Source organism: Qipengyuania sp. S6317L1, from assembly GCF_023015615.1.
Taxonomy (GTDB): domain Bacteria; phylum Pseudomonadota; class Alphaproteobacteria; order Sphingomonadales; family Sphingomonadaceae; genus Erythrobacter.
In genome coordinates this window covers 54320-165373 of sequence record NZ_JALKAJ010000001.1, presented here as the reverse complement: position 1 = coordinate 165373, position 111054 = coordinate 54320, and the positions used below count along the sequence as shown (strand labels likewise).

Genomic DNA, 111054 nt, shown 5'->3' with positions numbered 1-111054 from the left:
CCCGAAGAGGTCAGCGCTGATTCGCTCAGGGCAAGCCCTGCGATGCGCTTCGGAAGGCGCTCCACTAGGGATGCAGGCCGCCCGGGTCAAGCGGGCATTTGCATCAATCTTTGCAAGTCGTCTTGCGCTGCGCTTTTTGCAGGCGGGCAAAGTGTTGGGCGATGCTCAAACCACAGACCGGGTCGCGCCAATCGGCCGCAATCTGCGATGCCGGGCCAAGCACAAAGGGGCGAGCGCGAAACTCCTTGTGGGGAATGGTGAGATGCGGAGCGCGGAACACCCCGCCGCTCCAAAGCACGATATCAAGATCGAGCACCCGGTCCCCCCACCGCTGGCCGCAGCGCCTGCCAAATTCACGCTCCATCACTTTGAGACCCGCCAAAAGGCTCGGTGGGTCATAGTCGCTTGTCAGGATGCAGGCTGCATTGGCAAAGCGCCTTTGTGCAGGGCCGATGGGATCGGTGGTAATGATGCGCGATCGCGCGGTGACCGTGCCAAGAGCGGCAAGCTCTTCCAATGCAGCGCCCACGACATCGCGCGGGCGGCCCAAACGGTGATGCCGCTGGTTAGAGCCCAGAGCGACCAGATAGGAACTGCTCACCGTCCCGCCTCAAACATCTTCCGCAATCCGGCCATAAAGCTGCGGGCGGCGGTCGCGGAAGAAACCCATGCCAGCGCGGTGCCTTGCCGCGCGCGCAAGATCGAGCGTGGCGATCAGAACGCCTTCGTCGCCTGCGCCAAATTCCTCCACCAGATCGCCCCATTCGTCGGTTATGAAGGAGTGGCCGTAAAAGCTTTGCGCTGCCTCTGGCGGGCCTTCCGAGCCGATGCGATTGGCCGCGACCACGGGCATACAGTTGGAAACCGCGTGCCCCGCCATCGCGCGGCGCCACATACGGCTGGTGTCGAGGTCGGCGTCATAAGGCTCTGAGCCGATAGCCGTGGGGTAAAGCAGCACTTCTGCGCCTTTCAGCGCCATCACCCGCGCACATTCGGGATACCACTGGTCCCAGCAAATGCCGACGCCCACGCGCATTATTGCGCCATCATCGGCTGCGACGTCCCATACCTTGAAGCCGTCGTTACCGGGGCGGAAATAGAATTTTTCCTCGTAACCCGGCCCATCGGGAATGTGGCTCTTGCGGTAAGTGCCCATGATTTCGCCATCAGGGCCGATCATCGCGAGCGTGTTGTAATAGTGGTGGCCGTCGCGCTCGAAAAAGCTGGTCGGGATGGTGACCTGAAGCTTGGCGGCGAGCGCCTGCATCGCGATCACGCTGGGGTGGTCTGCCGTCGGGCGGGCAAGCGCAAACAGCGCCTCTTCCTCGGTGCGGCAAAAATAGGGGCCTGAAAAAAGCTCAGGCGGCAAGATAAGCTTTGCGCCCTTACCCGCCGCATCTTCGACCAGTGCGGCAACGGCCGCTATATTGTCGGCCTCGTCCTCGCGGGCGAGAGGCAATTGGAGGGCGGCGAGAGTAAGTTTGCTCATGCGCCGCCCTCTAATCCTAGTCAGCCTTTTTGAAAAGGAGCGTCATCCGGTCGCTTTCACCGATGGCTTCGTATTTGGCGCGGTCCTGGTCGCCGTAACGAAGCACGGGCGGAAGCGTCCAAACGCCGCCTTCCCAATTTGCGGGGTCTTTGTCGTTGGCGTTGATTTCGCTCTCGGCGGCCAGTTCAAAGCCATTGGCTTCAAATATCGCGACAACGTCTTCCATACGCATATAGCCGCGTTGGCGCGCGCCATAATCGTCATAGCTTGCGCCTTCAGGAGCGCGGTGCTGAACCACGCCGACCATGCCATCGTCTTTGAGCATCATGCGCGCTGCCTTCAGAACCGTGTCGGCATTGTTGCCAATGTTAAGGCCGTGCATCGAACGGAAGATCACCACCCGGTCAACCGTGCCGGCGGCTTCTTCGGGCATTTCGTCGATCTCGAACGCCATGACATCATCGGCGCTCATGCCTGTCATTTCGGCGGTGCTTTCCTTGAACTGCTCGGTCCAGCCTTTGGCACGCGCTTCCTGTGCGCGATTGCGATAGGTTCCGGCATCGCTATCGGTCTGAAACGCGATATAGGTGCCTGCGGGCGCCAGATAGGGCGCAAGGACGCGGGTGTACCAACCGCCGCCGGGGCTGAATTCGGCGACCGTCATCGTCGGCTCGACACCGAAAAAGGCAAGCGTTTCGGCCGGATTGCGATACTGGTCGCGCGCGCGGTCATCGTCACGCCGTTCATGGGCAAGCACATCTTCGAGTGCAGGTGCCGCAGCCTCGGCATGATCGTCAGCGGCAACAGGCACTGCCATCACGCCAAGCGAGGCAGACGCAGCCAGCAGGCTGAGCGGTGTAAGGATCGTGAATTTCATGGATCTAGGTCCTCTCTGAATAATCTCTCTCATGGCATTGTTTAGGGCCTTGGCCCGACATAACAAGGTCGCGCCTTGTGAGCCCTTTGAAAACGGCCCGCGCTTCTTATGTATCCCGACAAAGAAAGATCGGAGACAATATGGAACAGGCGATTATTGCTGGCGGGTGCTTTTGGTGCACCGAAGCCGTGTTCAAGGACGTGATCGGAGTGACCGAGGTCGAAAGCGGCTATATCGGCGGCACGGTGGCGAACCCGACTTACAAGCAAGTGTGCACCGGACAAACCGGCCATGCGGAAGGGATCCGTGTGACGTTTGATCCTCACACGATCAGCCTGGCCGAAATTTACGACGTTTTCCTCGGCACGCATGATCCAACCCAATTGAACCGTCAGGGCAATGACGTTGGCACGCAGTATCGCAGCGCGATCTTCCCCCTGAACGCTGAACAAGGCGAAGAGGCGAAGGCTGCAATCGAGCGCTGGAATGCGGAGAATGGTGCCAAAAGTGGGGCCCGCGCGGTGACGACGATCGAAGGGCTCGAAGGCGATACGCAGACGGCTGAATGGTATGTCGCAGAGGATTACCACCAGGAGTATTGGGACGGCGAAGGACAGCGCAATCCGTACTGCCTTGCGGTCATTCCGCCCAAGATTATGAAACTCAGGAAGAGCTTTCAGAAATATGTGAAGGCTTAAGCCTTCACCCACCGCCCGACGAAAAACCCGTCGAGCCCGCCCTCTTCGCGCAACATTCCGGGATGGGTGCGCAGCCAGCCTTCGCCGGTGGGGGTGAGGTTTGCGGGCAATTCCTCGGCGGTGATGGGGGATTGAGTGAGGTCAAAAGTCTCGTCAATCCACATGGCCTGTGCCTCGCCCTCTTCAGGCTCTAGCGAGCATACGGCGTAAATGAACGCGCCCCCGGGTTTGAGCCATCCCACGGCCCGCTCAATAAGGGCACGTTGCATCTCAACCATTTCCGCGATCTGACGCGGACCGATGCGGTGGAGCACGTCGGGGTGGCGGCGGCAGGTCCCTGTGGCGGTGCACGGTGCGTCCAGGAGGATCGCGTCGAACTGGTGCTTCGGCTCCCAACTGAGCGCATCTGCGCGCAAGGTCGAGGCTTTCAGACCGGTGCGCTTTAGGTTTTCCTTGAGCACGCCCAAACGCCGTTTGGATAAGTCGAGGGCGGTGACGTTCCAGCCGTTGGCGGCCAATGCCATGGTCTTGCCACCGGGCGCTGCACACAGATCAAGAGCGTGGCGATTGTCGCCCGCACCAAGCAGATGCGTCGGCAATTGCGCCGCCAGATCCTGCACCCACCACGCGCCCTCGTCATAGCCTTCAAGCTTTTCAATCGGCGTTCCGCGCGGCACGCGGATGTGGGACTGAGCCAAGCTCACCCCGCCGAGCTTTGCCTGCCATTGCGCCGTTTCGCCAGTATCGCGAATGTGCAGATCAACCTCGGGCGGCTGGACCAGCCCCTCGGCCATTCCGGCGTAGAGATCGGCAAAACGCTCTGGCAAAGTCGGCATATCGGGCAGCGTCACCTCGCGCTTCATCAGCGTCGAGAAAACTCCGTGCGCAAGTCGCCTTGGTCCGCCTGCAAGCAGCGGTAGCCCTGTCGCGATCACCGCATGGGGCGGTGTTTCGAGCCGCAAAGCCTGAGCGAGCATCAAGCGCAGCACCATGCGAGGTTTGGCATCGTCGGGAAGCGGGTTCTTTGTCGCCGAATCGATCAGCGCATCAAGATCGTTGAGCCAGCGCAGCGCCTCCCCCGCTATCGCGCGGGCCAGTGCCTGATCGGGCGCTTTCCTTACATCGCGAAGGGCAGCAGGCGAGGCTTGTTCCAGCGTCTCCCCACGGCGAAGGACTGCGTCGAGCATTTTGAGCGCGGCCTTGCGCGCGTGAATTCCGGAAGGTTGAGCCATTGACGGCTCGCTTAGCCTCCCTTGAAACCAAGCGCCAGCTTGCGCATTTGATAGACACCATGACCCAGAAAAAATCTAAAGCTGCAAAAGACTTCAAGAAGCCCAAGCACTGGACCAATGATCCAGCGCCCAAGCCAAAGGCGGTCGATCCCAACAAGGACGAACCGCGCGAGCTTTCCCCCACACGCTATGGCGATTGGGAGAAAGACGGGATCGCCTGGGATTTTTAAAGTTTGGCGAAGGTAATTTTCAGCCCGTCTTTCGGCTGAGGAATTGGCCACGCCTGCCACGCGGGCGCATAGCCTTCGGGCGCTTCGATCCGGTAGCGTTGGAGCAATTGGGCAAGCAGGATCTTCACCTGCATATAGGCAAAGTGAAGCCCCAGACACATATGCGCGCCGCCACCAAAGGGCACCCATGCGTATTTGTGCCGCGCCTTTACCTTGTCAGGCGTGAAACGCATCGGGTCAAAGGTGTAGGGATTGTCCCAATATTCCTCTGAATGGTGGGTCCAGTAGATGTTGATGCCAACATGCTGGCCTGCGGGAATGCGATAGCCGCCAAACTCGAACTCTTTCAGAGCGCGGCGCGGCATTGAGGGGACCGGCGGCATCATGCGCATGGTTTCCTTGAATGCCATTTCGGTAAGCTCAAGCTTGCCCAGGTCCTCATAGGACAACGGGCGCGGGTTCCCGTTACCATCGGGGCCGCCCGTGACCGCCCAGATTTCTTCGCGCAGCTTCTCCTGCCACTCAGGATTGACCGCCAGATAATACATGAACGATGTCGCAGAGGAGGTGATGGTGTCGTGCGCTGCCATCATCAGGAAGCTCATGTGATCGACAACCTCGTCGACGGGCAAGAGTTCGCCGTCTTCGCGCGTTGCGGTGGCAAACTGGCTGAACATATCCTGCCCGCCGCCCTCGGCGCGACGGCGGATCGTCTCACGCGTGAGATAATCGACCATGAATTTGCGGCCATCGACACCCTTTTTCATCTTGGTGAAGGGCAACGGCTTGCGGATCGGCGCGACGCTTGCCTGAACCATATCGACAAATGCGGTGTTGATTGCGTCCGCCTCTGGCCCCCACGGGATGCCGAGGAAGCTGTCAGCAGCAAGATCGAGCGTAAGTTGCTTGATCGCGGGGTTGAAGGTCTTTGGCCCTTCCCAGCCAGCAACTTCGCGCGCGATGCCTGAATTGAGCGCGCCGCAATAATGGCGCATCGGCGCAGGCTTGAACGCGATGGAAAGCGCGCGGCGGTCGATGCGGTGGTGATCGAAATCGAGCAACATGAGGCCGCGAGGAAACAGCTGATCCAGAACCGGGCCCCAGCCCTGCTCGCTTGAGAAAATCTTGTCCTTGTTGAACAGGACGAGCTCATTGGCCTCTGCCCCGATCATCGCGACGTTCCAGCCGCCAAACGCCCTCACCTTGTAAACGCGGCCATAGGTTTCGACCATGCGCCGGGTAAAGGCATGCGGGTCGGCCAATTGCGTGAACGTATGCCCGACGAGCGGATATCCACCCTCGCCCGGAATATGCGCCAACGCCGATTCGTCAGGAACGCCCTCGCCCCAATGCTTGGGCGGCGATTGTTCGGAGGTCGCGGGTTTGGGATCGGCAAGGGTAGCCATGTCTCTTCATCTCTCTGCAAATTCGAAATTTACGTCTCTCAAATGCAACTTACCAAAATGTTAGTAAGTGTCCATGCCTTGATAGGCATGTCACAGTGGGAGAGGCGAGAAAGGAAGTAAGCTTATCGCGCGCGAGAAAACCCGCTACCCGATTGTGATTATACCCAACCGGACAGTTCGCGCCCGATCATGGATTTGAGCATTTCCACGCCCGAACCCGAGACATTGAGGCAATCCATAACGGCAAATTCTTCGCCGCCCGCTTCTAGAAATTCATCGCGGCCTTCAAGCGCGAGCTCTTCCAAGGTTTCGACACAATCGGCAGAAAAGCCGGGGGCTGCAACGACGAGGCGCTTGGTGCCCTTTTCGCCTTCTGCAACCAGCGTGTCATCGGTGGCAGGTTCGAGCCATTGCGCCGGGCCAAAGCGCGATTGGAAGGTGGTGACAAATTTCACGCCTGACCATTCGGGCCGCACTTCCAGCTTTTCACGCAGAAGGCGCGAGGTTTTCTGGCAGTGGCAGTGATAGGGATCGCCCTTTTCCAGCGTGCGCTGTGGCATTCCGTGAAAGCTCAACAGCATGGTTTCTGGCTTGAACGAGAGGCTGCCAAGCTGGCGCGTCAGATCGTCAGCAAGAGCGGTCAGATACAGCTCTTCATCGTGATAAGGCGGCAGAAAACGCAGCGCAGGTTGCCAGCGCATTTCCTTCAGAACGCGCGCCACTTCATCGAACACGGTCGCGGTCGTGGCGGCGGAATATTGCGGGTAAAGCGGCGCAACCAAAATCCGGTCGCAGCCTTTTTCGGTGAGCGCCTTGAGCTTGTCCTCAATCGACGGATTGCCATAGCGCATGGCAAAATCGACGATGACGTTTTCGCCAAACTGGCCTTCGATTGCCTCGGCCTGACGCGATGTAATATCAGCCAGGGGCGAGCCGCGATCGGTCCACACCTTGGAGTAAGCTTCCGCACTCTTGGCGGGCCGCGTGTTCAAAATGATGCCGCGCAGAATCGGCTGCCACGCGATGGCCGGAATTTCGATCACGCGCTTGTCTGACAAAAACTGCTTCAGATAGCGTTTTACAGACGAGGGGTCAGGCGCATCGGGCGTTCCCAGATTGACGAGCAATACGCCCACGCTCCCGCTTGATACGGGGGGATGGTCATTGGGAAGAAGTTGGTTTTGCCAGGTCATTTCGCTCGGGATAACGCTTCAAAAGTGATTATGGGTCCAAACGCCAATCAGATATATCGGCGACAATCTCGGGACGAGAGCATCGCGAACCCACACGCTAGAGCCCCCCGGAAAGTAGGGGCAATCGCCTGAGCCGCAAGCCTGTAGCAGAGAACAGCGCATTGGCAATCGCAGGGCTGACCACCCCTACTCCCAATTCGCCAGGGTCAAACCCTGCGGCGGCAGTGCCGTCTGTTCGGGGGAGAAAATCGACCACGATTTCCGGGCAATCGCCAAGCTTGGGAAGGTTCAGATCGGCATATTCGAAGCTTGCCGGAAGGCCGCCGCGCACCGCAAGCGGACTGCCCAATGCGATACCAAGTCCGAACAAGAGCCCCCCTTCGATTTGTTGCCGCGCAATGTCGAGATTGATGATCCGACCGATATCGACCGCAGCGGTAAGGCGCGAGACGCGAAGCCCCCCTTCGCCCTGCCGCGCGGTCGCGACACAGGCGATGCGCCCGCCGGTTTCCTTGTCGCCAATGCGAAGGCAGGCAAGCCCCTGCCCGCTCTGATCGAGCCCGCCGTCCCATTCCGCAAGGCTGGCCGCGCGCTGAAGGCAGGCGGCGAGGCGCACATCGGAGCCCAGCATCGACATCCGGTAGGACAGCGGCTCGCGTCCCGATTGGGCGGCCACTTCGTCGACGAAGCTTTCAATCGCAAAAGTGCCCGCGACATAGGCATTGCCGCGCACGCGCCCTGAGGGATAGCCGGTTTCGACCGGGACATGGCGCACGGTCACACTGGGGAGGGCGTAGGGCGGGACCATCCCCTCCATCGCGAGTTCGTCTTTCATTCCCGTGGTTTCGCGTATCGCGGCCCATGGGGTGAGATTGCCGAACAGGCGGCGGCCAAATTCATGGGTGGAAGGCGGGGTTGCAGCCCGGATTTTCAGCGCATCAATCGCACCTCCCCCTTCGGCCTCGCCCTCGCCTGCAAGCTGCGCTCCCACGAGAGTATAGACGGGCGCATAGGGCCGTGAGCGGATCATCTCCTCACGCCGCGACCATGTGAGGTGGACCGGGCGGCCAAGCTCTTTTGCGATATGCGCCACTTCGATGGCGTGGTCGTTTTCGAGCCGCGCATCGAAGCTGCCGCCAGCAGCCATCGGGTAAAGCGCGACATCCTCGATCCCCAGCCCCACCGCTTTCGCAGCCGCCGCGCGGGTTTGTTCAGGCGCCTGTGTCGCGATCCATAGCTCCAGCCGCCCATCGGAAAGCCTCGCCGCTGCGCTCGCCGTTTCGACAGGGGCCGCGTGGAAGGGATCAACCTCATAGCGACGCGCCATATCGACGCGTGCCATCGCCTCTTCGCCAAAGCCCGTCTCGTGGGTCTTGAAGCTGTCGCCAGCGGTCAGGAGCGTGTCGAGCCGCGCGCCGATATCCTCGCTGGAAACGGGATATTGCGTCTTGAATTGCGGCTCCATGGCTCTGAGCGCGCGCTCCGCACTCCACCATGTGGTTGCCGCCACCGCAAGCCAACGCTTGGTTTTGACAGCGCCCACGATCCCGCCAATGCCCTGAGCGCGCTCGACATTGAAACCGGTCAGTTCGCTGCCGTTGTTGGGACCATGGCGGATCGCGGCAAAGACCATGCCGGGAAGCCGCACATCGCCTGCAAAACGGTAGGAGCCGTCGACCTTGGAAGGCAGGTCAATGCGCGGAAAAGAAGCAGCAGGGCCGGCATCGGCCTCGCTTGAGCCTGCCTGCGGTGTCTCATCGGCAAGCTCGGGGCGAAGCGGCGGCGGGTCGGGCGGCGATTGCCCGGCAGCGCCAGCAGCAAGCTCTCCGAAACTTGCCCGTCTATCGCCAAGCCGCACGAGCCCTGCATAAACCTCGCACTCTTCCCATGAAGCGTTCCACCTGTCGGCGGCTTCCATCGCGAGCATTGCACGCGCAGCAGCTGCGGCTTCGCGGGCGGGCTGTTCATAGGCGGCAAGCGATGTGCCGTCGGCGGTGGCAGTAAAGGCGTTGGAGGTCGCAAAGCGTTCCGCCAGCATATCATCCACGCCGCCGGACAACCCGGCAGTCGCCGGGTCCCAGAGGCTGATCCACCGTTTGGCCAAGGGCGTGTTGGGATAGGCGGGCGCAGCAGCGGCGGGTTCAACCGCGATCTGGCGCCAGTCTGCACCCAGTTCCTCTGCGACGATTTGCGGGATCAGCGTCGTTATCCCCTGCCCCATCTCCAACTGGGGCACCGCGACCGAGACCACGCCATCCTCGGCAATCTTGAGCCACGCACCCAGCACATGTTCACCGCGTGCCGGGGTTAGAGGGTTGGGATATTCGCGCGGCAAAAACCACCAGGCCACGACCAGACCGCCGCCAATGGCCGCCCCCGTCATCACCCCTCGCCGTGTTATTTGCATCGCCGCCCTATCGTTTGTGCCCCGTCGCCAGAACGGGAGATTAGACCTTGCCGGATTTCATCCAGCGATCAAGCGCCTCGGCGATAGCTATAAACGGCTGCGAATTCGCATCATCCGTTGCAGCGGGCGGTTTACCGGCATCGCCAGCGAGCCGCGTCTCCATCGTCAGCGGAACTTTGCCCAGGAACGGGATTTCCAGAGCCTTGGCGAATTTCTCCACCCCGCCCTCTCCAAAGGGGTTGGAGACAGCCCCGCATTCAGGACAGGCATATCCCGACATATTCTCGACCAAACCGATCACCGGCACATCGCCGTCTTCGAACAATTGTCCGGCCCGCGCTGCATCCAGAAGCGCCAGATCCTGCGGGGTGGAGACAAGGATAGCGCCATCGGGCTTGTTGTCCGCCATCATCGAGATTTGCACATCGCCTGTTCCCGGTGGCAGGTCGATCAAGAGCACTTCGGTGTCCTCCCAATGCGCATCGACAATCTGTGTGAGCGCCTTGCCCGCCATTGGTCCGCGCCACGCGAGCGCTTTGCCTTGCGCCACCAGATTGCCCATCGAAAGCATTTTGACCCCGTAAGGGCTTTCAATCGGCACGAGTTTCTCGTCCCTTGCCTCTGCCTTCGTTTTTTCTGTGGCGAGAAGGCGCGCCTGACTGGGCCCGTATATATCGCCGTCGATCACACCGACTTTGCGACCCATTTTGGCCAAGGCCACCGCAAGATTGGTGGTGAGCGTCGATTTGCCCACTCCGCCTTTGCCAGAACCAACCGCGATGATCATGCGCCGCCTGCGATCCGCGATCAGGGCGACGCGAACCTCGTCAACTTCGCCAAGCGGGGCAAGAGAGGTTTCGATCAGCGACTCAAGCTCTTCGCGCGCTTTTGCCCCCAGATCGCCGGCCTCTGCAACGATAATGGCACGCGCATCCTTGAGGCGTGCAGAACGGATGCGGCCCTGTATCTCGACAGGCAAAGCGTCGCGCAACAATGCCTCGGCAGCGGCGATGTTCGGGGCAGATTTATCATCAGTGCTCATAGCAATGGGCCTCTAGCACCATTTTGTATGGGCGAACCCCTGTTTTTCCTAGAAAGGCGTTCCTATAAAAGGTCCATGCAGATTTTTGACGGCTTTAGAAAACAATGGGGCCTTGCCATGGCAGGCAAGAAAAATCCCTGGGGTAATTCCACTGGCGGCAAGGGCGGTGGTTCGGGCGAAGGATCAGGCGGTGCGCCTTCTGGCGACAAGTCCGATGGGCCCGGGAAAGATGGCCCCGGAAGAGATGGGCCGCGCAATCCGTGGCTTCCCGGTGGTGGTGGCGGTTCGGACGATGGCAAACGTCGTTCGGCCAGCATTGAGGATATCTTCAAAAACAGAGGCCCCGAAGGCCCGCGCCGCGCAGGCGGCGGCGGCGGTGGCCCCTCGTTTCGTTTTCCAGAGCGTCCCGGCGGCGGCTCGTGGCTGCCGATCCTTGTCGCAGGCGGCGTAGTCCTGTGGTTCCTTGGCACAGGGATGCACCTGATCCAGCCGGGCGAAAACGCGGTCGTAAAGAGGCTCGGCAGTTACAGCCGGACGATGACGCCGGGCCTGCAATTCAGTGCGCCCTACCCGATCGAAACCGTCGATAAAGAGAACGTCGAAGGGATCCGCGAAGTGCGCATTCCCAATGGCTCTTCCGAAAAGCTGATTCTCACAGGCGACCAGAACCTTGTTGATCTGAGCTACGTCGTGCGCTGGCGGATCAGCAATCTGGAAAACTTCAAGTTCGAGCTCGCCGAACCGGTCGAGACCGTCAATGAAGTTGCCGAAGCCGCGATGCGCGCAACCATCGCTGAAAAAACATTGAACGACACCTTCACCGGTCAAGGCCGTGCAGAAATCGAACTATCGGTGCGCGAACGCATGCAGGAGACGCTGGACGAGTATCGTTCCGGTATTCAGGTGGTGGGTATCAACGTTGCAAAAGCGGACCCGCCGAGCACGGTGAACGATGCCTTCCGCGATGTCTCTGTGGCTGAACAGGATGCCGACCGGGCGCGCAACCAGGCGCAAGGTTACGCTCAGCAAACGCTTGCCCAGGCCGAAGGTGAGGCCGAGGCATTCGACAAGGTTTATGAGCAATATCGCCTTGCTCCGGGCGTTACGCGCCAGCGTCTCTATTACGAAACGATGGAGCGGGTGCTTTCGACCACGGACAAGACCATCATCGAGACAGAGGGCGTGACGCCTTACCTGCCGCTTCCCGAAATTCGCCGCCGCGCCAACAATGCTGACAATGCCAATAACGGCATCACTGTTGAAGCCACGCCGCGTCAGACGCAAAACTCTGGAGGCCAATAATGGAAAATCTCTGGAACAATTACAAAATGCCGATCATCGCGATTGGCGTTCTAGTCATTGGCTTCTTCATGAGCGCCTATGTCGTCAATGAAGAAGAACAGGTTGTGGTAATCCGCACTGGTGAGCCAGTTCGCTTCGCCAACCGTCCGGGAAGCGATTATGACGCAGGGCTTTATTTCCGTGTGCCATTGATCGAGCAGATCCAGCGCATCGACAAGCGCGTGCTCGACCTTGAAATGACGCAGGAAGAGGTGCTCTCCAACGATCAGCAACGCTTGCTGGTGGATGCCTATGCGCGGTTCCGCATCGTCAATCCCAAATTGATGATCGAACGTGCAGGCAGCGAGCAGGGTGTTCGCGCCGCGCTTGAGCCGATTTTAAACTCGGCGCTGCGCCAGGAACTGGGTCGTCGTACCTTTGCCTCTATGCTGACCGCTGAACGCGGCAATGCGCTCGCCAATGTTCGCGCGAACCTTGACCGTGAGGCGCAGCAGTATGGAGCCGAGGTGATCGACGTTCAGATCAAGCGCACCGATCTTCCTTCAGGCCGTCCGCTCGAATCCGCGTTCGAGCGCATGAAATCGGACCGTGAGCGCGAGGCGCGCACCATACGTGCAGCGGGCTCGCGCGATGCACGGGTCATCCGCGCAGAGGCAGACGCAGAAGCGGCGCGCATCTATGCGCAGAGCTTCGGGCAGGACCCGAACTTCTACGATTTCTACCGGGCCATGCAGAGTTATGACGAAACATTCCGCGACGCGCGTCAGGGCGAAGCAGGACGGGGCGAAAGCTCGATCATTCTCTCACCTGATAACGAGTATCTGCGCCAGTTCCGCGGGCGGCGCTAGATGCGTTTCGGGACGGGGCATTTAGCGGGGGTGCGGGGCTGTGCTCCGACGAACCGCTGATGAGCGACTACGAATGTCTTATGCGTTCAATCGCCGTTAAGTGCCCCTCGGGCCTATTGGGATGCGTAGATTGGTAACTGTGTGATCGCGGCCTTTTGAAGGCCGGTCACCCGAGGAAGGATACAAAGGAAGTGAGCAACGTGCGGTATGTATATGGACTGACGAGCGCGCTTTTGGTGGGCGGTGCAGCCGTCTCGCTGATGACCGGCATTCCAGCCGGCGCGCAGGTCGCGCAAAACGACACAGACGTTATGGACCGGGTGGTGCCCCAGGCGGGTGCGCCTGCCAGCTTTGCCAACCTTACCCAGCAATTGCAGCCCGCCGTGGTGAACATCGCGACGCGCCAATCGGTTGAGGTCAATCGCAATCCGTTTGCAGGCACGCCTTTTGCCGAATTGTTCAACCGCCGGGGCGGTAATCAACCGCAACGCCGCGAAGCGCAATCGCTCGGTTCCGGCTTCATCATCAGCGCCGACGGCTTTGTCGTGACCAACAATCACGTGGTCGCCCCCGATAACCGTGCGCGTCTGGAAGAGATCACCGTCACTTTCCCCGACGGAACCGAATACGAAGCCGATCTGGTGGGCGCAGATGCTGCCTCTGACCTCGCGGTTCTCAAGATCAAATCGGACCGGACTTTCCCCTTCGTGACCTTTGGTAACAGCGCCGAAGCGCGTGTGGGCGAATGGGTGGTTGCGATCGGCAACCCGTTTGGCCTTGGTGGGACCGTTACCTCGGGCATTATTTCGGCCGTTTATCGTAACACCGGCCAAGGCGGCGCCTATGACCGCTTTATCCAGACCGATGCCTCGATCAACCGCGGCAATTCAGGCGGCCCGCTGTTCGACATGCGCGGTAATGTGATCGGCATCAACAATGCGATCTTCTCGCCCTCCGGCGGCAGCGTCGGCATCGGCTTTGCCATCCCCAGCGAGATTGCCGCCCCCATCGTCGAGCAGCTTAAAGCAGGGCAAGAGATCGAGCGGGGTTACCTTGGTGTCAATCTCCAGCCGATGAATGACGACCTCGCCGATTCTCTCGGCGTTGCACGCAATCGCGGTGAAATCGTCCAGATCGTGACCGACGACAGCCCCGCAGAGCGCGCTGGCATGGAGCCGGGTGACATCATCGTGGAAGTGGACGGGAATGAGGTTTCCTCTGACCAGACGGTTTCGTTCCTTGTCGCCAATATTGATCCGGGCGAGACAGTTCCGGTCACTGTGATCCGCGAAGGTCGCCGGGTGACGTTGAACACGACGCTTGCCCGCCGCCCGAGCGAGGACGAACTCGCTCAACAGGCGCAGACGTTCGACCCTGACTCGGACGAACCGATGGATCCGGACCAAACCGATGACACCATCGCCGAAAAGCTCGGTCTGCAAGTGCTTGAGATGACCCCGCGCATCGCGCGCAGCCTGGGCGTGCCAGAGGATACAAACGGCCTTGTGGTCGGTGCGGTTGATCCAAACTCGGATTCGGGTCGCAAGGGTCTTCGCCGCGGCGATGTGATCCTCTCGGCAAACTATCAATCGGTCACCACGGTTGATGCGCTGCGCGAACAAATTGCCACCGCTGAAGGCGAAGGGCGCGACGCTGTCCTCCTGCGTGTGCAACGTCGTGGTCAGCCCCCACGCTTCCTGCCGATCCGCCTGCGCAACTGATAACGCATAGCTGCTGATGCGCAGCTGATCACGGACGCAATCCGACAAAACAAAACCCCCGGCGGCCAATCGGCTACCGGGGGTTTTTCTTATGCAGCTGCGCTAAAGGTTTTCACCCATCCCCGAGGAAATTGGGATCACTCACCGATTGCGGTGGCGGGGAATTTGGGCGCCGAGGCGGCTCCTGACTTATAGACGGGTTCTGGCGCGGGCGCTGTCTTTCGGGGCCGTTTGGCCGACGGCCCAGCGCCTCGTCCAGGAAGTCATCGGTGACAGCGGGTGGCGGTTCCGCCACAGGGTCCAGACCCTGCTCGCCATCGATGTCAAACGCCGGACTTTCGGGATCGCGCCGGCCCGGCTCGATCAGATTGCCCTGCTCGTCGATGAAGTAATAATCATCCGGATCGCCGAACATCGCCTCCTCGTCAGGCTCGAGCGCCCATTCGGGAAGGTTCAGTTCGGTGTCGAATTGCTCTTCCGGACGATCCTTCACCGCGTACCGCATATAGGCGGCAAACGCGCGGGCTGGCGCTCTGCCCCCTTGGAGCCCCGCCACCCGTTTTGCATCATCGCGGCCCATCCAGACGCCGGTTGTTATGCCGCTCGAAAAGCCCACGAACCACCCGTCCTTGTTAGAGCTGGTGGTGCCTGTCTTACCTGCAACAGGGCGCCCGATCTGCGCTGCGCGGCCCGTGCCCGTTTGCACCGCAGCTTGCAGGAGATCGGTGATGCCGGCCGCGACATAATCGGGCACGACCTTGTTTTCGCGCGGTTGCTCGTGCTCGTAAATCGTCTCGCCATCGGCGGTCACGACCTTGGTAATGCCGTAAGGCATCACCTTCATGCCGCGCGCCGAAATTCCGGCAAAGGCCTGCGTCATTTCGATCAGGCGCACCTCGGATGAGCCAAGCACCATCGAAGGGAAGGTCGAGATAGGCGAGCTGATCCCAAAGCGCCGAGCCATCGAGGCGACCGTGCCAAAGCCCACTTCATTACCCAATTGCGCCGCCACCGTGTTGATCGAATAGGCAAAGGCGGTGCGCAGGTTCGTCTCGCCCACATTGCGGCCATTGGAATTGCGCGGGCTCCACCCGTCGATTGTCACCGGGGTATCGACCACGCGATCATCGGGGGTGTAGCCTTTCTCAAGCGCGGCGAGATAGACGAACAGCTTCCACGATGAGCCGGGCTGGCGCATGGCGTTGGTTGCGCGGTTGAAATTGCTTTCGACGTAATCGGTGCCGCCCACCAGCGCGAGGATCGCGCCATCGCGGTCAAGGCTCACCAAAGCGCCTTGCGCACCCTCTGGCGAATTCGCTGCTACCGCTGCGGTCGCGGCGCGCTGCATCCCCACATCAAGCGTGGTCCACACCTCCAACGGCGCGTTGGTTTCCGGCAGGATAAGGTCCAGTTGCGGCAGCACATAATCGGTGAAGTACCGCACCGAATTTTGCCCTGCCTGCTGTTTGAGTTCGACCGTATCGACATCGACCGAGGCCTGATCGGCGGTGATATAGCCTTGCTCGCGCATCAGGCGCAGCACGACGGCGGCGCGGTCAACGGCGGCTTGCACATCGGCGGTGGGGGAATAACGGCTTGGCGCTTTGACCAGGCCGGCGATGATCGAGGCTTCCGCGACGCTGAGTTCGCGGCCCGGGTGGCTGAAGAATTTGCGGCTTGCGCTGTCGATGCCGTAAGCGCCGCCGCCAAAATAAACCTTGTTCAGATAAAGCTCGAGGATTTGTTCCTTGGAAAAATTCCATTCGAGCGCCATCGCCAGCACCGCCTCGCGCGCTTTACGGTCAAAGGTGCGGTTGGAGGACAGGAAGAGGTTGCGCGCCAATTGCTGCGTAATGGTCGAGGTGCCCCCAAGGCGCGATCGTGCGCCAGTAACCCCTTCGACAATCGCGCCGGTCAGACGGATCGGATCCACGCCAAAGTGCGAGTGGAAGCGTTTGTCCTCCACCGCGATCATGGCGTTGCGCATGTTTTGCGGGATTTCCTCATGGCTGAGCCATTCGCCAAAGCTCGGGCCGATCTCGACGATCTCGCTGCCGTCGCGCGACAGCACGCGGATGGTCTGTCCGGTCTGGCTCGATTTCAACTGGTAAAAGCTGGGAAGAGAGCGCGCCGCAATCCCGACGGCAAAAGCAAGGAACACTGCGCCCAAAAGCGCCGCCAGTGCGCCAAAGCCGACCAACCTCTTGGTCCATTTCCAAACCGGTGATGGACCGTCCATAGGCTGTTTGGCCTTCTTTTTACTGGTGGTTTTCTTTGATGAGCCGGCGCGCTCGCTCGCCGCGCGGCGGGCCCCGCGCTTGTTCTTGTTCGAGAGGCCGTCACCCCGCTTTGACATTCAACTCGATCAAACCTTTTGCGCAAGGGCGTCCGCCCAATTTCCGACACAATATGTCAAGGCAAACTGTAACGGGGGGTGAACGCCAAGGACAGACTGAGCCATTCATTTGCGCCGGATTATGCGCCAATTTGTGCGCGCTCAGTCGTTTTCCGGCGCAAATTCGAGCGCGGCCGAATTGATACAGTAGCGAAGCCCACCTTCTTCGGGCGGTCCGTCGGGGAAGACATGGCCCAAATGGCTGTTGCAATTGCCGCAGCGCACTTCGGTGCGGATCATGCCAAATGAGACATCGCGGTGTTCGTCGATCACCTCTTCGTCGGCAGGCTTGGTAAAGGCGGGCCAGCCGCAGCCGGAATTGTATTTGGCCGCCGAGATAAACAGCCGCGTGCCGCACGCAGCGCACATATATTCGCCGTTCTCGTAGAACTTGTCATATTTGCCGGTGAAAGCGCGCTCGGTTCCCGCTTCGCGCAGGATATGGAATTGCTCTGCATTCAGGCGCTCGCGCCATTCGTCTTCGGTGATGGTCTTTGGATCGTCGGTCATGGGGGCCTCTTGTCTGGTGAGGATCATATCGGGACGAGATGCCCAGGGTGCAAGGGACCTTTACCCATCCACCAACGCATAGTGGGCAGGCGGCTTTATCACATCCATGCGTTCGGAAAGCAGCGGGCGGAAGCTGGGGCGGCTTTTAAACACCGAATACCAGCCGCGCGTCTGCTCATGCCCTTTCCAGTCGATCCCGCCCAGATAATCGGCAACGCTGATCTGCGCTGCGGCTGCGAGGTCGGCAAGGCTCATGGTGGACCCTGCCAGCCACGGGCGATTGTCGATCAGCCAGTCCATATAGTCGAGGTGGCCGTGCGCGTTCTTCATCGCCTCGCGCAGGGCGCGGCTGTCGGGGGGCTGTTTGTAGATGAGGCGCTTTTTCATCCGTTCCAGCAGCAAGGGCGCGGTGACATCATTGTAAAAATTCTCATCGAACAAAGCGACAAGCCGCCGTATCTCCGCGCGGTTTGCCGCCGTCCCGTTGATCATGGGCGAGGCATCAACCGTCTCTTCAAAATATTCGGCGATGGCGCGGCTATCGGCAAGGGTGATGCCTTTTTCCTCATCAACCACAACCGGGGTCGCGCCCGCCGCATTCAAATTGTGGAACATATCGGACGGAGCCCAAGGATCCTCGCGCACAAGATCATAGCCAACGCCCTTCTCCGCCATAAGCAGACGGATCTTGCGCGAAAACGGACACAGCGGAAATTGATAGAGTTGCCACATTGCGAGAAGCGTTATGCCGCAAGTTCGCAAGCGAATCCACTAGGGCGCATGCGCATTCGCCCCGCTATCACCCGCCCTGCGATGCGGCGTCTGGTTTGAAGGCGTCAAGCAACACCAGGCAGGCGGGCATCATTGCGCCCACATCGGCATAATCATTGGCCCTGTGGCGCGCGGTTTCAGATTGGACAAGGGCCACCACATCGCCGCGTTCGAGGCTGTATCGGTCGATCAGGCGCACCATGGCAGTCAGGAAAAACTCGCGTGCATCGGTGCTTTTGAGCTCAGGGAGGGTTTGCCCGCGCGCATCGCCCGCTTCCTGCCAGCCTTGCGCAATCGCAAAGGCGACACCACAGCGCGGGGCCGTGGCTTCTTCGATAGCGAGATCGTCGAAAGTGGCAGGCTTTTCCGGCGCAGCAGCCTGAAGTGCGAGGGGCAGCGCGAGCGATGAAAGGAGGGTGATGTTCATGGACAAACGCCATAGCGACCCGTGCGTGAACCTGCGACGACAATGTGCAGGAATTTCGCCTTGCCCCATTGCCTCCCCCGCCTTACGCCAAGCCCGGTCAAACCCTTCAAGAGGAGAGAATGGAATGCTCAATCACGTGATGATCGGGTCTAACGACATCGAGAAATCGAAGAAATTCTACAGTGCAACGCTTGGCGTGCTGGGTGCAGGCGAGCCGATGGAGCACGTCAATGACACCGGCCAAACGCGCCTGTTCTATATGCACAATGGATCGACCTTCTCGGTTTCGGAGCCGATCAACGGAAAGCCGGCTGAACCGTCCAATGGTTTTACCCTCGGCTTCGTGTGCGATTCACCGGAGCAAATTCAGGCTTTCCACGATGCGGGCGTGGCCAATGGCGGCACAACTTGCGAAGACCCTCCCGGTCTTCGCGAAGGCAGCATGGGCCCGATGTATCTGTGCTATTTCCTTGATCCCGACGGCCACAAAATCTGCGGCATCCACCGGCCTTCTTGATTGAGGGCAGTCGCCGCCCGCCTCCCCGCCCGGCCACCATATCCTGATGATATTATTGGTGGGTGGCGGAGAGGTGGTTGGCGGCTGCGTCTCGCGCTAGCGGGACTGCGACAAACGAAGCTCAAACAAGGCAAATTCGGCGCGCCAGTTGGCTCCTAGCGGGCTAATGGCGCGCTCATTTGCGAAATTCCATTCCCGCGTGATCTTTGCGCCCTTGGCAGCAGCAAGCGTGCGGAAATCTTCCACCGTTACGTGGTGGATATTCTCGGTTTCATACCAGCTTATAGGGATAGCATTGGTAACCGGCATCCGCCCGCCAAACATAAGTGCGGCGCGCGTGCGCCAGTGGGCGAAATTGGGGAAGCTGACAAAGGCCACATCGGCCACCCGCAAAAGCTCTTCGAGCACCTGGTCGGGCCGGTTGGTGGTTTGAAGCGTGCGGGCAAGAACCGCGAAATTGAAACTGCGATCGGGATAGTTGGCAAGGTCGGTGTTGGCATCGCCCTGGATCACCGAAAGCCCTTTTGAAACCGCCCGTTCGACCTTCGCCGGATCAAGCTCGACCCCGCGCACATCTGCGCCATAATCGCTCGCCAAAGCCGCCATCAGCGCGCCGTCGCCGCACCCTATGTCGAGCACGCGCGATGGTCCGTTTGCCTTGTCGATCTGCCCCCCGATTCTTCGGGCAATCGCATCAAGGTCAAAGCGCAAGGTGGATTGCGGCGCGCTCATTCGACAAACCCCCGCACCACGCGGTCCAACTGGTCGTGGGGCAACAGGAAACTGTCATGCCCGGCGTTTGCGGAAAGTTCGACGAAGCTCACCTTGGCGCTCGTCGCATTGAGTGCGTGCACCACATGGCGGCTTTCGGAAGTGGGGTAGAGCCAGTCGCTGTCAAAGCTCACGAGGCAAAAACGCGCGGTCGAACGTGCAAAGGCATTGGCGAGTTTCCCGCCGTGTTCTTCGGCGAGATCGAAATAGTCCATCGCCCGCGTGATATAGAGATAGGAATTGGCATCAAAGCGCTGCGTAAAGCCGCTGCCCTGATAGCGAAGGTAGCTTTCGATCTGGAAATCGGCCTCGAAACCAAAGCTCTTGGCCCCCTTCGTTCCGTCTGGGCGATCCTGCAAGCGTCGCCCGAACTTCTCGGTCAACCCTTCTTCGGAAAGATAGGTAATATGCGCCGCCATTCGCGCCACGGCGAGGCCGTTGTCAGGCTTTGCATCTCCACCGTAATAATCGCCATCGCACCAATTGGGATCGGCCATGATCGCCTGGCGGCCAAGTTCGTGAAAGGCGATGTTCTGCGCGGAATGTCTCGCGGTGGAGGCGAGCACCAACACGCGGCTTGCCCGCTCGGGCCAATTGGCGGCAAGGCTCAAGGTCTGCATCCCGCCCATCGAACCGCCGACGACCGCGTGAAGCGTCTCGATCTCCAGCCCGTCAAGCAGCGCCACGAGCCCCCTCACCATGTCGCGAATGGTGATGACGGGGAAACGCATGGCATAAGGTTTGCCATCGGGCGCAATCGATGCCGGGCCGGTCGAGCCAAGGCATGACCCGATGACATTGGCGCAAATCACGTGAAACCGGTCAGTGTCGATGGGTTTGCCCGGCCCCACCATGCGCTCCCACCAGCCGGGTTTGCCCGTGATGGGGTGCGTGCTTGCGACATATTGATCGCCGGTCAGCGCATGACAGATCAGAATCGCATTGGACCTGTCTTCATTGAGCTCGCCATAGGTCTCATAAGCGATCCGGGCGCCATCGAGCACCTGCCCGCTATCAAGCGGCAAACTTTGCGAAATCGCATAGGTTTTTGAGGCGGATATCATGCTCGTCGGACCTGGTTGCTGGAGGAGTGACTTGGGGAAGCGGCTCTTACATGTCAATTGGGGTGTTATTCATCGCGCCAAGCGTTTATCGCCCGCAGCGCTATGAATTCGCGCCCTTCTCCAAAACCCTATATCATGGGCATCCACGCCTATGTGCCGGGCAAGTCCAGCGGCTCTGATGGCCGCCCGCTGACCAAGCTGTCGGCAAATGAGAACCCGCTCGGTTCCTCTCTTGCTGCGCTTGAACAGCTTGAGGCCCCGCGCGGCTTTGCCAGCGGTGCTGCGCCCTATCCTGATCCCGATTCCAAAGATTTGCGAGATGCGCTTGGCGCGCTGCACGGGCTGGATCCTGCGCGCATCGTGTGCGGGACAGGGTCAGACGAGCTTCTCAATCTCGCGGTTCAGGCTTTCGCAGGCGCAGGCGATGAGGTGCTGTTCTCATGCCATTCCTTCGCGGTTTACGATATTGCAGCAAGGCGTTGCGGCGCCGAGCCGGTCGAGGTCGATTCCAGAAATCTGGCCGCCGATGTCGACGCGATGCTTGCCGCCGTCACCAACGCCACACGGGTCGTCTTTCTTGCCAACCCCAATAATCCGACCGGCACATGGCTTTCGCCGCAAGAGGTTCGCCGGTTGCACGCTGGCCTGCCGGATGACGTGCTGTTCGTTCTCGATGAAGCATATGGCGAATATCTCGCGCCCGAATACCAAAGGGTCGGCTTTGAGCTTGCAGCCGCTCATGAAAATGTGCTCGTCACGCGCACCTTTTCCAAAATTTATGGCCTTGCCGCCGAGCGTATCGGATGGGCCACCGGCGCACCGCATCTGATTGATGCGCTGAACCGCATTCGCGGACCCTTCAACGTGACCACCAGCGGTCAGAGGGCTGCGCTCGCAGCGGTGGGCGATCAGGATTTCGTGACTTCCAGCCGGGAGCACAACACCGCCGAGCGCGGAAAATTCGTCGAGGTGATCGAGAGCCTTGGCAATCATGGCCTTCGGGCAACGCCGAGCGAGGCAAACTTCGTCCTCGTGCATTTTGACGGTGATGTGAGTGCGAAAGCGGCGCTCGATGCTCTTGCCCGGGCTGGCTTTGCGGTGCGGCATTTGCCCTCGCAGGGGCTACCCGATGCGCTGCGCATCACTATCGGTAAATCAGAAGATATGGAGCGCGTTGCCGCCTGCCTTCGCACACTCTGCGGGGAAGCGTCGTGACGATTGAAACTGTCGCCATCATCGGGCTTGGCCTTCTTGGCGGTTCGGTCGGGCTTGCCACGATGGAGCATGCCCCCGGTATCGCTACAAGGGGTTATGACCGCGATCCGCAGGTGCGCGAAAAAGCCGCAGCTCGCGGGATCGTTGGCGAGGTGTGCGACACCATTGATGCCGCGGTGAACGATGCCGATCTGGTGATCCTGTGCGTGCCCGTGGGCGCGATGGAAGCCGCCGCGAGCGAGCTTGCACCGCACCTTAAACAAGGCGCAATCGTCTCTGACGTTGGTTCATCCAAGGAAAGCGTCGGCAAGGCCCTTTCGCGCACGCTTCCCGGACACACGGTGATCCCCGCGCACCCTGTTGCAGGGACGGAGCAGAGCGGACCGGAGGCAGGGTTCGCTTCGCTTTTCACCAATCGCTGGTGCATCCTCACCCCGCCAGAAGACGCGGATGAGGAGGCGGTCAAAACCTTGTCCGAATACTGGACGAAGCTAGGTGCGAAGATCGAGATCATGGATGCAAAGCACCACGATGTCGTGCTCGCCGTGACCAGCCACATCCCGCACCTTATCGCCTATACGATTGTCGGCACGGCGAGCGATCTGGAAGAGGTCACCCGCTCGGAAGTCATCAAATACTCTGCCGGTGGCTTTCGCGATTTCACCCGCATTGCCGCATCCGATCCGGTCATGTGGCGCGATGTGTTCCTGAATAACAAGGAAGCCGTCCTCGAAGTGCTGGGCCGCTTCAGCGAGGACCTGTCATCTCTCCAACGCGCGATCCGTTCGGGCGATGGCGACAAATTGCACGACCTGTTCAGCCGCACCCGCAGAATCCGGCGCGAGGTGATTGAGCAAGGTCAGGATGATGAACGCCCCGACTTCGGGCGAAAGGACCATAACTAGGCTCTTGCTGGCGTCCCGTTGGTTGCAACGTCCTCGCCGGTGTTCAGCGCATTGATCGACCGGTGCACGCGGGCCTCGACCTCTTGGCGCGAAAGCCCTGTGGGGATTGTCTCGCCAACACGGTAAGTGATCGTGCCCGGCTGTTTGATGATGCGGTGATAATACGGTCCGCTGTTCACCGCGACCGGGACCACAGGCAGGCCGAGCAGCTTGTAAATGCCCGCAAAGCCCGATTGCAGCGGTGGTTCCTTGCCGTGGGGTACGCGCGTCCCTTCGGGGAAGATGACCAGCGGGCGCCCTTCTTTGATGCGCAATTTGGCGGTTGCGATCATCTGCCTGAGCGACTTTGCCCCGCCCTCGCGCGCAACCGGCACAAGGCCATACACCCTGGCCGAAAACCCCCATCCGGGGATCCAGAAAAGTTCGCGCTTGGCAAAAACGGTCGGAAAACTGAAAAGGCGCGGCATATCAATCGCTTCGAAGAAGCTCTCGTGCTTCACCGCAATCAACACCGGTTCGTCCGGAATTTCGCCCTCTTGAGCGATTTTGATACCGAGCAGGTTCTGAACGCACCAGTGATGCCAGTCCCCCCAGCGCGCAACGACCCTGACCAAAGCCGCGCGCCCGATTGGCACAGCCAGCACCGATGCGATCACCAAAAGCGCGCTAACCCCGTAAAAGATCGGGTAAAACAAAAGGTTGCGAAGTAGAGCCAAGAGGGGCCTTAATAACCGAATACACCTGCAAAATCGCTGGCAATAAGCTTATGGTATTCAAGAAAGAGACTTGCAAGGTCGGGGGTTGAGGGCACGGCATCGCGCACGATGCGCACATCGTCCGGCAATTGCCGCGCAAGCTCGCGACCGGCGCGGCGCATATGCCAATCGGTGGTGACCAGCCGAACCGAACCAATGTCGTTTGCCATCACCCAGTCGGCAGCTTCCGCCGCATTGCCGCGGGTATCGACCGCCTGAAAGCCCAGCGATACGCAGCACGCCATGCGCTCCTCGCTCACCCCGAATTCGGCGGCAAATTCGCCCGGCCTGACTTCGCGATCGACCCCTGTGACCAGCATTTGCCGGGCCAGCCCCGCGTCAAGCACGCTGAGCCCCTGCGCAATGCGCCCCGGCCCTCCGGTGGCCACAACCACCGCGTCGGTCTTCTCACCGCCCGCAGGCTGGGGCAGCGCGGCGGCAAACCACAAAAAGCCCAACGCCCAGACGAGCAAGATGGTGGCAACAAGGTAGCGAAAGGTTTTCATACAATCAGTTTCGAGGCTCAGCCTAAAGCATAGACTTTAGTGCATGACCAATCGTTATACGCCCGGTGATGACTGCGAGCAGAACGCCTGCGACGGGAATCGCTGCGATAATAAGCCAGTCGCTCAGGTCAAGCCCGCCGCCGCCGACCATGCCGCTGTCGAGCGAGGCGAATTGCCGGCCCAAAAGCCACACAGCAGCAAGCCCGATAACCAGCCCGATGAACGCACCAAAGGCAGCCTCGCGGATAACCGGACGTTCAAACACGCGGGTGACCTGCGCGTCTGTGCCGCCAAGAAGGTGAATGATCTCGACCGTCTCGCGGTGATTGGCAAAGGCGCTGCGCGAGGCGAGCCAGACGGCAGCAGCCGTGGCCATGGAAACAAGGATGATGAGGGCAAGCGCCAGATATTGCAGCGCCGAGAGCGCATCGTAAACAGGGCGCAGCCATTGCGATTGCGCATCAACCCGCGCGCCACCGCCCAGCGGTTCCAACGCGCCATCCAGCACCGATTGCAGCGCGGCCAGCTCCTCAGCCGAGGCGCGGCGTGACAACTCGACATCGATCAATGCCGGGATCGGCACATTGTCCGAAGCCGCCCCCTCGCCAAGCCAGGGTTTGAGCAACTCCTCAAGCTCGTCTTGCGGCACCTGGCGCACCGATGTGACGAGCGGGTGCGCGCTGAGAGCGGACGAAGCAGCCTCGGCTTGAATATCGCGCTCGTTCGGGTCGGCCTCGATAATCTGCACCGTCACCGCATCGGCAAGGTCTGCTCGCGCATTTTCAGCCAGATTGCGCAGCGAAAGCCCGCCGGCTGCCGCGATCACGACCAGCGCGATGAGAATAGCGATTACCCAAGGGATAGGCCCCGAAAGCTTGGTCGGCGGCGACAAATTCGCCTCCGCGCTGCGCGTCGGTTCCGATCCGGCAGCAGGGGTGCCGGCGCCTTCTTCTTCAAGAAGCGGATGCGTGCTCACTTGGACGCTCCCGCTTTTTGCGTTTTGGGCTTTGGCTTGGGCGCGGGCGGATATCGCAGCGCGCCCGTGGGATCGGACAAGCGCCCCTTGTTAAGGCGCATAATGAGGGATTCGGGCACTTTCTTGAGCAAATGCACATCGTGGGTCGCCACAATCACGGTGGTGCCCACCCGGTTATTGAGCGCCTCGAACAAACGCAGCAGTTTAAGCGCCATCTCAGGGTCAACGTTGCCGGTCGGCTCATCAGCGATCAGAACCTGTGGCCGCGCGATCACCGCGCGCGCAATCGCCACGCGCTGTTGCTCGCCGCCCGACATGGTCTGCGGCAAGGCCTGCATCCGGTGCGAAAGCCCCACCCATTCCATCATGTCGGTGACCGAACGCTGAACCTTGGTCTCGTCCGTTCCCGCCAATCGCAAAGGCAGGGCCACATTGTCGAAAGCGGACAAATGCTGGACCAGGCGGAAGTTCTGGAACACCACGCCCAGTCGCCTGCGAAAATCGGGCAGGCTCGATCGCGGGCTTGTAATCACGTCCTTGCCGAACATGCGAATACTGCCGCGCGATGGGCGCTGCGCAAGGTAAAGCAGTTTCAAAAGGCTGGTCTTGCCTGCACCGCTTGCGCCTGTGAGGAAGTAGAAGCTGCCCGGAAACAGGGTGAAAGAGACATCGGACAACACCTCTGGATCGGTGCCATAGCGAAGCCCTACGTTGTCGAATTTCACGATCTCGGCGGGCCTTGCGTCCATGACTGGCGATTTATCAGCGGTAAGGAGCCGGGGAAAGCCCACTTTCGTGCTCAACCCACGGCATTTCGCCCTGTTTGGCGCACAATTCTCGCTTCAGTGTGGAAAAAGGGTCCGAAATGGCCCCAAGAACCGCCCTTACCCCTTGTGCACCTGCCGTGGGTGATTCATGCAAATTGATGCAATGATCATCTCCTGCCCCGCCTGCGGAACGCGCTATGTTGTGCCCGAGACGGCCATCGGGCCGGAAGGGCGCACTGTGCGCTGCGCCAAATGCAAACATTCGTGGTTTCAGGATCCAAAGCCCGCCGATGTGAGCGATGCGGTTGAGCCTGCGCCCGCAGCCACTCCGCCCGCAGCCACTCCGCCCGCGGGCACTTCACAGACAGCGACCGGACCTACGACGGCCCCACCCGTCACCACTACGCAGGAACCCGCTCCCGCGCCCGCCCCCTCGGCTGGGCAAGGCGAGGAGGCACCGCGACCATCGGTCGATCACTGGCGCTCAAGCGATCAGGGCGGCGACATCACAGGCGTTGGGGCCAGCTCCAAGGCGAGCGAGCCTCCACCCGCTTCTCCCGCGCCGAAAGCAGAAGAAACGGCGCAAGCAGACAAAAGCGCCGACACCGGAAGCGACCCGCTGGCCGGGGCCGGGGACGACGACCCCTATTTCGATGATGTCGACGCCGCTTTTGGTGATGCTGATTATGACGGGGCGGATCGTGACGGGGCGGATTATGAGGAAGACGCCTCAAGCTTTGAATACCGCCCGCCCTTCACCCGGCGACGCAACAGCCTCAAAATGTGGACCATCGCCGGAGGGGTCTTCGCCGTGCTCGCCTTGGGCACGGTTGTGGCCGTCAATCAATTCGGTCTGCCCGACTGGGTCCCGGTTGAACGCCCGACCTGGGGCATGGAACAACCCGGCATCGAGCTCGATTTCCCCGCCAGCGAACAGCGCAAGGAAGTGCTCGAAAGCGGCGAGGAAATCTTTCAGGTGCGCGGGACCATCAACAATGTGGGTCAGGAAAGCGTGGACGTGCCCAGCCTTCTGGTCGTGTTCCGCGATGCGCGCGAAAAGAACGTCTATTCCTGGGTGATTGTGCCGTCCAAGCGCGAGCTTGCGCCGGGGGAAAGCCTCAATGTGACCGAGGCGATCACCGATATCCCACCTGCCGCACAGGCCGCCGAGATCGGCTGGTCACCGAATTAACGCTTCGGTCCTGATTGGGGCCCATTGAGGCCCCCGCTGACGCCTACTCAAAATCTGCCCACTGGGTCCCGTTGCTATCGCGGCTGCGTTGAACCTGCGAACTGCGCACTCCGCTAACTTTGAGCAGGCTCGCGCCCCGGTTTTCAAAGGTGACCCGCGCCGGGCGAATGATGGTGGCGCTCGCTTGCACTTGAACGGATACCCCGCGCTGCGTCCGATTGGGCACGTGGGCGGTCTGCGGCGCGGCGCTTTGGGCAAGGATGAAGAGGGCAGCAGCGAGGCTCATGCACTATGGTTTCCGCGGGCTTAACCCTTTTCGCAAGTCCGTCATAAACCCTATCCCAAAGCGGGACGAGCAAAGTTGACAGGTTAAGCGCGCACCTCATTTTCAAGGAAAGATGGAGCAATGCATCAAAGCTCTTGCGCGAGGGGCACGAGGTTGCTAGTGGCGCGCTCCTACCGAGGGCAGCGAAGCCAAGCTTTGCCGCCCTGCTTACCCAAGAGTGCGGTCGTGGCGGAACTGGTAGACGCGCAACGTTGAGGTCGTTGTGGGCTAACGCCCGTGGAAGTTCGAGTCTTCTCGACCGCACCATTTTTCCATCTACGGATAGAAACACCCATGTTCGGGACACCATACCGGACAAAGCCGGGCTCCTGTGACACTTGTTGGACCGACCGCTTCTGGCAATCCGCTTAGGTCACACCATCTGGCATGCCGGCGATGATTGGCGCTGCCAATTGGCCCACAATTGCGCGCTGTTCCTCGCTCGGCTTCACCGGATCATTGCACCATCGTCTATGACGATCATGATCTCGCCTCTGCGGTTTTCCAGCCTGACCCTGAAATCTTCGTTCAGCCTGTCCACGGAAAAAGGATATTCCCGTTTCGGCGGCCAAAAACCTTTCGCTTCAAGAACTTCGGCAAAAGCTCTGTCGTCTTTGGCATCAATAATTTCTTTGGAAAGAAGATCAGTCGAACCGCGAAAAACGCCCGAACTACCGGGTTTTTGTGTGAGATGCAGGAACACAGCCCATAGCCTTGCTTCCAAAAAAAGCAGTTCTGCACCTTCATCGACAACGCAGAAAGCACGCCGTTCCGGAGAGATGGGGTCTTCGTCAGCGATTTCCTCAGTCTGAAGGTCACCGAAAGCGGTTATCGCCTGTTCAAGTGGCTGCCCAAGATGAAGGGGCACCGTCCTGCCGGGAAATCTGAGTTCGAAATTCACCTGACTTTGCCTCTCCAAACGGCCGAGCGGAACACTGCGGTAGCGCTGTTATCTGATTTAATTCAAAGGGTATTCCAGACATTCGGCGAAAAGCCTAAGCCTTCCTTTGCAACTCAGGGCATCCGCCTCAGCTGTCCACGGAACACGCTATGCAAAAACCCGAAACTGTATTCATGAAACAAGCGTGGGAGCCGTATGTCACCGCAGATCGTGATGGCAGGCTTATCTATCATTTGCCGGTTGAGAGCGGGTTTGCCTCCAGATCATTCGAGCTAAAGATTACCGACGAACACCTCTCGATCCTGAAATCGGACGATGAACGCTTCACCTTTTTGTTCGCACTCCTTCACTGGCTTTTCCAAAGAGACCCAATGACGGACCACCAGAAAGCCGAAAATCATCTGGAAACAATCTTGTTGTCGCCCAATAATGAAGTCGAGGAGCTTCTCAACCGTGTCGATGCCCAAAGCAACGGTGCGGTGTCTCACTTCGCTCAGCAGAAGATGGGTCGCCATGGTGAGCGCCTCGGGAATGGCACCTGGTTCGTGAATGGTCCATCGACAGCCTAGCGGTCGATGGACCGTCTTGCGCAGACCTTATTGGCCCGGAAGTTGTGCATCGGAGAGGACCTTACCAAAGGTGATCCCGACCTCGCTCTGGTTACCCTCACGCGCACCATTGAGGAAAAGTGTGTTGCCGTCAGGATTCATGCCCATCAGCGAGGCGAAATTGCCATTCACCACTTCATTCTGAAACTGAATGCCCTGCGCTTCGCCTTGCGCACGGTAATGCGCGACCAGATCGGCCAATGGTGCATCACTCGATATCATCATCATCACGCCATCGCGGCCATCACCCTGGATTGTGGTGGTCGAGTTGACGGTTGCCCCCGGAAAAAGGGTGTAGCCCTTTTGTGTGAGTGAGTTGCCCTCTTCGTCACACGAGATGATGGCGAGTTCTTCATTTCTCGTTCCCGTGAACTCAATGGTGGCCTCGCATCCTCCATCCGCAGTTGCCGCTGCCTGCTCGGCGTCGGGCGCACTAACTTCATTCTCTGTGCTGCAAGCGACAAGTGCGAGCGCGAGAGCGATAGGGATTGCGCGTTTCATTGATGAGCCTTTCGTAATGATCGTCATTCCAAAGAAAATGTCATCATCGCGGTCACAGACAACTCTCGTGAAATCAAGTATTTGTTTCGGCGGCCTCGGTCATTGCGCTGACGACGATTCAATGACTCGCTGCCAGGAAGGACGCGGGGCAGTTCACCATCCCTGGTCCGGGTCCGGGCCGATAACTTCATCGAGTTCGAGAAAGGGGAAAAACTGCTTCACCTGTTCAACAAAGGCGGCATTGGTCCGTCGCTTGGCTATCGCATCTTCGCGGGAGATGGCGTCTTCAAATGACGTTATACCACGCCGAACGGAAATGCCGGTAAGAACCTCGGCCTCCTCATCGCTGATCGTGGTGCTGCTATGCCACCCCATGATCTGCACCGGCTTGAAATCGACAAGCTGCTTTATGTCCAGCATGTCGAAGAGGTAACCCGGCGGGTCATCGTCATGCTCGATCACGTGGTAGATCCATTCCTTGAACTCGCGAAAGTGGATCGCGCGGCAGGCAAGGCAGGCAAGCGCAAAGCCAATGTCCTGGCTGTCCTTGTGGGTCAAACCGAAGCGCAAGGGGGTTTCCTCTTCACCTTTGACATCATCAATTGATCTCGCACATGCATCTTTAATCCATCGCCCGGCCGATTGCCCTCCTGCGCAAAGGTGCGCCCTCCCGAAACGCTGTCATCCCTGCGCAGCCAGAGGCGAGGACCGCATTGGCATAGCCCGGCTTGCGGTAGAACCGGCTCTCACTCCTGGGTGCTGAGAGCGTCTCGTGCGGCCAGCATCCGGTCGCTTGGATTGTGCTTTTTCAAGAACGCTTCGAGTTGATCGAGCCAGTCTTTCCGGTTTTCCTTATCGGTAAAGCCGTGACCTTCTTCTTCATAAGTCACAAACACCGCGTCAGCATCAACATCCTCGAGGCTGTCCTTGTAAACCGTGAACTGGGAATAGGGGACGCGGCTGTCGAGCTTGCCATGCGCGAGGAGCACAGGTCGCTGCAATTGGTGGGCCATCGTTTTTGGCGACACATCATCCATGTTGAAATCATCGTCGCCGCGCACAGTCTCTCGCCAATCATTGGCATAGCGGTGCTTGAGATAGCTGGAGTTGAAGCGCAACTGCCTGTTGTAATCGGTGACGCCCGCGAACGAGGCGGCGCAGCGATAACGCTCTGGATTTCGGGTTACGCCCCATAGAGCAGCATAGCCACCATAAGAGCCTCCGACGAGGCAAACGCGCGCAGGGTCGACAATCCCGCGCGACACGAGCCAATCCATGCCATCATCAAGATCGTCCTGCATCGTGCGACCAATTTGGCCCTCGCCGAGAAGGACGAAGTCTTTGCCGTAACCGCCAGACCCGCGATAATTGGGCTGAAGCACAACATAGCCGCGATTGGCGAGGAACTGCACCCTGCTATTATAGCCTGACCGGTCCCTCACGCCGTAAGGGCCACCGTGCGGCATGATGATAAGCGGAAGGTTGACCGGATCGACACCGACAGGAAGCGTCAGATAGGCGGGAATTTTGGTTCCGTCGCGCGCGGTGTAGGTTTCGTAAGTCGATGCGGCCATGAGATTGGGATCAATCCGGTCGTTGACCCCGCCAAACCGGTCGAGCCGGCGCGCCTTTGGTTCGAAGAGATAGTAGCTGCCCGGATCTTGCGCCGATGTGGTGAAGACTACCATTTTTGAATAATCATCAGAATGCGAGGTAATCCAGACCTCCTGCCCCTTCATCGCCCGCTCAAGTGCTGCCTGATGCTTTTCCATCGCCGGGTCGAACCACTTAATCCGGTCGCGCGAATCGGTGTAGATTGCCGCAGAAAGCGCCCCTTCATCATCGACCCTGAAGCGCGAGAGATCGTGGCCTGGGACCGAAAAGACCTCTTCGCCAATCTCTCTATCGCGCAGGTTGAAATGATGGAGGGCAAAGTGATCGTTTTCTGCATTGGTCAGAACGTATCCGTCATCCGATCCGGCCACGATGATAAAGCCATCGAAGAGAGGCTCTGCTTTCTCGTCATCGACAACATCCTTATCCTTGATCTTTTCGATCCGCTTGAAATCCTCATCCTCGCTGCTGCGATAGAAAACCAGCGTGTTCGAGCGGCGGAAGCTGTAGCCCATGCGCACGACGCCTTCGGTGTCGGTCACCCAGCGCCAGACCCGCTTATGCTCGTCGATGAGCTTTTCGGATTCGCCCGTCTCAAGGTCGATGCGAAATACGGAAGGGTATTTGTAAATGCTCTCACGTGCCGAAAGCACGAGGAATTTCCCGTCATCGTCGAGATGGAGCACGTTGTCGCCATCAGGACCGACCCTTTCAGGGCCGATGTAGCGCACGGACTTGGTGGCCGCATTAAGCAGGTAGAGTTCGGTTTGCTGAAATTCATCGCCCAGCCCGCTGCGCTGACCGCGATACTGCTTGAGCGACGAGACGCTCAACAACACCTTGTCGCTGCCAGCCCAGCGCAACCAGTTAAGCTCGCTGTCTTCGGGCAAGGCTTTGCTGAACGCGCTATCGCCCTCCAGCTCCTTGACGGTCAGGTATGTTTTGCCATCGCTGAATTGGCTGAAAACCAGTCTTTTGCCATCGGGAGATATGCGCGGATTGCCCATCGCCCCTTCAGCGGCAAATAGATCTGTCGAAACAAGCGGCGCACCTTGGGCGAATGCCGGGTGGGGTAGTAAAATGAAAAGCCCAAGAACAAATAGACAATTGAACGCAAAATTCTTCGCCTTGTTAAGGCGCAAACAACTCATCGGCACTGTAACGACCCCGTTTCCCCAAAAATAGTGATTGAAAACTTATATTTGGCCGAGCTTTCATTTCAATCGGAAAATCGAAATTTATACAGCTGCTACGAGTATCTGCCCGTGAACAGCCTCATCGCCAGAGCTGGCGCTTCCTGGCATCTTTCGGCGCATCACCCCCTTTTCATTGGGTCGCCGGCATCATAGTTCGTCGCGGACAAACCCGATCGGAAGAAGCCAATGAACGATGCGCGCTTTCATCCCCCCGCTGGTGGCCTGGTGCCGCATATGGGAATCACTCTGATCGGACGGGCCGAGGCCGAGCATCTCGGTCGCACAACGCAGGTCTGGAGCTCTACCGTCACACACAAGGAAACGGGGCGCACCTGCGCCATTTTCCGCTGCACCCAGATGATTTTGTATTAGGGGCTTACGCTTCGGGCGCGCTCGAAAACGCGCCTTTGTAAAAGGCCAGCGCCCGCTCATCTCCCGATGGCAGTTCGCCAAGCCCCGTAACCTCACCCACTAGCATGGTGTGATCGCCCGCCGGATGCTGCGCATGGGCGCTGCATTCAAAATGCGCCACCGCGCCTGCGACAACCGGAAGACCGGCGGCGCTGCGCGTGAAATCGCCAGCGCGCGGCGCGTAATCGGCGCGCGAGGCGTAGGTCAAAGCCTGTTCGCGCTGCGTGTCGGCCAGAACGCTGATCGAAAAGCGCGGCGCCTTGGCAAACAGGTCGAAACGGCTCGACGAATTGTGCAGGCTCCAGCACACCAGCAGCGGATTGAGCGAGACCGACACAAAGGAATTGATCGTCATCGCAGCGACACCGCCATCAGGTGCATCCAGCGCCACGACGCAAACGCCCGTGGGGAATTGGCCCATGGCTGCGCGGAACGTGGCCGGGTCCGGCCCGGATTGAGGCCCGGATTGAGCATGGGATTGGGAATGGGTGTCGGGCAAAGAGTGCGGGTCCACAGATGGTGAAGGCGCGGCATCGACAAAGCGCGCCCACTTGTCAATGCGTGAAGGGGCCTTCGCTGCCCTGCCCCCGCTTCCGACAAGCTTACGCCGGTCGGCCTATTGCAATAGGTGCACCGGAACACAGATTATTTTCAAGAATTGGGTAATACAGTGCAATCGCGCACGAGTTTGGGGAATAGGACAATGATCGACCGGGTGAGCGCTGCTCTTAAGGACTTCCTCAAACAGGAAAGCGCGGGCGGCATTGTTCTGATCGCCGCCGCCGCGCTTGCGCTGATAATCGCGAACAGTCCGCTCGCCGACGCCTATTTCGGGACGCTTTCGACCAAGCTCAACGTCTCCTTTGGCGATTTTGCGATCAACAAATCGCTTCTTTTGTGGATCAACGATGGACTGATGGCGATCTTCTTTTTCCTCATCGGATTGGAAGTGAAGCGCGAGATTTTGGGTGGCCAGTTGTCGAGCTGGGACAAGGCCTCGCTCCCTCTCGCCGCAGCGATTGGCGGTATGGCGATCCCGGCGCTTATCTTCGTTGGCATCAACTGGAATTCGCCGGAAAGCGTCAATGGCTGGGCCATTCCCGCCGCCACCGATATCGCCTTTGCGCTGGGTATTCTCTCGCTTCTGGGACCAAGAGTGCCGGTCGCAATGAAGGCGCTGCTTCTGGCGATTGCGGTGATTGACGACATTGGCGCGATCACGGTCATTGCGCTGTTCTACACCGGCGAGATCAAGCTCGATATGCTGGCTTGGGGTGCGGTTATGCTGGGGCTTTTGTTTGCGCTTGGCCGCCTGCGCATTTCCTCGAGCATCCCTTACGTGATCCTGACCGTCATCATGTGGGTGTTCGTGCTCAAATCCGGCGTTCACGCAACGCTTGCCGGTGTGACGGCGGCAATGATGGTGCCGATGGTGGCGCGCGATGGCTCGCACTTGCTCGAGCATATGGAGCATGGCCTCCACAAATGGGTCGCGTTTGTCATCATCCCGATCTTCGGCTTTGCCAATGCGGGCGTTAGCCTGATCGGCCTCTCGCCCGCCGACCTGATGCAGCCGCTGCCATTGGGCATCGCCCTGGGCCTTCTGATCGGCAAGCAGGTGGGTATCGTTGGCTTTGCCTTTATCGCGGTTAAATCCGGCATCGCAAAGCTTCCCGAGGGCGTGGGCTGGCGCAAGATCCACGGGCTGTCCCTGCTTGCGGCGATTGGTTTCACCATGAGCCTGTTTATCGGCAACCTCGCCTTCACCGATCCGGAAACAGGGCCAGCGTTGATCGACGCGGTGAAGCTGGGCGTTTTGTCGGGCTCTCTGGTCGCGGCTGTTGCGGGGTTCCTGCTCTTGCGCTCTGCCTTGCCGGAAGAAGACGCTGAGGGCTTGCCAGAGGAGGGTGCGGCAGGGCAAAGCGCCTGACCATATGACCCGCACGCAACCTGTTACCCGCCAGATCGAGGCGGGCGAGATCACCCTTGCCTACCACGAGTGGGAGGCCCCTTCCTCAGAGAAAACCCTGTTGATCGCCCATGCAACCGGCTTTCACGGGAGATGTTACGATCCGATTGCCGAGAGTTTTCCCGAACACCGCGTGATCGCGGTCGATCTTCACGGTCACGGACAATCCACCGGCGAACCGATCAGCGATTGGCAATGCGTGGTCGATGAGCTGTGCGACCTTGTGGATTCGCTTGGACTAAGCGGGGCAACGGGAATGGGCCATTCGATGGGCGGTCATGCCATGCTGAGGGTGAGTGCAGCGCGCCCTGATGCTTTTTCAAGCCTCGTCCTGTTCGATCCCGTCATCCTCCAGCCTGAATTCTATCAGGCAGGCGTGCCGATGATCCCGGAAGGCGAAGTTCATCCCACCGCGCGTCGCAAGCGCGATTTTGCTTCGCCACACGAAATGATCGAACGCTTTGCCTCGCGCGATCCCTACGCTCTCTTCCGGCGCGATGTGTTCGAAAAATACTGCCAATACGGCCTTAAACCTCACCCGCAAGGCGGCTATGAGCTTGCCTGCACGCCGGAGATGGAGGCGAGCATGTATATGTCCAGCCTGGCAGGCGCGCCCGCGATTGATGATGCTGCCCGCGTCACGGTTCCAACGACAGTGGTGCGCGCGATGCAGGGCGAGAAAGGCGACTTCAAGGGGTCGCCCACATGGCCGGGCCTTGCCGCCAGCATGCCCGAAGGCATCGACATGCACCGGCCCGATATGACCCATTTCCATCCGTTTCAGGACCCTGACGATGCGGCGAGGATCATTGCCAAAGCGATGCCGGGCTGATCGTCAGGCGGCATCAGGCGTCCACTCGCGCAGCCTTTAGAACATCGTTCAAATCATTGCGCGCCCGCACAAGGTCGAGCACCGACGCGCGCACCAGATTGCGCGAAAGCGTCGCAGCGATGCCTCCGTAAAACTGGGTCAAGGCGCCGCGCAGCGGATTGTCTTCGGACACGCCGCGCGCAAGCCACAGGACGATAGAGTGCGCGCGCGACACTGCGCCGCGGGGAACCTCGCCCGGGCGCGCCTCGATCGTCTTGACCGCCACGCCAAGCGAGGCAATCGCCTCTTCAAGGCAGATACGCGTCAAATCTTCGCCTGCCGCCGCCTCGATCCGCGCGTCCAGTTCGACGCGGCGATAGGCGGATGCTGCATCATTTCCCAAGGGTTTCATCCCTACCCACCTCTCTAGTTTGATTGGTTAAAAGCATCGATCTGCTGCTGAAGGAAGCTCAGCGTCGATTGCGAACTGGCGACGACAGATTGGGCCGAAACAAAGCTTCGGGTCAGCCGATTGCGTAGCTGCTCCTGATCTTCGGCAATATCGGCCAGGCGTTCGTCATTGCGTTCGATCTGTGCCTGATAGCGCGCCACCGATCCGCCCAAAGAGCTTGAATCGCTGCTAAGCGTGTTGTCGCGCGCAAGATTATCAATGGTTGCAAACACGCCAAAAGGACCGGCGGTGAACATCGCCGCAGCCGCATCGGGCGAAGCGGTCAAGGTGTCATTCAACCGCCCGCTATCGAAGGCAAATGTGCCCTCGCGGGTGATTTTAAGCCCGAGATCGGCGAGCGTTGAAGGTTCACCCTCTGCCGCCCCCGGAATGACCCTTTGCGTTGTAAGCGCGGAAAGATCGCGGCGAAGTTCGCGTGCGCCCTGATCGTTGGTGAGCGCCCCGCCAAGGCCCGATGACGCCTCGCTCAACAGCCCGACAATATCGTTAAGGGCCGCGACAAGGTCGGTCATCACCGCGCTGATTGCGCCTGTGTTGTTGCTGAAGGAGAGGGTTGCAGGCGCGCCCACATTGGTTTCGAGAAGTTCGAGGCTGATACCTTCCGGCAGGCCCGTGACCGTATTGGAAGAGCTGGTGATCTGGACCGTATCGAGCTCGAAAATCGCATCTTGCGCCGATTGACGAAGCTCGCCTGCATCGCTCGCGGGGCTCCACGCCAGGTAGCCAAGATCGCCCGGACCGCCCGCACCCGACCCTCCGGCAGGTTCCAGCACAAAGCCATTGGTTGCGCCATCTTCGCCCTTGATCACCAATTGCGCGCCGCCCGACCCTTGCGCGACATAGGCAAACAGTTTGCCATCGCTGCCTGCGGAAATCTTGCCCGCCAGCGATGACAGCGTGTCGGCGTCGGTCATCTGGATCGCGAGCGCGGTTTGCCCGGTATCTTCGGTAAAGCTTGCGCCATTCACCGTCCCGAAGCGGATATTGAGCGTGCCCTCCCCGACCAGATCGCTCCCGCTGCTGTAATCTTGCAAGGCCAGGGTCTGCCCGCTGGCAAGCTGGCTCACCTCCAGGCTGTATGTGCCTTGCGGGGCGATGCCACTGGTGGTCGAGACATCGGCAATAGCGGGGTTGGTGAGCGAGGGAGTAGGCGACAGATCGCCATTGCGAACCCTGTCACCCAATGCAGCAGCCAGATCGTTCAGCGAGGAACGCAGAAGCGATGCAGCCGAAATCCGGGCGGTCAGGGCTTCGGTGCGCGAATTGAGATTGGCCCGCTGGGGATCGAAGGTCGCCTGCGAGAGATCGCTTGCCAGCTGGATGAAATCAATGCCGGAGCCTGCGCCCAGTGCCTGAATGATTGAGGAGCCTTGGTTTTCCATGCCTCCAAGGACGGGCGCGTGCGCAGATGCTTAAGCAGGAATTTCAGGTTTTCCGTCCGCGTTGAAACGCATGTCTTCGGGCACATCGACATGCGGCATCGGCACCCGCTCCCCGCGTTTGAGGCTCATCACGAAAGCGACAAGCGCGGCAATCGCGATGTAAAGCTCTTCGCGCACCATCTGATTGGCGCGCGTGGTGAAATAGATCGCCCTTGCCAATTGCGGATAACGCAGCACGGGCAAGCCCATTTCCGCTGCCATTTCGCGCATCGCAAGCGCGGTTTCGCCGCGCCCCTTGGCAAGCACGACCGGCGCAGGCGCAAGCGCGGGGTCATAGGTGAGCGCCACCGAGAAGTGCATCGGGTTCACAACGACAAATTGTGCATCCTGCATCGCCTTGCCCACACTGCCGCGTGCAAGATCGCGCTGACGCTGGCGCCGCTGCGCCTTGACCTCGGGCGAGCCTTCTGATTGCTTGGTCTCGTCTTTCAATTCCTGAAAGCTCATCTTGAGCCGCTTGTTACGCTGAAACGCCTGGATCGGATAATCGATGGCGGCGATGATCAGCAGGCCGACAATCATCAGGACGACAAGCGAGCCGATCGCATCGAAGGCAAAGGCGACCTGCGCCTCGTATGACCCGCGCCCAAGACCCAGCAGCGCCTCGAGGTGTGCGGAAATCCAGTAGGCGGCAAAGCTGCCCATCAAGAGCAGCTTCAAAATCGACTTGCCAAGCTCGATCAGCCCTTGCGGCCCGAACATGCGTTTCAAACCGTTCAGAGGATTGATGCGGCTGCCCTTGGGGTTCAGGTTCTGGGGCACAAATCGCCCCTCGCCCAAAAGCAATTGCGCCGCGACCGTGACGATCATGACCACCACGCCAATGACAAGGATCGGAGGCAGGACAGCAGTGCCTGCGCGCCAGGCAAGAATGCCCGGATCAAATTGCGCGCCGCGATCAAGCTCGAACTGGAAACTGGCCAGCGCGACGCCTCTCACACCGTCAAGGAGCCAGGGTCCGATAAGCACAAGCGTGAAGATGCCAGTGGCCGTCGCGACAGCCGTGGCGACTTCTTTGGAACGAAGCACATCGCCTTTGAGCGCTGCATCACGTTTGCGTTTCGGGGTTGGGTCAAACCGCTTTTCGCCGGATGTTTCTTCAGCCATCGCTGCGCCGCGCCTCCGCTAACTTTTGAAACCGGGCGCGAAAAGCGCAGCGGTCTGTTCAAGCGCGGCTTCGAGGACCCATGTGAGTTGCTCGACGAGAACCGGCATGGCGACGATCATGGCTGCAATCCCTGCAAGCGTGCCAGCCGGAAGCCCGAGCGCGAAGAGGTTAAGCGCAGGCGCCGAGCGCGAAATGGTCCCGGTGATGAGCTGCACGCACAGCAGGACAAGCACGACGGGAAGCGCGATCGCTGCGGCAGTGGCAATGCAATAGCCTGCGAACAAAGCGACATCGCGCGCCTGATCCCCCCCGAATGCGGCGGTTCCGGCGGGAAGGAGGCGATAGCTCTCGATGAGGAGTTCAAACCACAGGAGGTGCCCGCCGATGGTGTAGAACAGAAGCGTGAGGATCAGCCCGAAAAAGCTGCCCAAGGCGCCCGATTGCGTGCCGCTGGCAGGATCAATCGAAGTTGCAATCGCAAGGCCCATGGTCCCCGAGATCTGTTCAGCGGCGATCAGCGGCACGGCAAAGGCGATTTGCAGCACAAAGCCGAGCGCAAGTCCCACCACCACTTCCTGAACCACGGCAAGGATCGCGGCGAAACTCATCATCGCAGGCAAGTCGGGAATGGGTATCCAGGCGCCCACAAACACCGCCATGACAAAGGCCGCCATCACCCGCGCGGTGGCGGGCAAGACCATGCCGCCGACCATCGGCGCTGCGAGCAGCGCCGCGCCGCAGCGGATCGAGAGGAAAAGAAGCTGCCAGAGCTGTTCGATCAGGGTATCAAAGCCGAAGTCAAGGAAGGTCATCTTGCGCCCTCCCCGCTATGCCGACATCATTGCGACCTGCGCGAAAATCTCTCGCATGAAGTCGCTTAAAAGCGCCATCATCGTGCCGCCAAGGATCACGAAAACAACGGCGGTGATCGCAAGCTTTGGCACGAAGGTGAGCGTTTGCTCGTTCACCGAAGTGGCGGCCTGAATAATCCCGACGATCAGACCCGTTGCAAGCGCGCACAGGAGCACCGGCCCCACGATCAGCGCGGTCACCCACAATGTGCGGTCGGCAAGCGCCAGAAGTTGTGCATCTTCCTGCATCGTCGCTACCCAAAGCTCATCGCGAGACTGCCCATCAGAAGCGACCAGCCATCGACGAGGACGAACAGGAGAAGCTTGAAGGGAAGCGAGATGATGGTGGGCGAGAGCATCATCATGCCAAGGCTCATGAGGACGCTGGCCACCACCAGGTCGATGACGAGGAATGGCAGGAAGATCATGAAACCGATTTGAAATGCTGTCTCAAGCTCGCTCGTCACGAAGGCGGGCATGAGAATTGAAAAGGGGATATCGCTTTCGTTTTCGAACGCGGCGACGCCTGCGATATCGGCAAACATGATGAGGTTCGCCTCGCGCGTCTGGCGCAGCATGAATTCGTGAAACGCTTCGCCCGCCGCTGCAATCGCTGCGTCGGCTTCCAATGCGCCGCTCGCATAGGGTTCAATCGCTACCGTGTTCACCATGTCGATTGTGGGCGCCATGACGAACAGCGAGAGAAAGAGCGAAAGGCCCACGAGCACCTGTGTCGGAGGCGATCCTTGAAGGCCAAGCGCCTGGCGCAGGATGGAAAGCACGATCAGGATGCGCAGGAAGCTGGTCATCATCAAAACGATGGAGGGCAACAGCGAGAGGAGCGTCATAACCAGCAGAAGCTGGATCGAGAAGCTTAGCGGTGTGTCATCGCCTGCGCCATCTGCGCCCAAGGCGCGCTCTATCGCGGTGCCGATGCCAGCGGCCTCGTCACCCACTGGCGCTGCGGCAAGCGCTGGCTCGGTGGCGGCCAATGCGCACAGGAACATGGTTAACGCAGCGGAGCGCAAAAGTTTCGTAAGGCGCGATGCACAAGGCACGATTAAAGCTCCGTATCTGCGGGGAGGATGGCTGGTTCGCAGGCGCCGTGCGCGTCGGCTTCGCCAAGACGCACGATCCCTGAACGCGAACAGCCAAGCAGGATTTCACGGTCATGAAAGCGCACGACCGCCAGCTTGAGCCCGGGGGCAAGCAAATTCGTTTCGACAAGTTCAAGCGAGCCCGAACCGCCCTGCAGACCGACAAGCCGCGTTTGCAGATAGCGGGTAAGCTTCAGGCTGCCCCAGATCATCAGCCCCAGAAGCGGCAAGAGGAGCGCAAGGCGCAGGAGATATTCGGCCATCACCGCGCCTCGCCGTCTTGTGCACCGGTGACAGGCTCGCCTTGAGCATTATCGCCAGCAGGTTCGCCCAATGTATCATCAAGGGCCGCGGCGAGTTCGTCGATATTCGCATCGCCAGAAGCGGGAGAAGCAGGTTCCGCCGCCTCAGTTCCAGGATTGGCAGTTTGCCCCGGTGCCGGCGCGCCCGATTGCGAAGCCGTCGCTGGTTTCGAGGGCGTTGGCGAAGGCGCATCGCCGCCGGCAAGGCTCACGATGCGCAGCGCAAATCGGCCATCTTGCGCAATCACTTCGCCATAGGCGATCACCTGGCCATTGGCGGTGATTTCAAGAAGTTCATCGGTCAGCCGGTCAAGCGACACCACGCTTCCCTCACCCAGCGCAAGAACATCGCGCAAGGGCATATCGGTGCGGCCAAGCTCGACCGAAAGGCGGACGGACACTTCGCCAAGCCGCTGGAGCGCGGGGCTAAGGCCGGGGTTGAGCGCGTTCATGATGCGCCTCCTGCGGCTCTGTGCGGCACGCGCGTCAGGCGCAGGGCCATGTGGTCTTCAAAAGTGCCTGCCACCCCATGCGCAAAAACATCATCGCCAATCCGCAAGGGAAGCTCGCGCGGGATGGAAAGGGCAATTTCATCGCCCGGCTGAAGCTGTTCAATTCGCCGCAGCGGAAGTTCAAACTCGGTCAAAACCGCCTCAAGCTCCAGGGGCATGTCTGCAAACGGATCGGCGCCTGCGTTTGCCTGCCGTGATGCTGCCGGGCGGCTTGAATTGGCTTTGGGCAAGAGGGTGTCGAGCTGTTCTGTCGGCAATGCAATCGACAACGCCCACTCGACAAATGTGCCCTTGGCAATGGTGATATCGAGCAGGGTAATCTGCGCCTCGGCGCTAAAGGGTTTGAGGCGCGTCACGCTGTCGGATCGCACCAGAACCTCGCCGCGCGCCAGTTCGTTGACGCCGCGCGCCATGGCGATGACCCGCGCGATGCTGGCCCCGAATTGCTCAACCAGAAGGACGGCGGAACGCGGAAGCTGTGCGGGAACGGTTTCGGGGGCCTCCCCCTCGCCGCCAAACGAACAATCGGTAAGCGCAATCGCCGTGGCATTGTCGAGGCTCAGGAGCACGGTCTGGTCGCCGCTGCCGATGCGCAAGAGCAAGTTCACCGCGCTTTCGCCGATCTTTGCAAAAACCTCGCCGCCGGTCATGAATTCAAGCTCGCTGATCGTCACCTCAAGCTTTTCCCCGGCAAGGATCTGGCCAAGTTCTTGTGCCAGTTCGCCCGCCAGATCGCGCTTCCACGCAAGAATCGCGCTTTCACGCTCTTCCGGGCGGGGGCCGCGCCAGGTGAGTTCGGAGCAATGTTTTGCAACCGCGCGCGCACCGGCGAAATCAGCGGCAAAGGATCCGGCCATATTCATTGGACGAGCAGCCCTTTGAAATGAATGTTTTCGACCCCGCCAAAGCCCTCTTTTTCTTCGAGAACTTCATTGATCGCGCCGGTCAGGCGTTTTGCGAGCTTCTCTTTGCCTTCGACTGAAAAGAGGTCCGCTTCGGGCGTGGCGGCAAGTTGCACGAGTATGGCCGAACGGATCGCCAATTGGTGATTGTGAACCCACTGAAGCACCCGCCCGTCACGCTGAGTCGATGCGGCCAGCTCGACCTGGATGAGGCCCGGCGAACCGGCAAGATTGGAGGTGAAGCTTTCTTCGAAGGTGTAATAGGCGGTGCGAAATTCGTTTCCGCCTTCGCCGTGCACGATGGCCCCCTCTTCCTTGTCGCCACCTGGCAGCGGATAGGGTTCTGCATCGCCTTTGCGCACCAGCTCGGGGTGGTTGGGACCACTTTCCCCGCTCTCGCCCAGAAGGCCAGCTGCAAAGGCGCCATAGGCCCCGCCCGCACCCACGGCGAGTGCGACCACGATGCCGATGATCATCTTCATCATGCCGCCGCCTTTTTTGCCGCCCTCGTCGTCTTCAGCCTTTGCATCCGACATTGTCTATCTGCTCCAATCTGTCATGCGTTCGGGTCAAGCGAACAGCTCGCCATCGCCCGCTTGTCCGGTTCCGGGGCTGGATTGCCCGCCCGGATTCGAACCACGTTCATCGTCCTTGCCTTCGGTTTGCCCCGAGTATGGTTGAGACGTTCCTTGACCTGACCCTGTGGAAGACCCGTAGCGGCCTTCCGAATGCCAGCCTTGCCCAGCCGAACCGGCAAGGTTGCTGTTCTGGGAACCGGTCTGGGACTGGGATTGGCCGCTGCCTTGTTCAGAGCCGCGTTGCCCTGTGCTGGTCGAGGTTTCGCCGCTGGCGGCAACCGCCCGCTCTGCCAAGGCGTTCTGGATCGCAGGCACGAAACCGGGATCGCGCGAGGAAAGCGTTGCGCGAAGGTCATTGCCAAGCGTCTCCAACCGCATCGTAATCGCGCCAAATTCCTGATGCCGAACGGTCATTTCCGGACGGTTGGCCTGCGCATTGCTGCGCGCATCTGTCAGCTGCTCAATGGTGCTTTCAATCTGGGCGGCAATGCGCGCGGTCCCGTTTGCGTCAAGCGCGGCTGGTTGGGGACTGGCTTGCGGCGAAGGTGCTGCTTGCGCCACTTGGGCAGCCGATGCCGATGCCGATGCCGATGCCTGGGGCCCGGCGGTGTCGGCGCTGCCCGCTTGAATGTGCTGGGCAACCGGTGAGCGTGATGCAAGATTTGATAACGCAGTGCGCGGATCGTTTGCACGGTCGGGTTCGCTTGGATCAATTTCCGGATCGATTTGGGGATCGACATTTGGGTTAAGGTTTGTGCCGGGGTTTGGGGGCCCCGAAGACTGAGCAGGCTGAACGGGCTGCGCAGGCTGTCTGGTTTTTTCGGCGCTCGGCCCGCTGTTCAAGGAATAGCGCGCAATGGCCCTGTCCAGCACCGTTGCAGGCTCTGCATCGCCTTTAGTGGACGGACGAATAGCGGGATTTGCGCCTTCGGCTTTGGCCCCTCCTTCGGTTTCACCTTCAGCATTCGGGCTCGAGGCAGTGGACGTTGCTTTCACCTGCGTCCCTTTAAGCGGATTTGCGTCCACGGTAGGGGTCGCGGTCTGGGCTATAGCGGGGGGCGCGTTTGTGGTCGGGCGCGCGGCGATTGCCGCTTCCTTCGAAGATTTCATCGCCGCCTCAGCGTCGGGCTCGCGCTCGAAAGGCGATGCGGGCCCATTGGTCGCTTTTAGGGTTTCTAAGGGTTTGCCCGGATCAGACTTCGCTGCTGGACCGTTGGGCGAAACGCGCAACTCGGTTGTTTTGCCAGAATCGTGCGGCATGGTTGGCGCTGTCAATGACACGTTCGAACGCGCGGCGGCCTGTGTAATCGCGGCGACTTGATCACCGCCCACATGGGCGCGGGGCCCTGATGGCGGCCTCGCATTGGCCTTCTCAGCTTTTGGAAGCGCGGCGTTAGTATCAACATCGCGCGAAAGGGCGCGGTTGGTGACCGGAACTTCGCCAATAGCTTCAAGCCTGGGCGGATTACTCCGGGTCAGCGGATCGCCTGGCGAAGCGGTAAGCGGCGCGTCGTTCAGGTTGCGAGGACCCGGTGTCACTGCCCCCGACTTCGCAGCGGTCCGGACCGGGTCCAGACCGGCTGCCTTTGGCTCGCCCATCGGTGCAAGCCGGTCTTGCGGCATTGCGGGCGGTGTCAGCTTCGTTTGCGCCAGCAAATGCGAAGGATCTTGCCGATCCGCACCGGTTTTGCCCGTTTGGATGCCTGACGTAACCGCCGCCGGAATTGCCTCGGCTGTCGGCGCACTGATACCATCACCAAAGATGCCCGCTTCGCCCTGCACCACCGGCGGCAAGACCGTGCCGCTTTCAGGAAGCTGTTTGCCGCCGTCACTTTGCAGCGCGAGCGCCATGGCAAAGCTGCTCACCCCTGCAATCCCTTCGATCACCGCACGCGCAGGATCGTCTTGCGCGGGCTCTATCGCTGCATCCGGAAAGGCGCGCTTGCCCTTCGCCCCGCCAAGCCCGATTTCCCCGAGGGCAAGACCAAAATCGGCTGTTGCGACAATCTCTTGAGGCGCGATGCCCGACTTTGGAACAGACGGCGCGGCGGTGAGGTTGGAAAGCGTAGGGATCAAGGCTGATATCCTTTTGGTCTATGCTCCCGCATCGCGAGAGCGGCGGTGCGCGGCTTCGGGACCGGATTGCGCTGTCGCAGCGCTCTGGTCCGGTGTTGCAAGAGCCTTTTGCAACTTGCGTGCCACCTTTGGAGGGGTGGTAAGTTCGGGCGGGATCTCGCGCCTCTCGCGAAGCTGCACCAAGGCGCGGCTTTCGCTCGCCACGCGCTCTTCGTGCGCGCTCATCCTGGTTTCAGCCGCTGCCAGGGTGCGCATCTGGAACTCCGCCTGTTCGCGAGCATCCGCGTGCGCCTGGCCGGCGCTGTGCGACATACGCTGGAGCGAATGGATGAATGCAAGATCGCTCGATAAGGAGCCGCCCAGATGCACCTTGCCCCGATCGCCATTGCGCCGTGCGTATTCGTTCAAGAGGTCATTGGCGCGCCCCTGAATCGCGGCGCTGCGTTCTTCTTCGGCGATTGCATTGGCAAGGGCGAGCCGAGCTTCACGGCGGGCAATTTGCGCAAGCAGCAATTGGCGCTTGGCAATTTTGAGGCGACGCTCCTCAGCCATTGGTCGCGCCATTTTGGTTTTGGCCCTGCACCTTGGCTGCAAGCGCCATCAGGGCATCGAGGCTTTCACCGAAACCGACGCTCTCGCTGCGGCTCTGGGTGAGGAAGGCGTCAATCGCTGTTGAGTGCTCAAGCGCGCGGTCGAGCGTCTTGTCCGGCCCTGCGCGGTAAGCGCCCATCATCACAAGGTCGCGGTTCTCCTCGCGCACCGAAATGAGCGAACGCACCAGACGCGCGGCCTCGACCACTTCGTGACCGACCACGCCGTCCATCACCCGGCTGAGCGACGCGGGCACGTCGATGGCGGGGTAATGGCCGCGCTGTGCAAGGTCGCGGCTGAGCAATATGTGCCCGTCGAGAATTGCGCGCGCGGTATCGACCACCGGATCGTTCATATCATCGCCGTCCGCAAGGACGGTATAGATGCCCGTGATCGCGCCGCCCGAGCTTGCCGAATTGCCCGCCCGTTCGACCAGCCGCGTGATGGCGGCAAGCGCGCTTGGCGGATATCCGCGCGCTGCCCCCGGCTCGCCCAGAACCAGCGCCAGTTCGCGCGCTGCGTGAGCGACGCGGGTAAGGCTGTCGACGATCAAGGCAACGCTCTTGCCTTGCGCTCTGAAATATTCGGCGATCGAGCAGGCATATTGCGCCGCGCGCAGCCTTAAATTGGCCGCGTGGTCGGCGGGCACAGCGACAAGCACCATCCGCCCGCGCCGCACATCGGTCATGTGACGCGACACGAAATCGGAGACTTCACGCGCGCGCTCACCAATCATGGCGACAACGGTGATATCGGCCTTGGCCTGCCCCGCGATTGTATCGAGCAGCACGGATTTACCCACGCCCGAGCCTGCGATCACGCCCAGACGCTGCCCCTGCCCCATTGTCGCAAGCGCATTGATCGCGCGCACCCCGCAATCAAAAGCCGCGCGCACAGGCGCACGCTCAAGCGCGCTCTCGCGCCGTCCGCCGAGAGGCCAATGGGTTGTACAATCAATCGGCGGGCCGCCATCAATCGGTTCGCCCAGACCATCGACCGCCCGGCCCAACAACGCATCCCCGACCGGCACCTGGCCCGGTGTCCCAACCGCGCGCACTGCGGATTGCGGCTGAAGAAGTTGTGTGTCGCCGAGCAGCATCATCAGCGAATGGCCTCCACGAAATCCGATCACTTCGGCAAGCGCGGCGTCTTTTTTGTCCTCGCCGATCAGGCCGAGGGAGCCAATAGGTAGAGGCAGGCCCGAAACTTCGATCAACCCGCCATCGCACGCGACAACCTTGCCGGAAAGAACCGGCCCTGCCTCGACCCGCGCAGCCCTGTGACGGGCAAGTTCGATCTGGAGCTCGGCCAGCATCGCGCCGCTCAGCCCTTCACCGCAGCGGCAATCGCGCGGCGCCAATCCTCGGGGCGATCGCTTACCAGACCGTCCGGCGTCTCGAGCCGCAAACTTGCGCGCTCAGCCGTGGGGTCCGCGACCAGTTTCCACCCTTCCACGCCTTTCGGATCGAACAGCGCAAGATCATCCGGGTGAAGGAAAAGCGTCGCCTCGCCCGCGCCTGCGCCCAACCGCTGGGCGGCCTTGAGGCACCGCTGTTTCAACGCCTCGGGTGCAGGGACAAAGTCGGCGAGCGTTTGTGTGCAAAGGGCAATCACCGTTTCAGCCAGCTCCCCCGCCAGCGCATCCATCGCCGCCTGATCGAGTGCGCGAAACGTTTGCCTGAGCGTCAATTTTTGCTGCCGCTCGGCCTCGTGCTGCGCCATGGCTTCCTCGCGCCCTGCGGCCTTGCCCTGCTCGAAGGCCTGGGCAACCGGGTCGATTTCGGGTTCGGGTTCGGGTTCGACCTCGGGATCATCTGCGGCATCAGCGGCGCACAGAGGCGTTGGTTCAGGATCATCGCCTGTTCCCATGTCATTGCCGTCCCCATCGCCAAGGGCTTCGCGCAGCAGATCGACCAGTGGGTCATCGGATGCTGGCTCAGGCACTTCGGGTGCGACGGGCGGCGCACAGCGGCTTGAAGGAAAACCTTCGACGAACCCTTGGGCGGGTTCTCCAAAGTCAGGTAGCCATTCGAGCGTTCTCACCCCGCCACCGCCATCGCCGTCGCAACCGCCATCGTGTGGCCGCTCCAGAAGCGCAGTCAGCCAATCGTCAGACGAACTCGCCATCGCCGCCTCCAAGGTCAATCTCGCCTTGATCTGCCAACTGACGGGCAAGGTTCACGATCTTGCGCTGTGCTTCCTCAACGTCCTTCTTGGACAGGCGCTGGCGCATCTCGATTTCATCCTTGATGCCCTCGGCGGCGCGCGACGACATGCAGCGGAAGAAGACATCGCGGCTGTCCTCTTCAATGCCCTTGAGCGCATCGATAAGCGCCTCATTGTCGACATCGCGCAGGATGCGGCCCATCGTCTTGGCGTCGAGCTCAAGCAGCATATCGAAGGTGAAGAGCTCTTCTTCGATGCGTTCTGCCAGCGGCGCATTGCGCTCGGCAATGGCGGGCAAGATCGTGCCCTTGAGATCGCCAGCACCAGCGTTGATAAGCGCGGCTGCATCTTTCGCCCCGCCAATCGTGAGAGCGGATGGACCAAAGCTCGAGCCGATCTTCTGCGAGAGCAGCTTGTCAATCATATCAATCGCCTGCTGCGAAATCGGCCCCATGGTTGCGACTTTCTCAACCACGACCGACTGGATATCGGCAGGCAGATTGGAGAGGACTTCTGCCGCGGGCCCGGCATCGAGCATCAGCAGAAGCGCTGCGATCACCTGCGGGTGCTCCTCCTCGATCAGTTTGAGCAGCACTGCAGGCGCGAGCCAGCGTGCCATCTCAAGGCTTCTGGGCCCCGGATCGGGGTCAAGCTTGAGCATCATGCTCTCGGCCTTCGTAGGGCCGAGCGACCGCTCCATCATCGCGCGCACCTGCGCATTGCGGTCGGGCACGGGGCGCCGGTCCGCCTTGCTCTCGGCGACGAAATCCTCAAGCGCCTCGATCATCATGTCGCGGCTGATCTCGCCCACTTCGAGCATGGTCGCGCCGATCACTTCCAATTCATCGGGCTCCATGCGTGCCATGAGAGCCGCTGCTTCCTCGTCTTCGAGCAGCATCAGGAATATCGCAACCCGCTGGATACGGGACAGGATTGGCTTGCGAGAGGCCTCGGACACTGTCGCCTCGGCGCTCTGCACGGCTTGATCTTCGGCCATCAGGCGTCCTCCCCTTCTGGCGCTTCCTCGACCAGCTCGTCGGGTTCATCAATCATGCGCTGGAGCACTTCGACCGCGCGTTCGGGCTGGGAGGTTGCAAGCTCGCGGGCGATGCCGATGCGCTGGTCAAACAGAAGCTGCGGGTTTTGCGCATCTCTTACGTCGACCGCTACGCCCTCGCCTGCCGGTATGCCCTGCGCGTCGGCCTTGCCGTCTACGGCTTCGCCATCGCCGTTGTCGGCCTTTTCGTCCACTTCCTCGCTGTCATCATCGCCGTCCGACTGGTCTTCGATCTGGTCCTGGCCCTTGTCTTTCTTGTCTTTCTTGTCTTTCTTGTCTTTCTTGTCTTTCTTGTCCTTCTTGTCTTTGTCCTTTTCGTCCTCGGGCCCTTTGACCGCCTTGATGAGCGGGCGCACCGCCAGCAGAAGGACCATCAACACGGCCAGAAGAGCAGCGACAATGCGCAGAATCTGGGCGAACCAGCTCTGCTCATAGAACGCGATCGCTTCGACTTCGGCATCATCAAATGCGCCCACCGCGATTTCGACTGTATCGCCGCGCGCTTCATCGGCGCCCACCGCTGCGCTCACCAGCGTCTGCAATTGTTCGGCCGTCATCGGAGCGGCAGCTTCGAGCGCGGTTTCGCTTACCGCAATCGCGACCGAGAGTTTGACCAGACCACCGGGCCTTGTCGATGTGACCGCCACTTCGCGGCCAAGCTCGTAATTGCGCTGCACCGCGCTTTCGGTGTCGCGGCCAAGGTCAGCAGCCGCGGCAGCCTCGGCCTCGGGGTCGGGCGCGGCATCTTCGAGTTCGGGATCAGGCGGCGGCACATTGGTCGCAGCGCCCGGAACACCGCCGGGACCACCACGCGCCACGCGCGAGGAATTGCGCTCGCTTTCGGAACGGACCGCGCCTTCCTGATCGTAAGTTTCGCGCGCCGAGGTGACCTCTTCGCGCATCAATTCAGCCTGCACCTGGCTTGAGAAATTGCCTTCGCCAAGGAGCGGCGTGAGCAGCGAGGCCACCTGCTCTTGCAGCTTTGCCTCGAACTCGCGCTGGAGCAGCAGACTGTCCAACTGGTCTTCGCGCGGCGCAGACAAGAGCCGCCCGTTCTGATCGACCACGCGCACATTGTCGGGTGTCATTCCCGGGACCGAGCCGGATACAAGGTTCACGATCGCCTCGACCTGCGGCCCGCTGAGTGAGCGGCCACTTGCCAGCCGCAGCATCACGCTGGCGCTGGGCGGATTGTTTTCACGCACGAAGACAGAGCGTTCGGGCGTGGCCAGGTGCACCCGCACGCTTTCGATCCCGTCGATCTCGCGGATGGTGAGCATAAGCTCGCGCTCGCGCGCCAGGCGCAGACGTTCACCTTCCATCGTGCGGCTCGATCCCAAGGGAATGGAATCGAGCATCTCGCTTGCACCCTCGGGGGCGGCCAGCCCCGCATCGCTCGCAACCAGCATGCGCGCGCGGTAAATGTCGCTTTCCGACACCGTCAGAATACCTGAAGACGTGTCGATATTGTAATCAATCCCGCCCGCCTCGAGCGTTTGCACAACGCTTGCGCGCTCGGCATCGGTAAGGCTCGAATACAGGATGCGCTGGGGCGGGGTCGAAATCGCGAGATAGGCCGCCGCCGCCGCTGCAACAACGCCAAGCCCGATCAGCCCGGGAAGGGCGCGTTTGAAGGCAGGTTGCTGGGTAAAGGCACGCGCACTCGCTTGCCAGCCGCCGGCGCGCGGCGCGCCGCCAACCATATCGCCAGCCATATCGCCAATCGGCACAGCGCCGGGCGCAGCAGCGGGCAAGCCGCCTTGAGGAACAGTCAGATCAGCCACTTAGATCAGCCCCCCATCCGCAAGATGTCCTGATAAGCGGACAAGAGCTTGTTTCTGACCTGAAGGGTGGCTTCGAATGCGACCCCCGATTCCTGACGCGCGAGCATGACCTTGGCCACGTCGGTGACCTCGCCGCGCTCGTATGCGGCCTGCATGTCGCTTGAGCGTTTTTGCACCGCGCTCACATCCTGAAGCGCGTTTTGCAGCGTGTCGGCAAAGCCCGACACCTGTCCGGCATCGCCCGGCTTTTGCGCCTTCGCCTCGGTGCCGACGCGCACTTCCTGAAGCGCCTGTGAGCGTTGCAGGATTTCCTGTCGCAGAGCCATCACCTGATTGATGCCGCCCGATGTGCCGCCGATCTTCATGCCGCACCTCCAGCATCAATCAATCCGTTCTCGCGCATCGAGGCGAGCCGGTAGCGCAGCGTGCGCTCGGAGATGCCAAGGCTGGAGGCGGTTTTCCCGCGGTGCCCGCCATGCTCGTCAAGCGCGCGGATGATCGCCTGCGCTTCAGACTGAAACGCGACGTCGGAAAGCGAAGAAGGTGCGGCGGCGCTGGGTGCTGCGGTTCTGGGCGTTGCGATCCTGGCCTCTGGCACAGCGTGTCGGGATTGGATCAAGTCCGCCGCGCCATCGCTTGCGGAACTCGCGACAAGCGGGTTGGGGCTTTTGGGAGCGGGATCAAAGACCACATGCTCGGCCCCCAGCGTATCGGCATCTCCTGCGAGCAGGATCGCGCGGCGAATGACATTTTCAAGCTCGCGCACATTTCCCGGCCAATGATACGCCTCGAGCGAAGCGATAGCGCCGGGCGATATCCAGCTTGGCAAAGCGCGCTGTGCGCCATGACGCAGAAGCATCCCGAAGGCGAGCGGCGCGATATCGGCTGTGCGCGCCCGCAAGGCCGGCAGGACGAGGGGAAAGACATTGAGCCTGTAGAACAGGTCTTCGCGAAAACGGCTTGCGCTCACCTCGTCTGCAAGCGTGCGATTGGTCGCCGCGACAATACGCACATTGACCTTGATCGGCTTGGTCGCGCCGAGGGGAAGCACTTCGCCTTCCTGAAGGACGCGCAGCAATTTGGCCTGAAGCGCCAGAGGCATTTCACCGATTTCATCGAGCAGCAAGGTCCCGCCATCGGCTGCCTTGAACAGGCCCTCGCGCGTTTCTCCTGCTCCGGTAAAGGCGCCCTTGCGATGACCGAACAGCAACCCTTCGAGCATCGCCTCGGGCATGGCGGCGCAATTGACGGGCACGAATGGCCCCGCTCCCCGCGCGCTCATGCGGTGGACGAAACGGGCAAACACCTCTTTACCTGTGCCGGTTGGCCCCTCAAGCAGGACCGGAATTTCGCTTGCCGCAATCCGTTCAGCAAGCGTGAGCAGCGCCAGACTTTCGGTATCGCGCGCAATGGGCCACCCGCCATGCGACGCACTGGCGATCAGGGCAGCGCGCGCTTCATCGAGGTCGCGGTTTGCATACCGCAGCGCAATCTTGCCATCGCTGATCCGCGTCAGCGAAGAGCATTGCGGGGATGCGTTGCCAAGGTCATGCAGATCAATCGCGATGCGTGCCTCACGCCCGCGCGCGGCTGCATCACCGCCCTTCGAGACCGGAAACGCGCCCCGGTCGCCGAGGAGCAACCGCTCCTGCAACCAGCTTTGCGCAAGGAGCGGCAAAGTGGGACCGGTCAACCCGTCATGCGCATGAAGAGCATCTGACAGACCAAGGGAATGTTCCCCTCGATTGATTTGAAAAAGACGGCTGTCTTGCGCTTGCATTGTTTTACCCGGTTCGCGTTTCTGGTGGAAAGGAATTGCCGGGTAGGCGGACAAGATAGAGCAAATTTAAGCCACTGTATGAACCCTTAAGGACTATTGCGGCTTTTCGTCCAAGTCATTGATAGAACAGGTAAGTTCTGCACGGTCCAGCGGACAGGATACAATTGTTCTGCGGCAATCTTTTAACGCAAGGCGGCAAAATTTCTCCCGCTTGCCGGAGCGGCAGATTTTGCCAGGCCTATAATAAGCCCGGTTGATCGGCCCTGTCCGCGCTCGAAATCGCAACGTCTTTGCACTTGCCCGAAAAGAACCCCTTAAACTTCTTTCGCGGCGTCCGGTCTAGGGTTCGACAGCTGCGGCGATTGGCTGCTCTGCACCAAAACCTTGCACTTGGAAAACTGGAGTAAGTCCGATGACAGTAATCAACACCAACATCTCAGCCCTTCGCGCTGCAAACGCCAGCGTCGATGCAAACAAAATGCTCGGCACCTCGATGGAGCGCCTTGCAACAGGCAACCGTATCAACAGCGCGTCGGATGACGCAGCAGGCCTTTCGATTGCAACCGGGTTCACCTCTGACATCCGCGCTCTGAACCAGGGCGTTCGCAACGCATCGGACGGTATTGCTCTGGCGCAGACCGCTGAAGGCGCTCTGGAAGAGGTGTCGAACATGCTTCAGCGCGTTCGGGAACTCGCCATCCAGTCACAAAACGGCACGCTCGACAGCGTTGACCGCGGCTTCCTCGATACAGAGGTCACCGAGCTTGCCTCGCAAATTGACGACATTTTGACCAATACCGAGTTCAACGGCGTATCGGTCTTTGGCACCGGCACGGGCAGCGGCAGCGATGTCTCTGTGAACATCCAGATTGATGCAGGCCGCTCGATCACCTTGACCAGCACCGCGATTGACGACACCAATCTTAATGCAGCCGGCCTTGATGTGAGCACTGCCTCGAACGCCGCTACAGCCGTCACCAATGTTGATGCAGGCCTTCAGGCCGTGAACACGACGCGTTCCTCACTCGGTGCTGGCGCGAACCGACTGGAAGCAGCAATCAACAATCTGACCACGACTGCGACGAACCTCACCGATGCGCGTTCGCGGATCCAGGATACCGATTTCAGCCAGGAAACAACGGCTCTCGCAAAAGCGCAGATCCTCGGACAGGCATCGACCGCCATGCTTTCCCAGGCGAACCAGTCACAACAAAACGTGCTGTCGCTGCTGCGATAAGACGAAGCAGACTGACCCAATCCCCACGGGGGTGGCAAGGAAACCCGGGGCCTTTAAAAAGGCTCCGGGTTTTTTTGATTGTTGTGATGAGCTCGTTCTCGCTCGTCACACCTTGCCGGCCCACTTCCCCGCCCTTCTGCCCTTGGGGTTACAATTCCGGGTGGAAGGGTGGGGGAGTGGGCCGGCAAGGCAAAGGGTTGCACGGATGTGCAACCCGCACGCGACTAGGAGCCACTGCGGTCCTGCCAGTCGACGACTTCGAGCCAGTTGCGAAGGCGGTTTTCTTCAAGCCGCGCAATCAGCGGGTTGGCGTGGAAGGGGAGCAGAAATTCTGCCAGAGCGCCCGACCATTCGGCCTGTGCGTCGAAGATGATACCGAGGCCCAAGACGGCGGGCACATGGACATAGAAAAGCGGGCGTTCTTCGGCATCGGCCTCTTTCAGGAAATCCTCGACCGCGGTGAGAACGCCGTTGCGCTCTCCCCCCGCCTGAAGCGCGACGGCGAAAGAGCCCATGCCGCGAAGGCCTCTGCCTGCCAGCACTCCGTCCTCGCCAAGGCGCACGCCGTGGTCAAAGCTGTGCGGGTGACGCCAGCCGGGGGGCACACGCTCGGGCGCGTAGTAAAAATCGCGCCGCGCGCACGGCCAAGACACATCGTGCATGAAAGCTAGCAGCGGTTTGCCGCTGGCACGTTGAGCCGCGTCAATTCCCACCAGTTCGTGATAGACGGTGTAATAGTTGTGATCGCCATCGACGAACCACGCATCGACTTCGCCAACCTCGCCCGCCAGCGCCTCCAAAGATGGCAAAGGCACATGGCGCACATGGCTTTGTTCAGATGCCCATGGGGCAAAGCCATCGGCGGGTTCGGGGTCAATGCAGGTCAGCGTTCCGCCCGCCGCAGCCGTATGCTGGGCCAAGAGCTTGGACATGCCACCAAACTCGCTGCCGATCTCCGCGACGTTTGCGACCTTCGCGTGTTCGAGACAAGGGATAATAAGGCTCGAAAATTCAGCCATCGAATGGATCAAAAGCTCGCTCATGCCGCTGCCTCCCGGTTGAAGGCCGTGGCACGCGCAGCTGTGTTGGTATTGCGCGAGATCAGGGGGCGCATCACGATTTCAATCATCTTCGGCTCGGTTGTTTGTGAGCCGCTCTCATCATCGGCGCGCGGCACATTGACCAGCAGAAATGCCGCCGACCCGGTGCATTCATGGATGCGGGGCGCATGAAGTTTGACCCCGTCATACTGGACGCCGATCTCTCTTGCCCGCTCGTCATTGGCCCGCCCGCCCTTGAGCGTTTCGACATCGCAGACCGAGACAGAGGCAAGCTCAAACCACTCGAAAACCGAGCCGACTTGAAGGCCAATGGATTGAACGCCCGGTGCGGCGGGCAATCGCACGCTGTAATACCCTTCATGCGTTGACCGGGCGTGGACCATGCTTTGCGCGCTGTCGGCAGCGCCCATGAAGAAGGCAGGGATCGCAATGCTGTGTCTGCTGGTGTCGCTATAGGTCAGGCCAAGGCCAAAGCGTCTTTGCGCAAACAGCGATAGCCGCGTGTGAAAATCCTCCCCTTCGATTTCAGCGGGGAGGAACATGCGCTGTGACCCTTCCATGTAGTGCAGGCCCCGGCGCCGCAATCCTTCGCGCGCGTGGGCTGCATCGAACAACGGGACGGTGCGCTCTGAACCCATGTTGATGTCGTGCTCGAAGCTCTTGAGCACTTCGAGTTCTGAGGCGTGCGGCAGGAACATGAAACGCGTGAGCACCCCGATCGCGCCTTCGCGAAGTGCGCGGCCCGCATGCGCGTTGTTTTGGCGCAATGTGCAGCCCGATTGGACAGTTTTGGCGTAGGCGAGCGCGCCTTCCTGAACGCGCGAGCGCACTTCGCTTTGCGCGCCCTTGACCGCGGGCTCTTTGCGGATCGGTTCGCCTTCGGGCGTGAAATCCACCACCGACCCCATTTCGCAGGTCGCCAGCTGCTCGATCACCGACACATTGCTGCACAGCGCCTCAAGAAGATCGCCGTCATAGTGCCGCTCATCAATCAGACCCTTCTTGTCGAGCCCTGTCGCGGTGAGTTCGCGAAGCAGGAGATAGCGCCCCGCGACATGGCAATCGAAGGCTTTCGCAAGCAGCTCATCAATCTGGCTTTGCGCAGAACCATTGTAGCCCAGATCCACCAGCATCAGCGTATCGCCTTTCGCCGGTTTCACCCTCGATCGGACATGCGCGATCAGCCGCTCGGCACGTTCGCGGGCGCGTTTGCGCGTGATTTTCTCCCGCTTTCCGGTGCGCAGTTCGGCGAGCAGTTTGAACGAGCCGTCGAGCATTTCCTCGTGGCTGTTGTCGCGCCCGACGATCCTGTTGATCTCGTCTTCGGTAAACAGCATCTGGCGCGCGAGGGTCGAGGGTTTAAGCCCCAGCTCGAGCGTGAACTTGCTTGTGTAGGCCTCGCTTGAGGTGAGAGCAGCCGAAGTCGCGACAAAGCGGCTGATCTCGACGCGGGCGGTGCTGTCTTCTTCGCCCGCCGCCTGGTGCATGATGTGTGGCAAATGCCCGTCGCGCAGCATGAAAAGCCAATGGACCCGGCCCCCGCGCTCCTTTTGGAGGGCCTTCGCCTCATCGCGCAGCCATTGGTCAAAACTGTGAAACACCGGACCAAGCACATTGAGCCCCAAGGCCTTTGCCGGATCACTGACTTGCGGTTCGGCCTTGGCCAAGGCTGCGCGGTGGGGCATCAGGGCACGAACGCCTTTCACCCGTGCGCCGATCATTTGCTGGCAGCTGCGCTCGAACCGCAGGCGTTGCCGCGCGGGCTCGCCGAATTGGACAAGGTGCAAGGCGGGAACTCCAAGCGCGCGCGATGCTTCATAATCGGCCTTGGGATTGTCTCCAATGTGGAGCACTTCTGGCGCTTTCGCTTTCATCGCGGTGATAGCCTTTGCCAGCAGACCTTCGGATTTGGAAATGCCCGCTTCGCTGGACACGAAGACCTTGTCGATCAGCGCAGCGACCTCTTCACCGGCGGCCTTTTCGATGAGTGAGCGCAGTTGCCGCGCGCTTAAATAGGTGTCGGAGACGATGATCACCTTGAGCCCGCGCGCTTTGGCCGCGCGCATCAATTCGACCGTTGGCGCAAAGGCGAAGCACGCATCGACCTCGGCCTGCAATTCGGCCGCCATTGCATCTTCGCGCGCCACGCGGCCTGCATTGGGGAGGCCTTGCGCATAGATCGCCTCAAGGCTCACCTCATTGCGGTTTCGCAAGGCAAATTCGGCCTTGCGCGCGTGCTTTTCGGCCACCATGCGCTGCGCGACGGAAAGGCCGGGCAATGCCGCAAAAACGTCGCCCGGCTCATAACAATCGCGCCAAAGCAGCGTGTCGAAACAATCGAGCGAAAGGACTTTCAGCCCCTCGCCCGCCCTATCAAGAGCGTGCGGCAATTCGTGCGGTAAAATGGTTTCTGTGGTCATCTCTCGGTCTTCCTCCAGGTGGCGGCAAGACGAGAGGTAAATGCGCGTGGTTTACGCCGAGGGAGTCGCCTCCTGCGCATTTTCACCTAGGCCTTCTACCCTTTGCGGGCCCACAGTGCTGCGAGCGCGGGCGCCGGATTGTTCAAGAAGCAGCAGCGAAATCCGCCGGTTGCGCGGGTCTGCCGGATTGGCGGAGATAAGCGGCTCTGTCTCGGCAACGCCTTCGATCCGGGCAAAGCGGGTTTCATCGATTCCGCTTCGGATAAGTTGCTGGCGGGTGGCCTCTGCACGCCCTGCGGAGAGCGACCAGTTATTCGCCTGCACCCCCTCGCGATAAGGCAGGCTGTCGGTGTGTCCGCGAAGGATCAACGGCTGCGTGCGTTCCTGTACGATTGCGCCGATCACCTCGATGATCTTGCGCGCTTCTGGCGTCAGGATCGTGGTGCCCAGTGAAAACATCGAGAAGTCGGCATCGTCGACCAAGTCAATGCGAACGCCGTCGGGCGCGCGCATCACCCGCACCTGTTTTGCGTATTTGGCGATGCCTTCATCCTGAAGGATTTCCTCCATGATCTCCTTGCGGATCTCTTCCTTGATCTTTTCCAGCTGTTTTTCAGTGAGTTCGCCTTCGTGCCCGCCTTCCTTTGGACCGCCAGAACGCCCCTGGGGCACAGTGATCGTGCGCGTGCCCGTCTGACCCATCGCGTGCGGGTAATTGTCGACGTCAGTGAGCGAGCTTCCGCCCAGCATCCCTTCGGCAGAGCCCGCCGATTGCTGACGGGTTTTGACAAGGGTGGGCGAGAAATAGTCGGCTATGCCCTTGCGCTGGTTTTCTTCCGTCGCGCCGAGCAGCCAGAGGAGCAGAAAGAACGCCATCATCGCGGTAACAAAGTCCGCATAGGCGACCTTCCACGCGCCGCCGTGGTGGCCACCTTCCTCGATGGTGATCTTCTTGACGATGATCGGGGCAAGCGCCTCTGGAGCAGGTGCGGCTTCTTCAGCCATGTCGCATACCCCCTTACTTGCCGCGCATCATGTCGAGCAGGTCGGTGAGCTTTGGACGGTGCGCAGGCGGAAGGCCGGAACGCGCCGCTTCAAGCACGAGCGGCTGCGGATAACCGTGGAGGCTGGCCACGATCACCTGTTTGATCGAATGATAGATCTGCATGTCATGGGTGATGACCTGTTTCACGCGGGTCGCCATCGGCCCGGCAAGCCCATAGGCAAGGAAAATCCCGAGGAACGTCCCGACAAGCGCGCCGCCGATCATCCCGCCCAAAACTTCCGGCGGTTCGTTGATCGAACCCATCGTCTTGATCACGCCCAGAACCGCCGCAACGATGCCAAGCGCGGGAAATGCGTCCGCAAGCCCCTGGATCGCGTGCTGCGGCTCTTCCAGTTCGTGCGCCTGTGTCTTGATCGCATTGTCGATCACATCCTCGACCGCATTGGTGTCGAGCGTGCCCGAGGAGACGACCATAAGGGTGAGCGGGTCGCAGATCATGCTGGTGACAACCGAATCGCTTTGAAGCTTGGGATATTCACTGAAAATCGCGGAGGTCGACGGGTCGGTGACATGCGCTTCCAGGGCGACCGCGCCTTCCGAACGCAGAAGCTTCATCAGCTTGGAGGTGAGCGCAATCGCATCAATGTGGTCCTGATCGGAATACTGTGGCCCCTTGAAGACCTTGCCGAAACCGCCGCCCAAAAGCTTTAACTCGTGCATGGAATTGCCGATCAGTGTTGCCCCGATCGCTGCGCCGCCGATCATCATCATCTCAAGCGGGAGCGCTTTCAGGATCGGCCCCATCGCGCCGCCTGCCAGCGTATATCCGCCAAACACCATGATGAGGAGGACGACTATGCCAATGCCTGCAAACACTTGAAAGGTTTCCTTCTTCTAGACCGCCGGTCCCGTCTCGGCTCAGATACCGAGAACGGCAGGGTTAGATCGCGTTAAAGAGCGTAAGATTGCTGACCCTGGTGAAAGTGGTCTGGCTGGCTTCCAGAGCGGTCAGGGTTTGCTGCAGGCGAATGATCACATCGGCGATATTGGTGTCGCCGATTTCCGATTGTTTCTCGGCAATGTTGATTGCACGAACGGCCTGGTCATCCTCGATCGCCTCGACCCATGCGGCGCGTGTGCCGACAACGGTCTGGTTGCGATTGGCCGCGTTCAACGCTTCATCGAGGCCGGCAAGCGCGCCCTGCGCTGCGCCGCTTGGATCGGTGCCCGAGCGAAGTTCATTTGCGAGATTGGTCAGCACTTCAAAGCTGCTGGTGGGGGTGCCGTCGACCTCGAACTGGAACAGTCCATCGCCGGTGATGGATCGCTCGATCTCGGTGCCGGGCGCAACCGCAACCGTTCCCACCTCGCTATTGCCGGTGAAGCTCACCGTCCCGTCGGGAGCGCGGGTGAAGGCGGGTCCTCCCGCCGTTCCAGCAAACAACGGCCCGCCAGTGATCGAAGTGGCGTTGGAGCGGGCAAACATTTCTTCGGCGAGCTGCTCAAGCTCATTGGCAATCGCATTGCGCCCGTTCTCTCCTTGCGTGTCGCTCGCCGCTTGCACGGCAAGCTCGCGCGCGCGCTGGATCAGGTCGACCACGCCGCTGATCTGATTGGCGGATTCTTCAAGGTCCTGCCGGAGGCGCGCAGCGTTTTGTTCCTCGGTTTCCCCGCGCACTTCGAGCCGGGTGAGAGCGCGCAGGCGCGAGGCGGCAATCGGGTCCTCCGACCCGCGCTGGATACGCACACCTGTTGCAATCTGCGTCTGGAAGCTTTCCGCATTGTCGCGCAAGGCCGACAGCTGGGTCAAAGAGCGATCATAGAAAGTGCCGCTGGCATTGCTTACAAAGCTCATCAGTTCAGCCCCAGAATTGTGTCGAAGAGTTCGGTTGCGACCTGCATCACCCGGCTGTTCGCCTCGAAGGATTGTTGCAGCCGGATAAGGTTCGCCGCTTCCTGATCGAGGTCCACGCCGGTTTCATTCAGCAGTTCAGCCGACGCATTGTTCGCGATAATGGAAAGCCCTTCGCGCGTTGTCTCAAGGCCGGAAATACGGCTCGACAATGCGAGAAGCAGGCGGTCTGTTGCGGCAATCGGGCCGTCATCTGCGCCAATCGCAGCGACAAGCGATTGCAGATTGCTGGTGTCGCTGCTCCCGGCAGGAGAGCCGAGCGGGGCGAGCGCCAGACCCTCACCATCGGTAAGCGCCAGCGCCATGGTGCTTGCATCGCTGCCGGAGAAAAGCGGTTGCCCCGGCGACCCGTCAAGCGCAGCGCCATTGGCCTGCGCGTTGTTGGCGCGCGTTATGGTGGACAGCGCGATCGCATCAAGCGTGTCGGCGCGCTCGCGAAGATCGCTGAGCGCGGAAACCCGCCCGGCCTGCGCGCCGCTGACAGGTGTGAAATCAAACCCATCGAGCGTGAAGGACGCCGTACCATCGGCGGCGATGGTTGCGGTCAGGGGATTGGCCGCGACCCCGTCAACCAGAACCGGACCCGCTTCGCCAGAAGGCGCAGGAGTGGAGACCAGCCGAACGCTCGCAGCGCCGACTTCGTCAAACTCGACCGAGACGCTGAATTCTGCCGATATATCACGCAGCGCCGCATCGCGCGCGTCGAGCAGGTTGGAATAGGAGGCCGATCCCTGCCGCACCTTGGTGAGTTCGGTGTTGATGCGGGCAAGCTCTCTCGCCGCATTGTTGGTCTCCTGCGTTCCCGCCTCAAGCGCGCCTTGCGCAAGATCGCGCGCATTGCTGAGGCCGGCTTGCGCAGACTGGAATGTCACCGCCAATTGCCGCGCGCTTTCCACTGCGCCGGTGCGAAGCGCAGGGTCGGTTGGATCGCTTTCGAGAAGGGTGAGCGAGGCTTCGAAATCGACAAGTCCCCGGAACAGCCCCGATTGTTCAAGGCCGAGTTCAGCATCGCGAAGCGCCGCAATATCAGCCTGTGCGCGCTCGACATCGGCGGCGGTATCGCGCGCCCTTGCGGTCAGGAATTCATTGCCGGGGCGGGTGATCGCGCCGACGCGCACGCCCGAAAGCGCATCACTCGGATTATAGTCGATGATGGCGGAAGCGACGAACTCCTCCAGTTGCAACGAACGCCGGACGTAATCCGGGTTCGAGGCATTGGCGATGTTCTGCGCGGTCACCTCAATGCTGGCGCGCGCTGCTCTGGCCCCGCTTTGGCCGATTCTGAGGATGTCTGTGCTCATGGTGCATCGGGAGTATCAGGGACGAATTGAGCAAGCTGTTCCTCGATACTGCGTGCAAACCCTAGGGTGCCGCTTTGCGATGCGATATCTGCGAAATGGTCATCGCGCATGGTCTTGAACTGTTTCATCCCGCCGCCGGTAAGAGGCGCGTCTTCGGCCCACACGCTCGTCCGCGCCGTCTCGAGCATCTTGCGCACCATGATCGCCTCGAACCCTTGCGCTGCTTCGCGCAGTTGCAGGCGTTCAGGCGAAAGCTCGGCAGCGGTTGAGGCGGGGTTGGTCGCGCCGCTGATCGGGGGGATCATATCACCACCATCTCGGCCTGGAGTGCGCCTGCCTGCTTCAAGCTTTCAAGGATCACCACGAGATCCGAGGCCTGCACGCCGAGCAGGTTCAGCGCATCGACGATCTCGTTGAGATTGGCTGCACCGGGAAAGAGCGCAACGCGGCTCTCGGCCTCTTCGATTGTGATCTGCGTGTCCTCCTCGATCGCCGTATCGCCATTGGCAAACGGTTCGGGTTGGACCACCGTGGGGCTTTCTTCGATGCGGATCACAAGCTTGCCGTGGCTGATCGCCGCAGGGCTAAGCCTCACCGCTTCGTTGATGACCACCGTTCCGGTGCGTGAATTGACGATGACCCTGGCGGCGACCGGCGCAGGCGTTACCGGCAGCATCTCGATCGCAGCCAGAGCGGCGGAGCGTTCGTCCGCGCCAAAGGGGAGAGTAAGCTCGATGCTCACCCCGTCTGCGACCTTGGCCATGCCGGGATACATCCCATTCACCGCATCGCGCACCCGCGCAGCGGTAAGGAAATCGGCGGTGTGCAGATTGAAGCGCAGCGTCCCTTCGCGGTCGAAACCGGTTGCGACCGCCTGTTCAACCGTCGCCCCATCGGCGATGCGTCCAACGGTGTTCACATTGACCGAAACCTGAGAACCATCGCGGCCCGAAACACCAAGCCCGCCCACCGCGACATTGCCCTGCGCCATCGCATAAATCTGCCCGTCGGCCCCGTATAAAGGCGCAAGCACCAACGCGCCGCCGCGAAGCGAGCGCGCCTGACCCAGCGTTGAAACCGTGATATCGATGCGCTGTCCCGGCTTTGCAAAAGGCGGAAGCTCTGCGGTGATGATAACCGCGGCTGCGTTGCGAAGGTTGGGGCTGACCCCGGGCGGCAATTGCAGGCCCAAGCGGCCCGACACACCGCGCATCGCCTCGCGCACATATTCAAGGTTGTCATCGCCTGTGCCTTGCAGCCCGACCACGATACCATAGCCCGTCAACTGGTTTGCCCGCAGCCCCTCGAACTGGCCCAGATCGCGGATGCGTTCGGCTTGTGCATCGCTTGGGTAAAGCGCGGTCACAGCCGCGAGGAAGGTGATGCAAAGTCTGAGGATAAGCATGGTTTTGCCTTGCGTTAGAGGGGCGTTGGGGGCGTTAGAACGGAGTGATTGCGCTGAAGAAACGCTGGAGCCAGCCGGGGCGGCTTGCCTGTTGAACGGCGCCCTTGCCCGAGTAGATGATCCGCGCATTGGCAACGCGCGAGGATGGAATGGTGTTGTCGCCATCAATGTCGACAAGGCGGACGCGGCCGGCGAACTGGATCCACTCATCGCCTTGGCTCAGCACCATCTGTTTTTCGCCCACGACCTCGGCCGTGCCATTGGGGTAAATCGCGGAAATCGTGACAGCGACCATGCCGTTAAGCCGGCTTTGCTGCGCCGCACTGCCGCTGCCGGCAAAGGAGGTTTGCCCGCTGCTCGCAATCGAATTGGGGTTGAGGAAGGACAGCGGCCCGGCGGTGGGCGGGACAAGCCCGATGCTGCCATCGCGGTCGGTTGAACTTGTGGTGCTTTTGGAAGTGCTGGTGCTTTCAATGAGGGCAATCGTCAACATATCGCCAAGCGTTCGGGCGCGGTTACCAACGACCAGCGGCGCGTAGCCTTGGGCCGCCTGATAGATCGCGCCCTTCGATCCCATTTGCGCACCCGGCACAGGCGCAGCCGCCACAGGCGGAGGGGGCGGCGCGTAGAAGCCCTGCTCTTTCTTGAAGCCGCCCGACATACAGGCGGACAGGGAAAGCGCGCAAAGGCCGATGATAGCAATTCGGGAAACCTGCATGATAAAGCCCTTCACAATGTCTGGTTGGCGTTGCGCAGCATCTCGTCGACGGCGCTCACCATGCGGCTGTTGATTTCGTAGGCGCGCTGGGCCTCGATCATGCCGACAAGTTCCTCGACGACATTGACATTGGAAGCCTCAAGCATCCCCTGGCGCACGTTGCCGCGGCCAAAAGTGCCTGCCGCCCCTACATCGGCAGGACCGCTGGCGGCGGTTTCGACAAGGAAGTTGTCTCCGATTGCCTGAAGCCCTGCGGGGTTGATGAAGTTCGCAATCTGTAGCTGGCCCAGCTGCAATGGTGCGGCCTGCCCGTCCTGCGCCGCGCTAACCGTGCCATCGGGCGAGATCTGGATGCTGGTTGCGCCTTGTGGCACCTGGATCGGTGGCGAGAGCTGGAACCCTTGCGCGGTGACGATATTGCCTTGCGCATTGAGGCTGAAATTGCCTGCACGGGTGTAGCCGATCTGACCGTTGGGCGGGATTTCCACCTGAAAGAACCCAGGCCCGTCCATTGCGACGTCCAGGGTGTTTTCCGTGAGGTTGAGCGTACCCTGGCTTTCGATGCGACTCGTGCCCTGGATATGAACGCCGGTGCCAAGGTTGAGGCCCACCGCAAAGGCGGTCTGGTTGGTCGATTGCTGCCCTGCAACGCGCTGCTCCTGATAGGCGAGCGTTGCGAAATCCACCCGGTCGCGTTTGAAGCCCGAGGTGCCGATATTGGCAAGGTTGTTGGCAATCACCCGCATGCGCGCATCCTGCGCTTCGAGGCCGGTTTTCGCGACGTGGAGGGCTGATGTAGGCATGACGATAATTCCTTAGATTGCTGTTCGGGATCAACGCATTGACAGAAGGCTGGAACTCGATTCATCGAGCTCGCCTGCGGTCTGGATGATGCGCGCACGCATTTCGAAAGCGCGCTGGGCGTCGATCATTTCGACGAGCACCTCGGCGGTGTTGACGTTGGATTGTTCAAGCGCGCCGGGCGTTACACCGGCGGTGGGATCGATCGGCAGGGCGCCACCGCCCGGCACCTTCAGGAAGCTGTCGACCCCCTTGGCGAGCGGGCTTCCCTCGGCGGACACAAGCTTGATCTTGTCGAAGGCGGCGGCAGGTTCATTGGGCACTGCCGGATCGCGTCCGAGCACCGAACCATCATCTGCAATGCTGATCGTGAACCCGGCGGGCACTGTGATCGGCACGCCCGCTTCGCCCAGCACGGGAAGGCCCTCGCCGTTTTCGAGGACACCCGAAGGCGCGACGCGAAAATCGCCACGGCGTGAATAGATCTCGCCGCCATCGGGCGCCTGAAAGGCGATCAATGCCTTGCCCTTCACCGCAATATCCAATGGTTGCCCGGTCGGAGTGACGCTGGCGGTGCTCATATCGGTGTTGCGGACCCAGCCGCGAGCGGGCGCCCGCGCCTCAAGGGACGCCGCATCGGTTGCGGTGTCCTTGATGGTCGAGGGCGTGACCGAGAACAGCTCCTGACGAAAACCGGGGGTGTTGGCGTTCGCCAGATTGTTCGCGGTCATACGCTGGCGGTTCATCGCCGCGTCCATGCCGGTCAAAGCTGTGTAGATGAGGCGATCCATCGCGCTAGCGTCCTATCTCGCGATTACCGCTGGAGGTTCAGAATGGTCTGGGTGAAGGCAGTGGCGGTATCGATGGCGCGGGCGTTGGCTTGAAAGTTCCTTTGTGCACCCAGAAGCGCGACCATCTCTTCAGCCAGATCAACGTTTGAGCGTTCGAGAGAGCCGCTGCGGATCTGGCCAAAATTGCCGACGCCGGGCTGACCAAACTCGGGCGGGCCCGATTCAGCGGTCGCTTCCCATTTGGTGAGGCCAATCGGGTTGAGGCCACCTGTCGAAGGGAAGGTCGCGAGCGCAACTTGGGAGATCGGGTCCACCGAGCCATCGGTGTAGACAGCCGAGAGTACACCGCGCAGATCAATGCCCACGCTTGAAAGAGCCGCGCCGCCCGCATTGGTTGTGGGCACAGTGATGTCGCTCGGGGTGAAAGAGGTCGGCGTGCCGGTCGCATCCAGGGGAAAACCCTGCACCGGATTGCCAAAGGCGTCCTGCAATTCACCATTGGCGACAAGCTGCAGATTGCCGTTGCGGGTGAAGCTAACCTCGCCCGAGATTGCGTCATTGGTGGCGATAAAGCCGTCGCCATTGATCGCAACGTCAAGCGCGCGGCCGGTCTGTTCCAGCTGACCCAGGGCAAAGTCCTGTGAGATCGCCGAAACGGTTGCGCCAATGCCCGGTGTCTTGCGCGGGTCGGTCGCGCTTGAACCGGAGACAAGATCGGCAAACTGGGCGTTGGACTTTTTAAAGCCCACCGATTCCGCGTTCGCGATGTTGTTCGAGATGACCTCAAGGTCGGTGCTGGCGTTGCGAAGGCCGCTTAGGGAAACGAAAAATGACATGGCTTTGGGTCCTTTTAAATATCTGTGGCTGGCGGGGTTGAGGCGGCAGTGATCGCGCGGCTTTGCGCCTCGATCAGGGCATCGAGTTTGCGGGAGATATCGCCCAGCAATGACTGGCTCGCGGTCTGGCTTTCCAGAGTGGAGAACTGCGCAAGCTGAGCGAGCATCTGCTCGTTGCTTTGTGGTTCGCTCGGGTCCTGATTGGTCAATTGCGCGGTCATCAGGCGCAGGAAATCCCCGGCTCCCAATTGTGAGACGGCGCTCTGACGCTCGATCGAGCCGGGCGCGTTGATGCGATCAATCGCATCGCTTGCGGATGCGGCGGTCGCAGGGTTGATGGTGGTCATGGTCACTTGCTCCTCAAGGTTTCCAGCATCAGCTGTTTGGCGGTCTGGAGCGCCTGCACCATGTTCTGATACTGGCGCGCGCTTTCCATGATCTCGATCATTTCGGCGCTCTCATCGATGGGCGCTTCGAAGACATTGCCATCCTCGTTCGCGAGCGCATTGGCCGGATCGTAGCGTTCGATCGGATTGGCGTTGCTGCGCACAAGCTGGGTCGAGGAAACGGTCGAAACCCCGCTCGCTTCATCAAGCGCGGTCTGGAACACGGCGCGGATCGGGCGGTATGCCTCTTCTTTCGTGGTCGAGACCGACCCTGCATTGGCAAGGTTGGAGGTCGCCGCGTTCATCCGCACAAGCTGCGCTGACATGGCGCTTTCGGTGAGGCTGAAAAGGGTTGGATTGCTCATGTATCTATCTCCCTTCTCACTCGCCCTTAAGCGCGCGGGTGATGGTGTTGACCTTGCCTTCGACAAAGGAGAGCGAGGCCGAATATTTGAGCGCGTTTTCGGCAAAGGCGACCTGTTCGCGGCCCAGTTCGACGGTGTTGCCATCGAGCGAGGGCATGACGGCGCGGCGGTAGAGAAGATCGGGTTCGCCAAAGCCCGGCGCTGCGCCTTGCCCGGAGGCGAGCTTGGCCTCCAGCGCCTTGTCGAAGTCGACATCGCGCGCCTTGTATCCCGGCGTTGCCGCGTTCGCGATATTGGACGCGATCACTCCCATGCGCTGCGAACGCAGTTCAAGGGCGGCTCCGTGAATTCCAAAAATTCTCTCGCTCATGACATCTTGCTCATGACATCTTGCTCATGACAGGCGCACCTCGTTGGCGGTTGTGTGTGCAAGCGAGTTTGCACCAAGCGTGCCAAACCGAAAGATTGCCGCGATTTTTCGCTGTATTTGCCCGATAAGGTGGCCCTGTCGGCAACCGCTTGCAGGCAAAGCGGCAAGACTGTGCCCGATTGCAGGGCTTAATCCTGCTCCCTCGCGCCCGTTCTAGGGTTGGCCACACCCTGCCCCTCCCTTCGCGCGCCTTGCGCGATTATCGCGAGGGAACGGCGCCATTCGGGAGACAATTGCGGTGCTCGATCCTTTCGCCAGACTGTTGGACGCAGATGCGCTGATCATCGTGCTGCTGGGAACCGTGCTTGCGACCCTTGCGCGGCAAGGCTGGCACGATGTCAAACTCGCTGTGCCCGCCGCGATTGGCCTGTTGGGCAAGGGGTTCGATGCCGACGCAACGCGTTCAGCGCTCGCCCGCACGGTGGGAGAGATCAACCGGTTCGGCCATCTTGGCGCGCAGCCGGTCGACCCTCCCGACACAGCCACACGCGAGCTTTTGGACACCTATATCTGGAGCGGCTCGATCGAGGCGATGTTGAAGCTTGCAAGGGCACAGCGCCTCAAGCGAGAGATCAACTCGGTCGCGGCGGTCAGGGTGTATGAAAACGCAGGCGAACTTGCGCCGGTGTTCGGCCTTGTCGGCACCTTGTTTGCGATCACCCAATTGATGCCCGACCTCAGCGCCAGCGCCTCGCAAACCGTTATGCGCTCGGTTGCAGGCGCGGTGCTCTCAACGCTTTACGGGGTGCTGAGCGCGCATCTCGTGTTCTATCCGCTCGCCCGCGCGGTCGAGCGCAAGGGTGACCGCGAAGAAACCGAGCGCACCATGCTCCTCGACTGGTTCGAAAACGAGCTGACCGACGGTCGCTCCTTCCCCTCGCGCGCCAGCCGGAGCAGCGTTTCGGGTATGAAGGACGTGGCATGATCCTGCGCCCTGTTCACGGGTGGCAGCTGATCCTCGCGGACTTGTCGCTCATCCTTTTTCTGGTGACGCTCACCGCGCTGGTGAACTCGTCTTCCGATGAGGAGAGGAGGCCCGCGACCAGACCAACCGGTGATCCCCAAGTCGCACCGGCGCAAGCGTTGTTCCGGCACGTCGAAGGCGGTCCCGATCTTCGCGAATGGATCGACGAACAGACAGCGGACCCGCGCGCGACCCTGACGATTATCGCGCAGCACACCGACGCGGATCGCGAGAAGGTCTGGCGCGATGCGCGGGGGCTGGCTCAAAGCGTGAAAGATACCGGCGTGCCCGTTCGGGTGGTCATCACCAAAGGCGGGAGAAGCGATGTTTACGCAAGCCTTGCCTATGATGCGCCTGACCTTGAACGATAGGGTTTGTCGCGCAAACACAAACGCAGGGAAAACCGAAGTCTCCCCGCGCCCTGTTGCGACCCTTGCCCGTCCGATAGATGCCGTTTGCAAATCGCCTATTCGGCGATGACCTGATCGCGGCCGCCTTCCTTCGCTTTGTAAAGCGCCGCATCCGCCCGCGCGAGCGCGTGGCGTGCATCATCGGGATTTGCGACTTCGCTGACACCGCCGGAGAATGTGATCTTGCCAAAGGATTGCCCGGTGTCGCGGTTGATCATCTGGCGCTTGCCCAGATCAATGCGGATCTTGTCCAAGCGAGCCTTTGCTTTGTCGAGGCCGGCATTGGGAAAGAGAAGCGCGAACTCCTCACCGCCATGGCGCGCGGCGAAACAATGCTTGCCCGCGTAGGATTGAAGCGTGCGCGCGATAGCCACCAGAACACGGTCACCGGCATCATGCCCATGCGTGTCGTTGATTTTCTTGAAGTGGTCTACATCACAAAACCCGATAGAGAGCGGCTCTCCCTTGGCATCGGCCAGTTCAGCAGCGCGTTTCAGCTCGGTTTCAAAGCTGCGGCGATTGGGCAGCCTTGTCAGATGATCGACATTGGCCTCTGCGCGCGCTTCTGCGAGGTTTTCTTTCAAGGTGGCCGTTTCGGCCTGGCTTTTCTTCATGGCCTCTTCGATCTGGACGATCCGCTCAAGCATGACGCGAGAGAGATCGACCAGCCGATCAAGCCCCGATTGCGGACCGGCGGCAACGGCATTTTCGGCAAGCTGGGTGATCTGGGCGTCGATGGCCCCGCGGTGTTCGCTGGTTTCCACCTCTGCGGTTTGCGCTGTTTCGGCAAATTTGTTGAGCGAGCTTTCCACCCGGTCGATCAGCTCCTCGACCGAACCCTTGCGCTCATCCTCGCGCGAACGCGAGCGGGCCATTTCATCAAGCCAGCCTTGGGAAAAGGGTTCCTGCGCAATCTCGCGAGCGGCAAAAGTTCTGGCAAGGCCACTGTCCGATCCCGATAGCGCGGCAACGACGGTGGAAAGGTTCGATCCGGTCAGGGCGACATCATGCTTGAGGACGAATTCGCTCACCCTTTGCATCAATTCGCCTCGCCCTTCGCGCGCCCTGTTTCTGCTCTCATCAAAGTCTGAACCGGTATCGCCAGCCGATTGATCTGACCCGAAACTCGCTGGCAATGACGCGTCCATCCAAACTTTCCTTCTCGCTATCTCCATTGGATGCCCGCAGCCTATTGCGCTCTGTTTAAAGAGGGGATGCGGCCCTCCTCTCGGCTTTCCCCTAGTGACGCGGACCGCTCTGATCACGGCGCGACCTTTGCAAGCGTCCGAATTCGCCGCGCATGGGAATTGGCACAATGTTTGCTCATGGGTTTGCTGATCGGTTTGCGGGCCCATGTGCCCATGATTGCCACTTCGTCCTCACCATAAGGGAAGAAATAGCCATGACGTCCAAACTTTCACTGCAACGCCTCGAAGTGCGGCTGATTATGACCGCAATGGTCGTCACCAGCCTGCCGCTTTTTGCCGCGCTGGCATCGGCCCGCGAGAGCGGCACGAGCGCCTATATCGACCCGGCTGCAATTGATCAGGCGGTCGCCGAATTCACCGGAGCGCCGATCGGAGAGGTCGGCGGCGCGCGTGTGGCGGCGGACAGACGCCTTCGCCTTGCCGCGTGTGCCGGCCCGCTGGCGACGGGATGGCACGGCCGCGCGCAATCCATCGTCAAGGTGGAGTGTCCCGGCCCGCAAAGCTGGCGCATCTTTATCTCCACCAAGCCTGCCAAGCCGTCGGCTGAGGCGGCGCGGATCGTGGTGCGGGGCGACCCGATCACCGTACTTGTGCGTGGGCGCGGCTTTAGCGTTCAGCAAAACGCCGAAGCGATGGAGAACGGGGGTATCGGCGACTGGATCGCGGTGCGCACACAGGACCGCGGCGAGGCCATCCGGGCCCGGATCGAGCGCCCGGGGCTGGCCGTCATCCCGGTCGGATAAGATTTTTTCGCAAGGCGCGCTTAAACTCGCCCGCAAAAGACCGTCTATAGCTGCGTATATCCACCGGGAGACGCATCATGTCCTCTTTCGAAATGAACAAATTGCAATCGATCATGGGCATCAGCCCAATGGCAGGTTCGGACCGCGCCAAGGCAAAGGTCGCGCCTGAAGGCGGCGCGCCAAGCTCTGGCGGTCCGGCTTCGGGATCGAATAAAGCAGCAGGTGTGAGCGTCGAGGTCGCTGCGCCTGTGCAAAGCGGCCCGCCGGTCGATACCGACCGCGTGGCGGAAATCCGCAATGCCCTGCGCGATGGAACCTATCCCCTTGTGCCGACCAAGATCGCCGATGCGATGATCGCGGCCCAATACACATTCGAGGGCCAACAATGACCCACATCACGGGCAAGCCTGTCGCTGCCCCAGCACATGAAGACCGGCAAGACCTCGCATCCAGCCTGCGGCAAATGATTGCCGTTTTGCAGGCCGAGCGGCAAGCTCTTGCCACGTTGAAGGCAGACGCATTGCTCGACGTGACGCGCGAGAAAGAGGGGCTTTGTGATGAGCTGGCCTTCCTTGGTTCGCACATCGGCGCGGGCCGCATGGATGACGAGACACGCGCGCTTGCCCAGACGGCCAAATCGTTGAACGACGTCAATCGCCGCGTGCGCAACCTGCTCGCGGCCAATGTGACCGGCCAACTCGAAGCGCTCGGCGGTAAACGCCACGCCTACAGCGCGCATTCCGGCCCCGCTTGATCGCCCATAAGTAAGAGCCCCTAGGCCCGCCTAGAGCCGCCAATCTGGCACGATGCTTGCTCCACTCTTCCGGTCGTTAACCATACCGGAAAATAGCGAAGAGCATCAGCCGTGCCTCAGTCTCCCCTTCATCCTTCCGCCACGAGAGCCGCGTTCGAAGCCGCGCGCACCAGCTTTGAAAATGCTGGTGCCAATGGTGCCAGGCGTCAGGTCGCGCAGGCGGCAAGCGCCTCCAACGCGCGCACCTCTGTCGAAGGTGCAATCGCCAGCGCAGCGCAGCAAACAGGGATCGACTTCGGCTATCTGATCGCGCAGGCACAAGTCGAAAGCTCGATGAATCCTGCCGCCCGCGCGCGCACTTCTTCTGCGACCGGGCTGTATCAGTTTATCGAGAGCACATGGCTTGAGACCATGCAGCGGCATGGCGACCGCTTTGGCCTTGGCAATGTTTCCGCGCATATCCGCAAAGGAGCCAGCGGCGGCGCCTATGTCGCAGACCCCGGCACCCGCAAAGCCATTCTCGATATGCGCAACGATCCGCAGGTCGCCTCGCTGATGGCGGCAGGGCTTGCCGAGGACAACCGCGCGCATCTTGCCCCGATCCTTGGCCGCCAACCCGATCACTCGGAGCTTTATCTGGCGCATTTTCTGGGCGCAGGGGGCGCGGGGCGTTTTCTTGAAGCGATGAACCTGGACCCGGGGCAAAGCGCCGCAGACCTTTTCCGCAGGCCAGCAGCGGCCAACCGGCCGATCTTCTATGAACGCAATGGATCGCCGCGCTCCTTGCAAGGGGTGATGGATCACCTTTCGGGCAAGCTTGAGCGGGCGCGCGTCAATTCAGGCGTTGCCTTTACCGACAACACTTCGATTGCCGCCCTCACCCCTCCAGCCATGACAGCGGCGGCCACCGCGCAGCGCCCGCCCTATCTCATCGCCGATGAACAGGTTTTCGCCCCGCAAAGCCCGCTGGTCATCACCGGACAAAACCGCCCCACCATCGCGCCAAACCCGGCGATTGCACTGGCGCAGCCGGGGAGCCGGCAGCCGGTGTCCAGCATGCTTCGCGCGACCTTTGAGGAAACAGGCGGCGAACGCGCCAGCCAGGCAACACGTGACCAGATCGAGCGGGCCTATGACCGCCTGAAAGCGCTTGGATTTTGATTTTGGAACCCGCCTCAAACGTTTCATGGATGGAGCGCCTGCGCACCGTTCCGGCCGCTGCCGCCTTGCCGGTGGGCATTTTCGGGCTGTTCGTGCTGCTCGTCCTGCCGATCCCGCCGCTCTTGCTCGACATGTTTTTCGTGCTCAATATCGCCATTGCGGTGGCGGTGTTGATGGTGGCGCTCAACGCGCGCGCGCCGCTCGATTTCTCGTCATTTCCGACGGTCCTCTTGTTCGCAACGCTTTTGCGGTTGGCGCTCAACGTCGCCTCGACGCGCATCGTCCTTGTGAACGGCCACAATGGAGGGGCTGCGGCCGGTGAGATCATCGAAAGCTTCGGCCAGTTCCTTGTCGCGGGCAATTTCGCGGTCGGCCTGTTTGTGTTCATCATCTTGCTGATCATCAACATGATCGTCATCACCAAGGGCGCAGGGCGCGTGTCCGAAGTTTCCGCCCGCTTCGTGCTCGACGCATTGCCCGGCAAGCAGATGGCGATCGATGCCGACATTGCCGCTGGCCTCATCACCGCCGATGAAGCGCGCGAGCGCCGCCGCGATGTAACGATCGAGGCCGACTTCTACGGGTCGATGGATGGTGCCTCCAAGTTCGTGAAAGGCGATGCGATTGCCGCGCTCCTGATCCTTGGCGTCAATATCATCGCAGGCTTTGCGCTTGGCATGATTACGCACGGGCTGTCCGCTGCCGAAGCGGGCGAGCTTTACATCACGCTGGCCGTGGGTGATGCCTTGGTGGCGCAGGTTCCCGCCCTCCTCCTCTCCATCGCCGCTGCCGCCATCGTCACCCGCGTTGCCGACAAGCGCGACCTTTCCGGCCAGATCGGCGGCCAGTTTTCGGACCCTCGCGGATGGCTCCCCGTGGCTGGCATCCTCGGCGCCATCGGCACGGTTCCCGCCATGCCCCAACTGATCTTCCTCCCCGCCGCAGCGATTGCCGGCGGACTGTGGTGGCACCTTCGCAAGAAAGCCGCCGTGCCCGAAGTGGTCGAAGAGCCCGAGGAAGCGCCCAACCCCGACAAAATCGACATCGCCGAAGTTTCCGACCAGACGCTTGTCACCATAGAGCTTGGCTATGGCCTCGTGCATCTTGTCGATGCCAATAAAGAGGCCCCGCTCCTCGCCCGCATCACCGGCATCCGCAAGCAACTCTCGCGCGAACTTGGCTTTGTCCTGCCGCAGTTCCGCATCCGCGATTCTCTGGAGGCGGGTGCGAATGACTATGCGGTGCTGCTCGGCGGTCTCTCGATTGCGCGCGGGCAAGTCAAACCGGGCAAACTGCTTGCCATCGACACCGGCGAAGTGCGCGGGTCACCCCCCTACACAGAGCTTGGCATCCAAGGGCAACTAACCCGCGATCCCAGCTTTGATTGCCCTGCGCTGTGGATCGACCCGTCGGCGCGCGACATGGCGGTGGCCGAAGGGTTCCTGTGTGTCGACGCGAGCACCGTGATCGCCACCCATGCCAATCAGGAGCTGCTCACCCAAAGCCACCAACTCCTTGGCCCATCAGAAGTCAGCGCCATTGTCGAGGATCTCAAAGCACGCGCGCCTGCGCTGATCGAAGCGGTGCATCCCGATCCCCTTTCATTGGCCGCGCTCACCCGCGTTTTGCGCGCGCTGATTGCCGACGGCATTGGCCTTGCCCACCCGCAGCCGCTCTTCACCTCATTGGCGCTCGCGCTCCAATCGACCGACGGGTTCGATGCGCTGATCGACGCGGTGCGTGCAGACTTGGGAGCGCGGCTGGTTTCGCGCATTGCCATGCCGGGTGAACGCCTCAAGGTCGTCACGCTCGAAGCCAATCTGGAAGGCGCGATCCTTGGCGGGATGATCGACCCATCCACCGGTCAGCCGATGATCGAACCCGATCTGTCCGCCCTCATCGTCGAACGGGTCAATGCCGCTATCGACGAGGCCAAAGGCCCGGTTGCCCTGATCGTCCAGCCCCCTGCAAGACGCGCGCTCGCCGGGCTGCTCAAACAACGCTGCCAACGCGCGCTCGTTCTCTCGATCACGGAATTGCCGCCAACGCAGCCGGTCGAGGTTGTCTCGGTCATCGGAGGCCAGCCGGCCCCGGCTGCTCCGCCAACTACGGGTCTTCCCGCACCCGTGATTGAGGGCGATACCAAGGGCGCTGTGCCAGAACCGGCGGCGTCATGAAGCACGACGTTTCCGGATTTGGCGCGCACGCCATGAGCAAGCAGGGCTACGGCGCGGTTTCCTACGCTTCTTCCTCGCGTGAAGAGGTCGAGAATCGCGTGCGCCGGTTCCTGCCGCTCGTCCACCGCGCGGCGTGGCATATCTATGGCAGCGGGCGCGATGGGATGGAGGTCGAAGACCTCGTGCAATCCGGCATCCTCGCGCTTACCGAATGTGCGCAGCGTCACGATGGTCCCACCGAAGACGGCTTTGCCGCCTACGCCAAGATCCGCGTGCGCGGCGCGATGTTCGACCTCATCCGCAAGCAAATGCACGACACCCGCACAGCGAGGAAGAAACGTGCGCGGGTGGTTCAGGTGATCGAGGAATACAAAACCCTTACCGGCACAGAGCCCAGCCGCGACCAGATATCCAAGGCGTTGGGCATAAGCGATGCGGAGCTTTTGGAGATTGAGGCAAGCGCGGTCACGCTCACCTCGATCAGCGACACTTACGACGAAAGCAATTCCGCCTTCGCCAGCGAAGAACCCGACCCCTTCGACATCCTCTCAGGGCAAGAGGACCGCGAGCGCCTGATCGCCGCCATGAGCCAGCTGCCCGAGCGGTTGATGCTGGTCTTGCAGTTGTTCTTTGTCGAGGAGTTGAACCTGACGGAGATTGCCGAGGTGCTGGAGGTCAGCGTGCCAAGGGTGCATCAGCTGCGAGCCAAGGCGCTGAAGGATTTGAAGGCGATATTGGAGGGGTAGGGCCCGCTGTTCACCTTTCCTACAGCGCGCTTTGCGAGCTAAGCCTAAGGGCATGACACTCGCCCTATTCCAACGCCTTTTGTCTGCTCAAATAGTCAATTCTGGCGGCGAAGTGTTTTCTGGTTCTGGACAGTGTCTCAAGTGTCTCACTCTTTGCGACAATTCTTCTATTTTCAGGCTGTTCGTGCAAAACCAATTCCTACAAACCCTTGCTCACCCCCACGCCCTCCCGCAAGCGGGAGGGGAGCGAGACTTGTCAAGCCGAAGGCGAGGCATAGTCGCAGCGGGGTGGGCTGATGACGGAGTTGACGCTAGAGGCCACTAATGCTCGCTAAACTCACCAACAACTTTGCCCTGCTAACCCTTGTCGGCGTGGCGCTGGCGTGGGTGTACCCGCCCAGCATGACGTGGATGACCGATGGCTCGATCCGGGTGGCCGGACAGCCGCTTTTGTCGGTGGCGCTGGGGCTTATCATGCTGGCGATGGGTCTGACGCTGTCTTTCGAGGACTACCGGCGGTTGACGCAGCTTCCCAAGGCCTTGGTCGCAGGGGTGGCGCTACAATTTGCGGTAATGCCACTGGCAGGCTTTGGCATAGCATGGGCTCTTGACTTGCAAGAGGGGCTGGCGGTGGGCCTCATCCTCGTCGCCTGTTGCCCCGGCGGGACGGCGTCGAACATCGTCGCCTATCTTGCGCGCGGCAATGTCGCCTTGTCGGTGGCGATGACGATGGCCTCGACCTTGGCGGCGGTGGCGTTGACCCCGCTGCTCACCGGAGAGCTCGCAGGCACTTATGTCGAGATCGACCGCTGGAACTTGCTGAGGAATATGGTCGCGATTGTGCTGGTGCCCGTGCTCTTGGGGAGCGTCCTCAACCGCCTGTTCCCGCGCGCGGCAGGCCAAGTGAGCACATTCCTGCCGCTAATCGCCGTGGTGCTTGTGATCCTCATCGTGGGCGGCATCGTCGGCGGAGCGAAGGCGCAAATCGCTGAACACGCGGGCGTGCTCTTGCTGGCGACGCTCTTGCTCCATGCGATTGGTTTCGGGCTGGGTTACGTCATAGCGCGGATCCTCGGGCTGGGCGCGCAAGAGGCGCGCACCATCTCGATCGAGGTGGGGATGCAGAACTCTGGCCTCGGGTCAGGCCTTGCCAAGACGCCTGCTTTCCAAGCGCAATTTGCGAGCGCCACCCAAGCCGCTCTCGCCCCCGTACCAGCCGCGATCTCAGCGGTGTGGCACGTGCTGATCGGGTCTATTCTGGCGAGCTATTGGCGCAGGCGCAGCTAGTCGAACTGCCCGCGCTTGGGCCCCAGATATCCGAACAGATAGGCTCCCACCTTGCGCATCTGGATCTCTTCGGCGCCTTCGGTGATGCGATAGCGGCGGTGGTGGCGGTAGATGTGTTCGAACGGCTTGTGGCGCGAATAGCCGATGCCGCCGTGCACCTGCATCGCGCGGTCGGCGGCTTCGCACACCAGGCGGTTCGCCCAGTAATTGCACATGGAGACCTTGTCGCTGATCGTGCGCTCAATCTCCTCGTGGGGCATGTTGTCCATCTCCCACGCGGTTTTGAAGATGAGGAGGCGCAGCATCTCGGCCTGTGTGGCAAGCTCCACCAGCGGGAACTGGATGCCCTGGTTCTTGGAGAGCGGCTCGCCGAAGGGTTTGCGGGCGCGGGCGTAACGCACGCTTTCGTCGATGCAATACATTGCCGCGCCGCAGCTGCTTGCCGCCTGACGGATGCGGTTCTGGTGCACGAAGCTTTGCGCCAGAGCGAGGCCGCGGCCCTCGACGCCGAGGATTGCGCTATCGGGCACCCAGACATCGGTGATCGAGAGGCGCGGATGATCGGTCGGCATGTTGAAAGTCCACATCCACTCCTCGATTTGGAGGCCCGGCGTGGGGTTGGGGACGAGGAAGCAGGTGATGCCGCTAGCCTTGCCGTCCTCTCCCGAGGTACGGGCAAACATGGCGCAGTGGGTCGCGACGTGCATACCGGTGATCCACATCTTTTCGCCATTGATGAGCCAGCCATCGATGCCATCACGGACCTCACGAACGGCGCGGGTTTCCATGTGGGTCGCGTCCGATCCGTGGTCAGGTTCGGTAAGGCCAAAGGCAACCCGGCGCGTGCCATCGAACCCGCCGAGGATGAACTCCTTCTTCTGCTCTTCGGTGCCCCATTGTTCGAACATCTCGACGAAGGGGAAATTGCCCACAATGCTATGCTCGTTCTGGAGGTCGTTGTGGAGGCCCAATCCTTGATGCGCGAAGTGTTCGCGGATCACCGCCATCCAGAGGTTGGAGCCATCCTTGCCGCCGTATTTCTTCGGCGCAGAGAAGCGGTAGTGCCCGGCTTTGTCAGCTCGGGCCTTGGCTTCGCGAAGGAGTTCCTCCCAGTCCTCGCGCGGAAGGCCGCCCGCTTCAAAATTGGTGCGAGCGTATTCTCGGCGGTGGTCGAAGAAGCGGGTGTTGTCATCGGCCTCTTCAAGCGGTTTGATCTCGGCCGCGATAAAGGCGTCGAGCTCGTCGAGATACGCCTGCAAATCGGCGGGAATTGCGAAGTCCATTGGGTTCTCTCTCCTTGGGAGGGAGCTTATCTATCTGAGGGATTGGTGCAACATTTCAAAGCGTCCGCCCAGGTGGGAAGCGGAGCGCACCCGCCCCAAAGAATGATTGGGGGCGCGGACGGGCGCGGGCTCGCCGCTGGCGGCAAGCCGGATTACGTCCAGCGTTCGCGCGCCACCGCAAGAGCGGGATACTTGGGCACATCCTGCGCAATCGTCGCCAAGATTGCCTCGCGCAGTTCACTCAGCAGGCCAGTGTCAGCGAGCAATGACTCGCCGCTCAAAATCCGTTGCGCCAAGGGAGCGTTCTCAAAGGCTGGAATAGCCGCAGTATTGTACCGCGAAATCATGCCGAGAGCATTGCGTGCGACCGCCCATTGAAACTTGTCGTGGCCGTCGAAGCGCTCCTTGACGCTCGCCAGCCACTCGGACACCGCGATGGCAAGCTCACCATCGGTGGCCTCACCAACTTCAGGATCAGGCTCAGGCATCGCCACCCGCCGAGCCCGCTCCTCATCAGGCGCGTCCTCTTCGAGCAGCATCAGGAGGTCCAATTCCTGCTCGCTCGTGCGCCGCGAGATGACCACGCGCTCTAACATTCGGTCTTCGCCAGAGCGCCAGATGCGCGCCATGTTGAGGCAGCCCAGTGCCCACCACACGGTGCGGTGGATCAGCCAATAGCGGAAGCGGTTTCGGTCCACTTGGCGCCCGCTCTCCGCCTCATATGCGGCGAAGTAATCCTCCAACGACCCCAGCCCCAGCGCGGGCCGGTCGTAGCGGTGGAAGCGCCAAACCGCCATGCAGCCGAAGGCGAGGTCCTCGTGGCGGTCGCCGAAATGCGCAAGCTCCCAATCGAGCACGCCGGTGAGCTTGCCCGGTTCGCACAAGAGATTGCCCATGCGATAATCGCCATGGACCAGCACTGGCTCGCAAGGCTCGGGGCAATTGTCCTCCATCCACTTGAGGCCAAGCGCAATGATCGGGCGGTCCCCGCCGGCTTCCTCGAACTGCGCTTTGAGGTCTGCGATGGCCTGTCGGTAGTCCATCACCGGGACGGCCTCGGGAAGGTCACCCGGCGTGATCGTGTGGATACGCGCGAGGTCCCTTGCGGCGTCACTCAAGAGCGTATCGGCGCCCTCGAATTCCAGAATTTCTTTGGGGCTGGACGTGCCGGGAAGCGCCTCCATCACGAAGCCCGACCCGATGCCGTCCTCTCGTTCAAGCTCTGCCACCACTTTGGGCGCGGTCACGCCTGCTGCTTCGGCCTTCCGGATAACTTCGGCCTCGACATCGTGGCCGAAGGGGCGGTTTGCCATGAACTCCAGGGACGGCGCGCGGCGTAGGACGAACATCCTCTCACCGCAGGCAAAGCGCCAGCTTTCCATCGTAGCCCCGCCCGTCAAACGGGTGAGATCCGATGGTGAGGGAAGGCCCGCTCGCGCACAAACGCGCGCCAAGCCTTCCATCAATGCGTCGTCGGATGCGTCTCCCACTCGCAATCAGCCAGCGTCAATCGAGCTTCTTGCGGAGGCGTTTTGCGCGGGATTTGGGGCTTGGGTGCGTTGAGGTCCATGCAGCGAGCCCGCTGGCACCACTCCCGCCGCTCATCGCGTCGAGTTTTTCAAGCGCTGTTACACAGGCCTGCGCGTCGTATTCATTGTCGAGCATGAATTGCAGCGCATAATCGTCCGCCTCGCGCTCGTGCTTCTGGCTGTGCTGCGCGGTGATGACGTTGCCAAAGAATTCGCCAAGCTCCGAACTTGCAATACGTTTGACGCCCCCGCTTGCAGTGCCAGCCACGCTCATAGCCGCGTCGCGTTGCAGCGCGCCCTGCATCCGTTTCTTGGTATGCTCGCGCTGGACGTGACCAATCTCGTGACCGATGACATAGCGCACCTCGTCATCGGTGAACTCATCCATGAGCCCTGCGAAGACGCGGATCGTCCCGTTCGCCATGGCAAAGGCGTTCACGTCTTTCACCAGATAGGCCTGAATATCGAGGTCGAGCCCGTCGTAGCTATCAAGCCCTTGCGAAAGCGCGGCGAGGCGTTGTGCATAAGGGCTATCAGCGGGAGCGAGCGGATTTTTTTCATCCATGTCCTCGCTCATCTGATCGAAGAAGACCTTCATCTCCGCATCAGAATAGCTTGCCGCATCAATGACCTTTTTGGCCGAGCCCAAGATACTTCCAAGGCTCTGCGCACTGGCAGGAGCCGCGATGCTCACCCCGCCAAGGAGCGCCGCCATCGCGGTAAAGTCGCGCCTGGAAACAATTTTCTTCGAAATCGTGTTGTCTGAATGATCCACTTTGCTTTCCCCATTTCAGCCAAGAATCAGAAGAGACGAGACCTATGTCGCGCTAGGCCCCGTCTCCGTAGAGTCAGGTATAACTCATTTTGAGCCCGATATTAAGCGGGCGCCCGAATATCAGGCGACCACATTGTCTTTCTTGACGGTAATTACCTGCGGATAGGTAAATTCCTTCATGCCATCGAGGCCATACTCTGCGCCAAAGCCCGACTGCTTGTGACCGCCGAACGGCGCGAAGGGCGACAGGTGCATGAATTCGTTGATCCACACCGTGCCTGTTTCAAGTTTCTCAGCGATCTCGACGCCCTTGTCGGTGTTGGCTGTCCACACAGCGCCAGCAAGGCCGTATTCGGAATTGTTCGCCCGCTCGATCACTTCGTCTTCGCTCGAGAACTTCATCAGTGGCATGACCGGGCCGAACTGTTCCTCGGCGACGATACGCGCGTCTTCCGGCGGATTGTCGAGGATGGTGATCGGCACGTAATACCCTGTGCCCGATGGGTCCTTGTCCCCGCCGGTCAGGAATTTGTAGCCATTGTCCTTGGCATCTTCGATCAACTCAAGCACGCGCTCATACTGTTTCTTGTTCTGGATCGGGCCAACGCCGGTGCCCTGTTCCGACCCGTCACCCACTTTCACCTGGGCAGCGTATTCGGCGATGGCCTGTGACAGCTCGTCATAGATGTCCTCGTGGATGTAAACGCGTTTTGCCGCGATGCAGACCTGGCCTGCGTTCTGGAAGCTTGACCAGAAGAGCTGTTCGGCGACCTTTTTGGGATCGGCGTCGGGAAGAACGATCGAGGCATCATTGCCGCCAAGCTCAAGCGTGATGCGCTTGAGATCGGACGATGCGCCCTCCATGATCTTCTTGCCCGTCTCGGTCGATCCGGTGAAGGTGATCTTGTCGATGTCAGGGTGGCTTGTAATCATTGGGCCCAAGGCATCTTCGCCGGTGATGATGTTGACTGTGCCCGCTGGCACCTTGTCCGCGATCAGTTCCGCCACGCGAAGGGTGGTCAGCGGGGTAAAGGGCGATGGTTTCAGGACAATCGTGCAACCGCTCATCAGCGCTGGAATGATCTTCTGCACCGCCATCATCAGCGGGAAGTTCCACGGCACGATACCACCGACAACACCCACGGGCACGCGGCGGGTGCGCGAAAGGCGCTGATCGCTGTCTTCATTGATCACATCTTCGAGTTTCAGCGTAGATTGAGCTTTCGAAATACCGGCGGCGCCGGCGATCTCGCCCTGGGCCTGTGCGTGCGGTTTACCCTGTTCAGAGGTCAAAAGGCGGAAAAGCTCGTCTGAATTTTCCTTGATCGCTGCCGAAATCGCGAGGCAAGCGGCCTGACGCTCTTCGTGGCTGGTGTTCTTCCAGGTTTTGAACGCGGCGCGCGCTGCGGCAACCGCGCGGTCAAGCTCGTCCTTGCCACATGCAGGAACCTGTCCGATCACCTCTTCATTGGCGGGGTTCACGACGTCCAGCCATTCGCCGGTTTCGATCATCTCACCATTGATGAGGTTTTTATACTGGGTGACCATTTTTCTCTCCGTCAAAAGACTCAATATTCTCTCGGGAGCCACGTTGGAGCATTGCCCGCAAAAATCAATTGCGAATTGCAATGGAAGGGAGCGCTTCTGCGATGAAAAGTGAAAGATCAGCGTTGCGATGCCGCCCATGCCCGTTATCTGTGACCACGAACTTTGGGAGATTCTAGAAATGACCGACGCAGCGAACGACCTCGTAATCTATGGCAGCCCGGTGTCGCCGTTCGCGCGCAAGGCAATGGCGGTGTGCATCGAAAAGGGCGTCGAGTTCGACTTTGAAACGGTCAATATCATGCCAATGCCCGATTGGTTCAAAGAAATCTCTCCTATGCGCCGCATACCGGTCCTGCGTGACCGCTCTGTTGCACAAGAAGGCGAAGCAGGGACGATCGCAGACAGTTCGGCCATGTGCGCATATATTGAACGTAAGCACCCCGTTCTCTCGCTTTATGGCACATCCGCATATGGTCATGGCCGCGCGCTGATGATTGAAGAATACGCCGACACAGTGCTGGCGCCAGCAGGGGGGCTGGGCATTTTCAGACCCGTTTTCTTCTCGCTTCTCCAAGGCAAAGAGCCCGATATCGAAAAGGCGCGCGAGACATGGGCGAACGAAATGCCAGGCGTGCTTGGCTATCTGAACGCTCAGCTTGAGGGCAAAAAGTTTTTCGTCGATGACACACTTTCCATCGCTGATATTGCGGTGACGACTATCCTCATGCAGGTGGCGCTGGTGGCCGAAATGCCGCTGGATGACTATCCCGCGCTTGCTTCCCACTACGAACACATGACAGCACGGCCCTCCATTGCCGGACCTTATGCCAAGGCCGGCGGCTTTATCCGCAAGGCCTTGCCCGAGCGCGTGCAACTGACCTAAAGGTCGCCATCGAAACTCGGCAAGGGAAGACGCCCAGACAATTATGGCCAAAAACTGGTGTATCGGGATCATCGGAGGCTCTGGCCTTTACGACATCGAGGGGATTGAGGATCAGCAATGGCTCTCCATCGAAACCCCTTGGGGTGATCCTTCCGATGAAATCCTGTTTGGCCGGATTGGCGATGTGCAGGTTCGCTTTTTGCCAAGACACGGGCGGGGCCACCCGATTGCGCCCGGCGACCTCAATTCGCGCGCGAACATCGACGCGTTTAAGCGCGCAGGCTGCACCGACATTCTCGGCATAAGCGCGGTTGGATCTTTGCGCGAAGAGATCGAACCGGGCCGCTTTGCCATTGCCGAACAGTTCATCGACAACACGAAGGGCCGCGCGTCCAGTTTCTTCACCAGCGGTTTGGTTGCGCATGTCTCAATGGCGGATCCCGTGTGCGCTCGCCTTTCGGAAATGGCGGCGAAAGCGGTAACGGCGGCCAAGGGCAAAGTCGCCACCGGCGCGACCTACCTTGCGATGGAAGGTCCGCAGTTTTCCACCCGCGCCGAAAGCCATATGTACCGTGCCTGGGGCGCAGACATCATTGGCATGACCGCCATGCCGGAGGCGAAATTGGCACGCGAGGCGGAACTGCCATACGCGCTGATCGGAATGGTGACGGATTACGACTGCTGGCGCGAAGGCGAAGACGCGGTCGACGTCGCAGCCGTGCTTAAGCAAATGAAAGCGAATGGAAAGCTTGCCAGACAAGCGGTGCTGAATTTCATCGCCGGTCTTCCCGCAACGCGCAAAGCCTCTCCCATCGACACCTGCCTCGACACCAGCGTCATAACCGCTCCCGAAGAGCGCGACCCCGAGCTTTTGGCGCGGCTTGATGCGGTGGCAGGCCGCGTGCTGAATACGAAATAAGGACACACAGCCTATGACCTCACGGCGCAATGTTTTGAAGACGGGGGTCGTGGGCGGTTTGATCAGCGCCAGCGGATTGAGCCCGGTTCTGGCGGCCTCATCTGAAGGCTCGGTCACCATTCCCGATCCGATTTCCAACGCGGAGCGGCAAACCCGCATCAATGCAGCGCAAGGCATGATGCAAGCCCAAGGCAGTGCCGGGATCGTCATCGAGGCGGGCACCTCGATGCTCTATTTCTCCGGACTTGGCTGGGGCCGGGGGAGCAGGCTGACCGCGCTTGTCATCCCCGCTGAGGGCGAGCCGGTTGTCATCACTCCCGCCTTCGAAGCGAGCAAGCTTGCCGAGCTCATGGTCATGCCCATGGAGGTGCGCACCTGGGACGAGCATGAGAGCCCCACCGCTCTTATCGCAAGCGTCATCGATGATCGCGGCAGCGCCCATGATTTCAGGGGTGCAATCGGGCTTGAGCGCAGCACGAGGCATTTTGTCGCGGACGGCCTCAGACAAGAGGGCGGCGGGCGCGAAATCGTCTCGGCCAGCCCGATCGTCTCGGCGCTGCGGCAGATCAAAAGCCCCCATGAAATCGCGCTTATGCAAGCGGCAAACGACATCACCATGGCGGCTTACCGCGCAACCTATCCGCAAGTCAGCGCAGGCATGACCGGCAAAGATATCAGCGCCCTGATGCACGAAGAAACGAAGCTGCTCGGCGCACGGCCCACCTTCTCCTCGGCGCAAGTGGGAGAGGCGAGCGCCTATCCCCACGGCTCGAAAAAAGTTCACGAGGTCGCAAACGGTCAGGTCATTCTGATGGATTGCGGCTGCGATGTGCACGGCTACAAATCCGATATTTCGCGCACGTGGGTCCACGGCGACGCGAATGTCGAACAAATCCGCGTGTGGAACACAGTGCGAAAAGGCCAGGATATCGTCATGGAAATGGCACAGGTCGGCAGCAGCTTTGGCGCTATTGATGATGCGGTCAGGGCTTACTACGAAGCGGAAGGCTTCGGCCCCGGCTACAAGACCCCCGGCCTCTCCCACCGTACCGGCCACGGCATCGGCATGGATATCCACGAAGACCAGTTCGTCGTGCGCGGCAATGAAACTCCGATTGCTGCTGGCATGTGCTTCTCGAATGAACCGGGGATCTATCTTCCCGGCAAATTCGGAGTGCGCTCAGAGGATTGCGTCTACATGACAGACGAAGGGCCGCGTCTGTTCAGCCCTCTTGCGCCATCTATTGACGATCCGATCGGTTAAGGCACTGGCTCAAGGGCGATACCCCCAGGCGCCCTAGCGATCCTTCCAGCGCCCCTTCACGGGTTCGAATTTGTCGACGCGGATCGACTGCCAAACGCCGCCAGTCACGTATGGGTCGTCATTCACCGCGGCGCGCGCCTCTTCTTCGCTATCCGCCTCGATAATCAGGAGTGATCCCACGAATTCGCCCTTGCGGTTGGTCAGAGGCCCCGCGGTGAGGTAATTCTGGTCATGCTCGGCCATATGTTTGCGCTGTTCTGCAAGATGCAGGGCGCGCAGGGTCTCGCTGTCCTCACCATCGCGGCAGTAAAAACAGAACAAGGCCATGAGGACACATCTCCCAAGAATCTGAAGGGCAGCCGCTCTTAAGCGGTCGCGTTAGCGCACATATCATAGCATGGCCCGCCTTCAAGCGCAGGAAAGTTTCGCACAGATCGACTTTACTTGAATGGGCGGGGCATGCGGTCCACCTCATAGCTGATATTGTGACGAGTCGAAGCTGAAAGGACAAAACCACACGTGACGAGACCAGCTGCCCCCCTCACCCTTGATCGCACCGACCTGCGCCGCGCCTATCGCCAGGAGGAAAAGACCTGCATCAAGGAACGGCTTCGACAGGCGGCCCCTGCGCGCAAAGCGACGCAGGATGCCCAGGACTTCGCGGTTCAGCTGATCGAAGGCGCGCGGGCGCACAAGGCGAGCGGCATCGACGCATTCCTGCAGCAGTACGGGCTCGACACCGAAGAAGGCATCGCGCTTATGTGCCTTGCAGAAGCGCTTTTGCGCGTGCCCGACAATGCGACGGCAGACGCGCTGATCCGCGACAAGATCGGTGAGATCGACTGGAGCGATCATCTGGGCGAGAGCTCATCGACCTTCGTCAATGCCGCGACATTTTCGCTTATGCTGACGGGCGAGGTTCTGGACCAGCCGCAAGAGCATCAGCGCGGCATGGGCGGAACGCTCAAGCGCACGATGAACCGACTGGGTGAACCCGTCATTCGGACCGCCACCTTGCAAGCGATGCGCATTCTTGGCGGGCAATTCGTGTTTGGCCGCAATATGAACGAGGCGCTCAAACGTGCGGCTCCCGAACGCGCCAAGGGGCTTACGCACAGCTTCGATATGCTGGGCGAAGCGGCGATGACTTTTGCCGATGCGGAAAAATACCGCGCAGCCTATGAGGGCGCGATTGAACGATTGGCGAGGGAGGCATCGGGCAGCATCGGCACATCGCCCGGAATTTCGGTCAAACTCTCCGCGCTTCACCCGAACTACCTTTTCACTCACGCCGACGAAGCGCGTCGCGACATCGTGCCGATGGTGCGCGGCCTCGCCGCCAAAGCGCGCGATGCCAACATCCATTTCACCATTGATGCCGAAGAGGCTGACCGGCTGGAACTCAGCCTTGATATCATCGAAGAACTGATGGCGGACGATGACCTTTTCACGCGGGCCGATGGCACGTCCTGGGAAGGGTTTGGCCTTGCAATCCAGGCCTATCAGAAACGCGGCGCACCTACATGCGACTGGATCGCCAAATGCGCGCGGCGCCATGGGCGCAAACTCTTCGTGCGGCTTGTCAAGGGCGCCTATTGGGATGCGGAAATCAAGCTTTCCCAAGTGGGCGGCTTTGAAGATTATCCGGTGTTCACCCGCAAGGTCGCAACCGATGTGTCCTTCCTCGCCTGCGCAGTGCGCCTGTTCGAGCATGAGGACGTGATCTACCCCGCTTTTGCCACGCACAATGCAAATTCGGTCGCGATGGTGAAAGAGCTTTCAAAAGGCAGGCCGTTCGAATTCCAGCGTCTGCACGGCATGGGCGAAGAACTCTATGAAGCGCTCGCCAAGCTGGAAGGCAATTCGCCGACGCCGGTTAGGATTTATGCGCCGGTGGGCGGGCATAAGGAATTGCTCGCCTATCTCGTGCGGCGTCTTTTGGAAAACGGAGCAAACACCAGCTTCGTAAATCGCATGGGCGATGCAGAATATGCCGCCGAAGACCTCGTGCGCGACCAGATCGAAGAGCTTGAAAGCCATACACCTCTGCGCAATCCGGTGATCCCTTTGCCCCGCGATATTCTGGGCGAGCGATTGAACAGTGAGGGAATCGATCTGTCCGATCCGCTGGTGCTCGAACCACTGGAAGCGAAGCTTGAGGAATTGCGCGCACTTCACTGGCACGCAGAGCCCACCTTCCCTGCCGAGGTAGCGGGCGAGATTGCGCCGATCACCATGCCGCATGATCTTTCGGTCGAAGTCGGAACACGGCGCGATACGACCGCCGAGGAAGTGGATGCTGCTTTTGCCCGCGCAGTCGCAATCCAGCCGGGCTGGGACGCGCTTGGCGGCGACAAACGCGCCGCCTTGCTCGACGAAGCGGCGAACCTGTTTGAAGAGCATACGGCCGAATTCCTCTCCTTATGCCAGCGCGAGGCGGGCAAGACGCTGCTTGATGGCATTGCCGAACTGCGCGAGGCGGTCGATTTCCTGCGCTATTATGCAAGCGAGGCGCGGCGGCAGTTTGAACTCCCTGTGGAACTCCCCGGCCCTACGGGCGAAGCGAACACTTTGCGCATGCACGGGCGCGGCGTTTTTGCCACCATCTCGCCCTGGAATTTCCCGCTTGCGATCTTCACCGGAATGGCGTCCGCCGCGATTGCCGCCGGCAATGCAGTGATCGCCAAGCCCGCCGAACAGACCCCGCTGATCGCGGCTCTCGCGGTGAAGCTGTGCCATGAGGCTGGCATCCCTCCGGAGGTGTTCCAGCTTCTGCCGGGTGCAGGCGATGTGGGCCAGATGATTACGAGCGATCCGCGTCTAACCGGCGTCGCCTTCACCGGTTCGACCGAAACGGCCAGAGCAATCAACCTTGCACTGGCAGGCCGCGATGGACCGATTGCGACACTGATTGCGGAAACCGGCGGGCAAAACGCGATGATCGTCGATTCCAGCGCCCTTCCCGAACAGGTCGTGCGCGATGTGCTTTCCTCCGCTTTCCAGAGCGCCGGACAGCGCTGTTCGGCATTGCGGGTGCTATACCTGCAAGACGACATCGCCGATGATATGATCGAAATGATCCGGGGCGGATTTGAAGCCTTGCACATTGGCGATCCGGCGAATCTCTCAACCGATGTGGGGCCCGTGATCGACCCTGACGCGCAGGCCGCCCTTGAGCGTCATGTCGCGCGCCGGGAAGCATCGGGGCACAAGGTTTGGCGGCGTGAACTGGGCGAATTTGCGCAGCATGGATGCTTTGTCGCGCCGACCATTATGGAGATCGGCTCAATCCTTGATCTGAAACGCGAGAACTTCGGGCCAGTGTTACACATCGTGCGTTACAAGGCGAAGGACTTGGCCGCCGTGATCGAGGACATCAACGCCACCGGCTATGGCCTCACCCTTGGTCTTCACAGCCGGATTGCCGCGACCCACCGGTTTGTCGAGGCGCGCGCAAAGGTCGGCAATCTCTACATCAACCGCAACCAGATCGGGGCGATCGTCGAGAGCCAGCCTTTCGGCGGCGAGGGCCTGTCGGGCACTGGCCCCAAGGCAGGCGGACCGCACTACCTTGCGCGCTTTGCGACCGAGCGTGTGACCTCCGTCGACACCACGGCTGCGGGCGGCAATGCAAGCCTTCTTGCAAGCCTTTAGGAATGACGTAATAAAACGCGGAGCTATGACACGTTTCTTGCCCCGCGTTTTCGTCCCTCTCCTTGCCCTTATTGCCCTCGCCTGGAGCGGCACCGCCATGGCGGCGGTGGAGATACATTTCCATTCGTTCAACGGCTCGGTTTTCGGGCGATATCCGCACACGTTTATTGTCCTTGACGGCACGCTTGAGGCGGACGGGCGCGTGGTCAAGGAGAATTACGGCTTTTCTGCGCAAAGCTCTACGGCCGCAATTTTAAGCGGCTGGACCAGCCACATGGTCTATGTCGAGAAAGACAAATATGTCCGCAAAACCAACCGCCATTTCTCGCTCCCTTTGAGCGATGAGCAGTATTATCGGGTCGTTGCCGAAATGCGCGCCTGGAAGAATGAGCCGGGCAAGCGTTACAGCTTGGACGAGCGCAACTGCATTCATTTCGTAGGGCGAATGGCGAGCCTTTTGGGCCTGCGGGTCGAGTATCCCGAGAAAATGCTGCGCCGCCCGAAGAAGTGGCTCAACCACATCACCACGCTCAACCCGCAGCTTGGCGCCAGCATCATCAAATAAGCGGCAGGTTTAAGCTGTCTTCCAGCCCCACGTGAGGTTGTTGGGCGGGATGTTTGCCCAAGTGACTTTCTTGTCGACACGGTCAAAAACTTGCTCGGTCAATCGGCGCGCGTTCAGGCGATATTGATAGGTCAGAAAAGCCCCGCCAGGTCGCATTACCCGGTAACTGGCCTCGACAATTTCCTTGGCAAGGGGGTCAGGCAGGCTTGAAAAGGGCAATCCTGAAATCACCACATCAGCCCCGTCATGCCCGGCCTTCCTGACGATTTTCTCGACATCGGCTGCAGAGCCCAGAACAGCCTGCAGCCGGGGATCGGAAATCTCTTCGTTCAGGTAGTCAATGAAATGGGCATTGGTATCGATCGCGATCAGTTTTGCATTGGCTGGCAAACGCGAGAGGATCGGGCGGGTAAAGGTCCCAATGCCCGGACCATATTCGACCACAAGCCCGGCGTTGGCCCAATCGACGTTTTTGAGCATGGCGTTGATCGTCGTCCTGGACGAAGGGAAAAGCGCACCCACCATCCCCGGGTTTTCAAGCGCGCCCTGAAGAAACACACCATAGGGGCCAAACAGCTTCGAACTGAACCGCGAGGCGAGCTTTGTCGTGCCTCGTCTCAGACGTTCAGTGGCGCTGACAAACGGCTTTGCACTAATGTTACCTGACATTGACCCTCAAGACTTCCCATAGCTTAAGCCAAGGTTTGCACCCTTCGCGGCTCGATGTGAAGCCATGGTATATAGAGTTTGCAGCAACGCATCCACCTTTGGGGCCGTTTGTGGGTAGGCCGCGATGGGCAGACTCATCCGGATAAGTTTACCGCCACCCTTGCCCAGATGCGGGCCTTTGCGGAATCACTTGAGACATGGCAATTTTATCAGACAAATGGATTCGCGAGGCGGCACAGACCAAGGGCATGATCGAGCCTTTCGTCGAAGCGCAGCGCCGCGACGGGGTAATTTCCTACGGGCTTTCATCCTTCGGCTATGACGCAAGGGTCGCGCCCGAGTTCAAGATTTTCACCAATGTCGACAGCGCGGTTGTCGACCCAAAAGATTTCGCCTCCAATTCCTTCGTCGACCGAGACACCAATGAGTGCGTCATCCCGCCCAACTCTTTTGCTCTGGCGCGAACGGTCGAATATTTCCGCATCCCCGAAGACGTGCTGGTCATCTGCCTTGGCAAGAGCACCTATGCGCGCTGCGGAATTATCGTCAACGTGACCCCGCTTGAACCAGGCTGGGAAGGTCATGTGACGCTCGAATTTTCGAACACCACCCCCTTGCCTGCCCGCATTTACGCCAATGAGGGTGCGTGCCAGTTCCTGTTTCTGAAAGGCAATGAACGCCCCGAGGTGACCTATGCCGACAGGGCCGGCAAATATATGGGCCAGCGCGGGGTGACGCTGCCCCGGCTTTAGGCGCGCGGGCAAACGGGGGAGAACACGCATCACTCTGGCAAATTATCCATTCTGGCGCGTGGTGCCTTCTGAAAGCGGGCGTGAAGGCGCTTACACTCTACCCGTCATGCCCCCTGCGACCGTTGGCCCCGAAGGTGCGCCGCATATCATGGGCGGCGTTGCCTTGGCCGCCGCGATTGACGCAATGGAATTGGCAAGCGGCGAGCCGATCCTTTGGGCAAACATCCAGTTTCTCAGCCCCACGCAGCACGCAGAAGAGCTTCATATTGCGTGTCAGCAATGCGGCGGTGGGCAGTCTGTCGGGCAATGGATGGCCGAGGCGAATGTAAACGGGCGGCCCACTCACCGCATCAGCGCAAGCCTCGGTGCGCGCGAGCCCAGCCCGGCGCAGGTTTTCGCCGCAATGCCCGATGTCCCTGCCCCCGGCGATTGCCCGCCGAGCGATGACACCTACCAATTTGCAGACGGCTCTCTCCACGACCAGTTTGAGATGCGCATTGCCCGCCGCGAGCCGGACAAGGGGTTGAACGCCGTCTGGGTTCGCAATGCTGCCGGCTTTGCCAATGATGCTGCGTGGCTTGCGATCATTTCCGACTTCTTCCTTGGCGGTCACCCGCAAAGCCGCGGCGGCTTCAGCCTCGATGCAAATTTCCGTTTCGTGCAATCAGCGCCCGCGGGATGGGTGCTATCGGTCACCCAAATGGGTGCGATGGGTAAAGGCGTTATCCATGGGCAGGCACAACATTTCGGCGAAGATGGGCAATTGCTCGCGCTATCGAGCCAAACCGGAGTGCTCCCGCGCATTCCTCAAGGCTAGGCTGTTTTGAAGGGGTGCAAAGCGTTACTCGCGGCGGATATGCGCGAGGAACCCTGCCACCTCTTCGCTCAAAAGCACCGACTGTTGCTTGATGCTTTGTGACGCGGTCAAAAGATCACCCGACGCCTTTCCAACCGCCTTCACCGCGTGGTGCAGGTCTTGTGTCGCGGTAGATATCTCGCCAACTCCGGAGGCTGCCAGATCAATGCTCTGCGCCAAGTCCTTGCCGGCCACCGACTGCTGGCCCATGGCCAATGCAATCGCGCTGGCAGCGGCCTCCAACTGCTCGATTTGAGCCGAAATATGGGTGAGTTCGCGCGCGCTGGCCTGCGATCCGGCCTGCATCTTTGCGATGGAATCCGACACATCGCCGGTTGCCTTGCTGGTCTTGTTCGCCAGCTCCTTGACCTCGCTTGCCACGACGGCAAAACCGCGCCCTGCCTCTCCTCCGCGCGCCGCCTCGATTGAGGCGTTGAGCGCAAGCAGGCGGGTGCGCCCGGCAATGGTGTCGATCAATTGCGCGATCTGTCCGATCCCTTCGGCGCGGTCGGTTAACGCCGATACGGTCGCATCGGTCGCGCGCGCGGTTTCACAGGTCGAACGCGCCAGTCGGGCGGCATCGGCGGCTTGTTCGTTGACGTTCTCGATCGAGACCGCAAATTCATCAGAGGCCGCCGCAGCCGATGTGCTGCCCGCTGCGACCTGGTCCATCCCTTCCGCGATCAGCTCGATCTGTTCGGTTGCTGCCTCTGCCTGCCGAGCCATGATCTTGGCCATGGCGTGAAACCGCTCGGCGGCTGACCCCACGCTTTTCGAAACCTCGCCGACGCTTGTCTCGAACTGCGCTGCAAGGGCGAGCAACTCTTCCTTGCGCTGTTCGTCTTTTGCGGCGCGGCGTTGTTCGTCGCGCTCGCGCTGTTCCTCGCGCGCCCGGCTCAAAGCACGCTCGGCTTCATAACGCGCTTCGGTCGCCTTGCGCTTTTCAGATTCGCTGGCTTCGAGTTCAGCCGCATCGCGAACATGTATCAATGCCGCGCGCGAACGGCGCAGAAACTGGAGGTATAAAAGCAGAACCAGAGTAGCGAGGCCGCCCGCGAAGAAGAGGGCAAATGGTCTGTCTGATACGACAAGACCCAGAACCGCGCCTGCAGTCATAATGACCATGAAGCCAAGCGACACCAGCGGGTAAGCCGAAGCCCCCGTCCCGCAAATTGCGATCACGCCGACGATCACACCCACCGCCAGAGCATACCAATCGCCTTGCAGATGCAACATGGATGCATAGGCGAACATCGCCCATGAGACGGCGGTTGCGGCGATTGTAAAAGCGGCTGCGCGGGTGCCGTTGCGGATGTTCGTATAAGTCACCAAGCACGTGCGCATTTCGGGCATGAATGCAAAGCCGAATGCAAGAGCAAGTGCATGGATGCCAAAAGCGATGTGCATGATTGAGGAACGCTCACCAATCTGCGTAGCAAAGGCGGCAAGCCCTATCGCGAGGATCCCGGCCCAGCTGCCCTCAGTCAGGAAACCGGCAACCGAGCGGTTCTGATACTGCCTTTGCAAAGCCTCCCAACGCTGATCGTAAGGCTCGACGCCCAGAACGCGCTGCAACGCAGCCACCGCGCTCTCGAACGCGGTGCGGGGTGGTAGATGCGGGGTTGGATCAGGGCCGTGTTCGCTGGCTTTCCCGGCTATGCTTACCAGGCCAGCAGAAGGCTCGATTATGGCCGCCTCGCCGCCAAGCGGAGCAACTGCATATTCGACGTTTGAGTTCACAGCATTCATCGCGCACTTCCCATGATGGAAAACGGCTTAGAAGTGCTGTCCTTGTAGGCGTGTTAACTGCGTTTTGCGGGACACGACCTAGATCGGCGAAAAACTGTACGCCCGACACCACAGCGGCAAGGCTGGAAAATTCTGCCCAATCGCGTAAGCGAGAGGACAAGCAAATGCCCGGCGCGCGCCGGGTCATCGTTTGAGGAGAAAAATTGCATGAGCGACACCGAATTTGACATCGTGGTCTATGGCGCAAGCGGCTATACCGGGCGCCTTGTCGCAGAGTATCTGCACAACCAGTATCAAGGCCGCGCCGATGCGCCCAAATGGGCGATGGCTGGCCGCAACGAAGAAAAGCTGGCTAGTGTGCGCGATGAAATGGGGCTGCCTTCCGATACTCCATTGGTGGTCGCCGATGCCGACGACCCCGCCGATGTCGAAGCGATGTGCAAACGCACCAAAGTCGTCCTCACCACCGTTGGCCCTTATCAGCTCTACGGCGATAAGCTTGTCGCGGCGTGTGCGAAAACCGGCACCGATTACACCGACCTTTGCGGCGAACCTGCGTGGATGGCCGAGATGATCGAAAAGCATGGGCAGGAGGCCAAGGCATCGGGTGCACGCATTTGCTTTTCCAGCGGGTTCGATTCGATCCCGTTCGATCTGGGCGTCATGATGACCCAGAAAGCGGCCAAGGAACGCTTTGGCCAGCCTGCGAAGAAAGTGCGCGGGCGCGTGCGTGCGATGCAAGGCACGTTTTCGGGCGGCACCGCGGCAAGCCTTGGCGCAACGATGAAAGCGGCGGCCAAGAACCCCGGCATCATCAATGTCCTGCGCAATCCCTTTGCCTTGGCAGAAGGGTTTGAGGGCCCCGGCCAACCCACCGGCATGGTGCCAATGTATGAAGAGGATCTTGGCAAATGGGCCGCGCCATTCATCATGGCGCCGATCAACACCAAGAACGTCCACCGGACCAACTTCCTCCTCGGCCATCCTTATGGTGAGGATTTTCAGTATGATGAGATGATGCTGACCAGCCCCGGCGAAGCGGGCAAAAAAATGGCCGAGGCAGCCGCCGAGATGATGAAGAACCCGTTTGGCGCAAAACCGCCAAAGCCGGGCGAAGGTCCATCAAAGGACGAGCGCGATAACGGGTTTTACGACATCCTCTTCGTCGCCGAAGGCCCTGATGGCGAAAACCTGCACTACGCGGTCAAAGGCAAGTATGATCCAGGCTACGGTTCGACCAGCCGCATGATCTCCGAAACCGCGATCGGCCTGCTCCACTCGGACGCGCAAGGCGGCGTTGGAACGCCCGGCGCGTTCTTGGGAGAGGCTCTGGTCGATCGGCTCGAAGCCAATGCAGAGCTCACCTTTGCGGTCGAGAAATAGCCAACAAAAAGGGGCCCGCAGAATATTCCTCGGGCCCCTTTTTCTGTCATTCGCCTTGGCTTCGTGAACTCAGAAGCTGAGCCGCGCGGAAACGCGAATATTGCGGCCCGGCAGGGTCACAAAATCCTTGGTGAAGCTTGAGTGCCGGCGACCTGTGTTATCGAACAGGTTTTCGCCGGCAAGCTGGAGCGTAACGTTGCGATTGCCCTCAAGCGGCCGCCACGAGAGGTAGAAGTTGGCAAGCGTGAAGCCGTCCGTCTCGGTTTCGTTTGGCGCCAGATCCTTTTGCGGGCCAAAGCGTTGTACTTCGGCGCGCAGGTTGAACGCATCCACATCAGCCTCAAGCGCGGCGAGAAGCGTGAAGGGCGGAATGCGAGGCACATCGGTGCCATCGTCAAGTTCAGCCACGACATAGGAAGCGCGCACATCGCCCGAGAGTGCAAAGCCATCGGTGTCAACAATCGGGAAGACGACGTCAGCTTCAAAACCGCTGAATTCGGCATCTTGCTGCAGGAAGTTGAAAACCGGAAGGTCGTCTTCCTCCAGGCCGGTGTCGCTCAAATAGATGAAGTTCTCGAACGATTGATAGTAAACCGAAGCGCCGAAATTGAGCGGGCCCAGTTCGCCGCGAACAAAACCTTCAAGGCCCCACGCCGCTTCGATGTCGAGGTCGGGATCGCCGACTTCAAAGATCTGCGTTGCAATGTGTGGTCCGTTGGCAAACAGCTCTTCCCCAGCCGGCGCGCGCTCGGTGCGTGACACGGTGGCGCCAAAGCGAACCCCCTCGCCCGCCTCGACAATGCCGGACAGCGCGCCCGAGAAGAGATCGAAATCGCGTTCAAGGCCAAGGGTATCGGCCTCGACGTCGACCCGTTCATAGCGGCCTGCGGCCTCGACCTGGAAACCGCCGAAATCGAACTCCTGAACGGTGAACAGCGCAAGCTGGGTGGTTTCGTTGGGTGCAACGAAGGCTTCTTCGCCCACGGCTGAGAAATCGCGGAACGTATATTGTGCGCCGATAACACCGCCGGTCGACTGGATGAGTTCGGCACGCGCTTCGAAGGATTCGGTGTCGAAGACGGTTCCGACTTCGGTGCCTTCGAATTCGGTGTGGGTGTAATCCGAATAGCCTGCGCGAATTTTGAGCCGCTCGGCAAACCCGTCGCCAAGAGCGATGTCGCCGCGCACGTCGAAACGCCATTGTTCAAGGCCGATGGAGACGGTTTCTTCGCCCTCCTCTTCTTCCTCTTCACCGCCTTCGCCTTCTTCTTCGCCGTGGTGGTGGTGGCCGCCTTCAGGGTTGCCGACGATGCCATAAAAGGTGTCGTAATATCCAACCGACGCGCCAAAAGAACTGTCACCCAGGATCACACCAAATCCGCCGTTCAGCGTGTAGGTTTCGGTCGAACTGTTCGGCAGGAAGCCTTCTTGGTTGGCGGCTTCGCGAAGCTCTTCTGCCTCTTCAAGCTCGCCTTCTTCCTCCTCTTCTGCCGCATCGGCCAAAAGGTCCGCGCGAAGGTCATCGGTGAGCTGGAATCCGGGGATCTCAAGATCGTCGGTGTCGCGGTAGGAGCCGTCAAAATGGACGACAAACATATCACCCAGCGCCGCATCCAGCGAAACACCGCCACTGAGCAGATTGCTGGCCGTATCAGCCGCGAGCAGAGCATCCACCGCGATACCGGTCTCAGGCACTTCGGTCGGGATACGCCGGTCGATCACATTGACCACACCGCCAAGCGCCTGACTGCCATAAAGCAACGCTGCCGGGCCGCGCAGAACCTCGATCCGGCTCACGGTGAGCGGATCAATCGAGGTGGCGTGATCGGCAGAGGTGTTGGCAACATCACCTGTACCAAGGCCATCGACCAGCACCCGGACACGTTCGCCATCCTGACCGCGCAGGATCGGGCGCGACGCCCCCGGAGTAAAGCTTGTCGCCGATACGCCTGGAAGCTTTTCAAGAACCTCACCGATTTGCCCGTCGAGGTTCTCCTGAATGTCCTCTTCGTCAAGCGCATCCTGCCCGGTGATGAAGTCCAGTTCCTTGAGCCCTTCAGCAGAAACGATGATTTCGCCGCTGATCGCTTCGCCTGTGGCAGGAGCAACGGCGCGCAGTGCGTTCGTGCCTTGTTGACGGGGTTCATTGGCTTCAGCGAAGGCGGGTGATGCCGTCACGCCAATGCTGAGAGCGGTTGCGATGGCGATGCGAGATGTGAAGTGCTTCATGCCAAGACTGGGTCTGTTTGGTCGAATGTGACAATATATCATTTCCAAGCTCAATGGCGGCTTAGCGGGCGCTGGTCCAGCCCCAATTGTCCGAAAAGACCAAAAATTTTGATGGGAGATCGGCAGATGCGACAAACAGGGCACGCAAGTATTCGACCGGCACCATGCCGGTCGCAATATACTCGATCAATCAAGAAAATGGAGCGGGCGAGGCGATTCGAACGCCCGACCCCAACCTTGGCAAGGGTGGGTAAGCAGGCATTGGCGGCTTTACGCGAACGACAAACTTCAATAAAAACAGGTGCAGGCGTTCAAGCGTGTTCGCTGATGTTTTTCATGCTTTTTTCATGGATTTTGGAGTCGATGCCAGACCTCAGTCGAATTACGGAACGCGAAAAGCTCAAATCTAGAGCTGGTGATGAGCCCCATTGGCAGCGACTGCGCCAAGGTTGTTATGTGGGTTTTCGGCCTTCGAAAAAGGGCAAGCGAGGCACTTGGTTTGCGCGAGTTTATAACGCCGACACAAAACGCAATTCGAGAAAATCACTTGGCGATTATGGAAAACTCGAAGGTCACGATGTGTTCAACCAAGCGAAAGCGGATACAGAATTGTGGGCTGATACTGTGGAGTGCGGCGGAGAACGCACCCCTGACATGGTCACTGTCAAGGATGCCTGTGAGGCTTATGCGAAAGAGAGGCACTGCCCGATCCAAGAAGGGATTTTGCGGCGGCACGTCTATTCCGACGCCATTGCCAAGGTAAGGTTGGACAAGTTGCGAAGGCACCATCTGCGCAGCTGGAGAAAGCGGCTGGAACAAGCCCCTGCTTTGGTCTCGCGAAACAAGAAGGGCGTGAAGCGATGGAAAGAGCGCGCCAAGTCGACCGTCAACCGCGATATGGTGCCGCTGCGTGCTGCACTGGGGCAAGTGCTGAAGCCCGGAGCGCCGAATACGGATGCAGCGTGGCAAGAGGCTTTACGTCCGTTCAAGGGAGCGGATAGACGCCGGGAACTGTATCTCGACAAGGAAGAGCGCAAACGATTGATAGATGCGATGCGCGATGATGCGCGGCCATTTGTGCAAGGGCTTTGTATGTTGCCATTGCGTCCCGGTGCCTTGGCAGCGCTAACGGTGCGCGACTTCGACAAGCGCACACGAACGCTAACAATAGGCAAGGACAAGAACGGCAACCCGCGGCAGATTACTGTGCCGCCAGTGATCGCGGACTTCTTCGCCGAGCAGGTAAAGAGCAAGCTACCAGCCGCGCCTATTTTCGCTCGTGTTGGCGGTGAACCGTGGAATAAGGATGCGTGGAAGTATCCAATCAAGGAGGCCGTGAACGCGGCTAGACTGCCCAGTGCTGTGGCGGCCTACACGTTGCGCCATTGTGTGCTCACCGATCTTATCCGCGCTGGCCTGCCGATCCTCACCGTCGCGCAGCTATCGGGCACAAGTGTTGCCATGATCGAAAAGCACTATGGCCATCTGGTGCGTGATGATGCCGAGGAGGCGTTGGCGAGTATCGCAATCTAGCACGCGTAGTAGAGGGCCAAATGCGAACTCTTGCTAACCTGATAAAGACAAACCTAGACTGAGCCACACACTCAGCTGAGGCTCGCAATTGTCTGAAGAACTTGATTCGAATGAGATTTGGTTATCTGATCGCGCGTTCTCGATAATGAAGACGTGGCAATGGGTGCGATACGACCCTGATGGTGTCCCTTCGGCAAGCCCAACATATCTGAGCGATGTGCTGAACCGCCTCGCATTCGAGGGGATGGAGGCCCCCAAGTCTGCACTACTTGCGATGTTGCAGAGGGGGCAACTTACGGCCCACGGTGATTTCAGATGGTCAAAGTATGAACGAGGCGACTTTTTCGACCTAGAAGGCTGCATGTCGGCGATCCCACCTGAACGGTGGAAGACGTTGTCAGATCTACTACGCGAGGAGAAACGCCAATTGGAGGAAGGTGAGTTTCGAGGTCCAAAGACGACACTTCAAAAAATGGGAATGAACGACGTCCCAATCGTGGATTGGGAGCCAAATTTGAGCCGCTTTAGTTTTGCTCTGTGTCCTCCGGGAACAAGCTCGAATGATCCTGAATACTTTGAGGAATGCTACTCAGTGCAAGACATTACGATCTTCCCGCTGGCGCTTCCCGGCCCTGATGGTGAAATCGTTGGAGTCGCCAATCAGGCGATGGAATCGCAGATTGAAGAGGCCGCGAGCGAACGAGCGACACGGGGTCGGCGACCTAAATATGATTGGCCTGAGAGCGTCCTAGCCGTTTTCGGATTCATCCATCGAGGCGAGCTAAGGCCCGAGACACAAGCTGACATCGAGCGCGCACTAATTGCGTATCTGAGCGGAGAAGAGGGTGGGCCATCTGAAAGCACCGTTCGACCGTATGCCAAACTAATCTGGACGGAATCGCAAAAGGCCTGAATTTCGTTCGCGATCAATTTCCGGCCCTATTCCGGCCTTTTCGTCCGACTTTCGCCGATGGTTCACCGATAGTTCCCTGCATCCGCTGGCACCTGCTGGCCCAAAGCAAGGAATATCCAGATGGAACCTCTCCTGATTTCGATCACCGAAACTGCCAAAGCTCTCAATCTTGGCCGCACGTCCGTTTATGCCCTGATTGGCGAGGGCAAGCTTGATAGCCGCAAGATGGGGCGGCGGCGTATGGTGACGACCGCGTCGGTCCGGCGGCTGGTAGACGGCGAAGGCTAGGGCAAAGGCGATGAAGCGGATCAACCCGCGCCTAGCCAAAAAGCATCGCTCCTTTACCGTGACCGAGCTTGCTGATGTGCTTGGCGTTCACAAACATACCGTGCGCGGGTGGCTCAAGAAGGGGCTGCCCGCAATCGATGGAGCTAAGCCCACCCTGATACTAGGTAGCGACTTTCAGGCCTGGTGGGGCAAGCAGCGCAAGGCGGCGAAGCGCCCGTGCCAGCCGGGACAGATGTATTGCTTCAAGTGCCGTGAGCCGAAAGCGCCCGCATTCGGCATGGTCGATTACGCGGCCACAAACGCTGTTACGGGCAATCTGAAAGCCCTGTGCGAGACGTGCGGGACCATGATGCACCGGCGCACCCGGCTGGTCGATATTCCCGCCAAAATGCCCAGTCTGGACGTCCAAATCACGCAGGCAGCTTCAAGCATAGTGGAGATTGCGCGCCCCTCCCCAAACTATGACGAAACGACTGGAGCCTAACGCATGGCAAAGCACAACGCAGCAAACACCCGGATCAAGCGAGAATACTTCCACTATCTGAAGGAAGCGCGGCGGCGCGATGAGAAGTCGATCGACCCCATCGCCAAGGCGCTCGCCCGCTTTGAAGAGTCCACCGGGCACAAGGACTTCAAGAAGTTCCATCGCGAGCAGGCGGTGGCTTTCAAGAAGCGGCTCAATACGGAAAAGAACGAGCGCACGGGCAAGCCCTTGTCCCGCGCCACGGTGCATTCGACCCTATCGGCATTGCGCGAATTTTTCATCTGGCTTGCTAGCCAGCCGGGATACAAGCGCCGCATTGCCTACAGCGATGCCGACTACTTCAATCTCTCTGACAAGGAAGTGCGCATCGCCAAGGCGATCCGCGAGAAGCGCGTGCCGACGCTGGAGCAGGTGCACCATGTGCTCGCGACGATGTCAGCCGAAACGGATATTGAGAAACGCAACCGCGCCTTGATTGCACTGGCACTTTTGACCGGCGCGCGGGCGGCGGCCCTTACCAGCCTGAAGCTCAAGCACATCGACATGGAACAGGGCTGCGTGCATCAGGATGCGCGCGACGTTAGCACGAAGGCCAGCAAGACTTTCACGACGTGGTTTTGTCCGGTGGGTGGCGATGCGGTCCAGATTGTCACCGACTGGTGTGAGCATCTTCGTAACGGACTGCTTTGGGGCGAAGATGATCCGCTGTTCCCCAAAACGCTAGTGGGGCTGGGGGAACAAGGTGGTTTTCAAGCTATCGGCCTAGCCCGCGATCACTGGAGCGATACGGGGCCGATCCGTTCAATCTATCGTGAGGCCTTCGAAGAGGCTGGTCTGCCCTATTTCAATCCGCATTGTTTCCGCGATGCGCTGGTGCAGCTCGGCGAGCGCATCTGCACTACGCCAGAGCAATTTAAGGCTTGGTCGCAGAATATCGGGCACGAACGCGTGCTCACCACGTTCACTAGCTACGGCAAGGTGCCAGCCGCTCGTCAAGCGCATCTCATACGAAAGCTTGGCACTCCGGCTCCCGCCAATGAGGACGAACGACTTGCCTCGATGATTGCTGAAGCAATGCGTAAGTATCAATCAGGCGGATGCTAATGTTGCGCTGTCAGCTAGAACCAAGCCCTCAGGCCGAACACAACCTTTAGCCCATTTGGGTCGTCGCCAGCGGCGCGGGCAATGTCGGCGGATTCCCCCAAAGCAGCCTCATATTGAATGCCTACATAGGGTGCGAACTCGCGCTCGATCTCGTAGCGCAGCCGCACACCCGGTTCGATCTTGGTGATCCCCGCACCGATCCCGCGCTCGGGAATGTCTTGTGCAGACAATTCAACCTCAAGGCGCGGCTGCACAATCAGCCTCTGTGTAATCCTCTGATCATACTCGCCTTCTAGTCGCGCAGTGAGATCGCCTCGATCCGACAAGAACAGTGCACCATCCACATGGAACATGTAGGGCGCGAGACCCTGCACGCCGACAACCAAATGCCCACGTGTGTCCGGCTCCGGGTCAAAACGCACGCCCGCTTGCAGATCAAAGAAGGGGCCGATGGCGCGGCTATAGAGCGCCTGAATCTCTGCGGCCTCCAAGTCGCCGCTAAACTCGCCTTCGCCCTCAGTTTTTAGGACAAAGCGGTTGATGTCGCCACCATAGAACGCTTGCGCGTCCCAGACATATCCATCCTCACCGCCGTCCGCCGCGATGCGTGCTTCAAGTCTCTCGATGAGAACGCTTCCCGTGCGCATCCCGCCGTTCTCGCGGGCTAGGTTATCGCGGCTAGGTGCCATTGCGTCCGCGCCCCAGATCACGTCGGCTGCATGGCGCGGACCTTCAAAGGCTCGCGCAGGCACTGCATCCTCTGGCGCAGCGCCGGGGATAGACTTGTTTGTGTGTCCACCGTGCTGGCTGTGATCCTTGCTGCCATGATCCATGGAGTCATGGTCCATTGCGTCATGACCGTCGTGCTCATCTTTTGGCGGGCATTGTTCGGGCGGAAGGTGCCCCATTGCGCAGTGATCCATTTCCGGCGGCGGGTCGCTGCTATGAGAGGAGTGATCCTGCGCCGCCAACGGCGCGAACGACGAAACGGCAATCAGGGCCGTGCCAACAGTGAAGAGTGAGCGCATCAGCCCAGTGCCCCATCTGGGAATGGCCGCACCGTTACAACCTGCATCATGCCCGCGTGCATGTGGTAGAGGAGATGACAGTGGAACGCCCAATCTCCCGGCTCATTTGCGGTGAGATCGAAAGTCGCTGTGCCCCCCGGTTGCACAATCATTGTATGCTTCAATGGCTGGTGCATGTGATCAGCGCCGTTCACCATCTCGAAGAAGTGACCGTGCAGGTGAATGGGGTGTGCCATCATGGTCTGATTGACCAGTTTCACTCGGACACGCTCATCGTATCCAAAGCGGATCGGGTCATCGGTGACGGCGGTGAACTTCTTGCCGTCGAAAGACCACATATACCGCTCCATATTCCCGGTGAGATGTATCTCCATCTCCCGGTCAACCTGGCGGTGCGGGTTCATGCGCTTGGCCTTGAGGTCGGTGTAGCGCAGCACCCGGTGCGGCACGTTGTCTAAGCCAAGTCCGGGAAAATCCATTCGGTCAATTGGCATTGGGGCAACCATGTCCACGCCCGGACCGACTTTAACGTCATCGGGTAGTAGCGATGTGTCGCGCATATTGTGCTCCATATCGCCCATGTCGTGACCCATTGCGGCGTGAGCAGCGTGGTCCATCATTCCCATGTCGGTCATGGTGAGCGTTGGAATTTTGCGAAGCGCGGGAGGCGTCGCGATGTGACCGGGATGCGAGGTGAGGCTAGCAACGCCCATACCGCTGCGGTCCATTGCCTCAGCTACAATCGCGTGACTGCCGTCCTTGGGCGCAACTATCACGTCGTAGGTCTCGGCGACGCCGATCTGGAACTCGTCCACCTCGACCTCGTCAACGTCTTGCCCGTCTGCTTGGATAACGGTCATGGGCACGCCGGGAATGCGGACGTTGAAGAAAGTCATGGCACTGCCATTGATCACCCGGAGCCGCACGCGCTCGCCCGGTTTGAACTCCAATTGCAAATTGTCGGAGGGGCCGTGGCCGTTGATGAGATAGGTGTAGGTCTGCCCTGACACATCCGCGATGTCGCGCGGGTTCATTCGCATCTGTCCCCACATGCGACGCATTTCGCCAGACATCTCGCCCTCGGTCGCGCTTTGCATCTGGTTTTGGAAATAGTGCTCGCCGACCTTCAAGAGGCGCATAATCTGGTGCGGATGGATTGGCGTGAACTCGGATAGAAGCACGACATAGTCGCGGTCATAGCGCGGGTCCGGTTTGTCGCTTTCAATGATGATGGGTCCGTAGTGTCCCGCCTGTTCTTGCAGCCCAGAGTGTGAGTGCCACCAATAGGTTCCTGTCTGACGGATCGGGAACTCGTAGGTAAAGGTCTCACCCGGCTTGATGCCGGGGAAGCTGACACCGGGCACTCCGTCAAACTGGAATGGCAAAAGTAGGCCATGCCAATGTATCGAGCTGTCCTCATCCAGATTGTTCGTTACATGCAGCCGAACGTCCTGCCCTTCGCGCAAACGGATCAAGGGACCGGGCACTGTGCCGTTTACGGCAAAGGCATGACCAGAGCGTCCTCCAGTCATGAAATGCGCATCACCAATTGAAAGGTTGATGTCCTCACCAGACAATTGACCAAACCCCTTGTTCGCGTGAGGCATCGACTGACCACGCGCCCATGCAGGCATCGGAAGCGAAGAAGCTGCGGCCAGTGCGGCAATGCTAGTGATGAGGTTGCGGCGGGAGAACTGGGGCATGTAGAAAGTCATCTCTGTTGAACGAATGCTCTCACCTATATATACCCCCCTAGGGTATTTCAATCAGGATCGACCAATGGCCAAAGACTCCAACGCAAAGCTGAACCGCCTAAAGCGGATTGAAGGCCAAGTGCGCGGCGTTGCGCAGATGGTCGAGGATGACCGCTACTGCATGGACATCCTTCATCAGATCGCGGCGATCAAATCGGCGTTGGCGAAAGTGGAGACACAGGTTCTCAAAGATCACGCGGCTTGCTGCGTTGCCGAAGCAATCGCCAGTGGCGATGAAGGCGAGCAGCGGGAGAAGTTCGAGGAACTCGTGGACCTTTTGGAGCGGACGAGGAAGTAGCTTGGACCAATTCCGCATTTAGGTCGATGGCAGCCTGTCCGCATAGCGGTTTCGGTCAATCAACAATTCTCGGTCAGCTTTTTCCCTCGCTTCCTCGGCTCAAGTCAGCCCTACGAGCTATGATTGCTGCCAAGACGCCCAAGCAGCCGAGCATTAGCTCTACCCACGCTTCTCTGAAGGGCTGGTGGCTACCTAGAAGCTGATTGCCTTCGAGCGCCGCGCTTAAAAGTCTTGCAAGGCCCACACAGGCAAAGATCGTCGCAGCAATTGTGCATCTATGGCCGACAGAGAACCCCAGTCGGCCGCCGCCGAACATAAGGATTCCAAGTCCGACCTCACCGCCCCCGATCATTGCACGAATAGCAGTCCGTGCTGAGGCGCTATCTATGCCTATAGCGTAGTATTCGAAGACATCAGGCTGGGCGAGTGTAAGCAATCCCAATGCAACGAAAATCGCTCCTGATAGAAGCGGATATAGGACTGCAATGCGGGTCTGCCATTTCATCAAACAAACCGCCTTGTTCTTGCTTTGTAATCTCGATAGGCCGCTCCATATTGAGCTTCGAGCCATGGCTCCTCGAAGAACGGCGCGAGCACATATAGGATGGACCAAGCCAGAAGTAGGATTGTCACTGGCAATTGGTTGGCGATCAAGCCCCAACCGGCAAGCCCAACCCAAGTTGCAACGTAAATAGGATTGCGGCTGAACCTAAAACAGCCGTCGGTGACAAGGCCGCGCTTCTCTCCAAACGCATTTCGCCAACCCATATTAAGGGTGATCCAGAAAGCCATTCCGAAACCGCAAACAAACAATAACCCGCCAAAGCCATAGCGAAGCGCAAAGTCGGTTCGGGGCACTGGCTCAAATGCGATCACCGTCAGAGCAATCAGCGGATAAAGAAAGAGCCGGAAAAGCAATAGAAACGTGCGATGCTGCCAGCTCTGCTTGCTCGGCGGTGGGAAGAACTGAAATTCACTCCGAAAAGCGGAGACGACCGCGAGCGCAAAAATCAAAATGATGGAACCTAGCGAGACACTAAAGAGCGCCCATTCAAGCGATGATTCGCTCAGCCTACTCATCAGCTGCCAAACTTGAGGCGAATGCCCCCGTTCAGCGTAAAGCCCTCCAAAGGTGCCCAAGCATCGACCGTCCATTCTCCGCTCGCTGCGCGTTGAGGCAATAGGAGCGGATCGTAGCGGGTCTGGCGAATGTTGAGCAGGTTCTCGGCATTGAGGAAGAAACTGACCTTACCACGCGTGACCTCACCGAGCAGGCCGAGAAAGAAGAAGGGGCGGGAGCGCTCGCGGAATGGGTTGTCCTCCAGCTCCTGCTTTCCGGTGTAGTAGGCTTCAAAGCCCAAGCGTGCGTTGCCATGGTCCTCCCATATGGCGACCAATCCTGCGGAATGCTTGGGCGTCAAAGGGACTTGGCTGCGACCAATTCCGCTTGGATCAGGCTCGCTCGCATCCACGAAAACATAGCTCCCGGTGACCGTGAAACCGTCGTTCTTGTAGCGCAGAAGCAGCTCGGTTCCGCGCACCCGTGTTGTGCCGTCGATATTGACGATTTGAACCCGGTCAGGCGCAATCTCTTCAAGCCGTGTCGCGTTTTCGATGTTCGCGCCGAATAGCGTAGCGTTCGCTTCCCAAGGCCCATCGGAATAACTGAAATCGAGCGAGGCAGTCTGCGCTGTTTCCACGTCAAGATCGCCCAACGGCTCTAATCGTGAGAGACCAGCGGCCTGTATCTCGTCGACAAACGGGGTAGGCGCGAAGAACCCCCGACTGACTGAGCCTCGGATCGTCCAGTTCCCCGGCCTGTAGAGCGCGGAAAAACGAGGGCTGAATTGAGTGCCGAACTCACTGTGAAAATCGACGCGGGCGCTTGCGGCAAGGGTTAGATCAAACGTGGCCTCGTATTCGACCTGCCCGAAAATGCCGGGCACATCATAGGTGTAGTTGAATGCCGGAAACGTCTCAGAGCGATAGCGATCAGATTGAAACGCAACACCACCAACCAGAGAGGTTGGGCCATCAATGAAGGTGATGGAGGACTCGCCAAAGAGGCTCTGATGGCAGTCATCTTCAATCACATCGCCAAACAGGTGAATGTGATTTTGATGCATTACAGAGCCGCGCACGCCGAGTGTTGCACTATCAGACAAAGGCTTGCTGATAACTAAGCCAGCATCGAAGCGGTCAGTTTCCTGTGCTTGCACGAAGCTAGTCCCATCAGGCACGGTGCGACCCGGAAGAGTGCCACCAACGCGGTCCTCGGTCATTGCCCCAAGGGTTAGGTAAACAGAGCTTCCGTCATCGCCATCGAATTGCAGCCTTGGACGCGCAACGAACCGATCATAGGCGGGCATATCTGCCCAACCGTCGCCATCAATGTCTTGGGCCGATTGCCTGTGCGCGCCTGTGGTCAGCGACAATCCGACGTTGGAACTGACAGGCCCTGCCACATAGCTGGTGAAATCCTGTCCATTGCGTGAAGTGACGTTCAACAGCGCTTCTGCTTCGAATGCATCGCCCGGTCGTTTGGATATAAGGTTGATGACACCCCCCAGCGCCGATGCTCCATAGAGGGCCGAAACAGAGCCCTTGATAACCTCGACTTGCCCAAGGTCGGTTGGCGGGATTTGCAACAAGCCAAGTGAAGAAGCCTGACCTCCAAACAGCGGCAAGTTATCGGCGAGCAGCTGAGTGTAACGCCCTTCCAAACCCTGAATTTGTATGTTCGCATCGCCAAGCGCAGGGGACGTGATCTGCACTCGGACGCCGCCAGTTTCATTGACTAGAGTGGCGATGTTTCCGGGGCGCATGATCGCCTTTTCCTCGATCTCCTCACGCGGAAGAACTTCGACCCTGACAGGTTGATCCTGCACGCGGCGGGGGCGACGAATGCCTTGGACGATTATCACATCATCTTCAGCTTCTTCACTTTCGGCTTCATCGGCAGGAGGGACGGGGGCAAACCGGTCCTGCGCAAAGCCAGATGACGGAAAAGCAAGAAACGCGACGGCGCTCAAGAATAATGGGGTGCGAAGAGGGGAGGTCACGAGAAGTCCTTCGAAGGGTTGCTATTGAATTGGAGGCTATTTGATTTGGTCTTTGAGAATGGCTTGAAGGTCAGTTGGGATGTCCATGTGAGCAAATGCGCTTACGTCGGAGCGGCCTGTGTTGCCGATGGGAAGACGTCCTGTGAGGTTGCCGAGTGGTGCGAGCGCAAGGCGCATCAGCTGACCGAACACTTCTCTTATGTCCGCAGTTTTTGTCGCGAGTGCGAGCATCCGCCAATGCGAGTAGAGGTGCGGTGCGAACATTCCTTGCGCGACAATGTGTGCCCGCTCCAAGCTGGCCCACGCGTCTTCGATCTTGCCCGCATTCTCAGCGCTGCGCGCATCGCGATATTGGTCTTGTAGGAACGTCTTGATGCGGCTTTTTTGGCTATCTGTCATCTCATTGCCCTCCGTTCGCGCACGCAGGTTGCGCGTTGTCTGAGCGCAATTCCGCAAGCGCTTGCCGAGCGATTGAAATGGATGAGCGAAGGAAGAGTCCTGCCAGCAGAACCGCGACTAATAGGTCTGGTATTGCGCTCGCGGTCGCGGCGACAAGAAGGCCAGCCCCAATTACCCCGACATTGCCAATCGCGTCATTGCGCGAACACAACCAAACGGAGCGGACATTGCTGTCCCCATCGCGCCACTTGAGCAAGATTAGGACGCTCGCAACATTCGCCGCGAGCGCAAGAAGAGCTACGAGGCTCATAGTCTGCGCCTCGGGAGGCATACCCTCCGCAAACCGTAGCGCGGTCATTACAAGCACTGCGATAGCGATAGTCGCCAATGAGCCGCTCTTCACGAGGGATGCCAGCGCTCTCGTTCGGACAGAAGCGCCGATGACCGCCAAGCTAAGGGCATAGGTTGCCGCGTCCCCTGCAAAATCCAAAGCATCCGCTTTGAGCGCTTGCGAGCCAGAGGTGACGCCAGCCCACATTTCGACAACAAACATAGTCGCGTTCATTACGATGACCGCAATCAGCGCTCGCTTGTAGGCAGGAGATAGCCCATGAAACACTTTCTCTTCGCAGCAGCCTGACATTGCTCTTTTTCCTTGAGTCGTAATGACAGACAGTCCGATACGAGCTACAGTGACTGTAGAAGCAAGCGAAAAGTTGTAACTCTATGAAATCTCTTTCGATTGGTGAGCTTTCGAAGCAATCAGGCGTGAAAATCACGACAATCCGTTACTATGAGAAGGTTGGGTTAATTGCCGAGCCGGAACGAAGTTCGGGTGGGCGACGGTTGTATCTAGAAAGCGACATTAAGCGCATTGGCTTCATCAAGCACTCTCGCTTTCTCGGCTTTCCCTTGGATGCCATTCGAGAGATGCTCCACCTCCAAGCCACGCCAGAGATGGATTGTTCAACGGCCAATGAAATTGCTGAGAGGCAGCTTGCGTTGGTCAAACAGCGAATCTCGCAACTGCAGGCCCTTGAAGGAGAGCTGGAACGCATTGCAGAAGCATGCGGCGGCGGGTCAGTCGCAGAATGTAAGGTGATCGAAGCGCTCGGTGACCACAGCCAATGCGAAGCAGACCGTCATGTGAAGATTGAAGGGCTCTAATGCCACCCAAGCCACACGCTGTTTTTCATGTTTTTTTCATGGAAATCACAATGACTTCTCTTAAGTCATTGAAATAATGGAGCGGGCGAGGCGATTCGAACGCCCGACCCCAACCTTGGCAAGGTTGTGCTCTACCCCTGAGCTACGCCCGCTCACTGACGCCACACAGAAAGGCGGGATACCGCAACTCTCTGCCGGGGAGGCGGCCAATTAACAGCGGGTTCGATGCGCTGCAACCCCAAAAAGAAAGAAAAATGCCGTCTTTTTGTTCTCTTTGTGGGACGAGTGACTAGCCAGCGCCTGCTGCACCCTTCAAAAGGCCGCCGAACACCCCAAATGGGAAGCCGAAGAATCACTCTGGGCAGCGATGCACCAGTCAAACAGTAGGAGCCCTATTCGTGGCAAGCATGGGTCTAAACATCGAAGAGCAAAAAGCCGTCGAGCGTTTCCGCAAGGAGGTCGTCGACCCGAGCATGACCAAGCTCGTGATTGTCGATTTCTGGGCGGAGTGGTGCGGCCCGTGTAAGGCCCTTACTCCGGTGATTGAAAAAGTCGCTGCCGATTACGCAGATAAAGGCGTGGTGCTTGCCAAGATCAACGTGGATGAAGAACAGTTCATCGCGAGCCAGTTTCAGGTGAAGTCGATCCCCACCGTCTATGCCCTGTTTCAAGGTCAACCGGTTGCCGACCTCACCAATGCGCGCACCGAGAGCCAGCTTTCGCAGATGCTCGACCAGCTGCTTGGCCAGTTGCCAATCGAGGCGGGCGCTGGTGGCGGCGCGCAGCAAGGGCCGTCAGCAGAAGAAATCGCGCAATTTGTCGCCATGGGCGAAGCCGCGCTTGCCGAAGGCGATGCACAGCGCGCAGCGGGTATCTTTGCGCAAGTGACCGAATTTGCGAGCGACAACGCAGCGGCGCATGCCGGGCTTGTGAAGGCCATGGTTGCCCTGGGGCAAACCGATGAGGCGGCACAGGTTCTGGCGGCTATTGAAGCTGACGAGAAGCTTTCTGGTGATCCAGCGGTTGCAGCGGCGAAAGCCGCGCTCGAACTTGCGGCAAACAGCGTCGATGATGGCGAGCTTTCAGCTTTGCGAGAGGCAGCGACGGCCAATCCTGATGATATGGACGCACAGCTCGCCTTTGCCGAGGCCGCCTTTGCAGCTGGCCAGCGCGACGAAGCTGCCGAAACGCTTCTGACCATGATCGAGAAAGATCGCGGCTGGAACGATGGTGCCGCACGTGCGCAGCTTCTCAAGATTTTCGAGGCAGTGGGTCTTCAGGACGAGTGGGTGGTGGCGACCCGCCGTCGCCTGTCCAAGATCCTGTTCGGGTAAGCGCGCTCTTGATGTCCACTCGCCTCTCCATCTTCCCCCTTGCCGGCGCAGTCCTGTTTCCGGGCCTGCAATTGCCGCTGCATATCTTTGAGCCGCGCTACCGGGCCTTGGTAGGCGATGCGTTGGTGCGCGACCGCCGGATCGGAATGATCCAGCCACAGCGGGCCGTGGACGGCGCGCCGCTTTACTCAATCGGCTGTGTCGGGCGCATCGGCGAGATCGAGGCGATGGACGACGGGCGCTATAACCTCATTCTCGAAGGCCAGTCGCGTTTTCGCGTACTGCGCGAATTGGATGTTGCAACCGCCTTTCGTCAGGTCGAGGCAGAGCTGATCGAGGATGACGAGGACGAGACTTTGAGCTTTGCCCAGCGGGGCGGCTTTGAACAGGAAGCGCGCGAATTTGCCGATGCGCAAGGGTATAGCGTTGACTGGGATTCGGTGAAGGATCTCGACGATATGTCGCTTATCAATGGCGTCTCGCAAATCGCGCCATTCGATCCTGCATCCAAACAGGCATTGCTTGAAGCCGGTTCCCTGACCGAGCGGTGCGAACTTCTGGTGCAGCTGATGCAGTTTTTCGGACGCAGCGACGGCGGCGAAGAGATTACGACCTTGCAATAAAGGTCAGCGGTGGCTGCGCCTCAAAAGGCTACCGCCTAGGCGAAGCCGAAGTTGCCTTTGATCCCGTCGATCACATACTGCGCAGCGAGCGCTGCGAGAAGCACACCGAGCAAGCGCGTCACCACCGCCTCGACCTTGTCGCCGAGCAAGCGGATAAGCGGGCCAGCAGCAACCAGAGCAACCGCGGTAAGCGCCAGAACCGCGCCCAGCGCAGCGAACACTTCGATAGTCTCGGCCGTCGTTTCCGCCTCGTTCATCAACAGCATCACCGCTGCAATCGCACCGGGCCCGGCAAGCATCGGCATGGCCATTGGAAAGACCGAGACATCCTCGACCTCGGGATCAGCGTTCACCTTGTCCGCGCGGTCGGTGCGGCGCTGTGTGCGTTTTTCGAAAACCATTTCGAACGCGATGAAAAAGAGCATGAGCCCGCCAGCGATGCGAAAACTGTCGAGTTCAATATGCAGCGCAGCCAAAAGGCTTTCGCCGAAGAAAGCAAAGATCAGAAGAATTATCGCGGCAATCGCGACCGCACGAAGCGCCATATTGCGAGCCTGAGCGGGCGGAGCGGTCTTGGTCAGCCCTGCATAAATCGGCGCGCAGCCGGGCGGGTCAATTAC

General features: G+C 60.0%; 113 protein-coding genes and 3 tRNA genes (2 of these 116 only partly in view). 40 read left to right on the top strand and 76 right to left on the bottom strand.

The genetic code is table 11. The features are described from left to right. From MWU38_RS00885 to MWU38_RS00870, 4 genes are all read right to left on the bottom strand, one after another. Nucleotide 1 (bottom strand) — tRNA-Lys (locus tag MWU38_RS00885); it reaches 75 nt to the left of the window's first position. Between the two features lie 102 nt (nucleotides 2-103). Next, a complete protein-coding gene (gene folK / locus MWU38_RS00880; RefSeq protein WP_247269947.1) occupies nucleotides 104-601 on the bottom strand; it encodes a 2-amino-4-hydroxy-6-hydroxymethyldihydropteridine diphosphokinase in 498 nt (165 codons plus the stop codon). A 9-nt stretch (nucleotides 602-610) separates the two neighbouring features. After that, nucleotides 611-1489 (bottom strand): N-carbamoylputrescine amidase, encoded by an 879-nt coding sequence (gene aguB, locus MWU38_RS00875; protein WP_247269946.1) that lies wholly within the window; start codon nucleotides 1487-1489, stop codon nucleotides 611-613. 16 nt (nucleotides 1490-1505) lie between these two features. Continuing rightward, nucleotides 1506-2366, bottom strand: coding sequence for a hypothetical protein (locus tag MWU38_RS00870; protein WP_247269945.1), 861 nt, complete (start codon nucleotides 2364-2366; stop codon nucleotides 1506-1508). Nucleotides 2367-2506: 140 nt separating this feature from the next. On the opposite strand from MWU38_RS00870, the gene msrA reads away from it, so the two are divergent. Beyond that, nucleotides 2507-3064 (top strand): peptide-methionine (S)-S-oxide reductase MsrA, encoded by a 558-nt coding sequence (gene msrA / locus MWU38_RS00865; RefSeq protein WP_247269944.1) that lies wholly within the window; start codon nucleotides 2507-2509, stop codon nucleotides 3062-3064. On the opposite strand, the gene MWU38_RS00860 is transcribed toward msrA, so the two are convergent. After that, the gene (locus MWU38_RS00860; protein WP_247269943.1) at nucleotides 3061-4296 is read right to left on the bottom strand and encodes an RsmB/NOP family class I SAM-dependent RNA methyltransferase; all 1236 of its coding nucleotides are present in this window, start codon (nucleotides 4294-4296) and stop codon (nucleotides 3061-3063) included. The two genes, msrA and MWU38_RS00860, sit on opposite strands and share 4 nt — an antisense overlap. Nucleotides 4297-4355: 59 nt before the next feature. Here MWU38_RS00860 and MWU38_RS00855 point away from each other — a divergent pair, with 59 nt between their 5' ends. Next, complete coding sequence (locus MWU38_RS00855; protein WP_247269942.1) at nucleotides 4356-4526, top strand: DUF1674 domain-containing protein; 171 nt, start codon at nucleotides 4356-4358, stop codon at nucleotides 4524-4526. On the opposite strand, the gene MWU38_RS00850 is transcribed toward MWU38_RS00855, so the two are convergent. From MWU38_RS00850 to MWU38_RS00835, 4 genes are all read right to left on the bottom strand, one after another. Continuing rightward, nucleotides 4523-5932 (bottom strand): cytochrome P450, encoded by a 1410-nt coding sequence (locus MWU38_RS00850; RefSeq protein WP_247269941.1) that lies wholly within the window; start codon nucleotides 5930-5932, stop codon nucleotides 4523-4525. The two genes, MWU38_RS00855 and MWU38_RS00850, sit on opposite strands and share 4 nt — an antisense overlap. A 158-nt stretch (nucleotides 5933-6090) precedes the next feature. After that, nucleotides 6091-7125, bottom strand: a complete 1035-nt coding sequence (gene hemH / locus MWU38_RS00845; protein WP_247269940.1) for a ferrochelatase — start codon at nucleotides 7123-7125, stop codon at nucleotides 6091-6093. 97 nt (nucleotides 7126-7222) lie between these two features. Further along, nucleotides 7223-9508 (bottom strand): molybdopterin cofactor-binding domain-containing protein, encoded by a 2286-nt coding sequence (locus MWU38_RS00840; protein ID WP_348646852.1) that lies wholly within the window; start codon nucleotides 9506-9508, stop codon nucleotides 7223-7225. A gap of 64 nt (nucleotides 9509-9572) precedes the next feature. Further along, nucleotides 9573-10574, bottom strand: coding sequence for an Mrp/NBP35 family ATP-binding protein (locus tag MWU38_RS00835; protein ID WP_247269938.1), 1002 nt, complete (start codon nucleotides 10572-10574; stop codon nucleotides 9573-9575). A gap of 117 nt (nucleotides 10575-10691) precedes the next feature. On the opposite strand from MWU38_RS00835, the gene MWU38_RS00830 reads away from it, so the two are divergent. From MWU38_RS00830 to MWU38_RS00820, 3 genes are all read left to right on the top strand, one after another. Further along, entirely contained in the window at nucleotides 10692-11876 is a 1185-nt protein-coding gene (locus MWU38_RS00830; protein WP_247269937.1) for a protease modulator HflK, read from the top strand. Continuing rightward, the gene (locus MWU38_RS00825; protein ID WP_247269936.1) at nucleotides 11876-12724 is read left to right on the top strand and encodes a protease modulator HflC; all 849 of its coding nucleotides are present in this window, start codon (nucleotides 11876-11878) and stop codon (nucleotides 12722-12724) included. Before MWU38_RS00830 ends, MWU38_RS00825 begins: the two co-directional genes overlap by 1 nt. Before the next feature lie 191 nt (nucleotides 12725-12915). Next, complete coding sequence (locus MWU38_RS00820) at nucleotides 12916-14445, top strand: Do family serine endopeptidase (RefSeq protein WP_247269935.1); 1530 nt, start codon at nucleotides 12916-12918, stop codon at nucleotides 14443-14445. Between the two features lie 112 nt (nucleotides 14446-14557). On the opposite strand, the gene MWU38_RS00815 is transcribed toward MWU38_RS00820, so the two are convergent. The 4 genes from MWU38_RS00815 to MWU38_RS00800 form a co-directional block, all read right to left on the bottom strand. Continuing rightward, the gene (locus MWU38_RS00815; protein ID WP_247270033.1) at nucleotides 14558-16684 is read right to left on the bottom strand and encodes a PBP1A family penicillin-binding protein; all 2127 of its coding nucleotides are present in this window, start codon (nucleotides 16682-16684) and stop codon (nucleotides 14558-14560) included. Nucleotides 16685-16942: 258 nt separating this feature from the next. Then, nucleotides 16943-17350, bottom strand: coding sequence for a peptide-methionine (R)-S-oxide reductase MsrB (msrB, locus tag MWU38_RS00810; protein ID WP_247269934.1), 408 nt, complete (start codon nucleotides 17348-17350; stop codon nucleotides 16943-16945). Nucleotides 17351-17410: 60 nt separating this feature from the next. Then, complete coding sequence (locus tag MWU38_RS00805; RefSeq protein ID WP_247269933.1) at nucleotides 17411-18082, bottom strand: glutathione S-transferase family protein; 672 nt, start codon at nucleotides 18080-18082, stop codon at nucleotides 17411-17413. Nucleotides 18083-18149: 67 nt separating this feature from the next. After that, entirely contained in the window at nucleotides 18150-18548 is a 399-nt protein-coding gene (locus tag MWU38_RS00800; protein ID WP_247269932.1) for a hypothetical protein, read from the bottom strand. 124 nt (nucleotides 18549-18672) lie between these two features. On the opposite strand from MWU38_RS00800, the gene MWU38_RS00795 reads away from it, so the two are divergent. Next, nucleotides 18673-19065: a VOC family protein gene (locus MWU38_RS00795; protein ID WP_247269931.1), complete on the top strand. Its 393-nt coding sequence runs from the start codon at nucleotides 18673-18675 to the stop codon at nucleotides 19063-19065. A 96-nt stretch (nucleotides 19066-19161) separates the two neighbouring features. Here MWU38_RS00795 and metW read toward each other — a convergent pair whose 3' ends face one another. After that, nucleotides 19162-19797: a methionine biosynthesis protein MetW gene (metW, locus tag MWU38_RS00790; protein ID WP_247269930.1), complete on the bottom strand. Its 636-nt coding sequence runs from the start codon at nucleotides 19795-19797 to the stop codon at nucleotides 19162-19164. After that, nucleotides 19794-20900, bottom strand: coding sequence for a homoserine O-acetyltransferase (locus tag MWU38_RS00785; RefSeq protein WP_247269929.1), 1107 nt, complete (start codon nucleotides 20898-20900; stop codon nucleotides 19794-19796). Before MWU38_RS00785 ends, metW begins: the two co-directional genes overlap by 4 nt. A 102-nt stretch (nucleotides 20901-21002) precedes the next feature. Here MWU38_RS00785 and hisC point away from each other — a divergent pair, with 102 nt between their 5' ends. Together hisC and MWU38_RS00775 are read left to right on the top strand one after the other, a co-directional pair. Beyond that, nucleotides 21003-22115 (top strand): histidinol-phosphate transaminase, encoded by a 1113-nt coding sequence (gene hisC, locus MWU38_RS00780; RefSeq protein WP_247269928.1) that lies wholly within the window; start codon nucleotides 21003-21005, stop codon nucleotides 22113-22115. Next, nucleotides 22112-23020: a prephenate/arogenate dehydrogenase family protein gene (locus tag MWU38_RS00775; protein WP_247269927.1), complete on the top strand. Its 909-nt coding sequence runs from the start codon at nucleotides 22112-22114 to the stop codon at nucleotides 23018-23020. The genes hisC and MWU38_RS00775 overlap by 4 nt, the downstream gene beginning before the upstream one ends. On the opposite strand, the gene MWU38_RS00770 is transcribed toward MWU38_RS00775, so the two are convergent. The 4 genes from MWU38_RS00770 to ftsE are packed head-to-tail and all read right to left on the bottom strand — an operon-like array spanning nucleotide 23017 to nucleotide 26006. Next, nucleotides 23017-23736 carry a lysophospholipid acyltransferase family protein gene (locus MWU38_RS00770; RefSeq protein WP_247269926.1) on the bottom strand — a complete coding sequence of 240 codons (720 nt, stop codon included), beginning with the start codon at nucleotides 23734-23736 and terminating at the stop codon, nucleotides 23017-23019. The two genes, MWU38_RS00775 and MWU38_RS00770, sit on opposite strands and share 4 nt — an antisense overlap. Nucleotides 23737-23744: 8 nt before the next feature. Then, a complete protein-coding gene (locus MWU38_RS00765) occupies nucleotides 23745-24281 on the bottom strand; it encodes a YdcF family protein (RefSeq protein WP_247269925.1) in 537 nt (178 codons plus the stop codon). A 22-nt stretch (nucleotides 24282-24303) separates the two neighbouring features. After that, complete coding sequence (locus MWU38_RS00760) at nucleotides 24304-25257, bottom strand: FtsX-like permease family protein (RefSeq protein WP_247269924.1); 954 nt, start codon at nucleotides 25255-25257, stop codon at nucleotides 24304-24306. Further along, nucleotides 25254-26006 carry a cell division ATP-binding protein FtsE gene (gene ftsE, locus MWU38_RS00755; RefSeq protein WP_247269923.1) on the bottom strand — a complete coding sequence of 251 codons (753 nt, stop codon included), beginning with the start codon at nucleotides 26004-26006 and terminating at the stop codon, nucleotides 25254-25256. Before ftsE ends, MWU38_RS00760 begins: the two co-directional genes overlap by 4 nt. Nucleotides 26007-26187: 181 nt before the next feature. Here ftsE and MWU38_RS00750 point away from each other — a divergent pair, with 181 nt between their 5' ends. Next, nucleotides 26188-27216 (top strand): zinc-ribbon domain-containing protein, encoded by a 1029-nt coding sequence (locus MWU38_RS00750; protein ID WP_247269922.1) that lies wholly within the window; start codon nucleotides 26188-26190, stop codon nucleotides 27214-27216. A 43-nt stretch (nucleotides 27217-27259) separates the two neighbouring features. On the opposite strand, the gene MWU38_RS00745 is transcribed toward MWU38_RS00750, so the two are convergent. After that, nucleotides 27260-27502, bottom strand: a complete 243-nt coding sequence (locus MWU38_RS00745; RefSeq protein ID WP_247269921.1) for a hypothetical protein — start codon at nucleotides 27500-27502, stop codon at nucleotides 27260-27262. 219 nt (nucleotides 27503-27721) lie between these two features. Here MWU38_RS00745 and MWU38_RS00740 point away from each other — a divergent pair. After that, a tRNA-Leu gene (locus MWU38_RS00740) sits at nucleotides 27722-27808 on the top strand. Between the two features lie 181 nt (nucleotides 27809-27989). On the opposite strand, the gene MWU38_RS00735 is transcribed toward MWU38_RS00740, so the two are convergent. Continuing rightward, nucleotides 27990-28442 carry a hypothetical protein gene (locus MWU38_RS00735; protein ID WP_247269920.1) on the bottom strand — a complete coding sequence of 151 codons (453 nt, stop codon included), beginning with the start codon at nucleotides 28440-28442 and terminating at the stop codon, nucleotides 27990-27992. A gap of 149 nt (nucleotides 28443-28591) precedes the next feature. Here MWU38_RS00735 and MWU38_RS00730 point away from each other — a divergent pair, with 149 nt between their 5' ends. Then, nucleotides 28592-29011 carry a DUF6357 family protein gene (locus MWU38_RS00730; protein ID WP_247269919.1) on the top strand — a complete coding sequence of 140 codons (420 nt, stop codon included), beginning with the start codon at nucleotides 28592-28594 and terminating at the stop codon, nucleotides 29009-29011. Between the two features lie 27 nt (nucleotides 29012-29038). Here MWU38_RS00730 and MWU38_RS00725 read toward each other — a convergent pair whose 3' ends face one another. From MWU38_RS00725 to MWU38_RS00710, 4 genes are all read right to left on the bottom strand, one after another. Further along, a complete protein-coding gene (locus MWU38_RS00725) occupies nucleotides 29039-29551 on the bottom strand; it encodes a hypothetical protein (RefSeq protein ID WP_247269918.1) in 513 nt (170 codons plus the stop codon). A 153-nt stretch (nucleotides 29552-29704) separates the two neighbouring features. Continuing rightward, a complete protein-coding gene (locus MWU38_RS00720; RefSeq protein WP_247269917.1) occupies nucleotides 29705-30121 on the bottom strand; it encodes a hypothetical protein in 417 nt (138 codons plus the stop codon). A 176-nt stretch (nucleotides 30122-30297) separates the two neighbouring features. Beyond that, nucleotides 30298-32172, bottom strand: a complete 1875-nt coding sequence (locus MWU38_RS00715) for a prolyl oligopeptidase family serine peptidase (protein ID WP_247269916.1) — start codon at nucleotides 32170-32172, stop codon at nucleotides 30298-30300. Nucleotides 32173-32737: 565 nt separating this feature from the next. After that, a complete protein-coding gene (locus tag MWU38_RS00710) occupies nucleotides 32738-33193 on the bottom strand; it encodes a flavin reductase family protein (RefSeq protein ID WP_247269915.1) in 456 nt (151 codons plus the stop codon). 282 nt (nucleotides 33194-33475) lie between these two features. Between MWU38_RS00710 and nhaA the strand changes: the two genes are divergently transcribed. After that, complete coding sequence (gene nhaA / locus MWU38_RS00705; RefSeq protein ID WP_247269914.1) at nucleotides 33476-34702, top strand: Na+/H+ antiporter NhaA; 1227 nt, start codon at nucleotides 33476-33478, stop codon at nucleotides 34700-34702. A gap of 4 nt (nucleotides 34703-34706) precedes the next feature. Next, nucleotides 34707-35573, top strand: coding sequence for an alpha/beta hydrolase (locus tag MWU38_RS00700; protein WP_247269913.1), 867 nt, complete (start codon nucleotides 34707-34709; stop codon nucleotides 35571-35573). Nucleotides 35574-35586: 13 nt separating this feature from the next. Here the strand turns inward: MWU38_RS00700 and MWU38_RS00695 are convergent, their stop codons facing one another. Genes MWU38_RS00695 through MWU38_RS00610 form a run of 18 tightly spaced genes read right to left on the bottom strand, consistent with a single transcriptional unit; the run spans nucleotide 35587 to nucleotide 52183 of the window. Further along, nucleotides 35587-35964 (bottom strand): hypothetical protein, encoded by a 378-nt coding sequence (locus MWU38_RS00695; protein WP_247269912.1) that lies wholly within the window; start codon nucleotides 35962-35964, stop codon nucleotides 35587-35589. Nucleotides 35965-35978: 14 nt separating this feature from the next. After that, nucleotides 35979-37406, bottom strand: a complete 1428-nt coding sequence (fliD, locus tag MWU38_RS00690) for a flagellar filament capping protein FliD (protein ID WP_247269911.1) — start codon at nucleotides 37404-37406, stop codon at nucleotides 35979-35981. Nucleotides 37407-37436: 30 nt separating this feature from the next. Next, nucleotides 37437-38573, bottom strand: a complete 1137-nt coding sequence (locus MWU38_RS00685) for a flagellar type III secretion system protein FlhB (RefSeq protein ID WP_247269910.1) — start codon at nucleotides 38571-38573, stop codon at nucleotides 37437-37439. 18 nt (nucleotides 38574-38591) lie between these two features. Next, nucleotides 38592-39386, bottom strand: a complete 795-nt coding sequence (locus MWU38_RS00680; protein ID WP_247269909.1) for a flagellar biosynthetic protein FliR — start codon at nucleotides 39384-39386, stop codon at nucleotides 38592-38594. 15 nt (nucleotides 39387-39401) lie between these two features. Further along, nucleotides 39402-39674, bottom strand: a complete 273-nt coding sequence (locus MWU38_RS00675) for a flagellar biosynthetic protein FliQ (RefSeq protein WP_247269908.1) — start codon at nucleotides 39672-39674, stop codon at nucleotides 39402-39404. A gap of 5 nt (nucleotides 39675-39679) precedes the next feature. Further along, nucleotides 39680-40432 carry a flagellar type III secretion system pore protein FliP gene (gene fliP, locus MWU38_RS00670; RefSeq protein ID WP_247269907.1) on the bottom strand — a complete coding sequence of 251 codons (753 nt, stop codon included), beginning with the start codon at nucleotides 40430-40432 and terminating at the stop codon, nucleotides 39680-39682. A gap of 53 nt (nucleotides 40433-40485) precedes the next feature. Further along, entirely contained in the window at nucleotides 40486-40785 is a 300-nt protein-coding gene (locus tag MWU38_RS00665; protein ID WP_247269906.1) for a flagellar biogenesis protein, read from the bottom strand. Continuing rightward, nucleotides 40785-41276, bottom strand: coding sequence for a flagellar motor switch protein FliN (locus MWU38_RS00660; RefSeq protein WP_247269905.1), 492 nt, complete (start codon nucleotides 41274-41276; stop codon nucleotides 40785-40787). Before MWU38_RS00660 ends, MWU38_RS00665 begins: the two co-directional genes overlap by 1 nt. After that, entirely contained in the window at nucleotides 41273-42199 is a 927-nt protein-coding gene (locus tag MWU38_RS00655) for a flagellar motor switch protein FliM (RefSeq protein ID WP_247269904.1), read from the bottom strand. Before MWU38_RS00655 ends, MWU38_RS00660 begins: the two co-directional genes overlap by 4 nt. Then, nucleotides 42196-42774, bottom strand: a complete 579-nt coding sequence (locus MWU38_RS00650; protein WP_247269903.1) for a flagellar basal body-associated FliL family protein — start codon at nucleotides 42772-42774, stop codon at nucleotides 42196-42198. The genes MWU38_RS00655 and MWU38_RS00650 overlap by 4 nt, the downstream gene beginning before the upstream one ends. Before the next feature lie 33 nt (nucleotides 42775-42807). Further along, the gene (locus tag MWU38_RS00645) at nucleotides 42808-44892 is read right to left on the bottom strand and encodes a hypothetical protein (protein WP_247269902.1); all 2085 of its coding nucleotides are present in this window, start codon (nucleotides 44890-44892) and stop codon (nucleotides 42808-42810) included. 18 nt (nucleotides 44893-44910) lie between these two features. After that, a complete protein-coding gene (locus MWU38_RS00640; protein ID WP_247269901.1) occupies nucleotides 44911-45444 on the bottom strand; it encodes a hypothetical protein in 534 nt (177 codons plus the stop codon). Continuing rightward, nucleotides 45437-46798 (bottom strand): FliI/YscN family ATPase, encoded by a 1362-nt coding sequence (locus MWU38_RS00635; protein ID WP_247269900.1) that lies wholly within the window; start codon nucleotides 46796-46798, stop codon nucleotides 45437-45439. The genes MWU38_RS00640 and MWU38_RS00635 overlap by 8 nt, the downstream gene beginning before the upstream one ends. A gap of 8 nt (nucleotides 46799-46806) precedes the next feature. Next, nucleotides 46807-47610 carry a hypothetical protein gene (locus MWU38_RS00630; RefSeq protein ID WP_247269899.1) on the bottom strand — a complete coding sequence of 268 codons (804 nt, stop codon included), beginning with the start codon at nucleotides 47608-47610 and terminating at the stop codon, nucleotides 46807-46809. Next, entirely contained in the window at nucleotides 47594-48646 is a 1053-nt protein-coding gene (locus MWU38_RS00625) for a FliG C-terminal domain-containing protein (protein ID WP_247269898.1), read from the bottom strand. Before MWU38_RS00625 ends, MWU38_RS00630 begins: the two co-directional genes overlap by 17 nt. Further along, nucleotides 48646-50490 (bottom strand): flagellar basal-body MS-ring/collar protein FliF, encoded by a 1845-nt coding sequence (fliF, locus tag MWU38_RS00620; protein WP_247269897.1) that lies wholly within the window; start codon nucleotides 50488-50490, stop codon nucleotides 48646-48648. The genes MWU38_RS00625 and fliF overlap by 1 nt, the downstream gene beginning before the upstream one ends. 5 nt (nucleotides 50491-50495) lie before the next feature. Then, nucleotides 50496-50855, bottom strand: a complete 360-nt coding sequence (gene fliE, locus MWU38_RS00615; protein ID WP_247269896.1) for a flagellar hook-basal body complex protein FliE — start codon at nucleotides 50853-50855, stop codon at nucleotides 50496-50498. Continuing rightward, nucleotides 50852-52183 carry a sigma 54-interacting transcriptional regulator gene (locus tag MWU38_RS00610; protein ID WP_247269895.1) on the bottom strand — a complete coding sequence of 444 codons (1332 nt, stop codon included), beginning with the start codon at nucleotides 52181-52183 and terminating at the stop codon, nucleotides 50852-50854. The genes fliE and MWU38_RS00610 overlap by 4 nt, the downstream gene beginning before the upstream one ends. A gap of 499 nt (nucleotides 52184-52682) precedes the next feature. Between MWU38_RS00610 and MWU38_RS00605 the strand changes: the two genes are divergently transcribed. After that, entirely contained in the window at nucleotides 52683-53507 is an 825-nt protein-coding gene (locus MWU38_RS00605; protein ID WP_247269894.1) for a flagellin, read from the top strand. Nucleotides 53508-53731: 224 nt separating this feature from the next. Here the strand turns inward: MWU38_RS00605 and MWU38_RS00600 are convergent, their stop codons facing one another. The 15 genes from MWU38_RS00600 to flgB form a co-directional block, all read right to left on the bottom strand. Continuing rightward, on the bottom strand, nucleotides 53732-54550 hold the full coding sequence (locus MWU38_RS00600; RefSeq protein WP_247269893.1) for a class I SAM-dependent methyltransferase: 819 nt from the start codon (nucleotides 54548-54550) through the stop codon (nucleotides 53732-53734). Beyond that, the gene (locus tag MWU38_RS00595) at nucleotides 54547-56988 is read right to left on the bottom strand and encodes an HAD-IA family hydrolase (RefSeq protein ID WP_247269892.1); all 2442 of its coding nucleotides are present in this window, start codon (nucleotides 56986-56988) and stop codon (nucleotides 54547-54549) included. Before MWU38_RS00595 ends, MWU38_RS00600 begins: the two co-directional genes overlap by 4 nt. A gap of 51 nt (nucleotides 56989-57039) precedes the next feature. Further along, a complete protein-coding gene (locus tag MWU38_RS00590; protein ID WP_247269891.1) occupies nucleotides 57040-57993 on the bottom strand; it encodes a flagellar motor protein MotB in 954 nt (317 codons plus the stop codon). Between the two features lie 13 nt (nucleotides 57994-58006). Next, nucleotides 58007-58870, bottom strand: coding sequence for a flagellar motor stator protein MotA (motA, locus tag MWU38_RS00585; RefSeq protein ID WP_247269890.1), 864 nt, complete (start codon nucleotides 58868-58870; stop codon nucleotides 58007-58009). A gap of 64 nt (nucleotides 58871-58934) precedes the next feature. Next, on the bottom strand, nucleotides 58935-59849 hold the full coding sequence (locus tag MWU38_RS00580; RefSeq protein WP_247269889.1) for a hypothetical protein: 915 nt from the start codon (nucleotides 59847-59849) through the stop codon (nucleotides 58935-58937). Beyond that, complete coding sequence (gene flgK / locus MWU38_RS00575) at nucleotides 59849-61207, bottom strand: flagellar hook-associated protein FlgK (protein WP_247269888.1); 1359 nt, start codon at nucleotides 61205-61207, stop codon at nucleotides 59849-59851. The genes MWU38_RS00580 and flgK overlap by 1 nt, the downstream gene beginning before the upstream one ends. Further along, entirely contained in the window at nucleotides 61204-61512 is a 309-nt protein-coding gene (locus MWU38_RS00570; protein ID WP_247269887.1) for a rod-binding protein, read from the bottom strand. The genes flgK and MWU38_RS00570 overlap by 4 nt, the downstream gene beginning before the upstream one ends. Then, nucleotides 61509-62612: a flagellar basal body P-ring protein FlgI gene (locus MWU38_RS00565; protein ID WP_247269886.1), complete on the bottom strand. Its 1104-nt coding sequence runs from the start codon at nucleotides 62610-62612 to the stop codon at nucleotides 61509-61511. The genes MWU38_RS00570 and MWU38_RS00565 overlap by 4 nt, the downstream gene beginning before the upstream one ends. A gap of 34 nt (nucleotides 62613-62646) precedes the next feature. Beyond that, nucleotides 62647-63330: a flagellar basal body L-ring protein FlgH gene (locus tag MWU38_RS00560; protein ID WP_247269885.1), complete on the bottom strand. Its 684-nt coding sequence runs from the start codon at nucleotides 63328-63330 to the stop codon at nucleotides 62647-62649. An 11-nt stretch (nucleotides 63331-63341) separates the two neighbouring features. Then, entirely contained in the window at nucleotides 63342-64133 is a 792-nt protein-coding gene (gene flgG / locus MWU38_RS00555) for a flagellar basal-body rod protein FlgG (protein ID WP_247269884.1), read from the bottom strand. Between the two features lie 30 nt (nucleotides 64134-64163). Next, nucleotides 64164-64922: a flagellar basal body rod protein FlgF gene (gene flgF, locus MWU38_RS00550; protein ID WP_247269883.1), complete on the bottom strand. Its 759-nt coding sequence runs from the start codon at nucleotides 64920-64922 to the stop codon at nucleotides 64164-64166. Nucleotides 64923-64945: 23 nt separating this feature from the next. Beyond that, nucleotides 64946-65758, bottom strand: coding sequence for a flagellar hook basal-body protein (locus tag MWU38_RS00545; RefSeq protein ID WP_247269882.1), 813 nt, complete (start codon nucleotides 65756-65758; stop codon nucleotides 64946-64948). Between the two features lie 14 nt (nucleotides 65759-65772). Next, nucleotides 65773-66105, bottom strand: coding sequence for a flagellar hook capping FlgD N-terminal domain-containing protein (locus MWU38_RS00540; RefSeq protein ID WP_247269881.1), 333 nt, complete (start codon nucleotides 66103-66105; stop codon nucleotides 65773-65775). A 2-nt stretch (nucleotides 66106-66107) separates the two neighbouring features. Next, a complete protein-coding gene (flgC, locus tag MWU38_RS00535; RefSeq protein WP_247269880.1) occupies nucleotides 66108-66509 on the bottom strand; it encodes a flagellar basal body rod protein FlgC in 402 nt (133 codons plus the stop codon). Nucleotides 66510-66525: 16 nt separating this feature from the next. Then, entirely contained in the window at nucleotides 66526-66879 is a 354-nt protein-coding gene (gene flgB / locus MWU38_RS00530; protein WP_247269879.1) for a flagellar basal body rod protein FlgB, read from the bottom strand. Nucleotides 66880-67177: 298 nt separating this feature from the next. Between flgB and MWU38_RS14970 the strand changes: the two genes are divergently transcribed. Then, nucleotides 67178-67864 carry a MotA/TolQ/ExbB proton channel family protein gene (locus tag MWU38_RS14970; RefSeq protein WP_247269878.1) on the top strand — a complete coding sequence of 229 codons (687 nt, stop codon included), beginning with the start codon at nucleotides 67178-67180 and terminating at the stop codon, nucleotides 67862-67864. Beyond that, a complete protein-coding gene (locus tag MWU38_RS00520) occupies nucleotides 67861-68274 on the top strand; it encodes a hypothetical protein (RefSeq protein WP_247269877.1) in 414 nt (137 codons plus the stop codon). The genes MWU38_RS14970 and MWU38_RS00520 overlap by 4 nt, the downstream gene beginning before the upstream one ends. A 95-nt stretch (nucleotides 68275-68369) precedes the next feature. On the opposite strand, the gene MWU38_RS00515 is transcribed toward MWU38_RS00520, so the two are convergent. Beyond that, complete coding sequence (locus tag MWU38_RS00515) at nucleotides 68370-69461, bottom strand: GGDEF domain-containing protein (RefSeq protein WP_247269876.1); 1092 nt, start codon at nucleotides 69459-69461, stop codon at nucleotides 68370-68372. Between the two features lie 254 nt (nucleotides 69462-69715). On the opposite strand from MWU38_RS00515, the gene MWU38_RS00510 reads away from it, so the two are divergent. The 7 genes from MWU38_RS00510 to MWU38_RS00480 all read left to right on the top strand — a co-directional run bounded on the left by MWU38_RS00510 (nucleotide 69716) and on the right by MWU38_RS00480 (nucleotide 76389). Further along, a complete protein-coding gene (locus MWU38_RS00510) occupies nucleotides 69716-70264 on the top strand; it encodes a flagella basal body P-ring formation protein FlgA (protein ID WP_247269875.1) in 549 nt (182 codons plus the stop codon). Nucleotides 70265-70341: 77 nt separating this feature from the next. After that, entirely contained in the window at nucleotides 70342-70653 is a 312-nt protein-coding gene (flgM, locus tag MWU38_RS00505) for a flagellar biosynthesis anti-sigma factor FlgM (RefSeq protein ID WP_247269874.1), read from the top strand. Continuing rightward, nucleotides 70650-71018 carry a flagellar protein FlgN gene (locus tag MWU38_RS00500; RefSeq protein ID WP_247269873.1) on the top strand — a complete coding sequence of 123 codons (369 nt, stop codon included), beginning with the start codon at nucleotides 70650-70652 and terminating at the stop codon, nucleotides 71016-71018. Before flgM ends, MWU38_RS00500 begins: the two co-directional genes overlap by 4 nt. Nucleotides 71019-71129: 111 nt before the next feature. Further along, the gene (locus MWU38_RS00495; RefSeq protein ID WP_247269872.1) at nucleotides 71130-72179 is read left to right on the top strand and encodes a transglycosylase SLT domain-containing protein; all 1050 of its coding nucleotides are present in this window, start codon (nucleotides 71130-71132) and stop codon (nucleotides 72177-72179) included. Nucleotides 72180-72208: 29 nt separating this feature from the next. Continuing rightward, entirely contained in the window at nucleotides 72209-74356 is a 2148-nt protein-coding gene (locus MWU38_RS00490) for a flagellar biosynthesis protein FlhA (protein WP_247270032.1), read from the top strand. Beyond that, nucleotides 74353-75102 (top strand): sigma-70 family RNA polymerase sigma factor, encoded by a 750-nt coding sequence (locus MWU38_RS00485; RefSeq protein WP_247269871.1) that lies wholly within the window; start codon nucleotides 74353-74355, stop codon nucleotides 75100-75102. The genes MWU38_RS00490 and MWU38_RS00485 overlap by 4 nt, the downstream gene beginning before the upstream one ends. A 324-nt stretch (nucleotides 75103-75426) precedes the next feature. Further along, nucleotides 75427-76389, top strand: coding sequence for a bile acid:sodium symporter family protein (locus MWU38_RS00480; protein WP_247269870.1), 963 nt, complete (start codon nucleotides 75427-75429; stop codon nucleotides 76387-76389). Here MWU38_RS00480 and MWU38_RS00475 read toward each other — a convergent pair. The 4 genes from MWU38_RS00475 to MWU38_RS00460 form a co-directional block, all read right to left on the bottom strand. Next, nucleotides 76386-77672 (bottom strand): acyl-CoA dehydrogenase family protein, encoded by a 1287-nt coding sequence (locus tag MWU38_RS00475; protein ID WP_247269869.1) that lies wholly within the window; start codon nucleotides 77670-77672, stop codon nucleotides 76386-76388. The genes MWU38_RS00480 and MWU38_RS00475 overlap by 4 nt on opposite strands. A 152-nt stretch (nucleotides 77673-77824) precedes the next feature. Continuing rightward, entirely contained in the window at nucleotides 77825-79162 is a 1338-nt protein-coding gene (locus MWU38_RS00470; RefSeq protein WP_247269868.1) for a phosphotransferase, read from the bottom strand. A 16-nt stretch (nucleotides 79163-79178) separates the two neighbouring features. Next, the gene (locus MWU38_RS00465) at nucleotides 79179-79976 is read right to left on the bottom strand and encodes a M48 family metallopeptidase (protein ID WP_247269867.1); all 798 of its coding nucleotides are present in this window, start codon (nucleotides 79974-79976) and stop codon (nucleotides 79179-79181) included. Between the two features lie 120 nt (nucleotides 79977-80096). Beyond that, complete coding sequence (locus tag MWU38_RS00460; protein WP_247269866.1) at nucleotides 80097-81524, bottom strand: aldehyde dehydrogenase family protein; 1428 nt, start codon at nucleotides 81522-81524, stop codon at nucleotides 80097-80099. Nucleotides 81525-81702: 178 nt separating this feature from the next. On the opposite strand from MWU38_RS00460, the gene MWU38_RS00455 reads away from it, so the two are divergent. The 3 genes from MWU38_RS00455 to MWU38_RS00445 are packed head-to-tail and all read left to right on the top strand — an operon-like array spanning nucleotide 81703 to nucleotide 84590. Beyond that, a complete protein-coding gene (locus tag MWU38_RS00455; RefSeq protein WP_247269865.1) occupies nucleotides 81703-82407 on the top strand; it encodes a glutathione S-transferase family protein in 705 nt (234 codons plus the stop codon). Nucleotides 82408-82450: 43 nt separating this feature from the next. Next, complete coding sequence (gene mtnP / locus MWU38_RS00450; protein WP_247269864.1) at nucleotides 82451-83326, top strand: S-methyl-5'-thioadenosine phosphorylase; 876 nt, start codon at nucleotides 82451-82453, stop codon at nucleotides 83324-83326. Nucleotides 83327-83339: 13 nt separating this feature from the next. Next, nucleotides 83340-84590 (top strand): Xaa-Pro peptidase family protein, encoded by a 1251-nt coding sequence (locus MWU38_RS00445; RefSeq protein ID WP_247269863.1) that lies wholly within the window; start codon nucleotides 83340-83342, stop codon nucleotides 84588-84590. A 33-nt stretch (nucleotides 84591-84623) separates the two neighbouring features. Here the strand turns inward: MWU38_RS00445 and MWU38_RS00440 are convergent, their stop codons facing one another. Next, nucleotides 84624-84917, bottom strand: coding sequence for a YciI family protein (locus tag MWU38_RS00440; RefSeq protein WP_247269862.1), 294 nt, complete (start codon nucleotides 84915-84917; stop codon nucleotides 84624-84626). A 192-nt stretch (nucleotides 84918-85109) separates the two neighbouring features. Between MWU38_RS00440 and putA the strand changes: the two genes are divergently transcribed. Together putA and MWU38_RS00430 are read left to right on the top strand one after the other, a co-directional pair. Beyond that, nucleotides 85110-88244 (top strand): bifunctional proline dehydrogenase/L-glutamate gamma-semialdehyde dehydrogenase PutA, encoded by a 3135-nt coding sequence (gene putA, locus MWU38_RS00435; protein ID WP_247269861.1) that lies wholly within the window; start codon nucleotides 85110-85112, stop codon nucleotides 88242-88244. Between the two features lie 25 nt (nucleotides 88245-88269). Continuing rightward, nucleotides 88270-88809 (top strand): hypothetical protein, encoded by a 540-nt coding sequence (locus MWU38_RS00430; RefSeq protein WP_247269860.1) that lies wholly within the window; start codon nucleotides 88270-88272, stop codon nucleotides 88807-88809. Nucleotides 88810-88818: 9 nt separating this feature from the next. Here MWU38_RS00430 and MWU38_RS00425 read toward each other — a convergent pair whose 3' ends face one another. Beyond that, nucleotides 88819-89478: a methyltransferase domain-containing protein gene (locus MWU38_RS00425; RefSeq protein ID WP_247269859.1), complete on the bottom strand. Its 660-nt coding sequence runs from the start codon at nucleotides 89476-89478 to the stop codon at nucleotides 88819-88821. A 197-nt stretch (nucleotides 89479-89675) separates the two neighbouring features. Between MWU38_RS00425 and dcd the strand changes: the two genes are divergently transcribed. After that, on the top strand, nucleotides 89676-90230 hold the full coding sequence (gene dcd / locus MWU38_RS00420) for a dCTP deaminase (protein ID WP_247269858.1): 555 nt from the start codon (nucleotides 89676-89678) through the stop codon (nucleotides 90228-90230). A 61-nt stretch (nucleotides 90231-90291) separates the two neighbouring features. Beyond that, nucleotides 90292-91047, top strand: coding sequence for a thioesterase family protein (locus MWU38_RS00415; RefSeq protein ID WP_247269857.1), 756 nt, complete (start codon nucleotides 90292-90294; stop codon nucleotides 91045-91047). A 24-nt stretch (nucleotides 91048-91071) separates the two neighbouring features. Here the strand turns inward: MWU38_RS00415 and MWU38_RS00410 are convergent, their stop codons facing one another. After that, nucleotides 91072-92835 (bottom strand): methyl-accepting chemotaxis protein, encoded by a 1764-nt coding sequence (locus tag MWU38_RS00410; RefSeq protein ID WP_247269856.1) that lies wholly within the window; start codon nucleotides 92833-92835, stop codon nucleotides 91072-91074. A 207-nt stretch (nucleotides 92836-93042) separates the two neighbouring features. On the opposite strand from MWU38_RS00410, the gene MWU38_RS00405 reads away from it, so the two are divergent. Further along, the gene (locus MWU38_RS00405) at nucleotides 93043-94218 is read left to right on the top strand and encodes a saccharopine dehydrogenase NADP-binding domain-containing protein (protein WP_247269855.1); all 1176 of its coding nucleotides are present in this window, start codon (nucleotides 93043-93045) and stop codon (nucleotides 94216-94218) included. A gap of 69 nt (nucleotides 94219-94287) precedes the next feature. Here the strand turns inward: MWU38_RS00405 and MWU38_RS00400 are convergent, their stop codons facing one another. Beyond that, nucleotides 94288-96447 (bottom strand): TonB-dependent receptor, encoded by a 2160-nt coding sequence (locus MWU38_RS00400; RefSeq protein ID WP_247269854.1) that lies wholly within the window; start codon nucleotides 96445-96447, stop codon nucleotides 94288-94290. A gap of 246 nt (nucleotides 96448-96693) precedes the next feature. Here MWU38_RS00400 and MWU38_RS00395 point away from each other — a divergent pair, with 246 nt between their 5' ends. The 5 genes from MWU38_RS00395 to MWU38_RS00375 all read left to right on the top strand — a co-directional run bounded on the left by MWU38_RS00395 (nucleotide 96694) and on the right by MWU38_RS00375 (nucleotide 100769). Beyond that, on the top strand, nucleotides 96694-97980 hold the full coding sequence (locus tag MWU38_RS00395; protein ID WP_247269853.1) for a tyrosine-type recombinase/integrase: 1287 nt from the start codon (nucleotides 96694-96696) through the stop codon (nucleotides 97978-97980). A gap of 88 nt (nucleotides 97981-98068) precedes the next feature. After that, on the top strand, nucleotides 98069-98893 hold the full coding sequence (locus MWU38_RS00390) for a hypothetical protein (protein ID WP_247269852.1): 825 nt from the start codon (nucleotides 98069-98071) through the stop codon (nucleotides 98891-98893). A 120-nt stretch (nucleotides 98894-99013) separates the two neighbouring features. Continuing rightward, complete coding sequence (locus MWU38_RS00385) at nucleotides 99014-99181, top strand: helix-turn-helix domain-containing protein (protein WP_247269851.1); 168 nt, start codon at nucleotides 99014-99016, stop codon at nucleotides 99179-99181. A gap of 10 nt (nucleotides 99182-99191) precedes the next feature. Further along, nucleotides 99192-99665, top strand: coding sequence for a helix-turn-helix domain-containing protein (locus tag MWU38_RS00380; protein ID WP_247269850.1), 474 nt, complete (start codon nucleotides 99192-99194; stop codon nucleotides 99663-99665). Between the two features lie 3 nt (nucleotides 99666-99668). Continuing rightward, nucleotides 99669-100769 (top strand): tyrosine-type recombinase/integrase, encoded by a 1101-nt coding sequence (locus MWU38_RS00375; protein WP_247269849.1) that lies wholly within the window; start codon nucleotides 99669-99671, stop codon nucleotides 100767-100769. A gap of 14 nt (nucleotides 100770-100783) precedes the next feature. Here MWU38_RS00375 and MWU38_RS00370 read toward each other — a convergent pair whose 3' ends face one another. Together MWU38_RS00370 and MWU38_RS00365 are read right to left on the bottom strand one after the other, a co-directional pair. Continuing rightward, nucleotides 100784-101797: a copper resistance protein B gene (locus tag MWU38_RS00370; protein ID WP_247269848.1), complete on the bottom strand. Its 1014-nt coding sequence runs from the start codon at nucleotides 101795-101797 to the stop codon at nucleotides 100784-100786. Further along, the gene (locus tag MWU38_RS00365; RefSeq protein ID WP_247269847.1) at nucleotides 101797-103500 is read right to left on the bottom strand and encodes a copper resistance system multicopper oxidase; all 1704 of its coding nucleotides are present in this window, start codon (nucleotides 103498-103500) and stop codon (nucleotides 101797-101799) included. Before MWU38_RS00365 ends, MWU38_RS00370 begins: the two co-directional genes overlap by 1 nt. A gap of 76 nt (nucleotides 103501-103576) precedes the next feature. Between MWU38_RS00365 and MWU38_RS00360 the strand changes: the two genes are divergently transcribed. Then, complete coding sequence (locus tag MWU38_RS00360) at nucleotides 103577-103849, top strand: metal-sensitive transcriptional regulator (protein WP_247269846.1); 273 nt, start codon at nucleotides 103577-103579, stop codon at nucleotides 103847-103849. 73 nt (nucleotides 103850-103922) lie between these two features. Here the strand turns inward: MWU38_RS00360 and MWU38_RS00355 are convergent, their stop codons facing one another. From MWU38_RS00355 to MWU38_RS00335, 5 genes are all read right to left on the bottom strand, one after another. Beyond that, nucleotides 103923-104354 carry a DUF4345 family protein gene (locus tag MWU38_RS00355; RefSeq protein WP_247269845.1) on the bottom strand — a complete coding sequence of 144 codons (432 nt, stop codon included), beginning with the start codon at nucleotides 104352-104354 and terminating at the stop codon, nucleotides 103923-103925. Then, entirely contained in the window at nucleotides 104354-104929 is a 576-nt protein-coding gene (locus MWU38_RS00350; protein WP_247269844.1) for a PEMT/PEM2 methyltransferase family protein, read from the bottom strand. The genes MWU38_RS00355 and MWU38_RS00350 overlap by 1 nt, the downstream gene beginning before the upstream one ends. Beyond that, on the bottom strand, nucleotides 104929-106881 hold the full coding sequence (locus MWU38_RS00345) for a TonB-dependent receptor (protein ID WP_247269843.1): 1953 nt from the start codon (nucleotides 106879-106881) through the stop codon (nucleotides 104929-104931). Before MWU38_RS00345 ends, MWU38_RS00350 begins: the two co-directional genes overlap by 1 nt. Before the next feature lie 66 nt (nucleotides 106882-106947). Then, on the bottom strand, nucleotides 106948-107310 hold the full coding sequence (locus MWU38_RS00340; RefSeq protein WP_247269842.1) for a DUF3703 domain-containing protein: 363 nt from the start codon (nucleotides 107308-107310) through the stop codon (nucleotides 106948-106950). A 1-nt stretch (nucleotide 107311) separates the two neighbouring features. Beyond that, on the bottom strand, nucleotides 107312-107953 hold the full coding sequence (locus MWU38_RS00335; RefSeq protein WP_281494453.1) for a cation transporter: 642 nt from the start codon (nucleotides 107951-107953) through the stop codon (nucleotides 107312-107314). 83 nt (nucleotides 107954-108036) lie between these two features. Between MWU38_RS00335 and MWU38_RS00330 the strand changes: the two genes are divergently transcribed. Further along, entirely contained in the window at nucleotides 108037-108477 is a 441-nt protein-coding gene (locus MWU38_RS00330; protein WP_247269840.1) for a helix-turn-helix domain-containing protein, read from the top strand. Between the two features lie 77 nt (nucleotides 108478-108554). Here MWU38_RS00330 and MWU38_RS00325 read toward each other — a convergent pair. Next, nucleotides 108555-108629: transfer RNA gene (locus MWU38_RS00325), tRNA-Gly, on the bottom strand. 255 nt (nucleotides 108630-108884) lie between these two features. Here MWU38_RS00325 and MWU38_RS00320 point away from each other — a divergent pair. Beyond that, entirely contained in the window at nucleotides 108885-109811 is a 927-nt protein-coding gene (locus tag MWU38_RS00320) for a tetratricopeptide repeat protein (protein ID WP_247270031.1), read from the top strand. An 11-nt stretch (nucleotides 109812-109822) separates the two neighbouring features. Then, nucleotides 109823-110434, top strand: coding sequence for an LON peptidase substrate-binding domain-containing protein (locus MWU38_RS00315; protein ID WP_247269839.1), 612 nt, complete (start codon nucleotides 109823-109825; stop codon nucleotides 110432-110434). A gap of 35 nt (nucleotides 110435-110469) precedes the next feature. Here the strand turns inward: MWU38_RS00315 and MWU38_RS00310 are convergent, their stop codons facing one another. Next, nucleotides 110470-111054 carry the 3' portion of a MarC family protein gene (locus MWU38_RS00310; protein ID WP_247270030.1) on the bottom strand. The gene runs 42 nt beyond the window's last position, so only the last 585 of its 627 coding nucleotides appear in the window; its start codon lies off the right edge, out of view; its stop codon occupies nucleotides 110470-110472.

Excerpts from the sequence above, each read along its gene's own strand:
- MWU38_RS00410 (WP_247269856.1), bottom strand. The coding sequence starts at position 92,835 with ATGAATGCTGTGAACTCAAACGTCGAATATGCAGTTGCTCCGCTTGGC.
- MWU38_RS00750 (WP_247269922.1), top strand. The coding sequence starts at position 26,188 with ATGATCATCTCCTGCCCCGCCTGCGGAACGCGCTATGTTGTGCCCGAG.
- MWU38_RS00830 (WP_247269937.1), top strand. The coding sequence starts at position 10,692 with ATGGCAGGCAAGAAAAATCCCTGGGGTAATTCCACTGGCGGCAAGGGC.
- MWU38_RS00375 (WP_247269849.1), top strand. The coding sequence starts at position 99,669 with ATGGCAAAGCACAACGCAGCAAACACCCGGATCAAGCGAGAATACTTC.
- fliP (WP_247269907.1), bottom strand. The coding sequence starts at position 40,432 with ATGTTCCTGTGCGCATTGGCCGCCACCGAGCCAGCGCTTGCCGCAGCG.
- MWU38_RS00580 (WP_247269889.1), bottom strand. The coding sequence starts at position 59,849 with ATGAGCTTTGTAAGCAATGCCAGCGGCACTTTCTATGATCGCTCTTTG.
- MWU38_RS00590 (WP_247269891.1), bottom strand. The coding sequence starts at position 57,993 with ATGGCTGAAGAAGCCGCACCTGCTCCAGAGGCGCTTGCCCCGATCATC.
- fliE (WP_247269896.1), bottom strand. The coding sequence starts at position 50,855 with ATGAAGATCGGCGGCACATCGGGCGGCATCAATCAGGTGATGGCTCTG.
- MWU38_RS00605 (WP_247269894.1), top strand. The coding sequence starts at position 52,683 with ATGACAGTAATCAACACCAACATCTCAGCCCTTCGCGCTGCAAACGCC.
- MWU38_RS00805 (WP_247269933.1), bottom strand. The coding sequence starts at position 18,082 with ATGTGGCAACTCTATCAATTTCCGCTGTGTCCGTTTTCGCGCAAGATC.
- MWU38_RS00630 (WP_247269899.1), bottom strand. The coding sequence starts at position 47,610 with ATGGCGAGTTCGTCTGACGATTGGCTGACTGCGCTTCTGGAGCGGCCA.
- msrB (WP_247269934.1), bottom strand. The coding sequence starts at position 17,350 with ATGACCGACGATCCAAAGACCATCACCGAAGACGAATGGCGCGAGCGC.
- MWU38_RS00795 (WP_247269931.1), top strand. The coding sequence starts at position 18,673 with ATGCTCAATCACGTGATGATCGGGTCTAACGACATCGAGAAATCGAAG.
- MWU38_RS00570 (WP_247269887.1), bottom strand. The coding sequence starts at position 61,512 with ATGATCCCCCCGATCAGCGGCGCGACCAACCCCGCCTCAACCGCTGCC.
- MWU38_RS00825 (WP_247269936.1), top strand. The coding sequence starts at position 11,876 with ATGGAAAATCTCTGGAACAATTACAAAATGCCGATCATCGCGATTGGC.
- MWU38_RS00835 (WP_247269938.1), bottom strand. The coding sequence starts at position 10,574 with ATGAGCACTGATGATAAATCTGCCCCGAACATCGCCGCTGCCGAGGCA.
- MWU38_RS00650 (WP_247269903.1), bottom strand. The coding sequence starts at position 42,774 with ATGTCGGATGCAAAGGCTGAAGACGACGAGGGCGGCAAAAAAGGCGGC.
- MWU38_RS00850 (WP_247269941.1), bottom strand. The coding sequence starts at position 5,932 with ATGGCTACCCTTGCCGATCCCAAACCCGCGACCTCCGAACAATCGCCG.
- MWU38_RS00600 (WP_247269893.1), bottom strand. The coding sequence starts at position 54,550 with ATGAGCGAGCTTTTGATCCATTCGATGGCTGAATTTTCGAGCCTTATT.
- hemH (WP_247269940.1), bottom strand. The coding sequence starts at position 7,125 with ATGACCTGGCAAAACCAACTTCTTCCCAATGACCATCCCCCCGTATCA.
- MWU38_RS00870 (WP_247269945.1), bottom strand. The coding sequence starts at position 2,366 with ATGAAATTCACGATCCTTACACCGCTCAGCCTGCTGGCTGCGTCTGCC.
- flgC (WP_247269880.1), bottom strand. The coding sequence starts at position 66,509 with ATGAGCAATCCAACCCTTTTCAGCCTCACCGAAAGCGCCATGTCAGCG.
- MWU38_RS00765 (WP_247269925.1), bottom strand. The coding sequence starts at position 24,281 with ATGAAAACCTTTCGCTACCTTGTTGCCACCATCTTGCTCGTCTGGGCG.
- MWU38_RS00385 (WP_247269851.1), top strand. The coding sequence starts at position 99,014 with ATGGAACCTCTCCTGATTTCGATCACCGAAACTGCCAAAGCTCTCAAT.
- MWU38_RS00320 (WP_247270031.1), top strand. The coding sequence starts at position 108,885 with ATGGGTCTAAACATCGAAGAGCAAAAAGCCGTCGAGCGTTTCCGCAAG.
- MWU38_RS00725 (WP_247269918.1), bottom strand. The coding sequence starts at position 29,551 with ATGAAACGCGCAATCCCTATCGCTCTCGCGCTCGCACTTGTCGCTTGC.
- hisC (WP_247269928.1), top strand. The coding sequence starts at position 21,003 with ATGAATTCGCGCCCTTCTCCAAAACCCTATATCATGGGCATCCACGCC.
- MWU38_RS00475 (WP_247269869.1), bottom strand. The coding sequence starts at position 77,672 with ATGGACTTCGCAATTCCCGCCGATTTGCAGGCGTATCTCGACGAGCTC.
- MWU38_RS00815 (WP_247270033.1), bottom strand. The coding sequence starts at position 16,684 with ATGGACGGTCCATCACCGGTTTGGAAATGGACCAAGAGGTTGGTCGGC.
- MWU38_RS00595 (WP_247269892.1), bottom strand. The coding sequence starts at position 56,988 with ATGACCACAGAAACCATTTTACCGCACGAATTGCCGCACGCTCTTGAT.
- aguB (WP_247269946.1), bottom strand. The coding sequence starts at position 1,489 with ATGAGCAAACTTACTCTCGCCGCCCTCCAATTGCCTCTCGCCCGCGAG.
- flgF (WP_247269883.1), bottom strand. The coding sequence starts at position 64,922 with ATGGATCGCCTCATCTACACAGCTTTGACCGGCATGGACGCGGCGATG.
- MWU38_RS00860 (WP_247269943.1), bottom strand. The coding sequence starts at position 4,296 with ATGGCTCAACCTTCCGGAATTCACGCGCGCAAGGCCGCGCTCAAAATG.
- MWU38_RS00350 (WP_247269844.1), bottom strand. The coding sequence starts at position 104,929 with ATGAGTAGGCTGAGCGAATCATCGCTTGAATGGGCGCTCTTTAGTGTC.
- MWU38_RS00665 (WP_247269906.1), bottom strand. The coding sequence starts at position 40,785 with ATGGCCGAATATCTCCTGCGCCTTGCGCTCCTCTTGCCGCTTCTGGGG.
- MWU38_RS00440 (WP_247269862.1), bottom strand. The coding sequence starts at position 84,917 with ATGGCCTTGTTCTGTTTTTACTGCCGCGATGGTGAGGACAGCGAGACC.
- metW (WP_247269930.1), bottom strand. The coding sequence starts at position 19,797 with ATGAGCGCGCCGCAATCCACCTTGCGCTTTGACCTTGATGCGATTGCC.
- MWU38_RS00315 (WP_247269839.1), top strand. The coding sequence starts at position 109,823 with ATGTCCACTCGCCTCTCCATCTTCCCCCTTGCCGGCGCAGTCCTGTTT.
- MWU38_RS00455 (WP_247269865.1), top strand. The coding sequence starts at position 81,703 with ATGACCGACGCAGCGAACGACCTCGTAATCTATGGCAGCCCGGTGTCG.
- MWU38_RS00335 (WP_281494453.1), bottom strand. The coding sequence starts at position 107,953 with ATGTCAGGCTGCTGCGAAGAGAAAGTGTTTCATGGGCTATCTCCTGCC.
- MWU38_RS00640 (WP_247269901.1), bottom strand. The coding sequence starts at position 45,444 with ATGGCTGAGGAGCGTCGCCTCAAAATTGCCAAGCGCCAATTGCTGCTT.
- MWU38_RS00565 (WP_247269886.1), bottom strand. The coding sequence starts at position 62,612 with ATGCTTATCCTCAGACTTTGCATCACCTTCCTCGCGGCTGTGACCGCG.
- MWU38_RS00460 (WP_247269866.1), bottom strand. The coding sequence starts at position 81,524 with ATGGTCACCCAGTATAAAAACCTCATCAATGGTGAGATGATCGAAACC.
- MWU38_RS00445 (WP_247269863.1), top strand. The coding sequence starts at position 83,340 with ATGACCTCACGGCGCAATGTTTTGAAGACGGGGGTCGTGGGCGGTTTG.
- MWU38_RS00560 (WP_247269885.1), bottom strand. The coding sequence starts at position 63,330 with ATGCAGGTTTCCCGAATTGCTATCATCGGCCTTTGCGCGCTTTCCCTG.
- MWU38_RS00510 (WP_247269875.1), top strand. The coding sequence starts at position 69,716 with ATGACGTCCAAACTTTCACTGCAACGCCTCGAAGTGCGGCTGATTATG.
- MWU38_RS00660 (WP_247269905.1), bottom strand. The coding sequence starts at position 41,276 with ATGAACGCGCTCAACCCCGGCCTTAGCCCCGCGCTCCAGCGGCTTGGC.
- flgM (WP_247269874.1), top strand. The coding sequence starts at position 70,342 with ATGTCCTCTTTCGAAATGAACAAATTGCAATCGATCATGGGCATCAGC.
- MWU38_RS00355 (WP_247269845.1), bottom strand. The coding sequence starts at position 104,354 with ATGAAATGGCAGACCCGCATTGCAGTCCTATATCCGCTTCTATCAGGA.
- MWU38_RS00500 (WP_247269873.1), top strand. The coding sequence starts at position 70,650 with ATGACCCACATCACGGGCAAGCCTGTCGCTGCCCCAGCACATGAAGAC.
- MWU38_RS00745 (WP_247269921.1), bottom strand. The coding sequence starts at position 27,502 with ATGAGCCTCGCTGCTGCCCTCTTCATCCTTGCCCAAAGCGCCGCGCCG.
- MWU38_RS00425 (WP_247269859.1), bottom strand. The coding sequence starts at position 89,478 with ATGTCAGGTAACATTAGTGCAAAGCCGTTTGTCAGCGCCACTGAACGT.
- MWU38_RS00405 (WP_247269855.1), top strand. The coding sequence starts at position 93,043 with ATGAGCGACACCGAATTTGACATCGTGGTCTATGGCGCAAGCGGCTAT.
- flgK (WP_247269888.1), bottom strand. The coding sequence starts at position 61,207 with ATGAGCACAGACATCCTCAGAATCGGCCAAAGCGGGGCCAGAGCAGCG.
- MWU38_RS00540 (WP_247269881.1), bottom strand. The coding sequence starts at position 66,105 with ATGACCACCATCAACCCTGCGACCGCCGCATCCGCAAGCGATGCGATT.
- flgG (WP_247269884.1), bottom strand. The coding sequence starts at position 64,133 with ATGCCTACATCAGCCCTCCACGTCGCGAAAACCGGCCTCGAAGCGCAG.
- MWU38_RS00330 (WP_247269840.1), top strand. The coding sequence starts at position 108,037 with ATGAAATCTCTTTCGATTGGTGAGCTTTCGAAGCAATCAGGCGTGAAA.
- MWU38_RS00710 (WP_247269915.1), bottom strand. The coding sequence starts at position 33,193 with ATGGGCCAATTCCCCACGGGCGTTTGCGTCGTGGCGCTGGATGCACCT.
- MWU38_RS00400 (WP_247269854.1), bottom strand. The coding sequence starts at position 96,447 with ATGAAGCACTTCACATCTCGCATCGCCATCGCAACCGCTCTCAGCATT.
- fliD (WP_247269911.1), bottom strand. The coding sequence starts at position 37,406 with ATGGAAAACCAAGGCTCCTCAATCATTCAGGCACTGGGCGCAGGCTCC.
- MWU38_RS00380 (WP_247269850.1), top strand. The coding sequence starts at position 99,192 with ATGAAGCGGATCAACCCGCGCCTAGCCAAAAAGCATCGCTCCTTTACC.
- nhaA (WP_247269914.1), top strand. The coding sequence starts at position 33,476 with ATGATCGACCGGGTGAGCGCTGCTCTTAAGGACTTCCTCAAACAGGAA.
- MWU38_RS00340 (WP_247269842.1), bottom strand. The coding sequence starts at position 107,310 with ATGACAGATAGCCAAAAAAGCCGCATCAAGACGTTCCTACAAGACCAA.
- MWU38_RS00480 (WP_247269870.1), top strand. The coding sequence starts at position 75,427 with ATGCTCGCTAAACTCACCAACAACTTTGCCCTGCTAACCCTTGTCGGC.
- MWU38_RS00785 (WP_247269929.1), bottom strand. The coding sequence starts at position 20,900 with ATGATATCCGCCTCAAAAACCTATGCGATTTCGCAAAGTTTGCCGCTT.
- MWU38_RS00855 (WP_247269942.1), top strand. The coding sequence starts at position 4,356 with ATGACCCAGAAAAAATCTAAAGCTGCAAAAGACTTCAAGAAGCCCAAG.
- MWU38_RS00520 (WP_247269877.1), top strand. The coding sequence starts at position 67,861 with ATGATCCTGCGCCCTGTTCACGGGTGGCAGCTGATCCTCGCGGACTTG.
- MWU38_RS00430 (WP_247269860.1), top strand. The coding sequence starts at position 88,270 with ATGACACGTTTCTTGCCCCGCGTTTTCGTCCCTCTCCTTGCCCTTATT.
- MWU38_RS00655 (WP_247269904.1), bottom strand. The coding sequence starts at position 42,199 with ATGAATATGGCCGGATCCTTTGCCGCTGATTTCGCCGGTGCGCGCGCG.
- MWU38_RS00485 (WP_247269871.1), top strand. The coding sequence starts at position 74,353 with ATGAAGCACGACGTTTCCGGATTTGGCGCGCACGCCATGAGCAAGCAG.
- MWU38_RS00730 (WP_247269919.1), top strand. The coding sequence starts at position 28,592 with ATGCAAAAACCCGAAACTGTATTCATGAAACAAGCGTGGGAGCCGTAT.
- MWU38_RS00545 (WP_247269882.1), bottom strand. The coding sequence starts at position 65,758 with ATGTCATTTTTCGTTTCCCTAAGCGGCCTTCGCAACGCCAGCACCGAC.
- MWU38_RS00675 (WP_247269908.1), bottom strand. The coding sequence starts at position 39,674 with ATGCAGGAAGATGCACAACTTCTGGCGCTTGCCGACCGCACATTGTGG.
- MWU38_RS00715 (WP_247269916.1), bottom strand. The coding sequence starts at position 32,172 with ATGGGCAATCCGCGCATATCTCCCGATGGCAAAAGACTGGTTTTCAGC.
- MWU38_RS00700 (WP_247269913.1), top strand. The coding sequence starts at position 34,707 with ATGACCCGCACGCAACCTGTTACCCGCCAGATCGAGGCGGGCGAGATC.
- ftsE (WP_247269923.1), bottom strand. The coding sequence starts at position 26,006 with ATGGACGCAAGGCCCGCCGAGATCGTGAAATTCGACAACGTAGGGCTT.
- MWU38_RS00490 (WP_247270032.1), top strand. The coding sequence starts at position 72,209 with ATGGAGCGCCTGCGCACCGTTCCGGCCGCTGCCGCCTTGCCGGTGGGC.
- MWU38_RS00515 (WP_247269876.1), bottom strand. The coding sequence starts at position 69,461 with ATGGACGCGTCATTGCCAGCGAGTTTCGGGTCAGATCAATCGGCTGGC.
- MWU38_RS00800 (WP_247269932.1), bottom strand. The coding sequence starts at position 18,548 with ATGAACATCACCCTCCTTTCATCGCTCGCGCTGCCCCTCGCACTTCAG.
- MWU38_RS00370 (WP_247269848.1), bottom strand. The coding sequence starts at position 101,797 with ATGCGCTCACTCTTCACTGTTGGCACGGCCCTGATTGCCGTTTCGTCG.
- MWU38_RS00685 (WP_247269910.1), bottom strand. The coding sequence starts at position 38,573 with ATGGCTGAAGAAACATCCGGCGAAAAGCGGTTTGACCCAACCCCGAAA.
- MWU38_RS00625 (WP_247269898.1), bottom strand. The coding sequence starts at position 48,646 with ATGGCCGAAGATCAAGCCGTGCAGAGCGCCGAGGCGACAGTGTCCGAG.
- MWU38_RS00695 (WP_247269912.1), bottom strand. The coding sequence starts at position 35,964 with ATGAAACCCTTGGGAAATGATGCAGCATCCGCCTATCGCCGCGTCGAA.
- MWU38_RS00680 (WP_247269909.1), bottom strand. The coding sequence starts at position 39,386 with ATGACCTTCCTTGACTTCGGCTTTGATACCCTGATCGAACAGCTCTGG.
- msrA (WP_247269944.1), top strand. The coding sequence starts at position 2,507 with ATGGAACAGGCGATTATTGCTGGCGGGTGCTTTTGGTGCACCGAAGCC.
- MWU38_RS00360 (WP_247269846.1), top strand. The coding sequence starts at position 103,577 with ATGGCCAAAGACTCCAACGCAAAGCTGAACCGCCTAAAGCGGATTGAA.
- mtnP (WP_247269864.1), top strand. The coding sequence starts at position 82,451 with ATGGCCAAAAACTGGTGTATCGGGATCATCGGAGGCTCTGGCCTTTAC.
- MWU38_RS00635 (WP_247269900.1), bottom strand. The coding sequence starts at position 46,798 with ATGCTGGCCGAGCTCCAGATCGAACTTGCCCGTCACAGGGCTGCGCGG.
- dcd (WP_247269858.1), top strand. The coding sequence starts at position 89,676 with ATGGCAATTTTATCAGACAAATGGATTCGCGAGGCGGCACAGACCAAG.
- MWU38_RS00840 (WP_348646852.1), bottom strand. The coding sequence starts at position 9,508 with ATGACGGGGGCGGCCATTGGCGGCGGTCTGGTCGTGGCCTGGTGGTTT.
- MWU38_RS00365 (WP_247269847.1), bottom strand. The coding sequence starts at position 103,500 with ATGCCCCAGTTCTCCCGCCGCAACCTCATCACTAGCATTGCCGCACTG.
- flgB (WP_247269879.1), bottom strand. The coding sequence starts at position 66,879 with ATGAGCGAGAGAATTTTTGGAATTCACGGAGCCGCCCTTGAACTGCGT.